The 115,343-nt window shown below is 46.3% G+C and carries 110 protein-coding genes, 3 rRNA genes, 2 pseudogenes and 2 riboswitches (2 of these 117 cut by a window edge); of the genes and pseudogenes, 91 read left to right on the plus strand and 24 right to left on the minus strand.

The annotated features are described in order from the left end of the window. From AC1S8V_RS02990 to AC1S8V_RS03025, 8 genes are all read left to right on the plus strand, one after another. Positions 1-309, plus strand: partial view of an alpha/beta fold hydrolase gene (locus tag AC1S8V_RS02990; protein ID WP_482072369.1) — the end only. The gene continues 1,611 nt to the left of window position 1, outside the view; only the last 309 of its 1,920 coding nucleotides appear in the window; its start codon lies beyond the left edge, outside the window; the stop codon is at positions 307-309. 94 nt (positions 310-403) lie between these two features. Continuing rightward, positions 404-1,351: an aminopeptidase gene (locus tag AC1S8V_RS02995; protein ID WP_482072370.1), complete on the plus strand. Its 948-nt coding sequence runs from the start codon at positions 404-406 to the stop codon at positions 1,349-1,351. Positions 1,352-1,762: 411 nt separating this feature from the next. Further along, on the plus strand, positions 1,763-1,915 hold the full coding sequence (locus AC1S8V_RS03000; protein WP_482072371.1) for a hypothetical protein: 153 nt from the start codon (positions 1,763-1,765) through the stop codon (positions 1,913-1,915). 122 nt (positions 1,916-2,037) lie between these two features. Next, positions 2,038-2,460 carry a chemotaxis protein CheW gene (locus AC1S8V_RS03005; protein ID WP_482072372.1) on the plus strand — a complete coding sequence of 141 codons (423 nt, stop codon included), beginning with the start codon at positions 2,038-2,040 and terminating at the stop codon, positions 2,458-2,460. 363 nt (positions 2,461-2,823) lie between these two features. Continuing rightward, entirely contained in the window at positions 2,824-6,030 is a 3,207-nt protein-coding gene (locus AC1S8V_RS03010) for a DEAD/DEAH box helicase (RefSeq protein WP_482072373.1), read from the plus strand. A gap of 46 nt (positions 6,031-6,076) precedes the next feature. Beyond that, positions 6,077-6,880, plus strand: a complete 804-nt coding sequence (locus AC1S8V_RS03015; protein WP_482072374.1) for a hypothetical protein — start codon at positions 6,077-6,079, stop codon at positions 6,878-6,880. A 393-nt stretch (positions 6,881-7,273) separates the two neighbouring features. Next, a complete protein-coding gene (locus AC1S8V_RS03020; protein ID WP_482072375.1) occupies positions 7,274-8,242 on the plus strand; it encodes a M15 family metallopeptidase in 969 nt (322 codons plus the stop codon). Between the two features lie 235 nt (positions 8,243-8,477). After that, complete coding sequence (locus AC1S8V_RS03025; RefSeq protein WP_482072376.1) at positions 8,478-8,879, plus strand: RidA family protein; 402 nt, start codon at positions 8,478-8,480, stop codon at positions 8,877-8,879. A gap of 230 nt (positions 8,880-9,109) precedes the next feature. On the opposite strand, the gene AC1S8V_RS03030 is transcribed toward AC1S8V_RS03025, so the two are convergent. After that, positions 9,110-10,168, minus strand: a complete 1,059-nt coding sequence (locus AC1S8V_RS03030; RefSeq protein WP_482072377.1) for a copper amine oxidase N-terminal domain-containing protein — start codon at positions 10,166-10,168, stop codon at positions 9,110-9,112. Positions 10,169-10,429: 261 nt separating this feature from the next. On the opposite strand from AC1S8V_RS03030, the gene AC1S8V_RS03035 reads away from it, so the two are divergent. Both AC1S8V_RS03035 and AC1S8V_RS03040 read left to right on the plus strand, forming a co-directional pair. Further along, positions 10,430-10,906: a GNAT family N-acetyltransferase gene (locus AC1S8V_RS03035; RefSeq protein WP_339181627.1), complete on the plus strand. Its 477-nt coding sequence runs from the start codon at positions 10,430-10,432 to the stop codon at positions 10,904-10,906. Between the two features lie 47 nt (positions 10,907-10,953). Next, the gene (locus AC1S8V_RS03040; RefSeq protein ID WP_458127142.1) at positions 10,954-12,024 is read left to right on the plus strand and encodes a Gfo/Idh/MocA family protein; all 1,071 of its coding nucleotides are present in this window, start codon (positions 10,954-10,956) and stop codon (positions 12,022-12,024) included. A gap of 88 nt (positions 12,025-12,112) precedes the next feature. On the opposite strand, the gene AC1S8V_RS03045 is transcribed toward AC1S8V_RS03040, so the two are convergent. Together AC1S8V_RS03045 and AC1S8V_RS03050 are read right to left on the minus strand one after the other, a co-directional pair. Continuing rightward, positions 12,113-12,481, minus strand: coding sequence for a hypothetical protein (locus tag AC1S8V_RS03045; protein WP_482072378.1), 369 nt, complete (start codon positions 12,479-12,481; stop codon positions 12,113-12,115). A 96-nt stretch (positions 12,482-12,577) separates the two neighbouring features. Beyond that, the gene (locus AC1S8V_RS03050) at positions 12,578-15,154 is read right to left on the minus strand and encodes a UvrD-helicase domain-containing protein (RefSeq protein WP_482072379.1); all 2,577 of its coding nucleotides are present in this window, start codon (positions 15,152-15,154) and stop codon (positions 12,578-12,580) included. A 349-nt stretch (positions 15,155-15,503) separates the two neighbouring features. On the opposite strand from AC1S8V_RS03050, the gene AC1S8V_RS03055 reads away from it, so the two are divergent. Then, the gene (locus AC1S8V_RS03055; RefSeq protein ID WP_482072380.1) at positions 15,504-16,325 is read left to right on the plus strand and encodes a zinc ribbon domain-containing protein; all 822 of its coding nucleotides are present in this window, start codon (positions 15,504-15,506) and stop codon (positions 16,323-16,325) included. A 68-nt stretch (positions 16,326-16,393) separates the two neighbouring features. Continuing rightward, positions 16,394-17,200, plus strand: coding sequence for a TrmB family transcriptional regulator (locus AC1S8V_RS03060; protein ID WP_482072381.1), 807 nt, complete (start codon positions 16,394-16,396; stop codon positions 17,198-17,200). Between the two features lie 268 nt (positions 17,201-17,468). Here AC1S8V_RS03060 and AC1S8V_RS03065 read toward each other — a convergent pair whose 3' ends face one another. Next, a complete protein-coding gene (locus AC1S8V_RS03065) occupies positions 17,469-18,164 on the minus strand; it encodes an NUDIX hydrolase (protein ID WP_482072382.1) in 696 nt (231 codons plus the stop codon). Positions 18,165-18,243: 79 nt separating this feature from the next. On the opposite strand from AC1S8V_RS03065, the gene AC1S8V_RS03070 reads away from it, so the two are divergent. Then, positions 18,244-18,546 carry a hypothetical protein gene (locus tag AC1S8V_RS03070; RefSeq protein WP_056695593.1) on the plus strand — a complete coding sequence of 101 codons (303 nt, stop codon included), beginning with the start codon at positions 18,244-18,246 and terminating at the stop codon, positions 18,544-18,546. A 247-nt stretch (positions 18,547-18,793) separates the two neighbouring features. On the opposite strand, the gene mscL is transcribed toward AC1S8V_RS03070, so the two are convergent. Next, entirely contained in the window at positions 18,794-19,288 is a 495-nt protein-coding gene (gene mscL, locus AC1S8V_RS03075) for a large conductance mechanosensitive channel protein MscL (RefSeq protein WP_482072383.1), read from the minus strand. Positions 19,289-19,557: 269 nt separating this feature from the next. Beyond that, positions 19,558-19,657, plus strand: a riboswitch (purine riboswitch). A gap of 300 nt (positions 19,658-19,957) precedes the next feature. On the opposite strand from mscL, the gene AC1S8V_RS03080 reads away from it, so the two are divergent. From AC1S8V_RS03080 to AC1S8V_RS03090, 3 genes are all read left to right on the plus strand, one after another. After that, positions 19,958-20,545, plus strand: coding sequence for a xanthine phosphoribosyltransferase (locus tag AC1S8V_RS03080; RefSeq protein ID WP_482072384.1), 588 nt, complete (start codon positions 19,958-19,960; stop codon positions 20,543-20,545). Position 20,546: 1 nt separating this feature from the next. Beyond that, positions 20,547-21,908, plus strand: coding sequence for a nucleobase:cation symporter-2 family protein (locus tag AC1S8V_RS03085; protein ID WP_482072385.1), 1,362 nt, complete (start codon positions 20,547-20,549; stop codon positions 21,906-21,908). 622 nt (positions 21,909-22,530) lie between these two features. Further along, a complete protein-coding gene (locus AC1S8V_RS03090; RefSeq protein ID WP_482072386.1) occupies positions 22,531-23,457 on the plus strand; it encodes a DUF418 domain-containing protein in 927 nt (308 codons plus the stop codon). A 96-nt stretch (positions 23,458-23,553) separates the two neighbouring features. Here AC1S8V_RS03090 and AC1S8V_RS03095 read toward each other — a convergent pair whose 3' ends face one another. Further along, on the minus strand, positions 23,554-23,892 hold the full coding sequence (locus tag AC1S8V_RS03095; RefSeq protein WP_047840268.1) for a DUF4870 domain-containing protein: 339 nt from the start codon (positions 23,890-23,892) through the stop codon (positions 23,554-23,556). A gap of 234 nt (positions 23,893-24,126) precedes the next feature. On the opposite strand from AC1S8V_RS03095, the gene AC1S8V_RS03100 reads away from it, so the two are divergent. Next, entirely contained in the window at positions 24,127-24,882 is a 756-nt protein-coding gene (locus AC1S8V_RS03100; RefSeq protein ID WP_482072387.1) for a hypothetical protein, read from the plus strand. A gap of 111 nt (positions 24,883-24,993) precedes the next feature. Here the strand turns inward: AC1S8V_RS03100 and AC1S8V_RS03105 are convergent, their stop codons facing one another. Further along, on the minus strand, positions 24,994-25,269 hold the full coding sequence (locus tag AC1S8V_RS03105) for a transposase (RefSeq protein WP_482072388.1): 276 nt from the start codon (positions 25,267-25,269) through the stop codon (positions 24,994-24,996). A 398-nt stretch (positions 25,270-25,667) separates the two neighbouring features. Between AC1S8V_RS03105 and AC1S8V_RS03110 the strand changes: the two genes are divergently transcribed. The 9 genes from AC1S8V_RS03110 (at position 25,668) to AC1S8V_RS03150 (ending at position 33,287) form a co-directional block, all read left to right on the plus strand. Beyond that, positions 25,668-25,856, plus strand: coding sequence for a hypothetical protein (locus AC1S8V_RS03110; RefSeq protein ID WP_017690840.1), 189 nt, complete (start codon positions 25,668-25,670; stop codon positions 25,854-25,856). Positions 25,857-26,011: 155 nt separating this feature from the next. Beyond that, positions 26,012-26,755, plus strand: coding sequence for a type I methionyl aminopeptidase (map, locus tag AC1S8V_RS03115; protein WP_482072389.1), 744 nt, complete (start codon positions 26,012-26,014; stop codon positions 26,753-26,755). A 565-nt stretch (positions 26,756-27,320) separates the two neighbouring features. Beyond that, positions 27,321-28,373, plus strand: a complete 1,053-nt coding sequence (gene coxB, locus AC1S8V_RS03120; protein ID WP_062837334.1) for a cytochrome c oxidase subunit II — start codon at positions 27,321-27,323, stop codon at positions 28,371-28,373. Positions 28,374-28,444: 71 nt separating this feature from the next. Next, entirely contained in the window at positions 28,445-30,295 is a 1,851-nt protein-coding gene (ctaD, locus tag AC1S8V_RS03125) for a cytochrome c oxidase subunit I (RefSeq protein WP_482074373.1), read from the plus strand. Beyond that, entirely contained in the window at positions 30,292-30,918 is a 627-nt protein-coding gene (locus AC1S8V_RS03130; protein ID WP_482072390.1) for a cytochrome c oxidase subunit 3, read from the plus strand. The genes ctaD and AC1S8V_RS03130 overlap by 4 nt, the downstream gene beginning before the upstream one ends. Before the next feature lie 3 nt (positions 30,919-30,921). Next, positions 30,922-31,242 carry a cytochrome C oxidase subunit IV family protein gene (locus AC1S8V_RS03135; RefSeq protein ID WP_076332731.1) on the plus strand — a complete coding sequence of 107 codons (321 nt, stop codon included), beginning with the start codon at positions 30,922-30,924 and terminating at the stop codon, positions 31,240-31,242. Positions 31,243-31,350: 108 nt separating this feature from the next. Continuing rightward, positions 31,351-32,274, plus strand: a complete 924-nt coding sequence (gene ctaG, locus AC1S8V_RS03140) for a cytochrome c oxidase assembly factor CtaG (protein ID WP_482072391.1) — start codon at positions 31,351-31,353, stop codon at positions 32,272-32,274. A gap of 35 nt (positions 32,275-32,309) precedes the next feature. After that, positions 32,310-32,774: a DUF420 domain-containing protein gene (locus AC1S8V_RS03145; protein ID WP_482072392.1), complete on the plus strand. Its 465-nt coding sequence runs from the start codon at positions 32,310-32,312 to the stop codon at positions 32,772-32,774. A gap of 141 nt (positions 32,775-32,915) precedes the next feature. After that, positions 32,916-33,287: a hypothetical protein gene (locus AC1S8V_RS03150; protein ID WP_482072393.1), complete on the plus strand. Its 372-nt coding sequence runs from the start codon at positions 32,916-32,918 to the stop codon at positions 33,285-33,287. A 113-nt stretch (positions 33,288-33,400) separates the two neighbouring features. Here AC1S8V_RS03150 and AC1S8V_RS03155 read toward each other — a convergent pair whose 3' ends face one another. Then, positions 33,401-33,718 carry a hypothetical protein gene (locus AC1S8V_RS03155; protein ID WP_482072394.1) on the minus strand — a complete coding sequence of 106 codons (318 nt, stop codon included), beginning with the start codon at positions 33,716-33,718 and terminating at the stop codon, positions 33,401-33,403. Positions 33,719-33,959: 241 nt separating this feature from the next. On the opposite strand from AC1S8V_RS03155, the gene AC1S8V_RS03160 reads away from it, so the two are divergent. The 11 genes and pseudogenes from AC1S8V_RS03160 (at position 33,960) to AC1S8V_RS03210 (ending at position 45,488) form a co-directional block, all read left to right on the plus strand. Then, on the plus strand, positions 33,960-34,673 hold the full coding sequence (locus AC1S8V_RS03160) for a hypothetical protein (RefSeq protein ID WP_482072395.1): 714 nt from the start codon (positions 33,960-33,962) through the stop codon (positions 34,671-34,673). A 96-nt stretch (positions 34,674-34,769) separates the two neighbouring features. Next, a complete protein-coding gene (locus AC1S8V_RS03165; protein ID WP_458461851.1) occupies positions 34,770-35,159 on the plus strand; it encodes a GntR family transcriptional regulator in 390 nt (129 codons plus the stop codon). A 15-nt stretch (positions 35,160-35,174) separates the two neighbouring features. Beyond that, positions 35,175-36,071: an ATP-binding cassette domain-containing protein gene (locus AC1S8V_RS03170; RefSeq protein ID WP_482072396.1), complete on the plus strand. Its 897-nt coding sequence runs from the start codon at positions 35,175-35,177 to the stop codon at positions 36,069-36,071. A gap of 20 nt (positions 36,072-36,091) precedes the next feature. Continuing rightward, positions 36,092-36,994, plus strand: a complete 903-nt coding sequence (locus AC1S8V_RS03175) for an ABC transporter ATP-binding protein (RefSeq protein ID WP_482074374.1) — start codon at positions 36,092-36,094, stop codon at positions 36,992-36,994. Then, a complete protein-coding gene (locus AC1S8V_RS03180; RefSeq protein WP_482072397.1) occupies positions 36,987-38,285 on the plus strand; it encodes an ABC transporter permease in 1,299 nt (432 codons plus the stop codon). Before AC1S8V_RS03175 ends, AC1S8V_RS03180 begins: the two co-directional genes overlap by 8 nt. Positions 38,286-39,766: 1,481 nt before the next feature. Continuing rightward, positions 39,767-41,758 (plus strand): AAA family ATPase, encoded by a 1,992-nt coding sequence (locus AC1S8V_RS03185; protein WP_482072398.1) that lies wholly within the window; start codon positions 39,767-39,769, stop codon positions 41,756-41,758. A gap of 101 nt (positions 41,759-41,859) precedes the next feature. After that, positions 41,860-42,816 (plus strand): IS30 family transposase, encoded by a 957-nt coding sequence (locus AC1S8V_RS03190; protein ID WP_482072399.1) that lies wholly within the window; start codon positions 41,860-41,862, stop codon positions 42,814-42,816. Between the two features lie 45 nt (positions 42,817-42,861). Next, the gene (locus AC1S8V_RS03195; protein WP_482072400.1) at positions 42,862-43,143 is read left to right on the plus strand and encodes a hypothetical protein; all 282 of its coding nucleotides are present in this window, start codon (positions 42,862-42,864) and stop codon (positions 43,141-43,143) included. A gap of 247 nt (positions 43,144-43,390) precedes the next feature. After that, positions 43,391-43,789: a MarR family winged helix-turn-helix transcriptional regulator gene (locus tag AC1S8V_RS03200; protein WP_482072401.1), complete on the plus strand. Its 399-nt coding sequence runs from the start codon at positions 43,391-43,393 to the stop codon at positions 43,787-43,789. Between the two features lie 46 nt (positions 43,790-43,835). After that, a complete protein-coding gene (locus tag AC1S8V_RS03205) occupies positions 43,836-45,179 on the plus strand; it encodes an SCP2 sterol-binding domain-containing protein (protein WP_482072402.1) in 1,344 nt (447 codons plus the stop codon). Positions 45,180-45,259: 80 nt separating this feature from the next. Next, positions 45,260-45,488 (plus strand): annotated as a pseudogene (locus AC1S8V_RS03210) (ferredoxin). Positions 45,489-45,960: 472 nt separating this feature from the next. On the opposite strand, the gene AC1S8V_RS03215 reads toward AC1S8V_RS03210, so the two are convergent. From AC1S8V_RS03215 to AC1S8V_RS03225, 3 genes are all read right to left on the minus strand, one after another. Further along, positions 45,961-46,410, minus strand: coding sequence for a helix-turn-helix transcriptional regulator (locus AC1S8V_RS03215; protein WP_482072403.1), 450 nt, complete (start codon positions 46,408-46,410; stop codon positions 45,961-45,963). Positions 46,411-46,563: 153 nt separating this feature from the next. Beyond that, entirely contained in the window at positions 46,564-47,904 is a 1,341-nt protein-coding gene (locus AC1S8V_RS03220) for an IS1182 family transposase (RefSeq protein ID WP_482072404.1), read from the minus strand. 764 nt (positions 47,905-48,668) lie between these two features. Further along, entirely contained in the window at positions 48,669-49,124 is a 456-nt protein-coding gene (locus tag AC1S8V_RS03225) for an Rrf2 family transcriptional regulator (protein WP_482072405.1), read from the minus strand. A gap of 184 nt (positions 49,125-49,308) precedes the next feature. On the opposite strand from AC1S8V_RS03225, the gene AC1S8V_RS03230 reads away from it, so the two are divergent. Then, the gene (locus AC1S8V_RS03230; RefSeq protein ID WP_482072406.1) at positions 49,309-49,944 is read left to right on the plus strand and encodes an NAD(P)H-dependent oxidoreductase; all 636 of its coding nucleotides are present in this window, start codon (positions 49,309-49,311) and stop codon (positions 49,942-49,944) included. Between the two features lie 713 nt (positions 49,945-50,657). Here AC1S8V_RS03230 and AC1S8V_RS03235 read toward each other — a convergent pair. Next, on the minus strand, positions 50,658-51,011 hold the full coding sequence (locus AC1S8V_RS03235) for a winged helix-turn-helix transcriptional regulator (RefSeq protein ID WP_482072407.1): 354 nt from the start codon (positions 51,009-51,011) through the stop codon (positions 50,658-50,660). Positions 51,012-51,251: 240 nt separating this feature from the next. Here AC1S8V_RS03235 and AC1S8V_RS03240 point away from each other — a divergent pair, with 240 nt between their 5' ends. From AC1S8V_RS03240 to nfsA, 5 genes are all read left to right on the plus strand, one after another. Further along, on the plus strand, positions 51,252-52,286 hold the full coding sequence (locus tag AC1S8V_RS03240; protein WP_482072408.1) for an LLM class flavin-dependent oxidoreductase: 1,035 nt from the start codon (positions 51,252-51,254) through the stop codon (positions 52,284-52,286). A gap of 26 nt (positions 52,287-52,312) precedes the next feature. Then, a complete protein-coding gene (locus AC1S8V_RS03245; protein WP_482072409.1) occupies positions 52,313-53,440 on the plus strand; it encodes an NtaA/DmoA family FMN-dependent monooxygenase in 1,128 nt (375 codons plus the stop codon). Positions 53,441-53,598: 158 nt separating this feature from the next. Further along, a complete protein-coding gene (locus AC1S8V_RS03250; protein ID WP_482072410.1) occupies positions 53,599-54,024 on the plus strand; it encodes a MarR family winged helix-turn-helix transcriptional regulator in 426 nt (141 codons plus the stop codon). 270 nt (positions 54,025-54,294) lie between these two features. Then, positions 54,295-55,410 (plus strand): Gfo/Idh/MocA family protein, encoded by a 1,116-nt coding sequence (locus AC1S8V_RS03255; RefSeq protein ID WP_482072411.1) that lies wholly within the window; start codon positions 54,295-54,297, stop codon positions 55,408-55,410. Positions 55,411-55,970: 560 nt separating this feature from the next. Further along, on the plus strand, positions 55,971-56,711 hold the full coding sequence (gene nfsA, locus AC1S8V_RS03260; RefSeq protein WP_482072412.1) for an oxygen-insensitive NADPH nitroreductase: 741 nt from the start codon (positions 55,971-55,973) through the stop codon (positions 56,709-56,711). Positions 56,712-56,889: 178 nt separating this feature from the next. Here the strand turns inward: nfsA and AC1S8V_RS03265 are convergent, their stop codons facing one another. Further along, the gene (locus tag AC1S8V_RS03265; protein WP_482072413.1) at positions 56,890-57,441 is read right to left on the minus strand and encodes a TetR/AcrR family transcriptional regulator; all 552 of its coding nucleotides are present in this window, start codon (positions 57,439-57,441) and stop codon (positions 56,890-56,892) included. Positions 57,442-57,679: 238 nt separating this feature from the next. Here AC1S8V_RS03265 and AC1S8V_RS03270 point away from each other — a divergent pair, with 238 nt between their 5' ends. The 10 genes and pseudogenes from AC1S8V_RS03270 to AC1S8V_RS03315 all read left to right on the plus strand — a co-directional run bounded on the left by AC1S8V_RS03270 (position 57,680) and on the right by AC1S8V_RS03315 (position 68,932). Beyond that, a complete protein-coding gene (locus AC1S8V_RS03270) occupies positions 57,680-58,441 on the plus strand; it encodes an SDR family oxidoreductase (RefSeq protein WP_482072414.1) in 762 nt (253 codons plus the stop codon). A gap of 819 nt (positions 58,442-59,260) precedes the next feature. Next, positions 59,261-59,686, plus strand: coding sequence for a MarR family winged helix-turn-helix transcriptional regulator (locus tag AC1S8V_RS03275; RefSeq protein ID WP_482072415.1), 426 nt, complete (start codon positions 59,261-59,263; stop codon positions 59,684-59,686). Between the two features lie 106 nt (positions 59,687-59,792). After that, positions 59,793-60,029, plus strand: coding sequence for a DUF896 domain-containing protein (locus AC1S8V_RS03280; RefSeq protein WP_482072416.1), 237 nt, complete (start codon positions 59,793-59,795; stop codon positions 60,027-60,029). A 137-nt stretch (positions 60,030-60,166) separates the two neighbouring features. After that, a complete protein-coding gene (locus AC1S8V_RS03285) occupies positions 60,167-60,388 on the plus strand; it encodes an RNA chaperone Hfq (RefSeq protein WP_482072417.1) in 222 nt (73 codons plus the stop codon). A gap of 128 nt (positions 60,389-60,516) precedes the next feature. Next, a pseudogene (locus tag AC1S8V_RS03290) lies at positions 60,517-60,900 on the plus strand (family 1 glycosylhydrolase); the annotation flags it as partial. A 366-nt stretch (positions 60,901-61,266) separates the two neighbouring features. Further along, positions 61,267-62,487 carry a TraB/GumN family protein gene (locus tag AC1S8V_RS03295; protein ID WP_482072418.1) on the plus strand — a complete coding sequence of 407 codons (1,221 nt, stop codon included), beginning with the start codon at positions 61,267-61,269 and terminating at the stop codon, positions 62,485-62,487. Between the two features lie 582 nt (positions 62,488-63,069). Continuing rightward, positions 63,070-64,622, plus strand: a 16S ribosomal RNA gene (locus AC1S8V_RS03300). A 364-nt stretch (positions 64,623-64,986) separates the two neighbouring features. Next, positions 64,987-68,036 (plus strand): 23S ribosomal RNA (locus AC1S8V_RS03305). A 141-nt stretch (positions 68,037-68,177) separates the two neighbouring features. Then, a 5S ribosomal RNA gene (rrf, locus tag AC1S8V_RS03310) occupies positions 68,178-68,294 on the plus strand. Together the 16S, 23S and 5S rRNA genes form the textbook arrangement of a ribosomal RNA operon. Before the next feature lie 275 nt (positions 68,295-68,569). Then, the gene (locus tag AC1S8V_RS03315; RefSeq protein WP_482072419.1) at positions 68,570-68,932 is read left to right on the plus strand and encodes a FlxA-like family protein; all 363 of its coding nucleotides are present in this window, start codon (positions 68,570-68,572) and stop codon (positions 68,930-68,932) included. 159 nt (positions 68,933-69,091) lie between these two features. On the opposite strand, the gene AC1S8V_RS03320 is transcribed toward AC1S8V_RS03315, so the two are convergent. Next, a complete protein-coding gene (locus AC1S8V_RS03320; RefSeq protein WP_482072420.1) occupies positions 69,092-70,447 on the minus strand; it encodes an MATE family efflux transporter in 1,356 nt (451 codons plus the stop codon). Positions 70,448-70,609: 162 nt separating this feature from the next. On the opposite strand from AC1S8V_RS03320, the gene AC1S8V_RS03325 reads away from it, so the two are divergent. From AC1S8V_RS03325 to AC1S8V_RS03370, 10 genes are all read left to right on the plus strand, one after another. Further along, positions 70,610-71,344, plus strand: a complete 735-nt coding sequence (locus AC1S8V_RS03325) for a class I SAM-dependent methyltransferase (protein ID WP_482072421.1) — start codon at positions 70,610-70,612, stop codon at positions 71,342-71,344. Positions 71,345-71,574: 230 nt separating this feature from the next. Next, complete coding sequence (locus AC1S8V_RS03330) at positions 71,575-72,153, plus strand: RNA polymerase sigma factor (RefSeq protein ID WP_482072422.1); 579 nt, start codon at positions 71,575-71,577, stop codon at positions 72,151-72,153. Next, entirely contained in the window at positions 72,150-73,418 is a 1,269-nt protein-coding gene (locus AC1S8V_RS03335; RefSeq protein WP_482072423.1) for a hypothetical protein, read from the plus strand. The genes AC1S8V_RS03330 and AC1S8V_RS03335 overlap by 4 nt, the downstream gene beginning before the upstream one ends. A gap of 59 nt (positions 73,419-73,477) precedes the next feature. After that, on the plus strand, positions 73,478-73,936 hold the full coding sequence (locus AC1S8V_RS03340; RefSeq protein ID WP_482072424.1) for a 2-thiouracil desulfurase family protein: 459 nt from the start codon (positions 73,478-73,480) through the stop codon (positions 73,934-73,936). 220 nt (positions 73,937-74,156) lie between these two features. Continuing rightward, positions 74,157-74,834, plus strand: a complete 678-nt coding sequence (locus tag AC1S8V_RS03345; protein ID WP_482072425.1) for an NAD(P)H-dependent oxidoreductase — start codon at positions 74,157-74,159, stop codon at positions 74,832-74,834. A 146-nt stretch (positions 74,835-74,980) separates the two neighbouring features. Next, positions 74,981-75,424 carry a MarR family winged helix-turn-helix transcriptional regulator gene (locus tag AC1S8V_RS03350; protein ID WP_482072426.1) on the plus strand — a complete coding sequence of 148 codons (444 nt, stop codon included), beginning with the start codon at positions 74,981-74,983 and terminating at the stop codon, positions 75,422-75,424. Positions 75,425-75,590: 166 nt separating this feature from the next. Beyond that, a complete protein-coding gene (locus AC1S8V_RS03355; RefSeq protein ID WP_482072427.1) occupies positions 75,591-76,172 on the plus strand; it encodes an NAD(P)H-dependent oxidoreductase in 582 nt (193 codons plus the stop codon). A 113-nt stretch (positions 76,173-76,285) separates the two neighbouring features. Next, the gene (locus AC1S8V_RS03360; RefSeq protein ID WP_017690814.1) at positions 76,286-76,597 is read left to right on the plus strand and encodes an ArsR/SmtB family transcription factor; all 312 of its coding nucleotides are present in this window, start codon (positions 76,286-76,288) and stop codon (positions 76,595-76,597) included. 159 nt (positions 76,598-76,756) lie between these two features. Beyond that, positions 76,757-77,791 carry an LLM class flavin-dependent oxidoreductase gene (locus AC1S8V_RS03365; RefSeq protein ID WP_482072428.1) on the plus strand — a complete coding sequence of 345 codons (1,035 nt, stop codon included), beginning with the start codon at positions 76,757-76,759 and terminating at the stop codon, positions 77,789-77,791. A 315-nt stretch (positions 77,792-78,106) separates the two neighbouring features. Then, positions 78,107-79,267, plus strand: a complete 1,161-nt coding sequence (locus AC1S8V_RS03370) for an AI-2E family transporter (RefSeq protein WP_482072429.1) — start codon at positions 78,107-78,109, stop codon at positions 79,265-79,267. A gap of 155 nt (positions 79,268-79,422) precedes the next feature. Here the strand turns inward: AC1S8V_RS03370 and AC1S8V_RS03375 are convergent, their stop codons facing one another. After that, a complete protein-coding gene (locus AC1S8V_RS03375; RefSeq protein WP_100526808.1) occupies positions 79,423-79,794 on the minus strand; it encodes an ArsR/SmtB family transcription factor in 372 nt (123 codons plus the stop codon). Between the two features lie 227 nt (positions 79,795-80,021). Between AC1S8V_RS03375 and AC1S8V_RS03380 the strand changes: the two genes are divergently transcribed. From AC1S8V_RS03380 to AC1S8V_RS03395, 4 genes are all read left to right on the plus strand, one after another. Then, positions 80,022-82,364: a heavy metal translocating P-type ATPase gene (locus AC1S8V_RS03380; RefSeq protein WP_482072430.1), complete on the plus strand. Its 2,343-nt coding sequence runs from the start codon at positions 80,022-80,024 to the stop codon at positions 82,362-82,364. A 101-nt stretch (positions 82,365-82,465) separates the two neighbouring features. Next, a complete protein-coding gene (locus AC1S8V_RS03385) occupies positions 82,466-82,819 on the plus strand; it encodes an SdpI family protein (protein WP_482072431.1) in 354 nt (117 codons plus the stop codon). Positions 82,820-83,204: 385 nt separating this feature from the next. Next, positions 83,205-84,629, plus strand: coding sequence for an aldehyde dehydrogenase family protein (locus AC1S8V_RS03390; RefSeq protein WP_482072432.1), 1,425 nt, complete (start codon positions 83,205-83,207; stop codon positions 84,627-84,629). 119 nt (positions 84,630-84,748) lie between these two features. Then, positions 84,749-85,552 carry a MerR family transcriptional regulator gene (locus AC1S8V_RS03395; protein WP_482072433.1) on the plus strand — a complete coding sequence of 268 codons (804 nt, stop codon included), beginning with the start codon at positions 84,749-84,751 and terminating at the stop codon, positions 85,550-85,552. A 129-nt stretch (positions 85,553-85,681) separates the two neighbouring features. Here the strand turns inward: AC1S8V_RS03395 and AC1S8V_RS03400 are convergent, their stop codons facing one another. Continuing rightward, positions 85,682-86,161 carry a GAF domain-containing protein gene (locus AC1S8V_RS03400; RefSeq protein ID WP_145326487.1) on the minus strand — a complete coding sequence of 160 codons (480 nt, stop codon included), beginning with the start codon at positions 86,159-86,161 and terminating at the stop codon, positions 85,682-85,684. 185 nt (positions 86,162-86,346) lie between these two features. On the opposite strand from AC1S8V_RS03400, the gene AC1S8V_RS03405 reads away from it, so the two are divergent. From AC1S8V_RS03405 to AC1S8V_RS03415, 3 genes are all read left to right on the plus strand, one after another. Continuing rightward, the gene (locus tag AC1S8V_RS03405; protein ID WP_482072434.1) at positions 86,347-86,643 is read left to right on the plus strand and encodes a hypothetical protein; all 297 of its coding nucleotides are present in this window, start codon (positions 86,347-86,349) and stop codon (positions 86,641-86,643) included. 231 nt (positions 86,644-86,874) lie between these two features. After that, positions 86,875-87,417, plus strand: a complete 543-nt coding sequence (locus AC1S8V_RS03410) for a GNAT family N-acetyltransferase (RefSeq protein WP_482072435.1) — start codon at positions 86,875-86,877, stop codon at positions 87,415-87,417. A gap of 165 nt (positions 87,418-87,582) precedes the next feature. Next, positions 87,583-89,088: an MDR family MFS transporter gene (locus AC1S8V_RS03415; RefSeq protein ID WP_482074375.1), complete on the plus strand. Its 1,506-nt coding sequence runs from the start codon at positions 87,583-87,585 to the stop codon at positions 89,086-89,088. A 79-nt stretch (positions 89,089-89,167) separates the two neighbouring features. Here the strand turns inward: AC1S8V_RS03415 and AC1S8V_RS03420 are convergent, their stop codons facing one another. Then, positions 89,168-89,629: a MarR family winged helix-turn-helix transcriptional regulator gene (locus AC1S8V_RS03420; protein WP_482072436.1), complete on the minus strand. Its 462-nt coding sequence runs from the start codon at positions 89,627-89,629 to the stop codon at positions 89,168-89,170. Between the two features lie 348 nt (positions 89,630-89,977). On the opposite strand from AC1S8V_RS03420, the gene AC1S8V_RS03425 reads away from it, so the two are divergent. The 3 genes from AC1S8V_RS03425 (at position 89,978) to AC1S8V_RS03435 (ending at position 91,201) form a co-directional block, all read left to right on the plus strand. Next, a complete protein-coding gene (locus AC1S8V_RS03425; RefSeq protein WP_482072437.1) occupies positions 89,978-90,319 on the plus strand; it encodes a hypothetical protein in 342 nt (113 codons plus the stop codon). Then, positions 90,307-90,447 (plus strand): hypothetical protein, encoded by a 141-nt coding sequence (locus AC1S8V_RS03430; protein WP_482072438.1) that lies wholly within the window; start codon positions 90,307-90,309, stop codon positions 90,445-90,447. Before AC1S8V_RS03425 ends, AC1S8V_RS03430 begins: the two co-directional genes overlap by 13 nt. Before the next feature lie 388 nt (positions 90,448-90,835). After that, a complete protein-coding gene (locus AC1S8V_RS03435) occupies positions 90,836-91,201 on the plus strand; it encodes a hypothetical protein (RefSeq protein WP_482072439.1) in 366 nt (121 codons plus the stop codon). An 80-nt stretch (positions 91,202-91,281) separates the two neighbouring features. On the opposite strand, the gene AC1S8V_RS03440 is transcribed toward AC1S8V_RS03435, so the two are convergent. After that, on the minus strand, positions 91,282-91,674 hold the full coding sequence (locus AC1S8V_RS03440) for a type II toxin-antitoxin system death-on-curing family toxin (protein WP_482072440.1): 393 nt from the start codon (positions 91,672-91,674) through the stop codon (positions 91,282-91,284). A 1-nt stretch (position 91,675) separates the two neighbouring features. Then, entirely contained in the window at positions 91,676-91,969 is a 294-nt protein-coding gene (locus tag AC1S8V_RS03445) for an AbrB/MazE/SpoVT family DNA-binding domain-containing protein (RefSeq protein WP_105405851.1), read from the minus strand. A gap of 193 nt (positions 91,970-92,162) precedes the next feature. On the opposite strand from AC1S8V_RS03445, the gene AC1S8V_RS03450 reads away from it, so the two are divergent. From AC1S8V_RS03450 to AC1S8V_RS03460, 3 genes are all read left to right on the plus strand, one after another. Continuing rightward, positions 92,163-92,894: an ABC transporter ATP-binding protein gene (locus tag AC1S8V_RS03450; RefSeq protein ID WP_482072441.1), complete on the plus strand. Its 732-nt coding sequence runs from the start codon at positions 92,163-92,165 to the stop codon at positions 92,892-92,894. 18 nt (positions 92,895-92,912) lie between these two features. After that, positions 92,913-94,160 carry an ABC transporter permease gene (locus AC1S8V_RS03455; RefSeq protein WP_482072442.1) on the plus strand — a complete coding sequence of 416 codons (1,248 nt, stop codon included), beginning with the start codon at positions 92,913-92,915 and terminating at the stop codon, positions 94,158-94,160. A 112-nt stretch (positions 94,161-94,272) separates the two neighbouring features. Beyond that, on the plus strand, positions 94,273-94,656 hold the full coding sequence (locus AC1S8V_RS03460; protein ID WP_482072443.1) for a hypothetical protein: 384 nt from the start codon (positions 94,273-94,275) through the stop codon (positions 94,654-94,656). Between the two features lie 188 nt (positions 94,657-94,844). Here the strand turns inward: AC1S8V_RS03460 and AC1S8V_RS03465 are convergent, their stop codons facing one another. Further along, on the minus strand, positions 94,845-96,113 hold the full coding sequence (locus AC1S8V_RS03465) for a BaiN/RdsA family NAD(P)/FAD-dependent oxidoreductase (protein ID WP_482072444.1): 1,269 nt from the start codon (positions 96,111-96,113) through the stop codon (positions 94,845-94,847). 195 nt (positions 96,114-96,308) lie between these two features. On the opposite strand from AC1S8V_RS03465, the gene AC1S8V_RS03470 reads away from it, so the two are divergent. The 3 genes from AC1S8V_RS03470 to nadE all read left to right on the plus strand — a co-directional run bounded on the left by AC1S8V_RS03470 (position 96,309) and on the right by nadE (position 99,595). Then, positions 96,309-97,997: a two-component system sensor histidine kinase NtrB gene (locus AC1S8V_RS03470; protein ID WP_482072445.1), complete on the plus strand. Its 1,689-nt coding sequence runs from the start codon at positions 96,309-96,311 to the stop codon at positions 97,995-97,997. A gap of 220 nt (positions 97,998-98,217) precedes the next feature. Beyond that, positions 98,218-98,652: a BrxA/BrxB family bacilliredoxin gene (locus tag AC1S8V_RS03475; protein ID WP_145326477.1), complete on the plus strand. Its 435-nt coding sequence runs from the start codon at positions 98,218-98,220 to the stop codon at positions 98,650-98,652. A 133-nt stretch (positions 98,653-98,785) separates the two neighbouring features. After that, positions 98,786-99,595 (plus strand): NAD(+) synthase, encoded by an 810-nt coding sequence (nadE, locus tag AC1S8V_RS03480; protein ID WP_482072446.1) that lies wholly within the window; start codon positions 98,786-98,788, stop codon positions 99,593-99,595. A 161-nt stretch (positions 99,596-99,756) separates the two neighbouring features. Here nadE and AC1S8V_RS03485 read toward each other — a convergent pair whose 3' ends face one another. Further along, positions 99,757-100,572, minus strand: coding sequence for an alpha/beta hydrolase family protein (locus AC1S8V_RS03485; RefSeq protein WP_482072447.1), 816 nt, complete (start codon positions 100,570-100,572; stop codon positions 99,757-99,759). Between the two features lie 249 nt (positions 100,573-100,821). Between AC1S8V_RS03485 and acpS the strand changes: the two genes are divergently transcribed. Together acpS and mutY are read left to right on the plus strand one after the other, a co-directional pair. Beyond that, positions 100,822-101,220 (plus strand): holo-ACP synthase, encoded by a 399-nt coding sequence (gene acpS / locus AC1S8V_RS03490; RefSeq protein WP_482072448.1) that lies wholly within the window; start codon positions 100,822-100,824, stop codon positions 101,218-101,220. Between the two features lie 29 nt (positions 101,221-101,249). Continuing rightward, positions 101,250-102,524: an A/G-specific adenine glycosylase gene (mutY, locus tag AC1S8V_RS03495; RefSeq protein WP_482072449.1), complete on the plus strand. Its 1,275-nt coding sequence runs from the start codon at positions 101,250-101,252 to the stop codon at positions 102,522-102,524. Between the two features lie 88 nt (positions 102,525-102,612). Here the strand turns inward: mutY and AC1S8V_RS03500 are convergent, their stop codons facing one another. Beyond that, the gene (locus tag AC1S8V_RS03500) at positions 102,613-103,224 is read right to left on the minus strand and encodes a superoxide dismutase (RefSeq protein ID WP_145326472.1); all 612 of its coding nucleotides are present in this window, start codon (positions 103,222-103,224) and stop codon (positions 102,613-102,615) included. Between the two features lie 417 nt (positions 103,225-103,641). Between AC1S8V_RS03500 and AC1S8V_RS03505 the strand changes: the two genes are divergently transcribed. The 8 genes from AC1S8V_RS03505 (at position 103,642) to AC1S8V_RS03540 (ending at position 110,748) form a co-directional block, all read left to right on the plus strand. Further along, a complete protein-coding gene (locus tag AC1S8V_RS03505) occupies positions 103,642-104,067 on the plus strand; it encodes a GNAT family N-acetyltransferase (RefSeq protein ID WP_145326471.1) in 426 nt (141 codons plus the stop codon). 346 nt (positions 104,068-104,413) lie between these two features. Continuing rightward, entirely contained in the window at positions 104,414-104,998 is a 585-nt protein-coding gene (gene lepB / locus AC1S8V_RS03510; RefSeq protein ID WP_482074376.1) for a signal peptidase I, read from the plus strand. Between the two features lie 173 nt (positions 104,999-105,171). Next, positions 105,172-107,055 carry a tRNA epoxyqueuosine(34) reductase QueG gene (gene queG / locus AC1S8V_RS03515; protein ID WP_482072450.1) on the plus strand — a complete coding sequence of 628 codons (1,884 nt, stop codon included), beginning with the start codon at positions 105,172-105,174 and terminating at the stop codon, positions 107,053-107,055. A gap of 15 nt (positions 107,056-107,070) precedes the next feature. Continuing rightward, complete coding sequence (locus tag AC1S8V_RS03520) at positions 107,071-108,102, plus strand: HD-GYP domain-containing protein (RefSeq protein WP_482072451.1); 1,032 nt, start codon at positions 107,071-107,073, stop codon at positions 108,100-108,102. A 165-nt stretch (positions 108,103-108,267) separates the two neighbouring features. Then, the gene (locus AC1S8V_RS03525) at positions 108,268-108,531 is read left to right on the plus strand and encodes a YneF family protein (RefSeq protein WP_145326468.1); all 264 of its coding nucleotides are present in this window, start codon (positions 108,268-108,270) and stop codon (positions 108,529-108,531) included. Positions 108,532-108,771: 240 nt separating this feature from the next. Beyond that, a complete protein-coding gene (folE, locus tag AC1S8V_RS03530) occupies positions 108,772-109,365 on the plus strand; it encodes a GTP cyclohydrolase I FolE (RefSeq protein ID WP_062837627.1) in 594 nt (197 codons plus the stop codon). A 235-nt stretch (positions 109,366-109,600) separates the two neighbouring features. Further along, positions 109,601-110,452 carry a lipoate--protein ligase family protein gene (locus AC1S8V_RS03535; RefSeq protein ID WP_482072452.1) on the plus strand — a complete coding sequence of 284 codons (852 nt, stop codon included), beginning with the start codon at positions 109,601-109,603 and terminating at the stop codon, positions 110,450-110,452. 71 nt (positions 110,453-110,523) lie between these two features. Next, positions 110,524-110,748, plus strand: a complete 225-nt coding sequence (locus AC1S8V_RS03540; protein WP_145326466.1) for a hypothetical protein — start codon at positions 110,524-110,526, stop codon at positions 110,746-110,748. A gap of 144 nt (positions 110,749-110,892) precedes the next feature. On the opposite strand, the gene AC1S8V_RS03545 is transcribed toward AC1S8V_RS03540, so the two are convergent. Continuing rightward, positions 110,893-112,173 carry a Fe-Mn family superoxide dismutase gene (locus tag AC1S8V_RS03545; protein WP_482072453.1) on the minus strand — a complete coding sequence of 427 codons (1,281 nt, stop codon included), beginning with the start codon at positions 112,171-112,173 and terminating at the stop codon, positions 110,893-110,895. 157 nt (positions 112,174-112,330) lie between these two features. Continuing rightward, positions 112,331-113,356, minus strand: coding sequence for an alpha/beta hydrolase (locus AC1S8V_RS03550; protein WP_482072454.1), 1,026 nt, complete (start codon positions 113,354-113,356; stop codon positions 112,331-112,333). A 359-nt stretch (positions 113,357-113,715) separates the two neighbouring features. Between AC1S8V_RS03550 and AC1S8V_RS03555 the strand changes: the two genes are divergently transcribed. Together AC1S8V_RS03555 and thiC are read left to right on the plus strand one after the other, a co-directional pair. Further along, positions 113,716-114,459, plus strand: coding sequence for an IclR family transcriptional regulator (locus tag AC1S8V_RS03555; RefSeq protein WP_017690772.1), 744 nt, complete (start codon positions 113,716-113,718; stop codon positions 114,457-114,459). 149 nt (positions 114,460-114,608) lie between these two features. After that, positions 114,609-114,722, plus strand: a riboswitch (TPP riboswitch). A gap of 424 nt (positions 114,723-115,146) precedes the next feature. Then, positions 115,147-115,343 carry the start of a phosphomethylpyrimidine synthase ThiC gene (gene thiC, locus AC1S8V_RS03560; protein WP_482074377.1) on the plus strand. It continues 1,588 nt past the right edge of the window, so only the first 197 of its 1,785 coding nucleotides appear in the window; the start codon lies at positions 115,147-115,149; the stop codon falls past the right edge of the window.

Raw genomic sequence — 115,343 nt, forward strand, 5'->3', positions numbered from 1 at the left:
ATGGGCAAGAGAATACGCTCCAGTCTCCAGTCCCCTCGAGTTGCGGGAGCGAATGCGGATTTGTTGCGGTGGATCCACTCGGGTCAGAGGAAAGGTGCCAGATCAACGTTGTGGGCGAAAATGGAAAGTCAGCATTATGCCAAGAATGCATTAATTGTATGGGCCAATCAAGATCGGGAATATCACTATCCCCAGGATATGAACTCACAGGTCAAACGGATAGATGTACCCTATGGACATTACTTTCCGACGTTTCAGTATAAGGAAACAGCTGCAATCCTCATCGAATGGGCCGATACTTTGAGGTGAGTTCAGATTCTTACATGCAGGAATACCGCACCAACTGTCGAAAGGGTCAAGTCGAGTTGTGAAGAGATGAACCAAAGACAGGAGAGATGAAAGTATGAGTCAGCAACGTGTGGAGATCAGTAAAAATGTGCTAATTGAGTGTCTGGGACTGCGCAGCGGAGAGAATCTGGTGGTTGTCGCAGACGATATGAAACGGGATTTGGCCGAATCCATCTATGAGGCAGGCAAAGCACTTGGAGCAGAGTCGGTCCTGTTAATCATGAAGGAACGCAACAGATCCGGAGAAGAGCCGCCTGCCCCAATTGCGGATGCCATGATTCGGGCAGATGTAGCCGTGTGTGTAACACGATATTCATTAACGCATACCCAGGCACGCAAACAAGCCGCTGCATCAGGAACCCGGGTGGCAACAATGCCTGGCATAACAGAGGATATGTTTATGAACGGGGCAATTACGGCTGAATACTCACAAGTAAAGTCATTAACCGAGAAGGTGACAGCTCTATTAACTGCAGGTCGTCATGTACGAATAGAGAAGCAGGGCCATAGTCTTTCCTTTTCCATTGAAGATCGTAACGGTGTACCGAGTACGGGCATGTACTTGAACCCTGGTGAATCAGGCAATTTGCCATCTGGAGAAGCCTATATTGCTCCGGTTGAGGGTAAAGGCGAAGGCCGTATTGTTGTAGATGGTTCCGTTGCTGGAATTGGTGCGCTTCGTGAGCCGATGTTATTAACCGTCAAAGAAGGACGTTTGGTTTCAGCTGAAGGCCCGGATGGGGCTCAATTACTGGCAACACTTGGCGAGGGGGATGGTCGCTTTCTCGGCGAATTCGGAATTGGGACTAATAACAAGGCGAGAATCACGGGTGTAGTGCTGGAAGATGAGAAGGTATATGGTACGATTCATGTGGCCTTTGGCAGCAATAATACATTCGGTGGAACGATTGCCGCCGGTGTGCATATCGATGCAGTTGTGCAAAAGCCGGATGTGTACATCGATGACAAGTTGATCATGCGTCAGGGTGAACTGGTGGAATAACTGGAGTGAAGGAAATCGAGCATGTCCACAACGTGTCCACAGTAATGGATAACTGGAATGGAAATTCAGATTTTACGTCAGATTTACAAACAAATACACAACATGTCCACATCAAAATAATGAATATCCACATGAAGTGCTAAACATATCCACAGCATGTGTGCAATATGTGCACAACTTATCCACAAATGAGGGATAACTCATGTTTTCATACAATAAAACAGCCTTTTTGGAGCTGAAATATAAGTTACCCACAGAAATCTCGTTTTTTTGTTCCAAGTATTTGAAAACATAGAAACAGATCCATAAATATGGGGAAAAAAAAGACCAAAGATCAGCTTCAAGCCAATCTTTGGTCTTTTTTTTGCAACTAAAATAATGAGATTGATGTCAGGTTACTTACTCTCCGTATTGAAACGACTGACTTCCACCACCCGTCACAACCTGAATGCAACGTCTGTTGAAGTTGGCAAAATTGATCTGAACCCTAAACATTTGCCTGAAAATAACCGATACACCAAAGTAACATCTAATGGGACGAAAGTACCTGAGGTGACTTGGTGAATGCGAACCACAAGCAGGTCACTTTGCGAAAAAAAGTACTCTTCTTGTGGTTTTGTTTTAATATTTTACAGTGATCTGATTATACGGAATGAGAGGGTATGGGGATAATTATGGACGAGGGAATGCAATATATTAATTTTTCGGTAGGAGACCAGATCTTTGCACTACGAATTGATGAAGTTCATGAGATCATCAGAATGGTGCAGGTGACAACGGTCCCATTTGGAAGTCCGGAGATCAGAGGTTTTGCTTCGCTGTATGGTAAAGTCGTTTCGGTTGTGAGTCTTCGTGTATTGTTAGGCATGCCGAATCAGGAGGATACCTCTTCTACACGTATTATTGTGGTGCCTTACAAAGGGGGATTTGTGCCGTTGATCGTAGATATGGTCGATTCTGTTGTGAGTTACGATCGTTTCGAGGAACCAGCTGAGGAACACCGCCGTTTCATGCTTGGTGTTTTTGACAAGATCGGGTTCTGTGAAGACCATCGGGCAGGCATTTTGAACCTGGATGTATTGCTGGGCAGCTTGATCAGATCATCGTAATGTAACGATCCGTAATTCTTTCAATATTCAGTATTATCCTTCGGTTGACCCAAATGTTCCTCATCCGCTTTTCGGGAGAAGGGACATTTTTTTTGCCGCTAGGGCGTGTCTGAAAACTCCGAAGGAAGCAGATTTTGCCGAATTTTCGTTCCAAGCAAGAAAGTTTTCCGCAGGCGTGCCGGGGCACGTCAAGGGAAAGTGACGCAGCAGGGGGCGAAAAGGGGGTAAAAGATGCACTTCAGCGAGTTTTGAGACACGCCCTAACCATCGAAATAACCACTTTTTATGGGCAATGGTTTTTAAATCCGGTCATTTTCGTATATGATGGAGAGTAACAATGCGAAGGGATGACGGGAGACTTTAATGATGCAATCGCTGTATGGAGTATGGCTTGGTGACGTATTTTTTTGTTTTTCCGGTGAAACATCGGAACCGCGTGTGGATGCATGGAGCCACGTGGTAAGAAGGTTGAATTTTGGTGACGGGGGTCGTCTGTTTCAGCCTGCCGCTCTGCGTCTTGCGGAGCTGCGCTGGCCGAACCCGCTGAGGAACACGGCAGAAGCCAAGAACACGAAGCGGCGTCAACTGCTGGGACGCACATTGGAAGGATTGGCAGTCTCGCCCAAGGATGCCTTCAGGCTGCTGCTGCAATGGGATGACCGTTTGTTCAATGCAGCCGGAATTCAGGTTGGAGAAGAGATGCGTTACTGGATCAAAGCGGCGCAGTTCACACAGGAGCTGCTGTTGCGAGGGGCAATTGCTCCATCGGCTGAATTCGCAGCAAAGACGGGCGCACGTCGACGGACCGGGCAAGAGACATTGACAGGCGTATGGCGGCCACGCTTGCAGCAGGAGGAAGATATCGAACGCTTCCGCGATCTTGCTGAAGCGATGCCTCCCATTGGATTGGCTGCTCCCGGAGCCTATGCTTCATTGGAACCGGAAACACGTGAGGAAGCAGGGGCGGCGGTATTATTTTCATTCATGAGTGGCATGATTCATGCTGTGGTGACGAGTGAGCTGGAGGGGATGGACAGTGAGCTATCCCGTTACCGCACACCATATCGACGTGGATCTTCGCCAGTAGCCGAGCTTTGGTGGAACAGTCTGATATCGATGTTCCGTCCTGTAACGGTGCAAGGACCTACGGACGATATGACAGCGTTTATTCATACGTTGCAGGATGCCGGTGGAACGACGATGCCGATCGTGGGAGCGGAAGAAATGGCGCCTGCCGAAGGCCAATTGAAGCTGGTGCTCCGTTTGGAGCCGCCACTGGGCGAACATGAAACGATCTGGGGAATCAGCTTCTGGGTGGATAGTGAGCAGGAAACGAGCCTGCGGTTGCCTGCGCGTACCATCTGGGCACACCCGGAGCGAGATCTGGACCGAGGGAAAATATTATATACCTCGGCGGCAGAGCAGTTATTGATGGCACTCGGGCAAGCAGCAGAACTGGCACCTGAACTGGAGACGGCGCTGCTCACTGCTCGTCCAGAGGGAATTAAGCTGGAGCAGCAGGGTTTCTTTGAATTTCTCACGCATGCGGTTCCACGTTTGCAGAAGGCCGGGATAACCGTTCTCATGCCTTCAAGGTGGAGTCGTGCCGGGAAACGTCGTGCGGGACTCCGTTTGCAGATGTTGAATCGGGGAACAGAGCGGTTGCCTGGAGCTACATCGGCACTTGGCATGGAACAATTGGTTGCTTTCAAGGCGGAGCCCATGCTGGATGGTAAACCGGTCACGGCGGAGGAACTGGCAGCGCTCGCTGAATCGACAGTTCCATATGTCATGTTCCGCGGTGAATGGATCGAAGTGGATACGAAAGAGATTCGCCAAGTCCTGCGTTATATGAAAAAAGAAGAAGAACAATATATGCCTCTCTCCGAATGGTTGCATCTGGCTGCGGATGAAGGGGAGGATTCCGCATGGAAGGGTCTTTCCGTCTTCGGTGCAGAATCCGATGGATTGCTCGCATTCCTGCTCGATGGTCAGGTGCTTCGCAGTATTGAGCCTCGTCAGGTTCCGGCAGAATTGCATGGTGAATTGCGTCCTTATCAGGAACGGGGTTTCCAATGGTTATCTGCCATGCGTGAGCTGGGCTTTGGCGTATGTCTTGCGGACGATATGGGACTTGGGAAGACGATTCAGGTAATTACCTGTCTGCTGGACCGCAAACACGAGGAACGCCAGGCGGCTGAAGAGGAAGCCCATGAGAATGAGATGCTGAATGGATCAGATGATTCATTCCCGGTGGATCAGCATTCTAATGTGCAGCAGCCTGTTCATCTGCCTGCACTTATTGTGTGTCCTACCTCGCTGCTTGGGAACTGGCAGCGTGAGCTGAAGCGTTTTGCCCCGGATCTGTCGCTGTACATTCATCATGGCGGACAACGGCTGCATGGAAACGATTTTCAGGCAGAAGCGCAGACGCATGACATTGTACTCACGACCTATCATCTGGCAGGCAGAGATGGACCGGATCTGGCTTCGTTGCATTGGTCCACCATTGTGCTGGATGAGGCTCAATATATTAAGAACTACCGTACCAAACAAGCGCAAAGCGTGATGCGCCTGTCTACACTTCATCGTATTGCGATGACGGGCACACCTGTAGAGAACCGATTGAGCGAACTTTGGTCGATTTTCCAGTTTCTCAATCCGGGGTATCTGGGTACAGCTTCATCGTTCCGTCAGCGTTATACGGGACTGGGTCCATCTGAAGAAAATGCGGCATCCTTGCGTGAGCTTCATCGACTGGTATCTCCATTCATGCTGCGCAGGCTGAAAAGTGATCCGGATATTCGCAAAGATTTGCCAGAGAAGCTTGAACTGAAATCCTATTGTTCTCTGACGCCAGAGCAGACCGTGTTGTACCAGCGTGTGGTGGACGATTTGATGGGTGGTCTGGATGGCAGAAATGGCATTGCCCGCAAGGGGATTGTTCTGTCCTCCCTGACCAAGCTCAAGCAGATCTGTGATCATCCGGTGCTGGCGGATACTAATCGGAAAGACCACGGCAAGGCTGAGGCATCCGGTAAGATGGAACGATTGCTTGAACTGCTGGACGCCATCCGTGATAACGGGGAATCTGCCCTGATCTTCACGCAGTATGTTGCTATGGGAGATCTGCTGGTGTCGAGGTTGAAACAGCGATATGAGGAAGAACCTTATTTCCTGCATGGTGGTGTGTCGAAGGCGCAAAGAGACGATATGGTGGAGACTTTCCAAAAGGGAGAGGGTCCGTCCATGTTTGTTCTATCTCTTCGTGCTGGAGGTGTGGGTCTGAATCTGACCCGCGCGAGTCATGTCGTTCACTATGACCGGTGGTGGAATCCTGCGGTTGAGAACCAGGCGACGGACCGGGTATTCCGAATCGGGCAGAATCGCAACGTGCAGGTGCACAAGCTGATCTGTCAGGGGACGCTGGAGGAACGAATTGATGAGCTGATCGAAAGCAAGAAGGCACTCTCCGAGCAGGTCGTCGGTTCAGGTGAGAATTGGTTAACCGAGATGTCCGATGATGAACTGCGTGGCCTGATCTCTCTTCAGGGTGAGACGTGGTTGTGACATTGAACATTCAGGGGAATATAGATGTTGAGAATGGGGGATTGTTGTGAGCGAAAAATGGAAGATCGAGCTGCATATGTCCCCCGGTGGATGGACAGCAGAAGTAAATACAGCAGCGGATGCGGACCATGATGCTTCCACTTCCGCTGCTGCGGGCAAGACCGGAGCCGCAGGCTTGTTCACGGTCACGGGAACGCCGGCGCGACTGAGCGAAGCCCAGCGCGAGGCTGTACTGGCCCAGCTGCGCAAGCGCCCGCTGACGCTGTACGCCCTGCTGCGCGAAGGCCCGGCGCCCGAGGAGCTCGCCGGGTTGCTGCCGGCTGCGCAAGCGCCGGAAGGCTCGCCAGGCGCAGCAACGGCCAGCGCGGCCGTGGCGTGCACCTGCGGCCGCCCGAGCTGCGCGCATGCCGCGGCCGCTGAGCGCGCCGTAGCCGCGCGTCTCGCGGCCGAGCCGCTGCTGCAGCTGGCGCACGCTGGCCTGCCGCGCGAAGCGCTGCTCGCCGGCGTGCTGGGGGCATGGGCGGAGGAACTCGCCCATGATCCCAGCGGCCCCGGCCGCGCAGCGGAAACGGCTGGCCGCCCGCAGGTGCGGGGCGGCGAAGGCGGCGCAGCCGTCGGCGAGTGGATCGCCGAGGCAGCCGCAGACGGCGCCATGCACCAGCCGGGGCCGGGCTTTGGGGCCGTTGAGGTGCGCCTCACGCAGCCGGGCAAGCCGCCGGCGTTGCCGGAGCTGACGGCGCTGCTGCCGGGCGTGCCGGCCACCGCAGGGCTGGATTTGATCCGCGAGCGTGTAGCCGCGCGGATGTGGCAGGCTGTCCAGAAGAAGACGGACAGCCCGGCAACCAAATGATGCACCCATCAGAGCGGGGGAGATCTCAGATCACCCCTGCTTGTTTTTATTGCAGCATTTTGCATTTATCTGATTCAATTCATTTCCGGGTACAAGACGCTCTATGTCTTTATCCAAAATGCTCATTAGTAAAGTGCATCTCGGTATAATCACTTTTTCGATATGTGCAGGCATATTCCCTTTGCACTTCTATTGTGTACAGCACGGGGATGTTGCTCTAAAAGTCCAAAAAACGATCATACAGGCTGTGCAGCCCATATATATTCATCCGGATCTCTTCTAAAGGAGGTCTTTACCGGTGGAGCTTCGCTCCCATTTAAGGTATACTGTCGCAGGGAACACTGCGAGCAGACAAATAGACAACATTTATATTATTGCGATAGGAGTTTTTACATGAAATCAACTACAGGAAGACAGCGCCGCATGGTGGTTATGCTGTCCTCATTGATGATATGCGGAGCATTGCTTGCCGCGTGCCAGAACGGCACAGAGGAGAGCCAGAATCCGAATGGAGCAGGTAACACACAACAAGAGTCGGACGGCACAACGGTTCATTTTACGGAGGATAAAGGAACGGGCGGCGATAATGCTGGCGGGGATGACACATCATCTTCTGGCAACAGCGGTGAAGGTACAGGCAGTGAGTCAGATAATGCTTCAGCGGGCGGAGAGCAGGGCTCTTCGGACGATGGGAACGGGGCGACAGCCGAAGATCCATTGTTGGAGAAACGCAGCATCAGCGCACTGCAAACGACGATTGATGCACAATCCGTGGTGACCAATGCCGAGTCTATGACTGTCATTGTCAACAAGCAACGCAGTCTGCCTGAAGGGTACGAGCCGGACGATCTGGTGGAGCCGAATGTACCTTTCTCCTTCGACGAACCACATGAGAAGCGGCATATGCGTAAGGAAGCTGCTGAGGCACTGGAGAAGTTGTTTGCAGGTGCAAAGGCGGATGGCATTGAGCTTCGTGCGGTGTCTGGCTATCGTTCATATCAGCGTCAGGTATCCATCTACAACAACAATGTCAAAACCAAAGGTCAAGAATATACGGATCGTGTGAGCTCTGTACCAGGCAGAAGTGAACATCAGACGGGTCTTGCCATTGATGTATCCAGTCCGAGTGTGGGCAATGTGCTGGAAGAGGTATTTGGCACATCGAAGGAAGGCCAGTGGCTGGCTGAACACGCTGCAGAATATGGATATGTCATCCGTTATCTGCAAGGTGAAGAAGATACCACAGGTTACGTCTATGAGCCTTGGCATATCCGGTACATCGGTACAGATTTGGCACCGGATGTGGCGAAGAGTGGGTTAACTCTGGAAGAATACTTCGATGAGGCTAATATCAAGTTATAATGCGGATGCTTTCTCCTTAAAGAAAAGATACTAATTCTCATAAATCCCCGAATGAACCGTCCTTGATCTAAACAATGGGCAGTCATTCAGGGATTTTTTTTTCTGTGCAAAAATGTTAATGGAATTAAGATAGAATTAAACTTCATTCCATTGTCTGAGATGATGGTGGACTGATATAATTCATGTTTAATCCAATTCAATTGAGACAAATACAACCAAAGCGAGGGAAGAGAGAATGAGCAGACAGCAGGTTTTTACGGGCTCCCCATGGGAACCGTTGGTGGGATATTGCCGTGCCATCCGTGTAGGTAACCGAATTGAAGTGGCAGGGACAACGGCGATGCAAGATGGTGTGGTTGTTGGTGCAGGTGATCCCTATGCACAGACGAGATTCATTTTGCAGACGATTGAGAATGCATTGAAAGAATTGGGGGCCGATCTGTCGCATGTGGTGAGAACCCGGATGTTTGTAACCGATATCTCCCGATGGGAGGAAGTTGGCAAGGCGCACGGTGAATTTTTTGGACAGATCCAGCCTGTAGCCACCATGGTTGAAGTTAGCGCACTCATTGATCCCCTGTTGATGGTTGAGATTGAAGTGGAAGCGATTGTTGAAGATGAAGGTAAGCCGGAATAATCGTATCGCTCTAAATAATCCCAAAAAATAACTACATAAACTTAAAAACAACCTTACCCATGCCTGTCAGAAGACAGGCGGATAAGGTTATTTTTGAATAGGCTAGCCGTAGAGCTGCTGGCTGGTCATCGTGATGCGTTACACGCATTACAACACATGTCAGAAGATACATGCGGTTTGCAATATTCAGCTTCAGCGTATGGCTTAGCACGTACTTTTCACTAACCGTATTATTTCGCTTCCAGCTCTGCTGCAGGTGCTTCAACAACCACTTTCCATGCCGTTCCTATTGGAGGCAGGCTGCGTGTCAACACAGGGCTGTAAAAGCCGATAACTTTGGCATCTTTGGTCAGTTCGTCAGCTTTTACCGTTTCACCTTCGTGGTTCACGATCCGTGTATCTTTGTCGATGTTTAGCACGACATGGTCAGGAGCCGTTTCTGTTAACCGTGTACCCGTGATCTCAATCTGTGAGATACTGCCTTCGCCTGTTTTTACATTTTCAATCGTACCAGCCGTGCCCAGAGTTTCTTTGGGTTGGGACTCTGATTCAGAAGCCGTCGCGAGTACAGTCACTTGATAGGTTGATGTTTGGGGAGGCAGGCTTTTATGGACGGCCAGGGAATGCTCAGCTTCCACGTTCATGCCGATGTCCAGATCGGTCAGTGCAATCTCTTTCCCCTCTACTGAGATGAATTTCGTATCATCGCTCAGATTGAGTACAATACCATCCATACCCGCACCGCCAATCTGGATGGACTTATATTTATCTTGGTTCGAGATTCTGGTAATTACACCACGTTCAGTAACCGTCTTCACGTCCTCTTCACTAGAGATAGTCACTTGATTCCTCGTTGTGTTCACTTGTCCATGCAGTGCTTTCTCAGCAAAAGAAGCCGGTACATACAATTTGCCGCCTGTGATTTCGGGCGCTGTGCCCAAAGTGAGCAGCATTTTATTCACGGAATATTGATCTTTGCCTGTGATTACCTGTGTCCAGAGAGCACCTCGGGTCAGCTCTGCGGTTTTAGTTTCTTTATTCCATTCCAGTTCAATACCCAGTGCTTCGGTAAGATCACGCAGCGGGATCATGGCTACTTTGCCATCCTTGTTCCAATAACCATCAGAGATGGACGCACCATTCACGGATACATTTACTGCATCAGCTGCGTTACTATTTGCTGAAACGGATGTTTGATGGACTGGTTCTGTGTTGTCCAGTGTTGCTGCATAAGCGGCTCCACCGCCCAATGCCATGGATAGGGCCATCAGGGCACTTACTTTTTTCATGTTGTTGTTCATCAATATTCATCCCTTCTAATCTGTGTACTGTCGCGGTAAAATCTTCCTTAGGGCCGCGCTTCAAGTTAATAGACGGGACAAATCGTCTCAGTGTTGCAGTTGAAAGGCAATGAATGTAAGCGGTGTGTTAGTGTAGATTTGAAATATCGCTTGTATTGCAGGTTATCCGAAGCAGGAACAGGTTAATTTCAGGTGAGTGGCCAAACCTTTGTCCTATTTCACATTTAAGTACGAGGAGGAACGGATTAGATGAGTGATATGTTGGTAGCGCTCTATCGTTTGCCGGAGCAAGAGAGTGGACTGAGAACGCTGGAGGAATCCTCCATTGTGATTCGAAGAGCCATTGCTCCAGAGAAACAGCTTGTACTGGATTGGGTAAGGTCACATTTTAGCCAGGCTTGGGTGGATGAATGTGATGTCGCTTTTGCGCGTCAGCCCGTGTCCTGTTATATTGCGGTTGAGCATGGGAAAATGATTGGTTTTGCCTGTTACGAAGCAACATGTCGCAACTTCTTCGGACCGACAGGCGTGAGCCAGGATGCACGGGGCAAAGGTGTAGGCACAGCCCTGTTACTGGCCTGTATGCATGCGATGAAGGCGGACGGTTACGGTTATGCCATTATCGGATCAGCGGGACCTGTGGATTTCTATGCTCGAACGTTAGGTGCCGTGAAGATCGAAAATTCAACGCCGGGTATTTACGAAGGCATGCTGCGGGCAGACTAGACGATAATGATGTTCTGGAAGTTGTGTAAAAGGAAGGGAGGACGATGATGAGCACGAAACAAATGTTACACATTGGAATGATCGGTACAGGATCAATCTCGGATCTTCATATGAGGTGTTACGCCAAAAACGAGGATGCTGTCATCTATGCCATCTGCGATCTGAACGAAGAGCGGGCTAAGGCTGCGGCACAGAAGTATGATGCCCAATCCGTGTATACCGATTATCGGGAGATGCTGGAGGACCCGCATGTGGACGCTGTCAGTATCTGTACCTGGAACAATACACACGCGGAATTTGCCATTGCTGCACTGGAGGCAGGCAAGCATGTACTGCTGGAGAAACCGGTGGCAACCAATGTGGAAGATGCACTGCGGATAGAAGAAGCGGTGAAGAAGAGCGGACGTACCTTTATCGTTGGATTTGTGCGTCGTTATGATAACAATATGCAGATGATGCGCAGATTCATTGATGCCGGGGAGTTTGGTGAACTGTATTATGCCAAAGCTTCCATTCTGCGGCGTCACGGCAATCCAGGCGGTTGGTTTGCTGACAAAAGCCGTTCCGGCGGTGGTCCTCTGATTGATCTGGGCGTACATATCATTGACCAGTGTTGGTATCTGATGGGCAGGCCGAAACCTGTTTCGGTCAGTGGTAATACGTATCGGAAGCTGGGCAATCGTGCCCATATCGAACATCTTTCTTTTTACAAAGCAGCCGACTACAGCGCAGCTGTGAATGACGTGGAAGATATGGCGAATGCACTCATTCGGTTTGAAAACGGGGCTTCGCTGGCAGTGGATGTGAGTTTTACCCTGCATGCACGTGAGGATGAGTCTTCCGTGAAACTGTATGGCGAGCACGGGGGATTTGAACTGGAGCCAGAGACGCTGATTGTCACGGAGAAAAATAATACCATTCTGAATATTGAACCCCAGACGGATAATACGGGTCTCCATATTCATAGTGCATTCCAGAATCAGATTGACCACTTTGTGGATTGTTGTCTGAACGGTACAGAACCGATCAGCCCAATCGCGGATGGTGTGACTTCCACGCGCATGCTGTGCGGAATCTACGAATCGGCCGAGAAAGGGCAGGAGATTCGTCTGGATTAACTGCATTTCACGTTCCTGTTGTCCTTCATATAACAAAAGCATGCGTCTTCCGCGTGATCTGCGGCTACGCATGCTTTTTGGCATCCTGTTATTTGTTCAGTAGTGAATTCTCGTACCCCGGATCATCATAATCCGTATCCTGCAGCCTTGGAAGCACGTTCATGCTCTCAATTGCCTGCCGGGTATCCGGCGTGCCATGGTCATACAGAAAGGTATACAGCAAGGTCATGCCATCCGAAAATTGCTCTGTTGCCTCATCATGGTCTGCCGATTTGTAGGGTACCGGGGCCCGTTGCAAGGTATAGGCATCGTCATCCTCCAGCACCTTCATCAGATCTTTCAATCGGCCCAGCTGTTCATCATCCACCAACACCTCAAAGGGTGTAGATTCGTTCTGTGTTTGTTCAATAAGATTATGTGTTACCGATACATACAGATGTTGTTTGCCGTCCTGCATAATCCAACCCCCATTCTGAAATGGAAAAAAGACGCTTCTACTGTTAATAAACAGCAAAAAGCGCCCTGAAACGAGCTATAACGGTATCCCGTTCGTTTATTTCCCAAATCTCCCTGTTACGGGAACCTGGCGGGTACCGCCCTCCATCGATCCTGAACACAGGGGACAGGCGGGAGGGCCTGATGATGCCTTCTTGGTTGCTTTTGCAGAAGGTACAGCCGGTTTCTGTCTTAACCACGCTTTGCAGGTGGACGAACTGCATTTCCAGATCGCAACGGTCTCTGTACGTGGGGCATTACCTGAACCTGAAGTGTGCGACTGTGAACTGGAGGAGGTCGCAGCTGTCGGACTTACACCTGTGGTGCTGAACGCCTTATGGTTACGAATTTCACCACTGCCACGCCGTTCACCGAGGCGATCCTCGTCACGTTCGTTGTGGACCTCGAAGTCACGACGGTCACTGTGACTGATGGCACGGCGCAGTGCCATATCCCGACCTTCGGAACGAGCACCTGAGCGAGCATACTGTCCATTACCTTTACCATATGAAGTCTGACCGCTCGTCCGGCTCTCCTCACGAGGTTTGCGTTTGTCCGGAACTTCCATGCCGAAGGCTTCAAGCAGGAAGCGGGATACATCCGCTGGCTTTCCGTGATGGCTTGCCGGCGAGGTGACGTACAAGTACTGCTTGGCTCGTGTAATGGCAACATAGGCGAGCCGGCGTTCTTCCTCCAGCGCCATGTCCAGCTCAGCATCGGTCTGCTGCACAGCAAGCGCAGCTTTCTGATCTTCGGGGATATCCTGGCGAAGTGCTGTACTGTGAGGCACAATGCCTTCACTGGCTCCGATCCAGTACACACAAGGGAACTCCAGTCCTTTGGCCCGGTGAATGGTCATCAGCTGTACTGCGTCACTGTCCTGTGCACGGCGCAGAGATTCCATCTCCCGGTGTCTGCGGGAGAGCTCATCCGCGAACTGGATGAACTCTTCCACCGTTTCGAATTTTTTGACGGCAGCTTCGAATTCATCCAGGGTTTCCAGCATCGTTTCCTTATAATGGGTGAAGATGCTGGGATCACCACTTTCCATATACTTGTCGTAGAACTGCCTGCGCATCTCCTGAATGGCGATGATGGGTTTCAGTTTGTGCAGTGATTTGATCAGCTTGATGCGTTCCTTGACCTGTTCCTGCTGGAACGGTTTCAGCTTGTCCCATTTCACCAGATGGATGAGCGGATATTTCTTCGCCTGTTGTTGTTCACAGCGCTGAATCCACTCCAGCCCTGCATCCCGTGATACATAGAGCGGTCCCAATGCGCTTGGGAGAGCATCCATGGCACGTGGATCAAGGGACAGACGCAGATGATCCATCAGGGGTCTGATGAGAGACTGGTCATAGAACACCGGGGAAGCACCATGCTGTACAAAAGGAACATCTTTCAACACAAGCTGCTCGAATACAGCCCGGCTGCTGCTGGCTGTCCGGTGAAGAATTGCAATGTCACGATAGGTGTGTTGTCCTTCTTCAACCTGTTGGCACAGCTGGTTTACGACCCACGCCGCTTCTTCTTCCGCATTGGAAGGTGTAGCGAAACGGGGCGCATCGCCGCGGTTTCCAGCGGCACGCAGCCGCTTGTCACGTCTGCGTTTATTGCGGGCGACCAGTTCGCTTCCGAGCCCCAGAATGCGTGCATCACTGCGATAATTAATATCCAGCGTCACGATGCGTGCACCTGGGTATACTTTATCGAATTCCAAAATCGATTCCTGGCGTGCGCCATTAAAGGTATAGATCGTCTGGTCGTCGTCTCCCACAACCATCAGGTTGCGGTGGGCGGAAGCCAGTTTTTGCACAATTTCATACTGCAGATGATTGGTATCCTGGAACTCATCCACCATAATGTACTGGAAACGCTTCTGAAGCGGCCCCAGGACAGCAGGATCACGAAGCAGAGCGGCTGCGCGCAGTAAAATATCGTCAAAGTCCATTTTGCCCCGCTCCTGCTTCCAGGCTTCGTAACCAAGCAGAACACGTTTGGCATCGCGTTCTTCCTGCGATTTTTCAGGCAAGTCGGTGGTTTCCGATCCTTGCATTTTCCATGCGGACAGCATGGCCAGCAGACTTTCAGGCTGGAAGGCTTCACTCATGCCATTTTGGCGAAGAAGCATCTTCAGCACCGTATGCTGAGCCCGCGACTCGCCAAAGATCTCTTCCTGGACACCGTAATGACGCAGCAATGTCAGGGCAAAAGAGTGAAAGGTGCGAGCCTGCACGGCTCTTGCAGCTGCTGGGCGTATACCTGGCAATGCCGCGATCCGGTCTTTCATCTCGGTGGCGGCCTTGTTGGTGAACGTCACCAGCAGGATACTGCCTGCATGTACGCCACTGACCTCTATGAGGTAGCCAGCTCTTGCAGCCAGCACAGTTGTTTTGCCACAACCGGCTCCGGCGAGCGTCAGAATAGGTCCTCTGCCATGACGGACAGCCGAAATTTGTGGTGCGTTTAGCTTGATGCCTGCCTCTTCAAGAGAACGGAAATAGAAGGCATCCTGTTGATCATTGCCCACGAGTTGCCGACTGGTCTCCAGCGGAGCAGACGGGGACTGGGGCAGGGACGCCGCCGGGGTAACCCCGAGCGGACGGGGGTAGAACGTTGAGTTCGGACTTAACATGTTTCATCCACCTCTGTATGCATTCAGGGATAGGACTATCCCAGTCAAAAGTAATCCATTTGCCCTTTTCACAATCGCATTGTAAATTGGTATGATAGAGTTAGTCGCCTAATCAGGCGGTTAAGTATGGCCAAAGCTTCATTATACCCGAACGTATGGTCTTGACGAAAGCCCCCGATTTCATCCAGTATCGGTATAAAACGGGCATCTGCACGAGATTACGCAACTTTTTGGCATGATTTCGTATAAGTTATATGCCTGAGCATTTTGCATGAAGGATGTAATATGCTAATTTACTAAAAATTTGAAATGATAATATTGGTTTTGACGGGACAGAGGAGGAATGGTCATGAAACTGCTTCAGCGCATCAAAGACGGAGCGAACAAAGCAACAGAGCGTGCCCAGCACGCCGTTGAGATTGGGAAACTGAACAACCAGATTGTGGGCTTGCAACAGGAACAGGAAGTCCATTTTACAGATATGGGTCGCATCTTCTATGAGGGTTATCGGGCACAGGATATGACGCGTGCAGAAAAAGAAATGGTGGATCTGTCGCAGCTCTGCGACGAATTGCAGGACGAGATTGATGGTCTGCGCAACAAGATTGCACAGCTCAAGAATGAACGGTTGTGCGAGTGTGGACATATCGCTTCCCTGGATGCCAACTTCTGCCCTAAATGCGGACGCAAGTTGGGTGAATTCAAGACAGCAGCACCGAAAGTAGGAACTGCAGGAGTCGCAGGAGCCAGCACAGCCGCGAGACAGGAGGCAGCCGTAGCTCAGACTCAGACCCATAGTCCGGAACCGGACTTGTTCGATGCGTCACCTGATTTGGAACTGGAGGAAGATGAGCCGTATCACACGGTCATTCCGTCCATAGCCGATCTGGAGACGGAATCGGAATATAACAGTACCGAGTTTACGCAGGAAGAGAAGGAAGCGTTCGATGCGGAGTGGGAACGTCGCAGAGATGAAGAGATGCAACGGGAACGTGAGCGTCAGCAGGAGCTGGACGAACGCATCCGCTACTGGAAAGAAAATAACCCGATTGTGAACACGGTGGACGTACAGACCGAAGTGTCACGTGAAATGGTGAATTGTCAGATTTGTGCAGCCGAGCTGCCCAAAGGTTCCAAATGGTGCCCGCGCTGTGGTGCCGAACAGATCTGATGCAGTAGAAGCTCTGCCGCATCAGTGTGAGGCAGTGCGGGTTGCTGACAGCATGGGGGGACGGGAATATGGACCAACTGCTGCATCATTTGCGTCATCTCGGTTTTACCGAGATGGAATCTAAAATTATGGTGGAACTCGCCCGCCAGGGATCAGCTTCAGGATATGAGGTTGCGAAGCGGCTGGGCGTGTCCCGTTCCAATGTATATGCGACCCTGCAACGGCTCGAACAGCGTGGATTCTTGCGGTGTAGTCCAGGGGAACCGGCGAAGTATAGTGTGCTGAAGCCTGAGGAGATGACCCGTATGCTCTCCGATCAAATGCGTACCTCTCTGGATTATGTCCAGAGCAGCATGCCCAAGAGTGAACCGGAGAAGCCTGTCTTCTATAACATCGAAGGTGACAAAAATGTGTTTGAGAATCTGAGCCGTGAATTGGCCGAGGCTCAGCATGAGATTGTCGTAGACGTTTGGCGTGAAGAAGCAGAGCTGCTGCGTAATGACTTACAGCAGGCTGAAGCTCGCGGTGTGCGGCTCTTATGGTCGTGTGATGGTGGGGAAGGCATGCTGGATCAGCCTGTTTCTTGGCCGGGTATGCCTTTGTATGGTACAGGTAACGGTCGGAAATTCTCCCTGGTGGTAGACCGCCGCTGGTGCATGCTGGGCATGCGCGGTGAATCATGTGCCACACAGGCAGTGGTGACGGAGCATCCGGTAATGACCAGGCTGCTGCTGAATCATTTTGCTCAAGAGCTGGTGTTGTATGAACTGGAACAGGATATGGGTGGGGAACTGGAGTCCCGTTATGGGCACCGGTACGAAAAACTCTCTGCGCGTTACTGGTCTTCTCCTTCAGGAGAGGACGATCAGAGCTAGGCAGACCGGGGACTAACTCACTTCTGATGGAGTGGACAAGCCAGCGCAAGGTATCTTTCTTGATGAAACGAATACGTATGTACATATAACAGGCGCTGCCCCGAGGCAGACGCCTGTTTGTGCTGGTTTGAGATATGACAGTGATGTTCGTCACAGCATCTGTTTCCAGTCAAGTCAATAGTAGGGGTATGAAGTTATGCTATTTTTGAGAAAATGAAGCTATGAACATTCGATTGAACTGGATCGGGTTGAACAGGATCGTACGTGATCAATCTTTAGGCACGTGATACAGAGCTTCGAGCACGTCCGTATAATAAGCTGTGCCATGGGGCACGAATTCCTTCGCCCGAATCTGGCGAGCAATACGCTCCGGTTCATAAGCTGCATGATCGCCGCTTGACGGGTCCTTATGACCGATGGAATTTAACAGTGATGTCAACGGCTGAGTCTGAACTCCCGTAGCTTGGATGACGTCGATCTCATTACGAAACAAGGCGAGCAGATCATCCAGGGGCACTTCATACAGGCTGTCCACCTCACTGGGCTGCAGAACATAAGCTTCGAGAGGCTGGTTGAGACATAGTCCATAGACCGCACTGAATTCCCGATCTACGAATGGAACACCACGGACCTCTCCTTGGAGCTGCTGTGTAGCCGTGAGTAGATAGGTTAGTGCCTCGAAAGGAGTATTCACACCCAGTTCTTCCTCCAGCTCACGACTGGCGTCTTGCAGCTGTTCACCTGCGGTGAGATGACCTGCTGCTGTAATGTCATAACATCCGGGAAAGGTATCCTTAATATCACGTCGCCGCTGAAAAAGAACCCGTCGTTGTTCGCCTTCGTCGCGCACAATCCAGCAGTGGAATGAACGGTGCCAATAACCTTTGGCATGGACCTCACTGCGTAGTGCCGTACCGATCCAATGTTGCTTATCGTCATAAATGTCGAAACGTTCTGGGGTCATGAAACGTATCTCCTTATATAGCAGTTTTTAAAGTTCAAAATTTCACAAAGTATGTTTTAAACGAAAGGGGAACGATCGTATGGAATGCATTGTACACTTTCAGGTGATTTATCCGCAACCTCAGGAACGTAAAAGCCTTAGAGGACTTATATTTGTAGGGCAAGGTCAAGAACCCGCTAACAGTCAGTTAACCACCATGTTTAAGGATATGGGATTCAATGTACGTTTGGAAGATGAAGCCCAATTGTTGTTCAAGCCAGTGGATGCTTCGGCAAACTTTGAATATATTCGTGTAACAGAGCTTGATACCGGGGAAGAAGTTTACAAGGAAGATAAGGATCTGAAGTCGATCCTGGAGCATTTGCTGCCACGCCGTTTCTAGTTCATGAGCATGGGTGCTAATGAAATTCATGGGGGAGCACATGTAACACATGTATGTTTGGCATAAAAAAAGGCCCCACCTTTACGGTGGAACCCTCAAAACCTTTTAAGCTACGCAAATAAATTGTTAACTAAGCCCGTAGGGCTAGCTTTTCATACATAAACCCCAGCAAGTGGGAGGTTGTCCCCCGTAGCAAAAAAATTATATCAAGAATTCAATTCGGTGCGTTTTTAAACGCTCATCGTAATTACGCAGGAGCGCCGCTTCCTTCTGCTTCGAGCTCTGAAGTACAGTGCGAGCAGCGGGTAGCCGCAGCCGGAATTTCAGATAGGCAATACTTGCAAGCCTTGGTCGTTTTTTTCGGCTCGGGCTTTTTATGTTCTTTGCTTTTGAGATAGTTGATACCCTTAACGAGCATAAAGATACAGAACGCAACGATGAGGAAATCAATCATGACGTTAATGAACTGACCGTATGCAATCACCGTAGCGCCAGCGTCATTGGCTTGAGCAAGTGTGGTGATGTCCTGTCCATTTGCTGTTTTGATATCCCCGTCCAAGTTGATGATTTTTTGACTGAAGTCGATTCCACCCATCAGTTTTCCAACCGGAGGCATGATGATATCATTCACAAGGGACGTGACGATTTTACCAAAAGCAGCCCCAATAATGACACCGACTGCCAAGTCGATGACGTTGCCGCGTACGGCAAATTCCTTAAATTCCTTCAGTACGCCTTTCATGTTTGCATATCTCCTTTGATCATTAATTGATGATGTAGGCCGCGTCTCCATGCATTATCCGTTCAGATCCGCGCTTCCGTCCTCATATTGTACATAAAAAACACATTCCAATCACCCTTTGTTTGCAAATTAAGACAAGTTTCCGCAATTTCCATGAAAATACTTCTTTATTTCACGCCGTCGATTCGGTATACTTCTAACATTGTCAGTTATGTTTAACCATTTATATTCAGGTTCGCGATCATACATTGTAACGAATCATGGAGCCAAAAATTAAATATGCCGTTACTCGTATATGTGCAGGAATAGGCCTGCATGTCTCTACCCGATCACCGGAATGATCGGACTACGGGAAAGATGCTGCAACATTTTGTATGGTTGGAATGAGATCATTCTCAGACAGTTTGACTGCAAAGCAGGTTCAGGTAGCTTCACATCTGATCCTGAATAGACTGTTTGGAGTTTGACGTGTCAGAGTGACATCATGTCTCTTTCTGTCCTTCAAGGCACTTGCAGCATCCATACGGCTTGTCCATATACGTACAAGTCCGTCTTTCCCGTCTCCGGTTTTTCCGCAGCGTGTGAAAAGGCGGTTTTTTTGTTTTTTTACCATGTGATTGGATTGGCATGTAGGTTTCTGTGTAGAGGGCATTCAGGGGGAAGAATTGCATGCAATTGTTAAAAGACAAGGTAAGACAGGAAGGCATTGTCCTGTCCGAGCAAGTACTCAAAGTGGATTCATTCCTGAACCACCAGATGGACCCGGTTCTGATGAAGGAAGTGGGCAAGGAATTCATTCGCCGCTTTGAAGGCGAGAATATTACTCGTGTGCTGACGATTGAGTCGTCAGGAATTGCACCAGGCATCATGACCGCGTTGGAACTGAATGTACCGCTGATTTTTGCACGGAAGCAGAAGTCACTCACACTGACGGAAGACATTCTGGTGGAGAAAGTATACTCTTTCACCAAGCAGGAGACGAATGAAATCACCGTAGCCAAGAAATTCATGAAGCCTGGTGATCGCGTGCTGATCATTGATGATTTTCTGGCAAATGGTGAAGCGGCATTTGGTCTGGCCCGCATTGTGGAGCAGGTCGGAGCAGAAGTGGTTGGTATCGGTATCGTTATTGAAAAAGCATTCCAGCCAGGAGGTCGCTTGCTGAAAGAAGCAGGATACCGTGTGGAATCGCTGGTTCGCATTGGGGCCCTGTCGGATGGACAGGTTACATTTGCGGAAGAGGAGGGCATGAACTAATATGGCACGCGAACGTATTTTTCAGCGGCATCGGCATCCAATCAAAACGTTCTCCCTCGGACTTCAACACGTGCTTGCGATGTATGCAGGAGCCGTCGTTGTCCCATTGATCGTCAGTAACGCATTGGGCTTTACACAGGAACAACTAACCTATCTTATTGCCATTGACCTGCTCGCATGTGGTGTGGCTACACTGCTTCAGGTATGGGGAAATAAATATTTCGGCGTAGGGCTGCCCGTCATGCTCGGTTGTGCATTCCAGGCCGTGTCTCCGATGATCCTAATCGGGATGAACAGTGGAGTATCTGCCATTTACGGAGCGATTATTGCCTCAGGGCTGTTCGTATTGATCTTCTCCGGAATCTTTGGGAAGCTTATTCGGCTCTTTCCACCGGTGGTCACGGGTTCGGTGGTTACGATTATCGGTCTAACTTTGATTCCGGTTGCTTTCCACGATCTGGGCGGCGGTCAGGGGTCAGAAGATTTCGGCAGCGGAGTGAACTTGTTACTCGGTTTCGGCGTGCTGCTCTTTATCATTCTAATGACTCGATTCACTACAGGTTTTATCCGTTCCATCTCGGTACTGATTGGTCTGCTGGTAGGTACAGTGGCAGCAGGGTTCATGGGTGAAGTGAACTTTGCCCCTATTCGCGATGCAAGTTGGTTCCATGTTGTTCAACCGTTTTACTTCGGCAGACCGACATTTGAGATTGTACCGATGCTGACGATGATTCTGGTGGCGATTGTCAGCGTTGCCGAGTCCACAGGTGTATTTATGGCTCTGGGCAAAATCCTGGACAAGGACCTGTCTTCCAAGGATCTGGCCCGCGGTTATCGTGCAGAGGGTTTGGCCATTGTGTTAGGTGGTATTTTCAACTCGTTTCCATATACAACGTATTCGCAAAATGTAGGACTTGTACAGATGACACGTGTGAAGACGCGTGATGTCATTGTTGTGGCCGGTGGACTCCTGGTGGTCATCGGATTTGTGCCGAAGATTGCAGCGCTCGCACAGCTCGTTCCAGGGGCAGTTCTTGGCGGAGCCATGGTGGCCTTGTTTGGCATGGTGGTATCATCCGGTATCCGAATCATCGGTAGTCAGGTCGATCTGAACCGTCATGAGAATCTGTTTGTCATCGCTTGTTCTGTAGGTATGGGCTTGGGGGTTACCGTTGTACCTGAGTTGTTCGCAGGTGCACCGGCTTGGGCTCAGATTATGCTCGGCAATGGTATCATTGCAGGCAGCTTCACGGCGATCTTTATGAACCTGCTGTTCAATGGTCTTGGTACCAAGGAAACGGCTGCCAAGATGGCTGAACAACAGGCAGATGCCATCCTTGGAGAAACAGGCAAGTCAGCTTAATTAGCCGAATTAGGCTAGAATTATCATCCAGCAGGATTGTTATGTTAACTGTTATAAACACACGATTCACAAGATGAATAATGAATCAGGTTAATCATGATGATATACAGCATGAATGGTTTATGACATATATCATTTTATGCTGTGAATGTTCAACCACATGAACAAGCCCTCTTTAGATGCAAAACACCGAAGATACAGGCTCAGCAGAGTCGTGTTTTCGGTGTTTTTTTTGTTTTGTTTGATATCAGCACAGATGTCTAATATACCACTGTGCTATACAGGAACAATACAGGAACAAGACCTTATGCCGGATGTAAGAAGTTATTCACCTAATTCGATGGCAAGGCACGTTGTATGAAGGATAGACTGTTATCATGCACGGGGGTATACAGCCAAGAGATAAGCGATCCAATCGCTTCTTGATTAAATAACAATAATTTCACTGGGAGGAACGATGAATCATCAACCTGTATTAAAACAAAATCGAATGAAGTTTCTGGATTTGTTTCGAGGGTTTTCCTTGATAGGCCTACCATTCGTAAATATATTGGCATTGTGGTTTATGTTGAAGCCGGATACTCGTGTAGATGTTTGGATCCAACGAGCATTGTATTTTTTGGTGGAGGCACGATTTTACGATATCTTCTGTTTTTTATTTGGCCTTGGATTTTATCTTTTTCTAAGCCGGGCAGCTGCCAAAGGTCAACCCAAGCTGTTTCTCTATATACGCAGGATGTTTATTTTATTAGCGTTGGGATATATTCATCAACAGTATCAGTCTGGAGAAGCTTTATTTCTTTATGCCATCATAGGGCTGGTTGTCATTCCGTTATATTGGGCACCTCGAACTGTGAATTTGGTGATCGGTGTGGTGGGATTTATTGCAGCCGCCGCTATAGGTGTCAAGATGCTAACGATTCCTTTTTTAATTATACTGGGATTGTCTGCAGGTCAATATCAACTGATGGAGAAGATCCAGAAAGAACTTCCGTATCTGGGCAGAATCTGGTTCATTTCATTCATCGCTTCTATCGTGGGGATCGGTATCATGTGGTGGGTTGCTCCTCCGGATGCGATGAGTCCATTTCTATACGAAGTGATTGGTGCGAGCCTGCCTGCCGCTGAGCAAGCCAATATGGATGCCGCTTTTCGATTAGAACATATCGGTGTGGCAATTGGGCCGGTGGTATCCATCTTTTATCTAAGTACATTACTGAGATTGAACCAGAACATGACCTTTGCCAAAATGTTAAGTCCCCTGCATGCATTCGGACGAATGGCCCTGACCAATTACATCGCACAGACCATCATTTTGTTGATGGTATACCAACTCATATTTGCAGATGCTGCTGTATCGTATACGGTGTCTACCCTTGTGTGCATTGGTATGGTTATTGTACAAGTCATCGCCAGTAATCTGTGGATGCGCTGGTTCCAGTATGGGCCGCTGGAATGGGTATGGAGATGTGGTACCTATCTAAGTTTCATTCCGATCCGTAAAAAGCATTCTGAGCCACGTGTTCATGACACAAGGGCGAGAGGTTGACTCGTTTCCCTCGTTATAATCAAAGAGGATCCACATCCGGTTGAACGGAAATGGATCCTCTTTTCTTTTTGGAACACTTGTACCTTCTTCCTGAAGTTACAGATGACGTAACTGTTTCTCTGCAAAATCGCCAACCCACGGCAGCTTCAGCCATTTCCCCTGCAGGCTGGTGACGACCATAATAAGCCAGACCACCACACCAAGCAGTGATAATAGCGATGCCACGAGGGGGCCAAACAACGGAAGAAAAGCCGATAATACATGCCCGACCATAATGATGCCAAAGACCGTTACAGATTGCAGCGCATGGAATAACACGAATCGACTCCGCTTCTCTACAGCGAGAAAGACAATTCCTCCTACAAAGGTAAACAGATAACAGAGCATACCGGCAATATTTTCATCCAGACCGCTAGACGATTTCATGGGGGACATCCGGTCCAGCCTCCTTTGTCCTTTTTAACTAGGCTATGAAGGAGATGGACAGAACTGAACCGGTTTGGTCAAGGAATGTTCCAGACGGACAAAAGAAAAGGGAAGACACAATATAGGTAAACAAGTGAGACTATAGATTCATTTGAAAATTTAAGTGCGTATACACATACAATTTGAGACTTTCTACATATTCAAAATATTCCATAAATTGGGGAGCATATGAATGTTCAGCCTGTGGATATGATTATCGTCAATGAGGAATATAACGGGTACGTACTACATCTCAAAAGAAAAAAGAGAGCGATCGTCTTGGGGATCCCTTTGTTTGCAGCTCTGACATTAGAGGAGAAGGTAGCCGCAATTAGTCAACAAATGAGTCAGTTGGCACACCCCAATATATCTAATAGCTCTTTCGTTGAACGTGCCAAACACGTACTACATTCCTGGCTCGACACGATCAATCCGGAGGGAAGCGGTTTATTAACTTGGGTGGTATTCCCAATTATCATATTTCGCTTATTGTTGCTTGCCATTGTTGGTGGGATATATGTCTTATTACTTTGGAGCATGAGGCCTGAGATGCAGCGAGCTTTCTACATCGCAGATCATGAAGCTTCGGAGACAGCTGGAAGTAAAGCAATAGAGTCTTTGTTTTTGAAGTCCGAGATGGCAGGCCTCTTTGCGCTTACAGCTGAGCAAGTGGCAGAATATCAGTACAACAAGGAATTGTATGAGGAATTCAGAAGTCGTATTTCTGCCGTTCCAAGCCAAGAGATTCTTCGACTTCAACGTTTGCAGGTAACGCGTGATACCCAGGATCATGCTTATCACCCTCCAACAATGTATCGAATTGAATTGATAAGAGAGCATTGGGTAATGATTCCTGGTTATCGGCCTGATGCAGCCAGAGAACGGAAAATTAACGAGGAGTTTCGTCTATTGGAGCAGAGCTCCCAGAAAATCCTGCTGAGTGATTTAAGGGGAAATTAACCAAAGAGTTTCGAGGATTTATCTTAAAATGAAACAAGGACAGCAACAGCCGATATATGGCGTGTACTGCCCTTGTATTTTTCTAGCTCAACATACTTTTAACAAACAAAATTATCCACCCTGAAACTGTCTGCGTGGGCTGTCGATCTTGCCTTTTTTGTCGGTATCGTCTTCTTTGGGTACCAAACGTTCATCGGTACGACCTTCGTGGTGATTATCAAATGCATATTCGACCAGTTTCCATTCCGACTTGCCTAGAACGGGGTCAGCCGGGAAGTGTTGCCCCCGGTGCAGATGTTCCTCACGTCCGGCTTCGTTGATGTAAACTCCGTCTACTTCCACCTTTTCATGCGAAAGGGGCAGCATATCCTGTTCTTTGCGGTCCATGAGACGACGCCTCCTTTGGATACCAGTAATTTAACTGTATGGGTTGTCCGTGATAATATCCCCCGAATAGTTGAGTGTTATGCTGGATATATTAATTCCGAATAGAATGTTCGCAAGCACTACATATGATTCGGAATTAAACTTTTTGGGCATAAGAACCGTTATATTTATTAGAGGAAATCGTCAAGTCGTAAGATACTTCCGAATATGCTACAATAAGATTATGATTCATTCCGAATCATATCGGGTATTTATAGTGTCAGGTACTTGCTATCAGCGAGGTTCCCGACCTAAAGCTTGCTTTAAGCCGCGCACACAACTTCATGGATGGCATTTAAGACTTATTCGGCATTCTCTAAACGGAGCATTCACTTTCAACGTTTTGGGAGGGAATTACAATGGCAACGAAAGGTCACAATGAGGTCAAAGAAAGTTTGAGGGAAATGACTCGGATTTTCCGTCCTAAAGATCCAAAAAAATTCGTGAAGGAGTACGTGAGGAAATACCGGATTACGGGTGGATATGAGGAAGAATTGACTTCTGTGGTTGAGCATGAGCTTGTCAAGATGGATTCTTCCGTGTCCTGAAACATGAACACACAACTCTGATTATACTGTTCCGATAATGAATAGAACCGTCTCCCGGGCGTTAAGCTCCGGCAGGCGGTTTTTTTTTGCGTTCCTGCTGCATATATATGGAAGTACACCTACAGCGGGAAGGATGAAAGCCTGTGGACCCTATTTTGAAAACCAAAGAAGAGATCGGCTACATGCGGGAAGCAGGACGAATTTTGCGAAGCTGTCACCAACATATTGAGCAGTGGATGGTCCCCGGCATCACAACAGCAGAGATCAATGAGCGAGTCGAAGATTTCCTCGCAGAACATGGGGCCACACCAGAGCAAAAAGGGTATAAAGGATATCCATACGCGACTTGTGCCTCCGTCAATGAAGTGGTGTGCCACGGATTTCCGAGCAATGAGGCGCTGGCAAGCGGGGATGTAGTGACCATCGATATGGTGGTGAACAAAGATAGCTGGCTTGCTGACTCGGCCTGGACATATGGAATTGGTGAACCAAGCAGATCCATTCGCAAGCTGATGAGGCGCACGGAGAAAGCACTTGAGCGAGCCATAGCACAGGCAGTCCCAGGCAATACGCTCGGAGATATTGGAAGCGCCATTGAACGAACAGCCCGACTATATCGGTATGGGATTGTGAAGCCCCTCATTGGTCATGGGATTGGTCAATATATTCATGAACCGCCCAATGTACTGCCCTATGGCAAACGCAGAACGGGCATAATGCTCACCGAGGGCATGGTCATTACCATTGAGCCGATCTTTACGAAAGGCAGTTCAGGAGCCGTTGTATGGGATGAGGATGGGTGGACCGTGAGAACAGTAGATGGCAGCTGGGGCGTTCAGTATGAACATACCGTTGCCATAACTGGGGATGGCCCTTTGATCCTGACCAACGGTACGTGAGATAAGGTCAGTGAAGAGGATAACTTGAGTTGAACTTCTCAGGAATGCTCCATGCTGTTTTAGGACTTAATTAAAGCAGTATGGAGCGGTATGCCTGGCTTCTGGATTGATATGGGAGATGTTTCCCATAAAAATGAACCTTTCTTTTGCATAATACCGCATGTTTTCAATGTGAGGAAAATCACCAATTTATCAAGTTTTATCACCGAAATTTGGCAAAAATTTTCAAATGTAGAGAGTAATATTTTTAACTGAAATCGTTTACAAATCAAGTTACAGAGCGGTTTTTTACATAAAGTGAACAATTTGTGAACATGTGTCCAAAGATTGACAAAATCATACCCTCAACTTATATTTAATAAGTGATTGAAGCATATAGAATGAATTGGAAGAATGCGCAGACATGCCCTGAGCAGGAAATGACGGGAGTACTGGAAGCGTTATTTTTGTAAGCGTTCTGTATGACGAAGAGGATTATGCGTATCGTGCTGAAACGTACCTTTTGTTGCCTTTCTACCGAACGACAACGGTAATCTACGAAAACGTAAAAAAGTGGGGTAGATCAATGATGAAACAGTGGCAGGTTGCAAAGCGAATTCTCCCCTTGCTGGCGGTGTTCTCTTTGCTGCTATCCGCATGCGGGCGGGAAGACTTGTCGGTAATGAAACCTCAGGGTCCTGTGGCGCAAGGCCAATACGATCTGATGAAGCTGTCCATCGCGATTATGATCGTGGTGCTCATCATTGTATTCGCCATAGCGGCCTATGTCCTGATCCGGTTTCGCAGACGGGCCGGGCAGACTGAGATGCCCGAACAGGTTGAAGGTAATTTCAAGCTGGAAGTAATATGGACAGCCATTCCGTTATTGCTGGTTATTGTTCTGGCAGTACCGACGGTACAAACGATTTTTGCCCAAGGCGAAGATCTGTCTAATGACAAAAATGCACTTAAGGTCCAAGTCACCTCGCATCAGTACTGGTGGGAATTCACTTATCCTCAATATGACGTAACCACCGCTCAAGATCTCATCATCCCGACCGGAACCAAAATCGCATTCGAATTGAAAACCGCTGACGTGCTTCACTCCTTCTGGGTGCCGTCACTTGCGGGAAAAATGGACACAAACCCGGATGGAACGCTTAACAAGTTCAGTTTCTCTGCACCAAATGAAGGCGTTTACCGCGGTAAATGTGCCGAATTATGTGGCAGATCGCATGCTTTCATGGAATTTAAGGTAAAAGCAGTGAGTCAGGAATCCTTTGACAGATGGGTGAACCAGATGAAAGCACCCGCAGTCCTTCCTGAAGATGCTCAATTGGCCGAAAAGTTCAAAACAAACTGCCTTTCTTGCCACGCTGTTGGTGATCAAGGTGGACCTGTTGCACCTGACCTGACGGGAATCGGCGGCAAAGAATCTGTCGCAGGCATTCTGCTGAATTATCGTGAGGGGCAGGAAGAAGGTAATCCGGTACTGGATAACATGAAAGAATGGCTCCATGATCCACAATCCGTGAAGCCGGGCAATACCATGCCGAATCCCAAAGATCTTGGGTTGACGGATGAAGAAATCGACGGAATTGCCGAATATCTGGCCAACTACAAATTGGACTATGAATAGAACAGCAAGGACGAAGAAGGGGGTACACAACCTTGGCTCATGCGCATAGCGTCAAGAGGTACAGGGGCTTGATGGATTGGATCACCACCGTCGATCACAAAAAAATCGCCATTCTTTATTTGGTTGCGGGTGGATTTTTCTTCGGAATCGGCGGCATTGAAGCCATTTTGATTCGGATTCAACTGATGAAACCGATGAATGATTTTGTATCAGCACAAGTCTTCAACGAATTGATTACCATGCACGGAACAACGATGATTTTCCTTGGTGTCATGCCACTTATATTTGCCATTATGAATGCTGTTGTGCCTTTACAGATCGGGGCACGGGACGTTGCCTTTCCGTTTCTTAACGCGCTCGGTTTCTGGACATTCCTGTTTGGTGGACTGTTGCTGAACCTGAGCTGGGTTATGGGCGGAGCACCGGATGCGGGCTGGACTTCATATACGCCGCTTTCGGGCAGTGAATATAGTGGAACGCATGGCGTGGATTTCTACACCATAGGTCTTCAGATCGCGGGTCTGGGGACACTTATCGGGGGCATTAACTTTCTCGCTACGATTATTACAATGCGTGCTCCGGGCATGTCTTACATGCGGATGCCGATGTTTACATGGACGACATTTATTACATCGGCCATTATCCTTTTTGCTTTTCCTGCCATCACGGTAGGACTTGTACTCTTAACATTTGATCGTATTCTGGGAGCGAATTTCTTCGATGTTGCAGGTGGCGGTAACCCGGTACTTTGGCAGCACATCTTCTGGATCTTTGGGCACCCGGAGGTATACATTCTTATTTTGCCGGCATTTGGTATTATCTCGGAGGTTATTCCAACCTTCTCGCGTAAACGGTTGTTTGGATACAGCTCTATGGTATTTGCTACCATCTTGATTGCCTTCCTTGGCTTCATGGTCTGGGCGCATCACATGTTTACAACAGGTCTGGGTAATGTAGCTAACGCGCTTTTCTCCATCTCAACGATGTTGATTGCCGTACCTACGGGGATCAAGATCTTTAACTGGCTCTTTACGATGTGGGGTGGACAGATCCGTTTTACAGCGGCAAATCTGTTCGCAGTTGGTTTCGTCCCAACCTTCGTTATGGGTGGCGTTACAGGCGTTATGCTGGCATCTGCTCCGGCGGATTTCCAGTTCCATGATACGTACTTTGTTGTGGCCCACTTTCACTACGTTATTGTAGGGGGACTGGTTCTTGGATTGTTCTCGGGATTGCATTACTGGTGGCCGAAGATGTTCGGACGTATTCTAAGCGAAACACTGGGCAAATGGACATTCTGGACATTTATGATCGGTTTCCAATTAACGTTCTTTGTACAGCATTTCCTCGGTCTGATGGGGATGCAGCGCCGGATCGTTACATACTTGCCGAATCAGGACTTTGACCTGCTCAATCTGGTCAGTTCCGTCGGTGCATTTCTAATGGGTGTTGGGGTTATCATGTTCCTCGTGAACATCGTGATTACAACGAGAAAACCAGCTGGTGCGCCGAACGATCCGTGGGAAGACGGCCGTACACTGGAATGGTCCATTCCATCTCCGCCGCCGGAATATAACTTCAAGCAGACTCCGCTGGTACGCGGAATTGATGCTTATTGGAAGGAAAAGATGGCAGGCAATACGGAGATGACACCGGCAGAACCTGTAGGTTCGATTCATATGCCTTCAGCAACGCCGTTGCCGTTTGTGATGTCAGTAGGTATCTTTATTGCAGGACTTGGCTTGATGTTCAGCAAGGATGAATTTGGAAATGCGTTTATGAATGTCATTTTCAACAATTATATTGTAGTTATTATTGGTCTCGTAATCACTTTCGGCGCAATGGCACTTCGTTCACTATATGATGATCATGGCTGGCATATTGAACCGGAGGATCAGGATGAGAAGGGGGCTAGAACATGACAACCTCACATGCCGAACCGGTGAACGACAAATTGCCGCATGAACCGGAGAAAGCAACGCTGGAAGGACGTAACAAGCTTATTGCCTTCTGGTTGTTCCTTGGCGGCGAGACGGTACTGTTCGGTACACTCTTTGCTACCTTCCTGGCTCTTCGTGGCCAAACCAATGGTGGACCTACGGCGAATGAACTGTTCCACCTGCCACTTGTGGCAGCTGCAACGTTCATTCTCCTGGTCAGTAGTTTGACAAGTGTATTTGCCATTCAGGCTATGCATAAGGGCAAACGAGATGCACTGGCATTGTGGCTGGGCATCACAGTGGTACTGGGTATGGGATTTCTCGCACTGGAAATATACGAGTTCTATGAGTATGTGAAACATAAAGAGTTCGGTATGACCACAAGTGCATTCAGTTCAGCATTTTATACACTGGTCGGGTTCCACGGAGCCCACGTTGCTTTCGGTATTGTATGGATCGGAATCATTATCGGGCAGCTGTTCAAAAAAGGATTGACGGTCGTAACTGCACCTAAAGTATACGTCTCCGCAATGTACTGGCATTTTATTGACGTGGTCTGGGTGTTCATCTTTACGGTCGTGTACCTGCTCGGAAAGGTGGGCTAATACATGTCGGCACAGGATAAGACAGATCAACAACCTGTGAAACACCGTCACCGGACGGAAGGGCCACAGAAACATGTCGTGGTGTTTATTTTCTCCATTATTCTCACGCTGATTGCATTTGCGGCCGCTTCTGCCGGAGGGGTCAACACGACCTTTACGATTATTATTTTGCTCGTCATGGCTATTCTTCAGGTATTTGTTCAATTAGGTTACTGGATGCACATGAAGGACAAAGGGCATTTGATGCCGATTCTGTTCATGGCCTTTGGTTTTTTCGTAGCCTTTACGTGCATTATTATGGCACTCTATTGGGTCTGGTGGTAAAAGAGATGGCGGCGGCGCATTGCCGCCGTCTTTTCCCCTTTTTGGCGAATGGAACTTCTCAGAGGAATATTGGCAACAATCAAATTAGGTCACGGGGAGGTTTCCCGTATGCTCGGGTTGCAATACTTTAGCTTCAACGACTTGTGGAGTCCGTTTATATTGGCTTTATTTCTGATCATTGCTGCAGCCTACTTAGTGCTTGTCGGACCGTTAAGCGAGCAAATAAAGGATGCAGAGCCAGCGAGTGCTGCACAGAAAATCATGTTTATTACAGGGCTGTTCGTCCTGTATCTGGCTCAAGCTGGGCCTTTTAATCTGCTTGGTCACGTGATGTTTAGCTTCCATATGGTGAGCATGGCGTTCTCATATCTGGTAGCTCCGCCGCTGATGATGAAAGGATTACCGATCTGGGTGTGGCGCAGAATCGTACGTTGGTTACCAACACGCCAGCTTTCGTTCCTGGCTCATCCGATCGTTGCGGCAGTGCTCTTTAACGGGTTGTTCTCGCTGTATCACCTGCCGATTGTACATGACTACGTTATGCTGAATTTTACCGTTCACCGGTTGTATTATATTGCGCTGTTCATTACCTCCATGCTCATGTGGTGGACATTGCTTAATCCGTTGCCAGAAGGCAGACAAGCATCAGGGTTATCCAAGATCGGTTTTATATTTCTGAATATGGTGCTGCTTACGCCTGCGTGTGGATTGATTATCTTTGCGTCCGAGCCGTTGTATCAGACGTACAGCAACCCGGCAGTATGGGCTGAAGCCATGCGGTATTGTGTATCTGGAGATTCTACGACGTTACTTCGCTCATTCGGTGGGCCTGCCTTCTTTAACTTTTTGTCTTCGGCGAAAGAAGATCAGCAGGTCGGTGGCATTGTGATGAAGTTTATTCAGGAGGGGATTTTTGCCTCCATGCTGGCTTATGTCTTTTTCCAATGGTATCGGAAAGAGAAACAGGAAGATGACGATGATTCATATCCCGCAGGAGGCACAGGAGGGCCGCTCAACCCGGCTGCCAAATAATTAAGGCAATGTTCTGACAAGAGGGGGAACACACGATGGATATGTATTTTTGGCTACCCACGATCAGCACTTCTTTCATTGTGATTAGTGCAGTACTGGTGGGGATCGGGTGGGTACTGATTATTCGGGGCAAACGTGAGGCACACCAGTCCGCCATGGTCGCAGGAGCGATTGCGGCTCTGATCTTCTTTGTGATCTATATGTCGCGCACGGTATTCGTGGGCAATACGGCTTGGGGCGGGGACCCGGATCTGGAGATCTTTTACCGGATATTTCTGATCTTTCATATCATTCTGGCTACTGTGGCTGCCATATTCGGGATCTCCACACTGGTGCTGGGATTCAAAAAGAAGTTCGGAACACATCGCCGCTGGGGCAAGTTCACGTCCATGATCTGGTTCGGCTCAGCACTGACAGGTGTTATCGTGTATGTCCTTTTGTATCTGTTATATCCTGGTGGTCATACACGTCCGGTATGGGAAGCCATTCTCGGCGTATAAAGAAGACATCCAACTATCGGCTTTCTTGGGTGTAAGCTACTCATTTCTTCTAAAAATATGAAAATGGACAAATCTAGCAGATGTTTCGTCCACGCTCCCTCTCTCTTCATTCATAGAATGAGTTCGAGAGGGGGAAACAAAATGAAAAAAGCAGTCAACGTCAGTCAAACGTATCCACGTCTTACCGTGTATTCAGAAGAGAACTACAGAGGGAGAAGCCGCATCTATCGTGGCAACACGGGTCTTCGTAACCTGGACAATATTTTGGACGGGGTGGAGAGCCTGCGCTTTTTCTCCACAAGTTCGAATGCAACACTGGTTGTGTTTACACGTCCTAACTTCCAAGGTGGATTCCGGGTCTTCCGAGGCAACACCAACTTGAGAGATTTGGATGATCTGATCCGAGGCAATGACGTGGAGTCTCTGATCTCTACGAATGAGCGGCTGACTCTGGCCGAGATTCGCGCCATCCGCAGTAATCGCAGTCTGCCTGGTGGCTATAACCTCGTTTAATCGCAAGGCCTCTTCTTCTAACAGGTGCTAGAGAACGGAAAAAGGGCTGTATCTGAAATTGTGTTTATGCACAATAACGGGTACAGCCCTTTTTTTGTTTTTGTGAGATCAGTTTAATCCCCGCCACCCCCACTGTCTCCGCCACCACTGTCGCTGCTGCTACCACTATCACCGTAGTGATGAGAATGTGTGCCTGATGAAGAATCTGAATCGTGATGTTTGTGATCGGGTGTGTGTCTGGAATGTCGATCATAGGAGTCTTCATTGGTAATGACCGGGTATGCCGAAGAAGAATCGGTATAGCGGTTGTTACGCTGCATACGATGTCTGCCTTTTTTGGCAGAATGTCGTTTGGGTTCAACGCGAACAATTAGCCAGATGACCACGATAAGGAAAAGGAACACAAAACCAATTTCAATCAGCGAATCCATAGATGAATCAATCCTTTCTATGTACCAGTTAAGTGAATGATTTTACAATGAACCTCTGTATGTTCAGAATCAAGTTTTATTTTAACGTAAATCGAAGATGAATCCCATCCTGCTTTCCTGATTCAGGAAAATAAGGGGTTGACGGGATAAGCGAGTGGTTTGTATACTGTGTATATTGATATATACAGTAAACACAGTGAGTAAAGGCACTCTAATGACAGATGGAAAGGCAGGCAATGATATGAACGCATGGAAGCAGGCTTGGTGGCTGACCCGTAGCGAGATGAACAAGGATAGGCTCCAATGGCTGTGGACCGTAATCTTCATGATATACACTGGCAGCATGGGCGGTGTGATGTTATTGGGACAACAACAGACGGATTTTTTGAATCCTTTTGCAGATGCCTACTTTTTGATCATGGTACCATTTCAAGGATTCTTGTTCAGTAGACGATCCTTTCGTTACATTCAAGAGGATTCCTATACACAGATGCTGACCTATTATCGCAGACTTCCTATTCCAGAACAGACAGTGATGTGGTCCAGGCTCCAGCAGTCTCTGATGGCGTTTGCGTACAATGGTATCTTTTTCTACGGATCATTATATGTGGTTGGACTTCATTTCGAAGGGTTCCGATGGGATCAATATCTGGCCTTTAGCATAACCTGGACAGGTTACGGGCTTCTCATGACTGGCTTATATATTTATGGAGAGTTTTTGCACAGTGGCAAGAAATATTTACTTCTCAGTATGCTGTTCATTCCGTTCACCGTGGTAATCTCCATTCTAATTCGAATGACAGGAAGCCATGGATTGCAGCTTGTGATAGATATGAGCCAATCATGGAGCCTGTTGTCTCCGATCATGTGGATCGCTTTGTTAGTTGGCTTGGCGGGATTGTGGTTATTCAGTCGATTGACACTGAAGAAGCTGGCCTGTCGGGATTTGAGTTAAATGTATGAGATATGAGCGTATGTACGAATACAGGATGAAACCGGCGCTGTTATGTCACAGACTGACTGAAGTGTACCGGAGGGCGAGGTGCAAGATGTGAATATACCGATTCAAATTAATGAAAATAGCGCTGAGCCTTTATACCATCAAATTGAAAATCAGTTAAGATCTTTAATTATAACAGGTCAATTGGGGGAGGGAACACATTTACCGTCCATTCGTGAATTCGCTGGATCACTGAATTGCAGTGTTATAACCGTTAGACGGGTCTATCAGGATCTGGAGAATGAAGGTTTGCTTCGTACGAAGCAGGGAACGGGTACATTTGTGGCTCAGGTCGAAGCTGGGGAACGAGAAAATTATAAATTGAAGGCGGCCAGAGAAGCTATGCAGGCAGCGGTGCAGTCCGGGAAATCGGTAGGGTGTACGGAAGAAGAGATGGAGAGCCTGTTCCGGGAGGTCCTGAAGGCTATTTACGCGAAGTAAGGGAGTGATTCATACATGGAACCCATAGCAATTCAGTTGAACGGCGTCTCCAAAATGCGAAAACGCAGAGTTATTGGCCCGATCGATCTGACCATCCCGGAAGGGTATGTAGTCGCTATTCTCGGTCATAACGGTTCAGGCAAAAGCACACTTCTTAACATGCTGCAACAAGTGGTACTGCCAGATGCCGGAGAGATTATATGGTTTGGGAAGGAACATGAAGGGCCGCTTCCCATTGAACTGAGACAACAGATCGGTTTTGTGGCAGATAACGCTGGTTCGGAAGAGAACCGGATAACAGCACAGGAAGCAGCCCATTTCCGGGCGTACTGGTACCCACGTTGGGATATGAAGTTGTTCGACCAACTGATTCACGATATGGAAGTACCTGTTGATGTGAAGCTGAACAAGATGTCCAAGGGAGAACGGCGGAAATTCGAGATTGCAGCTGCAATCGCAGCTCGCCCAAGACTATTGCTTTTAGATGAGCCTTCATCAGGACTGGACCCCTTTGCCTGGAAAGTGATGGTTGAGCAGTTCCGTACCTTCATGGCGGAGGGAGACACCACGATTCTGATTGCCACACATATAGCTGATGAAGTCAAAAGGCTTGCGGATTACATCGTATTGATGCACCGTGGTCAGTCGCTGGGGATGGCCGAGAAAGATATGGTGCTCGATCAGTGGAAAGAAGTCTGGTATGAAGGAGATTTAAGGCCAGAGAGTATCCCCGGTGTTGTGGAATCTTCTTTGGAAGAGAGGGATATGGTTCGCGTAATTACAACCCGGGTCAGCGAGGCACAGGAAAGGCTGGAGCTGTCCAATAACCGGGTATTGAAAATCCGTAACCTGGAATTGGATGAAGTGTTGGCATTCTGGATTGCCGGGTATGCACCCGTACAGTGGAAATAACCGAAGGGAGACGATAAATGATGAACCGATTGGAATTGAAGCAAGTCGTCAAGCAATATGCAGACAAAACAGCCGTTAATGGAGTCACGCTCAATGTAAAAGAAGGGGAGATTTACGGACTGCTCGGAGCCAATGGTGCAGGTAAAACAACAACAATGCGTATGGTGCTTGGACTGATCCACCCGGATGGCGGTAGCATCCAGTACAATGGCAAGTCATACAGCACAGAATTACAACAGATTATGGGTTACCTTCCGGAAGAACGCGGATTGTACCCGAAGGTGAAGGTCAGCGAACAGATCAATTATCTGGCCCGGCTTCGTGGCATGAGTGGCAAAGATGCAGACCAGAGCCTCAAGTACTGGCTGAACCGGTTTGAGGTACCTGAGTATTACGATAAGAAGATTGAGGAGTTATCCAAAGGTAATCAACAGAAAATGGGCTTTATTGCTGCCGTAGTGCATAGACCGCAGATTCTCATCCTGGATGAGGCATTCAGTGGACTTGATCCTGTCAATGTGGAGTTACTCAAATCCACCGTCAAGGAACTGCGGGACGAAGGCACGGCCATTCTGTTCTCGACGCACCGTATGGAGCACGTTGAAGAGTTATGTCGCCAGATCACCATTTTGCATCGTTCCAACACTGTGGTACAAGGAGAGATCAAGGAGATCAAGAGCCGTTATCCACGTGAGCAGGTATTCCTGGGTACAGTTGGAATTGTGGAAGGGCTGGAGCAATTGTCTGGTGTGAAGAAAGTTGAGCGTAATGAGCGCGGGTACCTGATACATATTGGTCAGGTGGAAGCCGCTCAAGAGATTTTGAGAACAGCCATGACTCAGACGACAGTGGAACACTTTGAACTTAAGGAACCAACGCTTAACCAAATCTTTATTCGTGAGGTAGGTGAGTCGAATGAATAAAATGGGAACAATTACGGGCTTCACATTCAAAAACAAAGTTAAAACGAAATCATTCATGGTGACGACCATTGTACTTGCACTTTTAATTTCGATAGGACTCAATGTTCCATATTTCATTACCTTATTCAATGGCGGTCCCATTGGCGGTGGAGCTTCAAGTAGCAATCCTGTAAACATTGGTCTTCTGAGTACAGGACAGCCTGAAGTTTCCGAGAAACTGGAGAGCTTCTCTTCAGCCCAAGGGGATCAGGCCTATCGATTTATTACGAGTGGTGACAAAGATGAGGCGGCGCTCAAAGCAGATGCAGAAGCTGGGCTTACCGATGGCTATCTGAAGTTTGAGGCTGTTGCTGGTCAGGAGTTCCCGCAGCCCATTCTATATTCAGCAGAAGACGTATCACCTCAGATCATTGCATCCATTGAAGCTGCGTTGCAGAGTGTGAAGCTGGATGTGGTTGTGAAGGATGTACTTACAGCGGAGCAAAAGGAACTGATTACAACACCTGTGAAGCTCACCGAGCAAAGCTTGAGTACAGATGAAAGTGGAGCCAGTACTGAGTCAGAAGGTGCGATGAGCCCGATTAACTATATTGTGGTGTACTTGTTGATCATCCTGCTGTTCACCTCGACTATGATGACAGGCAACATGATTGCCTCCGAGATCACAGCTGAGAAGAGCTCGCGTATTATGGAGATTCTGATTACAAGTGTATCACCGCTCAGTCAGATGTTTGGTAAAATCATCGGTATCTTCATGGTGGGTATGCTGCAAATCGGGATCTTCGGAGCGGTTGTTGCCGGAAATATCATGTTGCCGCATAACCGTGCAGTATTAGGCGATTTCGATATGAATCTGAGTGATGTGAATGTTGCGGTTATTGTATATGGACTCATATTCTACATTCTGGGTTACTTCCTGTATGCCGTGTTGTTCGCTGCCATTGGTTCAATGGTAAGCCGTACTGAAGAACTGGGTCAGGCTGTTCTGCCGATCACGATGTTGTCGCTCGTTTCCTTCTATATTGCGATCTTCAGTATTTCTACGCCGAACATTCTGTTGTTGAAAATCGCAAGCTTCATTCCATTCACGTCGCCAACCGCGATTCTGGTACGGATCGGCGCAGGAGTTGCGCCAACCTGGGAGATTTTAACGTCCTTAGCGATTCTCATTGTATCCATTATCATCTTCGGATGGCTTGCAGCCAAAATCTATCGCACAGGTGTGTTGATGTATGGTAAACGTCCAACCTTCAAGGAATTGTTTAAAGCCATGAAGGCATATAAGATCTAGGTTGAGTGCTGTTTTAATTGTGCGTTGTCATAATTGGTGAAAATATTTTCATAATAGATGAGAAAACTTTGTCATAATAGATGAGAAATGTATGTTTATGCATAGTTATTCAATTGAAACCTTATGAATTCGGGATCAGCTTTACAGTATTAATTCTGGGCTAAATTACTGTTGTAGTGGATGAGTGTAAGCAGTTCACTACAACAGATAAAAACAAAACAAACGACCGAGGAAATTGAATTTGATTAATTTTTTGAATATAAAATCGTAAGGCGCTGATGATCATGCAACAGTTAAAAAGGTTCTATATACAGTTTTGGAGGGAACCTCTTTGGTTTAAAGCATTGATCCTGACTACACTGTTACTTTCAATTGTATTTAGCAGTTCATCCTTTTCAGAGCAGGGCAACTATCAAAGCATCTCTAAATTAGCTATCGCTATTTTCTTCGTCGCATATGGAGTGAAGTTGCGGGGTAATCGTAAGGTTGCTATAGCATTCTTTTTCCTGGCTTTTATCAGTATCTATTTATCATGGAATACCTTAGATCTTACGAATAACTAGTACTCAACCTATATGACGGTTTCGTTTTTATTGTTTCTGTTAAATGATACATGTAATTAATTAAGAAGTATGAATGTGAACTTGAACCGCGATAGGTGCAAAATAAAGAGCGCTTATTGGACGATACAACTGGATAGAGGTCCATCCAACCACTTGATGGTTCAGATTAGCGACGAACACAGAGTAATGATATAAAGTCTCAATGAATTCATTGAGACTTCATATTTTAAATTGGTTATAAGCACGGCAGAATTTGAATAACAGTTTACTTCAGTTATTGAGCGCAGGAGTAGTTACTCTACTCTTAGAATCTGCTATAGGTGGAGAAAGTTCTGTGTTAAAGGACGCTGTTTACGGAACCATGGTGGATGTTGGAGCTGTTCTAACGGTTGTTGGTTTATGGATGGCTGGTAGCAAGAAACAATAAAGAAGAGGTAAATGAAGGATAGGCGCTACTCTGGTGGAGTGGCGCCTATTTATTTATTCATAAGAAATTATGCTTTAAAGTGTATTGGCGATGTAATGCTATATTGGGATTGTGACACTCCGGAAGTAAGAAATGAAAGTGGGTGGAATTACTGCACTGCGTTCAAGTGTAATACTCAACCTTGATAGTATAAATTTTGGTGTTATCTTCTATATTTTTTAAAAGGTCCATACTATCTGTACTTAAAGGAGAGTGAAAAAGGTGAAATATTCGCCGGTGGTGTTGATCATCTAATGGGATTACTTAAGAAGCTAAACTGTAAAATAGTAAATTATAAAGTATTAATGGATAGTTCTTTTTGCTCATCCTATTGAGTCTTTTGAACTGGCAAGGTAAAATTGGAAGTACATAGAATTTACTGTATAGAGTTTACTTGAAAGGGATTTTTTTTGTTGGTAGCATGCGAGTATTAATTAGATTAAACATTATAAATGAAAGAGATGATATATGTGCAAACCCCTTATATTTCAAGAGTGAAAATACTTAATTATCGTAATTTTAAGTCAATTGATGTTTGTATGAGTGATAAACAAGTTTTAATTGGTGAAAACAATGTTGGAAAAACTAACTTTTTGAGAGCTATCCAACTTATTCTGGATCCTAATTTGAATGACAATGATCGTTATTTAGAAGAGTCTGATTTCTATAATGGTTTGGAAAAACCAATGGAGAGCGGAGAAATTATTGAAATAATATTAGAAGTTCAAGGCTACGGACACAACAAAAATATTCTTTGTCAACTAAGTGATGCTACTTTGAAAATTACTCCAGAGACATTAAGAATTACATATCAGTTTTTTCCTAAACTTCGAGAAGATGGTGCAGTTGAAAGTTATAATTTTAGAATTTTCAAAGGTGAGAATGAAAATAACCCATTCACTCATACTGATAGGAAATATTTGAATATAAAGGTTATTAAAGCATTACGTGATGTTGAAGCAGATTTGAAAAACTCAAAAAAATCGCCTCTTAATGTATTGTTAAAGGCGTACGATATTGAAAAATCTAAACTTGAGGCAATTGCCCAAAGTATAAAACAACAAAATGATCAGGTTCTTTCGTTGGGAGAATTAAAAGATTTAGATAACCGAATGAATTTAAGATTTAAAGACTTTGTAGATATTTCACCGGATTCAATAGAATTAGGAACAAATGAGGTCAGCATTAATAGGGTTTTAAGCTCTTTAAAAGTATTACTTGGTGGAAGAGCCATTACAGATTCAAGTTTAGGACTAACTAATATTCTGTATATTACTTTAATGCTTCTTTCAATTGAGGATAGAACAATACCTTCTTTCATCAGTAAAGATTTATTTATGGAGTTACAGAAAATAGACAAGGGAAGCATCTTGAAAGATTCATACGAAGCAGACGAGGAAGGTAACATGACTCTGAAAAGTGATCTTGTGGAAGGGCTCGAAGCCAAGCTTTATGAGTTTATGGATTTGAATAATCCCATAGACGAAGGAATAACGATTTTAGCTATTGAAGAGCCTGAAGCACACTTACATCCAGCAATTCAAAGAACAATATATAGAGATGTATTCGAAAATTCCAATACTTCTGTATTGATGACGACTCATTCAACCCATATAGCTAGTATCACTCCTTTACAATCTATATTGCATCTGTACAAAGGAGAAAAAGAAACAAAAGCTTGTTCAAGTGCTAATTTAAGTCTAAAAGCTGAAGACTATAGCGACCTGGCTCGATATATTGATGCAAACAGAGGAGAAATATATTTTGGGAGAGGAGTCCTTTTAGTTGAAGGTATTACAGAAGAATACTTAGTGCCTAAATTTGCTGATCTTATGGAGAAGCCTCTTGATTATAAAGGTATTATAGTTTGTAACATTAACTCAACGAACTTTTCTCCTTATGTAAAATTACTTTCCTCACTAGGAATACCTTATGCTGTAATAACAGATGGAGATTATTATGAAATCGTCGATGAAGAAAGGAAGTATCACAGATTACACAATTCAGGAATTAAAGATTTCGGGTATCTAGGATTGGAAATAGTTGAGAAGATTATGCTCGAGTTAAATATAATAGAATCATCTGAGGCTACAGAAGATGAGTCGTATCCTGATAAAGACAGTCGGTTCAGAAAAAAGGGTTTTTTTGTAGGGAATTACACTTCAGAGGTTGATCTTATGTTTAAATGTTCCAAGGCTAAAGAAAGCAGAGACATTCTTATTAATCTTTTTAAAGATTTAACAAAAGGTGGAGAGAAACAAAAGAGTAACTTTCAAGAGAATATTAACAAAGGAGATTATTGGGCCTGTTTAAGACAAATTGAATCTTCACATAGTGGGATTGGAAAAGGACGTTTTTCTCAGCGGCTTGCTCAAAAATGTACATTAGAACAAATGCCTGGTCATATTAAGGGAGCAATTAATTATATCTATGACAGATTGTAATATGAAGTGCGACACCTACTGGAAATAAAAAAATGGCTCATAGCCTGATTCGTGTAGAATGAAAGTTACCACACAAGCATTCACACAAGGAGAATCAGTCCATGAGTTATTCACATCTTAGCATAATCGAACGCAGCAAGCTAGAAATCCTCCACAGCCAAGGCCAAAGTTCGAGAGCCATTGCAAAAGTACTAGGGAGGCATCCGTCGACGATTTGTCGTGAGTTAGATCGTGTTACTGCATCGCAACCCTATCAGGCAGAACAAGCTCAAAACGCTTATGAGGAGCGCCGTAAGGCTTCTGTCTCTCGAGGTAAATGGTCAGAAGCCTTGGCTGCTTCCTTGGAGAAGAAGCTTCAGGCGACGTGGTCTCCAGAACAAATCACCGAACGTTTCCGCATGGAAGGCCTGCCAACCGTCACCTTCAAAACTATCTATCGCTGGATCTACACGGGGCGCTTGGTTCAAGGCGTATTACAGGTTCTTCGGCACAAAGGGAAGCGTCAGAAACCCGCAGAAACTAGCGGTAAATTTGCCATTGGTCGATCCATTTCGGATCGTCCCAAAGAGGTACGTTCCCGTGAAACGTTTGGGCACTGGGAACTGGATACCGTCGTATCGGGCCGTGGGAAAAGTAAAGGCTGCGTGGCCACGTTGATTGAACGTAAAACACGCCTGTATACCGCTGTTCTCATGCCCGACCGTACCGCTTTGTCGATGGAGATTGCGCTCGGTGTAGCCATCTCACAGTACCCTACAGGGACCTTTCTCACAGCCACGGCTGACCGAGGAAAGGAGTTTGCATGTTATGCCAGTCTGGAAACCACGCATAACCTACACGTTTATTTTGCTGATCCGTATTCCTCTTGGCAACGCGGTTCCAACGAGAATGCGAATGGCTTACTACGAGAGTTCCACCCCAAAGGTACAGATTTCACTCAAGTGGAGGATGAAGAACTCGCACACTCACTCGATCTAATGAATCACAGACCACGGAAATGCTTGGGTTGGAAGACGGCTCACGAATCTTTTACAGAGGAACTGTCGCACTTGGTTTGACAATCCGTCATCATAGTAAAGTACCATGAGAACCTTGGGTCAATCATGAGTTCACAATGCAAAAGAAGTATTGCCTCTTTTCATTATGTTTATGAAGCAAAAATAAAACATGAGTTGGAAATGTTTTTCTTTACTCTTCTTCAAAATCAGAAGAATAATTCAGAGATAGAAGAATCAAAAATCGGGTCAGTGGTATTGAGTGCAAGCCTGTACGGAGCGGTAATGGACTGGAAGGAAAAAAGCTCTTTGTCTGTTGAACAATACCTTCAATATGCTATCCCTTATATATTCCAGAAAAATATTACTAATGCCTATGACCGACTATGACTCTATCAACTAAATTTGAGCATAACTATTTGGTTAAGTACTGATCTATAATCATATTTTTGAGAACCTACTGGTTTCTTAATTCAGAATCTAAAATTACAGACATATGATAGATCACGAATTTTTTAAATTTTCTAAAGCGAAATTGACATCGAAATAATATGTGTATATACTCCTATTTATGAGAGAACATAATTCAACTTCAGATTTTTCAGGGACGACCGATTTTACAGCAGAGTGCGCTTGCTTGAATTTAAGAAAAGCGTCCCGGTTCATTACCAGTTTATATGATGAATATTTAAGACCAGTCGGGCTTCGGGCTACACAGTTGTCGTTGCTGATGGCACTTGAACAGGCCGGCTCTGTCACCATTACATCTCTCTCCGAATTACTTCTTATGGATCGGACCACATTGCCACGAGATATGAAGCCGCTTGAGAGACAGGGCTGGGTGTCGATCACGGAAGGGGAGGATCGCAGGAAACGGTTTATTGCACTAACACCTGAAGGCCGGGACCTTCTTAAGCGTGCGCTGCCGTTATGGGAACAGGCGCAAATCCGTATTCGAGATTATATGGGAGAGGACCGTTATAAAGGTTTGCTTGGTCAATTGTCTGATATCGTTAAGCTGGACAAGCGAGATTAATTTTTTTCACCAAAAAGGTGTATATACACCTAATGAGAAAGGATAGATGAAAGTGGCCGATATGAAAAAACATCCCACAGTAGTGCGTTACTACGAATCCTCTGCGCAATCCGCCACTCTTGACAACGAAACACTTGATTATGAGTGGATACGTGACTTGTGTCTTGAGGCCGGAGCTGACGATGTCGGGGTTATATCCATTGAACGCTCCGAATTGGATGATCAGCGTGATGATATTCTATCCGTATTTCCGCATGCTAAGACGATGATCAGTTTCGTTGCCAGAATGAATCGAGAACCGATCCGCACACCAGCGCGATCCCTTGCCAATATTGAATTTCATCATACTGGCGATAAGGTAGCCGAGACATCCCATAACATTGTATCCGCATTGGAAGCGCGAGGAATACGAGCTTTAAATGCAGCTATGGGTTTCCCAATGGAGATGGATAAGTTTCCCGGTAAAGCATGGGTCGTTTCGCTCAAGCCTGTTGCCGTTGCGGCAGGGTTAGGTCATATGGGCATTCATCGCAATGTGATTCATCCGAAATTCGGAAATTTTATTCTGCTTGGTGCTATTATGCTGGATGCTCGGGTCAACAAGGAAGACCGGCCGATTGACTACAACCCGTGTCTGGAATGCAAGCTTTGTGTAGCTGCCTGCCCTGTCGGCGCGATCGGTGCAGACGGACAATTTAATTTTTCATCATGCGCTACGCACAATTATCGTGAGTTTATGGGCGGTTTCAGCGATTTTGTGGAAACGGTTGTGGACAGCAAGAACACCAAAGAGTTCCGGAATGAAGTACCCGCAACTGAATCGGCTTCATGGTGGCAAAGTTTGAGTTTCGGGGCTAACTACAAAGCGGCTTATTGCTTATCGGTTTGTCCGGCGGGCGATGATGTGATCGGGCCGTTTCTGAAAGACCGTAAAGGGTTCATGAATGATGTATTAAAGCCGTTGCAGGCGAAAGAAGAGACCATTTATGTAACTCCGGACTCAGATGCAGAGGAGTATGTCAAAAAACGCTTTCCCCATAAAACGGTAAAACGCGTCGGAAATGGACTCATGCCGAATTCGATTGGTCTTTTGGTCACCCTGATGCCTCATGTATTCCAGCCGAAGCAGGCGTTGGGTTTAAACTGTACCTATCATTTTACATTCACTGGCAATGAAACGAGACAAACGACATTCGACATTCGTGACAAAAAGCTCCAGGTTAGGGACGGTTTCCACGGCAAGCCGGATATTCGGATTACAGTGGATAGCAAAACGTGGCTTAAGATCGTGGCAAAGGAAAAAAATGTGGCGGCAGCTTTGCTGACAGGAAAACTGCGGCTCAAAGGGAATCCCAAATTGTTGATGAAATTTGAGAAATGTTTTGCATAGTGGAAAAGTTAGAGTAAATTTTCTTAATTGCAGGAAAGCTTAGAATACCAAATTACAAGTAAAGGAAGGGGGGGGATACAATTGTAGATAATGAAACTTGTATTGCGTGTGGAGCTACTGCACCAACTATTTTTGATTACGACGATGGGGGCTCGCTTCTGTTATTTTGATAATAATAAAGGAACAGCCATCGTACCTGATGAATACGAAGATGACTTACAAGATGTTATTGATGGATGTCCAACTAAATCAATTAAAATAGCTCATAAGTCGTTGAAGGTAAGATTACCAACGCTGTATAAAATATAACCATTGAAGCCGTTAATAGAGTGAAGTTTATCTATTTATAAAGTGATATTCCATAGGTTTCATTACATGGTGCAAGTTGTATCAATATTCAAAAAATTGATATAAACAAGTGTTAGTAGTTAAATTGTTGGATGTTTTAAAACCGCTTACGTGTCAAGGGTTATGAGTGATTTAAATTAATTGAATATATTAATTTAACTAAGACTGTTATCTAATATTAGATAGTGGTCTTTTTTGCGGTGTATAACTAAGTTGAAGATATCGCTAAAATCTGAATTCTTTATCATGCATAAAGATACAAAGTCAGTTTTACGTTTTTTCACACTAATTTTGAAAATCACTGAGAACATTAAAGGCTACAATAGATCTTTCTCATTAACTATGACAACACACAAAAAAAGAAGGTTCATACAGATCATCAGGTAACGCCCCAGACATTACAAAATTGATGCAAGATAAAGACAACTATATTTTAAGCAAGACGATATGTTTTACGATAAACCTGAGGCGAGAAGCCTGTCTGTTCCCTAAACACTCGGATAAAATAACTGACTTGAGAAAAACCTGTCAACTCCGCCACCTCATAAATAGGTATGTCAGAAGAAACAAGCAAATTTTTGGCTGCAGAAATTCGGCAATCCTTGAGGTATTCATTGGGTTTAACCCCGATAATTTTTTGGAAAACACGTATAAAATGGTATAAACTGTACCCAGCCATTTCTGCCATATGTTGTGAAGTCCATGGAAAAGCAGGCTTATCATAAATGTTATCAGCAATCCGATGGATCATTTCCTTTTGGTCTAATGTATTGGTCGTTTTAAGGGGTTCAGAATACTGGAGCAAACAGAGCAGTAGTTCATAAACTAATGCAGCTAAATGAGGTTCATTCGTCGTTTTAAAGCTATCCAGCAATTCAAACATACCGGAAAATATACGCTGGACTTGCCGAGGCCACTGAAGAACTCGCATTTTTCCTTGTAGGTACGTACCTATTACAAAAAGAAGACATCCGGATCCCTATTTTGGGATGGATGTCTTCTTTTTGTGAACCCTAAGCAAGTTAGATTCCCGAATTTATTCATCTGCTAACTTCAGTATTCGCTTTAGATTTACAGCAAATATGGCCATTGCACCTTGTAATTGCATGCCAAGTAAACCCGAGGATGTGGCTATGTCATACCCGTGTCCATGTTTGAGTTCACTGTTTTTGGCACCTTTTTTGTAGCAACCTTCCTTTAGTGGACAACGCTTGCATCGCTCTACATCAAAATAATATGTGTCTGTTTGGTTTGCACCGACACCTTTCTTGCCTTGCCGTGCCTTGCGGAGGGCCATATGCCCAGCTGGACACACGTACAATCCTGCGTCCTTATTAAACAGGAACTTCTCTTCCTTCTTACGGTTGCCTTGCGTAATGAGTGGATTGCGTTTCGCTACAAGTTCAATCTCATTTTTATTAGTATATACAATATTATCCTTTTCGGAATAAGCTGCGTCTCCAATGACGGTCTTCACTTGCATGCCAGCTGCTTTGCTTTTTTTGATTAATTCCTGCAGTTGTTTACCATCATTTTTCTCTCCTGTTGTAATGACGGCCGCTGTAATAATCCGTTCCTCGGTCATCGCCAGATGTGTTTTATATCCAAAGAAAGCAGAGTCTGCGCTCTTGTGTCCCACTCGTGCATCGGGGTCCGCCGCCAGGCGAAGTTGCTCGACGTCATCTGCAATCGTTTCTTTCAGCAGGTTGAGAGGCTCTAGAATTTTCGGCACTTGTGCGATCCCAGATTCAGTTTCGATGAAAGCGACAAGCTTCTGGCAATACTCGATTTCACCTTCGAGTTCGTTGGTTGTATTCTTTGTCGGCATGTTGGCTTTGGCCGATTCATCCAAGGTATACACAGCTTTGCGCAATTTCCGCGCACGGTCTTGCAGAATTTCTCGTGGTGACTTCTGGTTGTAGCGTGCTTTTGTATGCGTAGCATCAACAATAATGGAATGGCTCTTCACGATATTCTGCTCGATCGCAAGCGTCACCGTTTGACCAATGAGCATGTCCAGCAAATCCATATCTTTCAATCGCAGTTTGCGAAATTTTGTCAGGGAGCTTGGGTCGATAACGGAATCTTCTGGCGCCATACCGAGAAAGTATTTGAACGACATGTCGTACTTCGAGCGTTCGACGATATCTACGTCAGACAGTTCAAAGATAGCTTTAAGCAGTAAGTATTTAAACATGCGAATAGGATCGATGGCGTTACGTCCATTGTCCAAACAATATTTAGCTTCGAGTTCTTCATAAATGAAAGTGAAATCCACGAGCTCGTTAATTTTACGGAGCATATTGTCCTTCGGAACGACGATGTCATACAATGCTGCATAAGGACTCAGGACTAAGCTTTGTTGTTGTCGAATCATCCGCTCTCACCTACTTTTCGTGATAACCCAATTATACGACAAAAAAAAGATACAGCCTCTTCAATTTTCTTGAAGAACTGTACCTTTTTCTAAATGAGGACTTTTTAAGTGGCCTTGCTGAAAGCAGTCCCTATTTTACTTATAAAGAAAAGGAAGATTAAAAACAACTATGATAGATGTATCTTAATTTTATAGAAAAATATAGATTATATAGGAATATGGAATTATGATAGGTATATTAGTGCAGGTAATACCTTCAATGTAGAAAAACAAACTGAAAATCTTACGTTTTATATAGGATTTATGATAAGTCTAATTTCTATGATTGTTGCTCCTTAGTATGATATATTTCCGTCTGATTACAGAGTTGAATCAAGAACGAGAAAAGTATAGAGGACTTATGAAGCTAAGGCATTCCAAAAAAGAAGTCTCAACAACTGTATCTAAACAGAATGCTGTCTTGTTTTTTTATTTGTAGTTGAAATTATTACCTTTTTTATAGTTTTTTCGTTCTTATACGAAGCTTTTGAGTTTCATTGAGCGTTTTCATCGTGTGTTTAGTATGCTATGCTATCGTCCAGTTTACAGAATATTTTATCATTAATATGAGGTACCAAAGATCATTGATCAAAGAGATAATCCAGATTAATAATTAATTTAGAAGATATTAACTGTTAGTGGCGGACGAAATTATAAAGACTATATACAACTAATGTCATTTCAGCCAGCCTGCCGTGTTGTACAACGGTCAGGCTCTTAGCTCATTAACTATCAACCGATACACGTACTAGGCTCCCTTGTTTTTTGTACAAATCACCCACAATGTCGGCGATTGTAACATTCTGTAGCGTTTGTTCTAATGCTTTCTGAGCCGTCCCGAAGATGGGTTCAAGTGTCAATACCATATTTCTCCCCACAATACAGTCAGGATCTGGATTTTTATGCATATTGAACATCTCTCTGTCTTTCTCTGTATTTACAGCCATACAAATATCAAGCAAGGTAATTTCGGTAATACTGCGCGTAAGTGAAGCTCCCGCAATTCCCGGTCTGACTTGAATCAATTCAGCTTTTTTCAACATACCCATGATTTTTCTGATGACAGCAGGGTTTGTATTTACACTTTTTGCAATATTCTCTGAGGAAGTAGAGCGACCTGTATTCATTTCAAGAAACGCTAATATATGAATTCCTACCGAAAAGCGCGTACTCATAGACATAATCTCATCTCCATTTTAATAACTAGTTGCATCTGTAGTCAAAACTATGCCTAGATATTATATCACTTAAATCGCTGAAAATATATTGTTGACAAATGATACTGATGTAATTAATATGATTACATGTAATCAAGTTGATTACAAGTTAATTGCTAAATTATAAAAAGAAAAGGATGAATGATTAATGAGCACGGTACTTTATATTACTGCACACCCACTTAACGAGGAGAAATCCTACAGTATAGCTACAGGAAAAGCTTTCATTGAAACGTATCAAGATGTTAATCCTAGTGACGAAATCGTACATATTAACCTGTATCAGGATAATATTCCTTTGATTGATGCTGATGTATTTAGTGGTTGGGAAAAGCTTAGCTCAGGGACTTCTTTTGATCAATTGACCGAACAGGAACAAAGCAAGGTTGGGCGCCTAAACGAAATATCCGATCAGTTCGTCAAAGCAGATAAATATGTATTTGTTACTCCGTTCTGGAACTTCTCGTATCCACCTATGATGAAAGCTTACTTGGACGCTGTGTCAGTAGCAGGCAAGACATTCAAGTATACAGAAGGTTTTGCTGTTGGATTGCTTACAGACAAAAAAGCATTGCATATCCAAGCACGTGGTGGGGTTTACTCAGAGGCTCCTGAATCTGAATTTGAGATGGGCAATCGGCACATTCAATCCCTTATGAATTTCTTTGGTGTTCTAAGCTTTGAAGCGATCATTCTTGAAGGTCTTGCTAAAACACAACTTGATGCAAATGAGATTAAAGAAAATGCGATTGCACGTGCAAAAGATCTTGCTCATACATTCTAAGTAAGAAACTAACGACAGGTTTAGATTTTTCACTATATTATATTGAGATTTCTCTTGCCGATAGACCCTTTCAAGAAAAGATGTGACTGAATTTCATATAGTCTTAAGCACATTGTATATTTTTGATGAAATTTAACCAAAAACAAGAGGAGCAGCTTTTAATTATCCACTCCTCTTGTTTTTTTATTGTACTAGTTCACCTGAAAAGTCTTGGCAAGTGGCGTAATCCTGCACTCGGATCAAGGATTTCAATATATCGAGAAGCCTTTTAACTGTAAACTGAAACAGCATGCTAGGGAGTCAATCCAGTCGTGGAAATTATCTAGACAATGGCTGTATCAAGTCTTTTTTCTCTCATTTGAAGACTGAGAAAATGTACTTGAATAAGGCGACAGACAAAGCAGAGGTAGAACATTTCGTGAGCGAATACATATTGTTTACAACCAAAATCGATTTCAAAAAAACTATACGACCGTTCCCCTGTATTAATAACGGAAAACAGGCAGCTTATATCTTGTCTTTTTTTGGCCTGTCTACTTGATAGTAGTATGACCAATTTTGTCCCAAGTCAAGGACAGGAACTTGTACCGATTGACGGAATGGACAAGAACATGGTACGAGTATCGATTAGATGAATATCTAAAAACTAGCACAAGGAGTTCAAAGCACAATAAGCAAAAAAACATTGTCAATTATTAATCTAATTCCTCTGTTCAAGTATTCCCCCCATATTCTTTACCGAAATCCTCCATTTTTTCAAGAATCGGTAGTAACTTCATTCCCTTTTCGGTTAATGAGTATTCAACTCGCGGAGGAACTTCCGGATAAACATCACGTTGAATAACACCATCATTCTCTAATTCCTTAAGTTGCTTCGTAAGAGAGCCTTGAGACAGATCTCCAAGGAATTTTTTGATATCTGAATAACGACGTGTTTCCCCTTTTAAAAACCATAAAATGAAATACTTCCAACGTCCGGAAAGAACATTCTGGGTAAAAGCTATCGCGTACATGTCACTTTTTCCATCTATAAACTCTTGTTCAAATCCTTCATTGCAAACTCTCATTGATATCACTCCTGATCCAAAGGTACAAAAAGATGTACTATGTTCATTTAAATTGCCCTCTTTGCAAACCAAACGAATACACTTATGATTGGTTCAACAACCAAAACAAAATCATTTTAGTTTGGCTAAAGTGTACAAATATATTTTGGTTTTATAGTTAGCAGGCTAAGTAATCATTATATTTTTTAATCTTTTATTTAGTAAGCTAAATAAAAAATGAAATAGAAAGGAGTAACCGATGTGAATACAGCACACGGACTAAAGCTTTCAATTTTGGACTTTGTTCATATCTATAACGGAACTGGGGCTACGGAAAGTCTGAAGAACGTGACGGAAATGGTTCAATTAGCAGAGCAGTGGGGGTTCAACAGGTATTGGTTCACTGAACACCATAACGCCAAAAACTTGATGAGTACTTCACCAGATTTACTGAGCCTGCATGCGGCAGCCCATACCAAAAGCATTCGAGTAGGTTCTGGAGGAATCATGTTGCCGAATCACAGTGCCTTGAAAGTGATGGAAAACTTTACGCTCCTCGAAGGATTATATCCAGGGCGGGTTGACCTCGGGATTGGACGAGCTTCAGGCACGGATGGCAGAACCATGTTGGCATTGTTGAGATCTCAAGAATTAATGGAAGTGAATGATTTTCCAGAGCAATTAGATAACCTGCTTTCTTTCTTTGCCCGTGACTTTAAAGAAAACCACCCGTTTAATTCCATCCATCCTCCGGGAGATCATTCCATGGTTCCAGATCTGTTTATGCTGGGATCTAGCGAGGGTGGATTACATTTTGCCTTGGAAAAAGGATTAGGTTTTGTATTCGCTGCACATTTGGCACCGCAACTGGCTATTCCTGTGTTGAGAGCTTATCATGCGAATTTTAAGCCTTCGTCCTATTTGACGGAACCTCAAAGTATGTTAGCGATAATCGTTATTACAGCTGAAACGGAAGAAGAGGCTAAATATATCGCAGGACCAGCGGAGTTAATGTGGGCACAGATGAGTACGGGGACGAGAAACCTTACTTTCCCTACACCCGAAGAAGCCAAAAATCACAGATACACGCCTCATGAAGAGCAGGCTAGGGAACGAAATAAAGAACGCTTTGTGATTGGAAGTGTTGGACAGGTTGCGGAGCACCTTAGGCAGCTGGCGAAAGCAAGTTTAGTGGACGAAATTATGATTGCAGACTTTTATCCTAATCAAGACAGCCGCAAGAAAGGCCATGAATTATTGGCAAAAGAATTAGGTTTATCACAAGCAAATAAGTGAGCTAGTGAAAAGGAGATCATTCAACCATGGGAGAAAGAAAGCTTAAATTAGGAGGAATTATTGATGGCGTGGGTTGGAATCACACGGGTTGGAGACACCCCGCTATTCCGGCAGATGCCAGTGAAAATATTGAGTATTACGTACAGAAAGCCATACAACTTGAACAGGGAAAGTTCGATCTCATCTTTTTGGCAGACGTAAGTCATATTGGACCTGGCATGATCCCGCACTATCTAAGTATGTTTGAGGGCGTATCCATTTTGTCTGCACTAAGTATGGTAACACATTCCATTGGCTTGGCTGCAACCATAGCGACTTCATATGCTGATCCCTTTACAGTTGCCAGGCAAATTGCCTCACTCGACAAGATTAGCAAGGGCAGAGCAGGGTGGAATGCGATCACCTCGAATCCGGGAGGGTTAGCCAATTACAGTCGGTCCCATTTAAGAAAAGCAGATCTTTATCCCATGAAAAAAGAGTTTTTGGAAATTGTTGAAGGCCTTTGGGATTCGTATGAAGACGATGCCTTTATACGTGATAAGGAACGTGGGGTATTCTATGATCCGCGTAAGATGCATCCTCTACATTATAACGGGAATTACTTCTCCGTGGAAGGCCCCTTAAATATCAGTCGATCGAGGCAAGGCAGACCGGTGGTCTTTCAAGCGGGGACTTCCCCGGCATTCATGGATATTGCTGCACAGCATGCCGAAGTTATCATGGCACCTGGACATGATTTGGAATATCTCAAGGCATTCACGGCTGAACTGAAACGTAAAGTTCAAAATCAGGGGCGTTCACCACATGACCTGTTGATGATGCCTTCTCACAATCCGATCGTTGGTAAAACAGAAAAAGAGGCCATGGAAAAGCTAAGGGAAATCGAATCATGGATGCCTATAGGTTACCGAATGCCTAAACCTGGGTTGATAGGATCGGCGGAGCAAGTTGCCGAACAAATCGAACATTGGCATCGAGAAGGCGTCATGGATATCTTGCTCATTAGACAAGATCATCCAGCAGGATTTAAGGATTTTATCCGATTGGTTGTTCCCATTTTGCAAGATAAAGGCATATTCCGTAAGGAATATGAAGAAGACACACTTCGCGGGAATTTAGGTCTACCTTATCCTGAAAATAAATACACGAAGTAATCATCAAAAATTCGTTTAACAAGGGGAGAAATTAATGATGAAAAACCGAATTACAGAACTACTTGGAATTGAGTATCTTATTATTTCGCTGCGATGACAATGGGTAACTTCGGCAGAATTTGTTGCCTGCTAAATAAAATGAGAGGGAGGATGAATGAATGACAGATCAAGTGGATTGTGATATTCGACAATCGTTAGATCGAGTTTCCTCTCAGATGCGTCGACATTATAGCGAATTGCTAAGAGAACTTAACCTTTATGTTGGTCAAGATAATTTACTGTATCACTTGTGGTTAGGTGATGGAATCACACAAATGAAACTCTGTGAACATCTAAAATGTGAACCTCCTACGGTTACCAATATGGTTAAATCATTAGAGCAAAATGGGTTTATTACCAGGAAACGTGATGAACACGACGCAAGAGTAATGCGAATTTATCTCACCGACAAAGGAAAAGAATTAGAGATCCCGGTTGATATCAAATGGAAAGTACAACAAGGAAAATTACTACACGCCATTTCAATAGAAGATCGTTTGATCCTCCGACGATTAATCCAGAAATTAGAGAAGAATTTATCTTGAGTTGTCCATCATCTATATATATGTAAAAAGCTGAATTTTCACAATGAGCATAAGAATTATTTTGGCACCACCCCATGTGTAATTACCTACAGAAGAGAGGTTACTTTTTGAAAACAATTGCTATAATTGGCGCTGGACCCGGCCTGGGTTTCTCACTGGCTAAAACATTTGGAGTATCAAGCAATTGATGAATTAACATGAGTGATTAATCTGTTCAAGATCAGGATACGGCTGAAATAACACATTTAAAAATAAGGGAGATGTTTTACATTGAGTAAAAAAATTCGTACAGGAATTATAGGGGCTTCCGTTAATAATGGGTGGGCGAGTGGTACACATATTCCAGCCATTGAGCATTTGGATGAGTTTGAGCTTACAGCAGTGGGGACAAGCAATATGGCGAGTGCGAAGAAAAGTGCAGAAGCATTCTACGCAGATCACGGCTTTGATAACATGGAGGAGCTGGCTCAACATCCTGAGGTGGACATGGTCGTCGTCAGTATTAACGTCAAGGAACATTATAACGCCGTTAAAGCCATCGCGCCTGCTGGAAAACCGATCTATTGCGAATGGCCACTGGGATCCAATACAGGTGAAGCACTTGAAATGCAGGAATGGGTTGCATCCGCAAAGTTGCCAAATGCGATTGGATTACAGGCGAGACAAGCCCCAGCCGTTCAGTATGTGAAAGATTTATTGGCAGAAGGTTACGTGGGTAAAGTGTTGTCTGCCAATTTAAAGATCTCCATTGATGGCATGGGTGGCGTCGGTGACAAGTCCACTGCTTACTTGTTTGATCGAAAGATTGGAGGGAACTTGCTGACCATAGTAGGAGGGCATAATCTGGATGCGTTTACCTACATGCTTGGGGACTTCACCGAACTTTCTGCTCTCACAGCACAGCAGTTTACTGAAGTCGAGTTGGTCGATATTCAGAAAGTCATTGAGAAGACGACAGATGATCAAATACTGATTGCTGGAAAATTAACGAGTGGTGCTGCAGCCAGTATTCACATTCAAGGTGGAGTCAAACATCAGACAGGACTAACGCTTGAAATTTTCGGGGATCAGGGCACAATCGTTCTGAGTGCGCCTGCATCCATTCAATTCGGGTCACACCAATTACGCGGTGCAGGAGCTACTGACAACGAGCTTCATGAACTAACCATTCCCGATGCCTATTACTGGGCTCCACATTCTCTATATAACGACTCCGGATTTGTTCTGAACATGGCTCAGGCATATCGTAAGTTCGCCCAAGATATTCAAGAAGGCACTACCTTAGCACCTACTTTCGCGGATGCGGTGAAACTTCATCAGTTACTGGATGCCGTCGAAAAATCAGCACAGACCGGTGAACGTCAATATTTCTATACCCACAATTAAAAATCCGTAGCGATTAAGCACATTGTATTGCTCTCATTGCAAATGTATCAAATGAATTTATGATGTTGTAAATTTCCCCCTTCCGAGCAAGGCCAGCCTGTTATGTTCCAGCAGGAGGAGCAAGAGAAGAGCTAGAATTGGCGTGAAGATACGCTTCGGGTGTTTACGTTAATCCTTATGATATCTCGTCTGCTCGTGAACACAGGCAAGCCATTCGTCAAAGTGCTGTCCGTTTCGGTCGAAATCCCAATGATATCAACATGTTTGGAGGATTTATGTTTTCTCTGGAAGAAGCGCTGGATCATCGAAAACGTCTTATGAGCTTCAACTCTGAGGAAATATCCAATAAAGAAGTTATCTCGGGATTGCCGTTATAGGGGAATTCGGTAGATATTGATAAGCCATTATCGGTTGAATTGTTGAAAAATGGTTATCCCCATATTGCAGGAACGCAGTTTGTTCCATAAAGAATATGAAGGAAAAACACTACGCGAAAATATGGGTATTCCTTACGAATATGGAATGCGAGAATAAATAACCAGCTAAAGGAGAGAATTTTTATGAATACTACACTCAAATTGCTTCATAACCATACATCGTTTCGTTCTTACACATCTCAACCCCTGACGGAGGAACAAAGAGATGCAATCTTTCAGGCAGCTAGTCAAACTTCATCGTTCAGTCTTCTACAGGCTGTATCCATTATTCGAATCACAGATCCAGTTCTTCGAAAAAAAGTAAGTCATCTCTGTGTCGATCAACCCTATATTGAAGAAGCAGCAGAGTTCTGGATCTTCTGTGCAGATTTCAACCGCAATCATCAAATTGCTCCGGAAGTGGATATCGAATATATTGAATTTTTGTTAATCGGTTCATTTGACGCCGGACTGATGGCACAGAATGCGTTAACCGCTGCCGAATCCATGGGGCTCGGTGGGGTGTATATTGGTGCTGTCAGAGCAAATATTAACGAACTATCCGACGTATTGGGTTTACCGAAGTATGTCATTCCTTTAGTGGGGCTATGCATCGGTCATCCAGCTGTAGATAAACCTGAGCTTAAACCTCGGCTGCCTCAATCCATGGTATTATTTGAAAATCAGTATCAATCTCTAGATCAAGATAAATTAGCTACCTATGATGAGACGATGTTGAAGTATTATGAAAATCGATCGACCAAAGCCCCCTTCAGCGTGAAAAAAGTAAAAGGATGGAGTGACCACATTCAGGATCATCTCCAGAGAAGTATTCAGCCTCAAGTGATGGACTATTTGAAAAAGCAAGGATTTGCCAAAAAATAAATGTTACGACAAAGCCAAACGCCCTGAGCTTTAGAGTTGCCCTCCATAGGCGGTAGCTCTAAGGTAAATTAATCTCTATGTGAAGCGACATTAGTGGCTGCGATTTTATAGGCCAATTTTATAAATTACAATAGAAAAGCCGTAGCTGCTGTTACGTAACTACGGCTCACTTTTTCGATTAGTACAGGTTTATCATTTGAACAACACGCTCTGCTATACTTCGTTCTGTTAGTTTGGTTTGTTCAGCAGTATGCAGAGTAACTGCTTCATTAATCATGTTGGCATAGATTTGTACGTACAAAGTACGTTCATCTTCATCAGAGTATATTTCCTGCATACAAAGATTCAAATAATGTTTTAGTGCAATGACTAACTTTGAAGAGAGTAGAGGGATAATTTTATTATAGTTCCGTCGACATTTCTTTTTGACTTGTTGATGATACTCAAATGCTGCGAATACTAATTGCATCATATTGTCTCTTGTAAATGCACACACACCATTAGTATGTTGTTGAATAAGTTCTTCCGCTGATTTTTTTATGATCTCATCCAACAATTCATATTTATCTTGGAAATGAGCATAGAAAGTTGCCCTATTGATTTGGGCCCGTTCCGTTAAATTTTGTATTGTGATTTTATCAAAATCTTTTTCTTCCATCAGTTCAAAAAGTGACTCAAAAATGGATTCTCTTGTTCGAGTTGTACGAATATTTCTTACTTTAAGTCCCATTGACCTAGCTCCTTTTTTAAACCAACAAATGGCTCGCATTGTTGGTTGTTCCTCAATGATGTTCCGGATACAATTGAACTACTAAAGCAACTATTGTTGTAATAGTATAATACTAAGAAGGTGGTTAGTCCATTCAGAAACTTTAAAGTGCAAGGTTAATAGTAAGTAGCGATTTCATCTAACAACGTATGTAATAAAATTTCAAAGTAATTAAAACCAAATATTGGAGGGATTTTAAATGAAACTTACAGGAAACACGATCTTCATTACAGGTGGCGGTTCAGGAATTGGACGTGCATTGGCAGAAGCTTTACACAACCTTGGAAACAAAGTGATCATCTCGGGTAGAAGAAAAGAGCGTCTGGAGGAAGTGCTAAGTGTTAATCCCGGAATGTCTGCAGTTGAACTGGACATACAGGATCTTTCCAGTATTGAGGCAACCGCTAAGCAACTTATTCGGGACTTTCCTGATTTGAATGTCTTATTTAATAACGCCGGCATCATGCTTTTCGATGAGGCTGCGGGTGTGATTAATGAAGAAGTTCTGGTTTCAACGGTCTCAACAAACTTGCTTGGACCAATTCGAATGACGTCTTCATTAATTGAACATTTGAAGTCTAAAGAAGAAGCTGTGATCATTAATACGACTTCTGCGGTTGGGTTTATTCCGTACGCAGCGACTGCGGTGTATTCCGCTACCAAAGCAGCGCTCCATTCCTATACCTTATCACAACGTTATTTGTTTAAAGATACAACAGTAAAAGTATTAGAAATCATACCACCTGGGGTTCAAACGGAACTCATGACAGATCTTAGTAACGATCCGCATGCGATGCCACTTGAAGCATTCATTAAAGAGACAATAAGATTACTCGGTACGGATGCTGAAGAGGTTCTAGTGGAACAAGCGAAAATGATTCGTGATCATCAAGGTCCGAATGAAGGAGCTTTTGTAACGCAACTTAACGATATGGCGAGCCAAGCAGCAACAGACCATTAATTTCATTCTTCTATGACTGTCGGTTTCATTGTTACCAAGCTATGCTTTATTTAAAGTCTATAGCAAATAAAAAAAATATCATTGGGAGAGAGTCAATTAATCTCGAGTATTGGTGCAAGAACGACTTCTCTAGCAGTCGTTGATCGTATTGATCTTGATGGTAAGCATGCGATAGTAACTGGCGGACATTTCCGGAATTGGTCTTCAGACTGCCCTTGCATTGGCCGCTACAGGTGCAACTGTCATCGTACTTGCTCGTTTACCTGAGCAAGCAAGTTCTGCGATTGCCCATATTCTAGATGTGGAGATTGAAATCATAGATCTGAAGAACTCTTATCTAAGATATTTTTGCTTTTGTTTTGTGACGATCCACGGTTATGAAAGCCATGGATCGTTACAATGTAATAATAGTTTTTATCCGTGAAAAATGATCTGAAGCATTCAATACGCAAATCAGTACAAGTCTTGTCCTTTGTCACACACATATCGTGGATTTATGCAATATTGAATACATATCTGAAATTTTTGAACCGTTAAGTAGCCTCGGATAAAGGCCTAGTTGAGGCTATATACATAAAAGAAGGCAACTGTTGAAATGATTAAACCTCTTTGCAGATTCAACAGATGACTTTATTTGTTGCGCCTATCCGGAATGAAGGAGAAGAATTGATATTAAAAAAAAATTTTACGAAAAGCCAAACTTCCTGAACATCAGAGTTGCCCCTAATAGGCGATAGCTCTAAGGTAAATTGACAACTGTAATTTATCGTGATACATTTAGTGTGCTAAATATCATTCGGACGACAGGAGGGATAATTCATGACAGATGCAGTAGATTGTGATATTCGACAGTCGTTAGATCGAATTTCTTCCCAAATGCGTCGGAATTATAGTGAGTCTCTTAGGGAACTTAATCTCTATGTAGGACAAGATAATTTGTTGTATCGTCTATGGTTGGGCGATGGGGTAACCCAGATGCAACTGTGTGAACACTTGAAATGTGAACCGCCGACGGTAACGAACATGGTTAAATCACTGGAGCAGAACGGATTTATATATCGTAAACGTGATGTACAAGATGCGCGGATCATGCGTATTTATCTAACGGATAAAGGAAAAGAATTAGAAAAACCGGTTGATATTAAATGGAGGGAACAGCAGGAGAAATTGCTTCAATCCATTTCGACGGAAAATCGGTTGATATTAAGACAACTAATGCAACAAATGGAGAGGAATATAGTGTGACTCTCTATTTCTTCAATATATATTTAGCTTGCTAAATATATATGTTCAAATTTTTCAAATGCAGTCAAGCTTGGTTCCACAAATAAAAACAGAGGAGCGTATGAACATGCTGATCCCATATCTGGACAGAATTAATGAATTAAGTAGAAAACAAAGGAATAAGGAACTGACCGACCAAGAGAAATCAGAACAGATGGAACTTCGGCAAAATTACTTAAAAATGATCCGAGGGCAACTTCTAACAACGATGCTTGCAGTATCTGTAGTTGATCCTGAAGGTAATGATGTCACGCCATCCAAGTTGGTTGACGAAAAGAAAATCCATTCCAATACCAAGATTTAAGGATATATCTGTACAAGTTCTTGTCCCGAGCTGAATACAAGAACTTGTACCTAAAAAACAAAGTTGGACGCAATCTTTAAGCAATCCGGAACTCAGTTTCTCTAAGAGTTATACCAGTGAGAGAGAGGGATAGCAGAATGTCTAATAAACAATTTGAGTCAGAAGACAATACACAAGATAATTTATTGCAAAATCTCCAGAATCACCGCCAGATGTGCACTGTTATAACGACTAACGGTGTTCATCTTAAAGGCATAATCGAAGGTTTCGACAGGTATGATATTATTATAATTTCATCAGCAGGAAGAAAGAGTTTGTTAAGTAAAAAAGCAATATCCACCATTATTACAGAAGAATGATGAGCATTTCTGGGAATGAGTTTGTATCCATTTTTGATCTGTTACTCAGTACACTTTATCAATTCTTCACTACAGATCCTTATTGATATTCACTTCTAATCTAAAGGTGCACAAAGTTGTGCTACGTAAACGGTTGGGCTTCACGTGAAGTGATTGATTTTTATATCCGCTAGTGCACAACCCTTTTCAACCGGTATAAGGATCAGGTCAAATATTGGCTGACGTTTAATGAGATCAACTGTCTGACTTTACCGTTTTGATCATACCTAGCGGCGGGTATCCTGCTTTCGCCAAACGTTTCTTCGCTGAAGAGGGAATTCAGATTGAGGTACAGCCGAAAGACGAGCAGACCTTGCGTGAAGGATGGGTGAACTTCTACTCCTTTAGCTATTATATGTCTTTAGTCGAAAGTGCGGATACGATCGCTATCAGATTCCATTAATGATTGTGGAGAATGGTCTGGGTGCTGTCGATATGGTGGAGGAAGATGGCCCATTAAAGATGACTACCGCTACCCATGTGGGGATGTATCGAGTAATAGACTTTGATATAGAAGGCGAAACGAATTTAATTTAAATGAATAGAGTATTTTAACTGAGACTGTTATCTAATATTAGATAGTGGTCTTTTTGCTGTGTATAATAAAAGATGAAGATATCCCTGAAATCAGTATCCACTATCGTGCATAAAGATACAAAGTGAGTTTTGCTCTTTTTCTCAGTAATTATGACAACACACTATTTGAAAAAATAGTTAAGGGAAGGTGCTGCTTCGGAAAGAGTGGCACCAATTCCCACCTTGATCCGTAGTATCTAAGTATGTCCATTCTATTGAAAATTTGATTGGCAACTATATTCGATAAAAGGAGAATACATAATATGAAGAATTGGAAACGCATGCTCTTATCCCTTACAGTCTCGGTAGGTTTGCTCGCATCTGCTCTTCCGGCCATGGCTGCTCCCCAGGCAACTTCCGTCAAGGTCAATGATCAAGCTGTGAAATATGCTACAGGAGCGCCGATCCTGGAGAAAGGCACAACACTGGTTCCATTGCGGACTACGCTGGATGCTATGGACGTGAAGCTGACTACTGCGACAGATGATACGATCACTGCAGTGGTAGATGGCAAAACGATTACACTCAAAAGCAAACTTACACGCATCAACGGTGTAACATATGCACCAATCCGCATCGTTGGTGATGCAGCGGGTTACGAAGTTCGATGGGATAGCGTATCGCGCACAGTGCTGCTGGTATCCAAAGGTGGAGCAACCGAAACTGCTCAAACCGGTGGACGCGGCTTCATGTGGGAAGTTGAAAGCAATGGCAATACGGTCTATCTGGTAGGTTCAATGCATATTGCGGATGAGAGTTTCTATCCGCTTCGTCCGGAGTTTGAAGAGGCATTTGCAGAAGCTGATTATCTCGGTGTAGAGATTGATATTAGTAAAGCTGCTGATGAAGAGCAGCAAAAGTTGGTTTTGAGTCTGGGTTCGTATCAGGATGGAACCACGCTGAAAGATCACATTTCAAGTGAAACGTATACTAAGCTGGGCGATGTATTGAAGAAAAATGGTCTAGAGCCTAATGCTTTGGATGCATTTAAGCCTTGGGTAGTAGAAAGCACACTCACAAGTTTGAAGTCGGCAACGGCAGGATACGAAGTGTCAGCAGGAGTGGATTTGTATTTCATCCAGAAAGCGATCGAGCGCAAACTCCCAGTTATTGAGTTGGAGAGTTATCAATCTCAACTTGGCATGTTTAACGACTTTTCCAAAGAGACACAAGAGGAAACACTAAAAGCGACGATTGAAAACTTCGATGTGCTAGATAGCAGTGTGAATGAAATGGCCGAGATGTGGAAAATGGGTAATGACGAGCAACTGCTTGAACTGACAAATAGCTTCTCCACTAACGAGGAGTACAACAAAGCAATGCTGGTTGATCGTAATATCGGTATGGCGGATAAAATCGATGGCTACCTGAAAAGCGGCAAAGGCGAGGAGTATTTCATTGTTGTCGGCGCGGCACACTACCTGGGCGATCACGGCATCGTGAAACTGCTTGAGGATAAAGGATATAAAGTAGAACGTAAATAAATATAGATTACGTTATAAGGTAACCCTTTCGTCTCGAATATGAGAGTTGAGAGGGTTACCTTCTATATAATAGAAGAAAGACAGATTAACTAGAAAAGATTAAGCTGCAAGATAATACAATTGAACCTAAGATTTCATCCTAGATTCAAGGTCCGTGACACAGTTAAAATATGGATTTGTTATTTTAATAATTAACTCTTTACAAGTATTTGTTCTGCATGGTATATTATTAGTCCGGCCAAGAAAACACGGTTTACACGGTGCGGCAAGCGAATAAAATAAGCTTCGAAAGAAACTTGAAAAAAGAGCTTGCAAAGTTGGTTCGGAAATGATAATATATAAGAGTTGCTGAAGAGAATGAATTTCGGTAACGGAACAAGTTTGATCTTTGAAAACTGAACAACGAGTGAGTGAACATTCTGCTTGCAGAATGAACGCGAAAGTTGGAGACAAGCCTTGGCTTGAATCGACTGGAGCACAAATGAGATTTTTAATCTCGTCAGATTCAAAATGAGCTTATCGCTCTTTTCAAATACTTGAGATGAATTTCATAGCGTTTAACCGCGCTGCTGAAATTCATCTTTATTGGAGAGTTTGATCCTGGCTCAGGACGAACGCTGGCGGCATGCCTAATACATGCAAGTCGAGCGGAGTTGATAGGAAGCTTGCTTCCTGGATACTTAGCGGCGGACGGGTGAGTAACACGTAGGCAACCTGCCCTCAAGTTTGGGACAACTACCGGAAACGGTAGCTAATACCGAATAGTTGTTTTCTTCGCCTGAAGAGAACTGGAAAGACGGAGCAATCTGTCACTTGGGGATGGGCCTGCGGCGCATTAGCTAGTTGGTGGGGTAACGGCTCACCAAGGCGACGATGCGTAGCCGACCTGAGAGGGTGATCGGCCACACTGGGACTGAGACACGGCCCAGACTCCTACGGGAGGCAGCAGTAGGGAATCTTCCGCAATGGGCGAAAGCCTGACGGAGCAATGCCGCGTGAGTGATGAAGGTTTTCGGATCGTAAAGCTCTGTTGCCAGGGAAGAACGCTTGGGAGAGTAACTGCTCTCAAGGTGACGGTACCTGAGAAGAAAGCCCCGGCTAACTACGTGCCAGCAGCCGCGGTAATACGTAGGGGGCAAGCGTTGTCCGGAATTATTGGGCGTAAAGCGCGCGCAGGCGGTCATTTAAGTCTGGTGTTTAATCCCGGGGCTCAACCCCGGATCGCACTGGAAACTGGGTGACTTGAGTGCAGAAGAGGAGAGTGGAATTCCACGTGTAGCGGTGAAATGCGTAGATATGTGGAGGAACACCAGTGGCGAAGGCGACTCTCTGGGCTGTAACTGACGCTGAGGCGCGAAAGCGTGGGGAGCAAACAGGATTAGATACCCTGGTAGTCCACGCCGTAAACGATGAGTGCTAGGTGTTAGGGGTTTCGATACCCTTGGTGCCGAAGTTAACACATTAAGCACTCCGCCTGGGGAGTACGGTCGCAAGACTGAAACTCAAAGGAATTGACGGGGACCCGCACAAGCAGTGGAGTATGTGGTTTAATTCGAAGCAACGCGAAGAACCTTACCAGGTCTTGACATCCCTCTGACCGGTACAGAGATGTATCTTTCCTTCGGGACAGAGGAGACAGGTGGTGCATGGTTGTCGTCAGCTCGTGTCGTGAGATGTTGGGTTAAGTCCCGCAACGAGCGCAACCCTTATATTTAGTTGCCAGCACTTCGGGTGGGCACTCTAGATAGACTGCCGGTGACAAACCGGAGGAAGGTGGGGATGACGTCAAATCATCATGCCCCTTATGACCTGGGCTACACACGTACTACAATGGCCGGTACAACGGGCTGCGAAATCGCGAGATGGAGCCAATCCCAACAAAGCCGGTCTCAGTTCGGATTGCAGGCTGCAACTCGCCTGCATGAAGTCGGAATTGCTAGTAATCGCGGATCAGCATGCCGCGGTGAATACGTTCCCGGGTCTTGTACACACCGCCCGTCACACCACGAGAGTTTATAACACCCGAAGTCGGTGGGGTAACCGCAAGGAGCCAGCCGCCGAAGGTGGGATAGATGATTGGGGTGAAGTCGTAACAAGGTAGCCGTATCGGAAGGTGCGGCTGGATCACCTCCTTTCTATGGAGAATCGTTTCCCGCGTGGAAACATTCAAATCAGCAGGTTCTTAGAACCTGCGACAGCGATTCATTTCGGTCCGTCACTTCGGTGTGGATGAAATGAAGAGCACAAAACACTCACTCGTTGCTCAGTTTTGAGAGCTCAAACTCTCAAACAGCTTGCTTTTGCATGGAGCTTGTTCTTTGAAAACTAGATATCGAAACGAAACAAACGCGAATTAGAACATTCCTTTTTAGCTGAACTTGTGCAAACAAGTTTCAATAAAAACGGTAGATTGCTGGAGCGAGTGATCGAAATGGAGCGACTTTTGGATTTGGACGCAGTCCAAACCAAGCGGAGCGACAGCTCGAACACGAGCGCAATGGTTAAGCTACTAAGAGCACACGGAGGATGCCTAGGCGCTAGGAGCCGATGAAGGACGTGGCGAACAACGAAACTGCCTCGGGGAGCTGTAAGCAAGCTTTGATCCGGGGGTGTCCGAATGGGGAAACCCAGCTGGGGTAATTTCCAGTTACTCACAACTGAATACATAGGTTGTGCAGAGGCATACCAGGGGAACTGAAACATCTAAGTACCCTGAGGAAGAGAAAACAATAGTGATTCCGTCAGTAGCGGCGAGCGAACGCGGAGAAGCCCAAACCAGAGAGCTTGCTCTCTGGGGTTGTGGGACGTCTCACATGGAGTTACAAAGGAACCGGTTAAGCGAAGAGGTCTGGAAAGGCCCGCCAAAGAAGGTAAAAGCCCTGTAATTGAAAGTTGGTTCCCTCCGAGACGGATCCCGAGTAGTGCGGGGCACGTGAAACCCCGTATGAATCCGGCAGGACCATCTGCCAAGGCTAAATACTTCCTAGCGACCGATAGTGAAGCAGTACCGTGAGGGAAAGGTGAAAAGCACCCCGGAAGGGGAGTGAAATAGAACCTGAAACCGTGTGCTTACAAAAAGTCAGAGCCCGTTTTAGGGGTGATGGCGTGCCTTTTGTAGAATGAACCGGCGAGTTACGTTCCCGTGCAAGGTTAAGGTGAAGAGCCGGAGCCGCAGCGAAAGCGAGTCTGAATAGGGCGAGTGAGTACGTGGACGTAGACCCGAAACCGGGTGATCTACCCCTGTCCAGGGTGAAGGTGCGGTAACACGCACTGGAGGCCCGAACCCACGCATGTTGAAAAATGCGGGGATGAGGTGGGGGTAGCGGAGAAATTCCAATCGAACTCGGAGATAGCTGGTTCTCCCCGAAATAGCTTTAGGGCTAGCCTCGGAAAACAGAGTCGTGGAGGTAGAGCACTGATTGGGTGCGGGGCCCGCAAGGGTTACCAAGCTCAGTCAAACTCCGAATGCCATAGACTTACTTCCGGGAGTCAGACAGTGAGTGCTAAGATCCATTGTCAAAAGGGAAACAGCCCAGACCATCAGCTAAGGTCCCCAAGTGTGTGTTAAGTGGGAAAGGATGTGGAGTTGCACAGACAACCAGGATGTTGGCTTAGAAGCAGCCACCATTGAAAGAGTGCGTAATAGCTCACTGGTCGAGTGACTCTGCGCCGAAAATGTAACGGGGCTAAACACACCACCGAAGCTATGGCTTGGATCGACTTCACTGCTTCTTTGAGGCGGTGTTTACCACAAGGACATTTTTGTCTGACAAGAGACTCTATCTTGGATGACCAAATGCTTCCCAGGGGATAAACACAGGACTTCGAAGCTGGAGTGAAGTCGATCCAGGGGTAGGGGAGCGTTGTATAAGGGTTGAAGGTGTACCGTAAGGAGCGCTGGACATTATACAAGTGAGAATGCCGGTATGAGTAACGAAAAGATCAGTGAGAATCTGATCCGCCGAAAGCCTAAGGGTTCCTGAGGAAGGCTCGTCCGCTCAGGGTAAGTCGGGACCTAAGGCGAGGCCGAAAGGCGTAGTCGAAGGACAACAGGTCGAAATTCCTGTACCACCGTAAGCCGTTATGAGCAATGGGGGGACGCAGTAGGGTAGTGACGCGGACTGATGGATGTCCGTCTAAGCAGTAAGGCTGATGTGTAGGCAAATCCGCACATCGTAAGGCTGAGCTGTGATGGGGAGTGAAAATTACAGTAGCGAAGGTCATGATCTCACACTGCCAAGAAAAGCCTCTAGCCAGGTGATGGTGCCCGTACCGCAAACCGACACAGGTAGGCGAGAAGAGTATTCTAAGGCGCGCGGAAGAACTCTCGTTAAGGAACTCGGCAAAATGACCCCGTAACTTCGGGAGAAGGGGTGCCCCGGTAGTGTGAATAGCACGAGGGGGCCGCAGTGAAAAGGCCCAAGCGACTGTTTAGCAAAAACACAGGTCTGTGCGAAGCCGTAAGGCGAAGTATACGGGCTGACGCCTGCCCGGTGCTGGAAGGTTAAGGGGAGTGGTTAGGGAGTTATCCCGAAGCTGTGAACCGAAGCCCCAGTAAACGGCGGCCGTAACTATAACGGTCCTAAGGTAGCGAAATTCCTTGTCAGGTAAATTCTGACCCGCACGAATGGCGTAACGACTTGGGCGCTGTCTCAACGAGAGATCCGGTGAAATTTTAATACCTGTGAAGATGCAGGTTACCCGCGACAAGACGGAAAGACCCCATGGAGCTTTACTGCAGCTTGATATTGAATTTGGGTACGATCTGTACAGGATAGGTGGGAGCCTTTGAAACGTGAGCGCCAGCTTGCGTGGAGGCAACGTTGGGATACCACCCTGATCGTATCTAGGTTCTAACCTGGTACCGTAAACCGGTGCGGGGACAGTGTCAGGTGGGCAGTTTGACTGGGGCGGTCGCCTCCTAAAGAGTAACGGAGGCGCCCAAAGGTTCCCTCAGAATGGTTGGAAATCATTCGAAGAGTGCAAAGGCATAAGGGAGCTTGACTGCGAGACCTACAAGTCGAGCAGGGACGAAAGTCGGGCTTAGTGATCCGGTGGTACCGCATGGAAGGGCCATCGCTCAACGGATAAAAGCTACCCTGGGGATAACAGGCTTATCTCCCCCAAGAGTCCACATCGACGGGGAGGTTTGGCACCTCGATGTCGGCTCATCGCATCCTGGGGCTGAAGTAGGTCCCAAGGGTTGGGCTGTTCGCCCATTAAAGCGGTACGCGAGCTGGGTTCAGAACGTCGTGAGACAGTTCGGTCCCTATCTGTCGTGGGCGTAGGAAATTTGAGAGGAGCTGTCCTTAGTACGAGAGGACCGGGATGGACGTACCGCTGGTGTACCAGTTGTTCCGCCAGGAGCACCGCTGGGTAGCTATGTACGGAAGGGATAAACGCTGAAAGCATCTAAGCGTGAAGCCCCCCTCAAGATGAGATTTCCCAGTATGTAAGACCCCTTGAAGACGACGAGGTAGATAGGCTGGGGGTGGAAGTGCAGCAATGCATGGAGCTGACCAGTACTAATCGGTCGAGGGCTTATCCAAATATGCAAGTTGTAATTCGCAGGTTTCGTTTCGAATCTAGTTTTCAGAGAACAACAACTCTGAAGATGCGTTGAACCATTCATCCACACAGCCGTGCCCGGACCGAATGGAACGCGAACGCATTTGTTATACAAATGCCCGTTTGGTGGCGATGGCGGAGGGGTTCCACACGTACCCATCCCGAACACGACCGTTAAGCCCTCTAGCGCCGATGGTACTTGGACCGCAGGGTCCTGGGAGAGTAGGACGCCGCCAAGCAATAGAAGACACACTTGATGATATCGAGTGTGTCTTTTTGTGTTACTATTTTATACCGGGAAACAACTAACTTTACAGATAAGATGGCATCAAGACCTTCACTAATATGAAGAATTTCAGTATTAATATTAGATTATGGATTAATGCTGGGATATATATATTTCCATGTGTCGGCTTTCGTTTCTTAGTTCGTTCAGCAACCTTTCAGTTGAATTTAACGTACGTTTCAGTGGATTAGGGTATAGTGAAGCCAAGTAAAGAGGAGGAGAACCTTAATGAATACATCTTCAGCAGTTAGTTCCACTACATCCTACATATCGACATCTTTGAGTTCGGACAATTCAAGTAGCTTGGAAAAACAAAAGACGAAGCTTGAGGCTCAACTGGAGAAAGTGCAATCCAGCAAGGACGATGAGAAGACTAAGGAGACAAAGACCAAACAGCTTGAACAGCAGATCAAGCAGATTGAGGCACAAATTGCACAGCAAAGCTCTCAAGGAGCCGGTACAGCCGTTGCGAAGGAGGCGCCATCTGCCCAACCTCTGTCCAACGGATTGGGTGTAGCTACACCTAAGGCGATTGCAACGCAACGACAGACAGTAATGGCCGATTTGATATACGCATCTAATTACATCTAAGTTAGAATAAAACAAAGCCCTGACCGATTTATATGGATCGTGCAGGGCTTCATGTATTTGTTTATTTAATTATTATGAGGTCTACCTAAATCATTTTATATACGTTTTATTTATCTTCAATTTATCTTCTATCTGTTGCCGTTATATTATCTGTTAACGTTATTCGGGATGTAACGCGTTTATCCGCTCCGTAAAGGATTGCTTTCTATAGTACCCGGCTATCGTGACGAGAACCAGCATTTCAGATAACGGAACAGCAAGCCACACACCCGTAACACCAAAGAATGAGGGGAGGATTGCAATTAACGCAATCATGATGATCATCTCACGCGCGGCTGTGATCCAGATAGCCATTTTGGCATTACCTACAGATTGGTAATAGGTGCTCATAACAAAGTTAACACCCATGAACACATAGGCAAATGTAAATATGCGTAATCCGTAAACGGCATTATCCGTTACGCCGCTACTGAAGTTTCCAAAGATTTGCACGAAATAAGGTGCACCGATTTGGACAACAATCAGTAACAGCAGACCGCATGCCAGCGCTGTTTTGGTGGCTAAACGTATCGTTTGTTGTACCTGTTTCATCTGTTTCGCACCGTGATAATAGCTGACCAGAGGCTGAGCAGCGGATGCCAGACCCAGGAAAGCCAACAATACAACACCATGAATATAGTTCAACACGGTAAAGGACGCTACACCATCGGTACCCGCAATGCGGTCCATGGAGATATTGTGAGAGACAGAGAAGACCGACATGCCAAGTTCAGCCAGAAAGCTGGGGAAACCAATGAGTAGAAGGGAAGCCAGCAGTTTGTTGTTCCATTTGAACCGGGTGAACGTGAGATTATTTGTTTTTTTGAAAAAATGAGTGAACAGCACAAGTAGCGCAAGAGACGCCGATACAATTGTACCGAGGGCCACACCGCGTACACCCCATTCGAGTACATACAATGTTATATAATTGATGATGATATTGGCCACAGCAAACGTAATCTGAGCATACATGGATGTGTTGGGATTCCCATCGTTTCGTACAAAGACAGAGAGTGCATTCTCAATGGTGAAAACAAACCCGAACAACAGCATGATATTCATGTAGTCTGAAGCAAACGGGAAGGTCTCGGCGTTAGCACCGAGGGAGTACACCAGCTTGTCTTTGAACGTAAATGCAGTATATCCAATAGCTATCGTGACTAGCATAATAAGCATAATGGATTTAGTAAAAATTTGTTTGGCTGTGGTTTTATCTTTTCTACCCATAGCGTTAGAGTACAAGGTTGCCCCGCCCATACCAATCCACAGCGACATAGCGACAAAAAGTGTGTAGACAGGGGAGGCAATGCCGATCCCGGCCATGGCGGTAGAACCCAGTTTGTGTCCAACCATTATTCCATCAATAATAAAATTAAAAGCAACTACCAGCATCCCCAATACGGAAGGCACAAGGTAGCTAATAAAAGCTTTACCTACAGATTGCCCTTCCAATGGATGCGTCCAATTCGTATTCATAATGACCTCCGTTAGTAAACTGAATGTTCATTCTGTATTTAATAATACTGAACGTTCGTTCTGTATGATAACACGCTATGAATTCGCTTGGCAACTTTTGCGTTTAAATATCGTTTATGTGGTAGAGTAGGTGGATATTTATAAGGCGGGAGGAATCTCTTGATGAAACAAAATAAATATGATGAAGCTGAGTTCTTCGGCAATTATAGTAAGATGGCTCGTTCTATTCAATGGCTGGACGCGGCCGGGGAGTGGCATGAATTGCAGACTTTGTTGCCCAACTTGAAGGACAAGCATGTGCTGGATTTGGGATGTGGTTTTGGTTGGCACTGTCGATATGCCCGAGAACAACAAGCGAGTTCAGTGATCGGTGTAGATCTGTCTGAAAATATGCTCCAGCGTGCTCATGAGATGACGGACGATCCACAGATCCAGTATAAGCAGCTGGCGATTGAGGATATTGATTTTGCACCTGGACAATTTGATGTTGTGATCAGTTCGCTGGCTTTGCATTATATTGAACGGTTAGACGCGATGTACGCCAAAATCAATGACTGTCTTGTTGAAGGTGGCACGTTTGTCCTTTCCTCTGAACATCCCATCTTCACTGCTCGTGCCGCGCAGGGTTGGCATTACGGACCCGAAGGTGAGATTCTGCACTGGCCCGTGGATGATTACCACGATGAAGGGAAGCGTGTGGCGAACTTTCTGAATCAGGACGTGGTCAAATATCATCGCACACTGGCAACACATCTCAATGAACTGATTAAGGCGGGATTTGCTATTGGGCAGGTGGCTGAATCCAAACCATCACCGGAGATGATCGAACAGGTTCCTGGCATGCGAGATGAGAACCGGAGACCCATGTTTCTGATGATTGCTGCGGTTAAAGTATAACGATGAAAATGATTCGTTAGACTAGAGGGCAGAAAGAACCTGAGAAGTGGGGCGTTCGCCTAAAAGCTTTCTGAAAGAGATTTCTAACTAAGAAAACTTTAGGGAATCAGTGTGTTCAGCGATGTTGAACATGCTTTTTTTTTATTTTTGCTACAATAATAAGAAATAATGTCCAAAAAAGGGAACCAAACCCCAATAGACTCAGTCATATTAAGTGAGGTGAACAACAGTTGGATTATCAATTTCTGGCACAGGCTCAGACCATCGACAATTTCACACTTAGCAGCATGATGGATGAATACGGAAATGACGTGTGGAATTATGCTTATTTTCTGACCAAAAGTGCCGAGCAGGCAGATGACTTATCACAGGAAGTGTTTATTAAGGCATACTCAGGGATCGCTCATTATCGGGGAGAGTGCTCACTGAAGACATGGCTACTGACGATTACTAGGAACACGACGTTTACATATCGAAAATCCAGATTCTTTCGTAGCAGCCTGTGGGGAGACACGTTACCCATTGAGACAGAGCGGAAGCTGTCGGGACAGAGAGTGATGATTCTAGAGCAGCCTGCACATTCTTCGGCCGAGATGGAAGTGATGCGTAAGGAGCATGTCCATGAAATCTGGGATATTGTTCTCGCGTTACCGAAGAAATTTCGGGAGATTCTTTTGCTGCATCTGAAGTATGAGCTTACGACGAGTGAGATTGCTGAGATGTTGAAAATCAGCTCAGGCACAGTAAAATCCAGACTTTCCCGAGGTAAGGACAAGGTACGGAAACATTGGGAGGAGCGAAGGGAATGACACACAAGGATGAGCAATGGGAAAAGGAAATCCGGAAGGAACCGTTTGCGTCGTCTCCTTTTACAGAGGATCACAAGCGAAAGGTGCTCCAACAGGTAGAGTGGATGAAGAAGTCGGAAATGGGAAGCCAGAGAGATCAGTCAGAGGGCCGTCCCGGGCCGTCTAGACAGCGAATAGGCAACTCTTCACATAAGCGCCGTCCTAGAAGTGCCCCTCTAGTTGCAGCGGCAGGTGCGTTGGTTATTGCTTCAGGTTTGTTCCTGTGGATCTGGGATGATGGACAGCTGGTGAAGCCCGTGATCGAGCAGGTCTATCCGACAGCAGCGTTACAGTTTTCCGATGATCTGAGCGTGAATCTACTAACGGATAAGATGAAAAGAAATGTTGCGGTCACCATGCGTGATGATCTGGGTAAACAGCTGCGGATTACGAAAGTGGAAGACTTGCCTGTCTCCGGAAGGATATATGTAGAGGCCGGAAATGAAAGTGAGAAAGAGTACGCGCTGATATGGCTCGATGCAGCAACAGGCAATCTGCGGGAAGTTGAAATGAGACGTGAGATGCAGCCGAGCGAGCTGGAGCATCGTTATCTGCGCCAGGTTCCATCGCTTTTGCAAAGTATAGGCAGTACTCCAACGCTTAAGCCTGCATCAGCTAGACGTTATGTGAGTATGAAGCAAGGGGAAATGGAACCGATATCGTATACCACATTAACGTTAGAAAATGAGAATAGTTATGGTGAGATTGTATGGCAGCAGGACCAAGCCGTATCCATTTCAGGCGATCTTAGTCCTGATCAGGTATCTCATTCTGTATTGGCGGATGCCAAGGATGCCGTGAAGGCAGTATTCGGTGAAACATCTCCCAAACTTAGGGGTGTAAGTCGTACCAAAGATGATGAAATCGGGAAAGATATAATTAATCTTAGTTTCAATGACCATTACTTGGTTCAAATGATTGTAGGAGAAGAAACTAAGGTTTACTCTATTATTGGGGAGAATTCTTATCGAAATGATTTTACCAATTGGGATGAAGTAGAGGCGTACCATCAGAAGATTTATGATGTGAAGGAATCTCTCCTTAGGGACGAGGTAGGGCCGATGATTAAAGAAGTATTCAACGTCAACCTCCATGGATACAGTCTTCACAGGGAAGCTGATAATCCGGGGATGGCCACATTTGAACTAGAGTCGACGAAGGATGTTATACAGGTTCGTTACAATGAAGATGTAAAAATTACGATGATTACCAGAGGCGAGCTATAGGGCTTGATCCTATATGTTACAATTTACTTCAAAGATGGATTGAGCATAAGGAGATAGCGATGAAATATTTGGTGAGTTCATGTCTGGCGGGGGTAGCTTGCCGTTATAATGGAACAGCTAGTCTGGATGAGAAGATTCAGGAACTTGTAGAGCAGGAGCAGGCAAAGATGGTGTGTCCGGAGCTGCTTGGCGGATTCTCCACACCCCGTGAACCGGCTGAAATTATCGGTGGCACGGGCAAAGACGTACTGGCAGGCACTGCGAAAGTGATTGAGAAAAGTGGCAAGGATGTCACAGACCTGTATATCAGGGGAGCCTATCAGACATTGGAATGGGCCAAAAAATTGAATGTGTCATGTGTGGTATTAAAGGAGTTCAGTCCATCCTGTGGCACGAAAAACATTTACGATGGAAACTTTGCCAATCACAAAATACAAGGTGAAGGTGTTACTTCAGCACTGCTTCAGCAAGAAGGATATACCGTCATTTCGGAAGAAGAATTCATGGAACAATTGTAAACTTCACATGTGAAAATATGCCGTTTAGGAGAAGAATTAAGATCCTGTAGCGGCTATTTTCGTTGTCAGAACACAATACTTACTTTTAGAAACTGAGAAACAATATTGTGCGTACTTTTAATTTTTGCTCATAGGTTCTAGACTAATACTTAAGAAATGCAAGCAATATAAGCAACACGGGTTCAACATAAAAAGTCAAAAGAGAAGGACGTGGAGATCCATGGAAGTTACAACACAGGCGAAGAAAAAGGAAGAAATCCTGCAGGCATTTCAATTCCGGCACGCGACAAAGATATTTGATGCATCACGTAAAATCACAGATGAGGACTTCCAATTTATATTGGAAACAGGCAGATTATCTCCAAGTTCCATTGGATTTGAGCCATGGAAATTCTTGATTGTGCAAAATCCGGACCTGCGCAAGCGTCTGTCTGAAGTCTCTTCTGGAGCTCAAAAGCAATTGGCAACAGCGAGCCATTTTGTTATTATTTTGGCCCGGTCAGACGCCAGTTACAATTCTTCGTATGCAGAATACATGCTGAAGGATATCCAAGGCATGCCGGATGACGTATTTGAAGTGACAAGTGCGGCTTATGGAAACTTTCAGAATAACCAGGGTCTGCTGCAAAATCCGAAAACGTTATTCGACTGGGCATCCAAACAGACATACATTGCACTCGGCAACATGATGACGGCAGCGGCTCAGATCGAGATTGACTCTTGTCCGATCGAAGGGTTTAGCTACAAAGACGTACATTGTATTCTGGAAGAAGAAGGTTTGCTGGAAGATGGAGCATGGGACATTTCGATGATGGCAGCCTTTGGTTATCGTGCAGATCAGCCTAAACGGGAGAAAACCCGACAGCCAATTGAAAAAATTACCCAATGGATTAACTGAAATCAGCATGAATCCAACAACGTTGATCTAACCTTATAGAATAGAATAGAACAGAACAGGATCGAAACAGCCCGATATTTTCCACATGCTAAAAGGATGGAAAGGGCTGTTTTTCTTTTTATAAAAAAACACTTGAAAATACATAGATGTCTATGTATAATGGGGTTATGCCAAAATACAACGCAATTGCACTGATTGCAAGGATCAGGGATCATGTTAACAAACGGATTGTTCACGAATTGGAACATCATAAGGTGACAGGCATTGTTCCTTCTCATGGGGATGTATTGATGTTCTTGTACCGGGAAGAGACGCTGTCGATCAAAATGTTGGCGGAACGTGTTCAACGCACGCAGCCGACAGTAACTGTACTGGTCAACAAGCTGGAGAAGCTTGGCTATGTAGAACGTAGCAAGAATGCCGAAGATAGCCGGGTGACGATGATCCGCCTTACCGAACAGGGAAAGAGACTCGAACCGATATTCCATCAGGTATCAGAGCAGATTAATGACATCATTTATAGTGGCCTGTCAGATGAACAGTCGGAGCAATTGGAGAGCTTGCTGTCCATTATTGTCCGAAGATTATAGTGAATGAACTCTTCTGTCTGCAGCCGTTCAAGATTTGAATGGGATGGAGGCAGAAGAGCCCAAATATTTTTTTGTTCATATACATAGATATCTATGTATAGAGGGAGTATCAATGTAAACCAATCTTCACAATCTAACTCAAACCAAACCTGGAGGGATTAACACTATGAAACATCTTATCGTATATGCTCACCCGCACACAGACAGCTTTAATAACGCAATCCTCAATACTGCTGTAGAAGCTCTCGAAGCTCAAGGCCATGAAGTGGTCGTTCGTGACTTGTACAAACTTGGATTCCAACCAGTACTGACTGAAGCTGACACAGCTTCCATGCGTGCAGGACAGACACCACAGGATATCGCTACAGAGCAACAGTTTGTTACGGATGCAGAGGCCATTACATTCATCTATCCGATCTGGTGGACAGGTCTTCCTGCCATACTGAAAGGATATGTTGACCGTGTATTCGCCTATGGTTTTGCTTATGTAGCGGGTGAAGCGGGAATTCAGAAATTGCTGACAGGCAAAAAAGGTCTCATCATCAACACACACGGTACTCCGAGTGAAATATATGACCAGATCGGCATGACTGCTGGATTAAAAGTTACTTCAGACGTAGGGATTTTCGATTTTGTAGGCATTGAAGCTGTGGATCATCTGCTCTTCGGTAGTATTGGTTATCTGGATGCACCAGCATATCAAGCGATGTTGGATCAGGTTAAACAGACATTTACGACCAAATTCTAATATGGATATGGATTTCCTGCGTGGATTCCATATGATTCCAGACCGACTCGCTCATGAGTCGGTTTGTTTGTTCATGTGTTTGCAAAATGGATGAAAGGGGGTATAATCTACCCATGGAACCTATACTTATATTCAAAGCATTATCGAACGAGACACGTAGACAAATCTTGTTGTGGCTCAAAAACCCGGAGCAACACTTTCCACCGCTGGAACTATCCCAGCATCCGGATGGTGGCAAGAACGGGATCTGTGTTGGTACGATTCAACTGAAGGCTGGACTGGCTCAGTCGGTTATATCCAGTTATCTGCTGACCATGCTGAAAGCGGGTTTGCTGCTCTCAGAGCGCAGAGGACAATGGACGTATTATCGGCGCAACGAAGAGACAATCCGTCAGTTTGCCGAGTACGTGCAGAACGAGTTATAAGCCGGATGCCGGAACGGAAGCTAGGATGCACACTCACGCAGGGATTCCGTCCGGATGTAAACGGCTAGTTCATCATCACATCACCATATCCAGTTTTGATTTAATAAATCTATATATCTGGATATGCAAAAATATAATCATTGAGGAGATTAAACAATAATGACTACAGATAATACGGCTTCATCCCATAAAGAACACATCAATGACGTTAAGCTTTCCATCCTGGATCTGGCTCCCGTCGTTGTAGGTGCAACACCGGCTAATGCTTTGCGCAACAGTCTGGATCTGGCACAGCATGCTGAGCGATGGGGATATCACCGTTACTGGGTAGCTGAACATCACAACATGCCGGGTATTGCCTCTTCCGCAACCTCAGTCGTTATTGGATATCTGGCTGGTGGAACCAAGACCATTCGTCTGGGTTCAGGAGGCATTATGCTGCCTAACCATGCACCGCTTGTCATCGCTGAGCAGTTCGGCACACTGGAATCCCTGTATCCTGGCAGAATCGATCTGGGACTGGGTCGTGCACCAGGCAGTGACCGCCGTACATCGCTTGCGCTACGTAAAGATCTGAACAGCGGGGAAGATTTCCCTGAGCTGTTGGCAGAACTCAGAGCATACTTTGATGCTTCAGCGACATCATATCATGCGCCTGTTCGCGCAGTTCCTGGAGAAGGATTAAATATTCCAATTTACCTCTTGGGGTCCAGTGATTTCAGTGCACGTCTGGCAGGTCAGCTGGGATTGCCTTTTGCTTTTGCCAGCCACTTCTCGCCCGATTACACCCGGATTGCACTAGAAACGTATCGAAACAACTTCCAACCATCCGATGGCTTGAAGGAGCCGCATGTGATTGTTGGTGTCAACGCTGTTGTTGCGGATACAGACGAGGAAGCAGCATGGCTGGGTACAACGATGCAACAGCAGTTCCTGAACATTATTCGCGGCACAACGGGATTGGTACAGCCACCGGCAGAGATGGAAGGCAAATGGACGGACCGCGAGAAGGCTGGTGTTGAGCAGACGCTGAAGGCAGCTGTTAACGGTTCACCAGAAACAGTACGTGGACAGCTGGAATCCTTCATTCGGCAGACGCAGGCAGATGAGCTGATTATTACGTCGATGATCTATGATCATAAGGCACGTCTGCATTCCTATGAGTTAATCGCACAATTGGCAGGAAAAGCTTAATCTTCATTTTCAGCGTTAAAGCTGGCTTAATGGTAGGGGATAGCTATAAATTCACGGTTCGTCTCCCAGTGAGGCGAGCCGTTTTTGAATAGGGAGAATTTGCAAATGATTCGTGTGGGGCAGAAGACTCATTTTGGGGTAAAATGACTTTACCGGTTTAATTTGAAACGGTTAATCAGCACCATACGTATAAATCCAGAGTGTTATACATATGTTGGCTTGTACAAGGTATTTTATATTTTTACATGCAAGGGTTATTTATTAGATTTACAGTTTAGTTTTGATTAAGGATACATAAGAGAGGACGACACGCCTATGGAGCAACCTGAGCAACCCCGCGTTTGGCCGGAGCGGTTCAAGCGATTTTTTCTTAACAACAAGTTTGTGCTATTTCTGCTAATTCTGCTGTTGGTGGGACTGAACGTGATGGTTCTGACCAAAGTATCCTTTGTTCTTCATCCGCTCGCAGTACTTATTAAAACCATTGTGTTACCTATTATTCTGTCAGGCATACTCTATTATCTGCTGAATCCGATTGTGGATGTGATGGAGAGGTGGAAATTTAAACGCGGCTGGTCCATTCTGATCCTGTATCTTGCGATTGGAGGCATTCTGACAGTCGTAGTATTGGCGGTCATTCCGGTTGTGCGTAACCAGATTGTGGGGCTGATTGAAAATTTCCCAACGTACAGTGAGACGGTAAAACAGCAGTTTGAGGAGCTTACGGGCAGTAAATTGTTCGGTCAGTTCCAGGAAACGGTGAATCTGAATTCGCAGGACTGGTGGGGAACAATCTCCCAAAAGGCTACTGAAATTCTGAACTCGACCTGGACCAAATTGGGCGGATTCCTTGGAGCTTTCACTGAGACCGTGCTGTCCATCGTAACGGTTCCGTTCATCCTGTTCTATCTGCTGAAAGACGGGAAGAAGCTGCCGGCGAAAATTTTGTCTTTCCTGCCGATCAAGAGCCGTACGGGCGCAATGCATGTACTGGAAGACATCAATCACCAGATCAGTTCATTTATTCGTGGACAGATTATCGTCAGCTTCTGCATCGGTATTCTGCTCTACATCGGTTATATGGTCATTGGTCTGGATTATGCACTGATTCTTGCAATTATCGCATCGTTCACGAGTGTTGTTCCGTATTTGGGACCAGCAATTGCGATTACACCTGCGTTGATCGTGGCCCTGGTTACTTCGCCGGTGATGCTGCTGAAGATGGTTGCCGTATGGACAATCGTACAGCTAATCGAGGGTAAATTCATCTCACCACAGATCATGGGCAAAACGCTGAAGATTCATCCCATCACGATTATCTTTGTCATTCTGACTTCGGGTAATCTGTTTGGAGTCGTAGGCATTCTGCTCGCTGTTCCAGGATACGCGGTGCTGAAAGTATGTGTATCGCATATCTTTAACTGGTTCAAGGACAGATCCGGCCTGTACGATCCGAACAAAAACAATCTTTTATAACCAAAGTGGCAAGCTCCTATTGATCGGTAATTAGAAGATCTAGTCACTTTATATCCATCCTGTACAAAACGGTACCCTTACCAAGAAGAACCCCCGTCCATCGGCATATAGCCGAGAGGCGGGGGTTCTTCTGCATGAACAAGCTTGGCTGCTGCCTAGCTGTGTTTAATATGCTGGAGCGTTTGCAGGAAGATCTGCTCAATATGAGTATCATCCAGAGAGTAGTACACCGTCTTGCCTTCCTTGCGCCGCTTGACGATCCGCATGTTGCGGAGTGAACGCAGCTGGTGTGAAATGGCCGACTGTCCCATGTCGAGCAGAACCGTCAGGTCATGAACACATAATTCCTTCTGTAACAGCGCATCAATAATACGTAGGCGTGTTGGGTCGCTGAATGCCTTGAACCAATCTGCCATCTCGGAAGAGGTCTCCCGATCTATGAGTGAAGTGCGAATCGTCTGCACGTCGGCTTCTGTACCTGAGCAGGCTGCATCACATTCGCTTGGTGCTTTAACCGGTTGTTCCATTTCCTATCACCGCCTATGTTAACAACTATAGCTCTATTATATCCAAAACCCGCCTAAAGCGAAATGATTACTATTAGCATAATCTGTATGAAAAATCAACAACGATTGTTGACACTCATGTTTAGGCGTGCATATAATAGGGGTAACCAAACATATGAATGAGTGCTCATATATTGAACATAATTGGAATATAACATCGTTTTTGTACTGCAAAGGGGAGAATTCACATGGGAACCGGACAGGAACAGGTGAAAAGGGAACTGCTGCTTGATGGATTGGATTGTGCGAACTGCGCATTGAAGATTGAAAATGGCGTCAAAAAAATTAAAGGTATTAGCGAATGCTCTGTCAATTTCGTTACCAAAACGTTATCGATGCACACCACTTCCGACATGGATGAACAGGTAGTGGAAGAAGCGAAGCGCAAAGTGCTGCGGCTAGAGCCGCATATACGCATCTCGGAAAAAGGAAAACATGTGAACGGAAATGCGAACACCCATACAGGGAGTGCAGCTGGTTCGCACGACCACGGTCATGACCATGCCGGACATGACCATGGACATGGGCATTCACATTCACATGGGAAACACTCGCATACTCATGATCACGGAGAATCACAGAAACACACACATGAGCAGGGAAATCATGCTGGACATGATCACAGCCATACCCATGATGATGCCCATGCAGATCACTCTCATGAACATGGTGCAGGACAGACGAAAGTATTGCTTGCTCGTCTTGCTGCAGGTTCTGTGTTGCTCGCAGCCGCAATCTGGTCGCCGCTGGAGGGCTGGGCACAATTTGCTCTCTATGCGCTCGCTTATCTGATTGCCGGGGGAGACATCGTGCTCCAGGCGTCCAAAAACATTATCCGCGGCCAGGTGTTCGATGAATACTTCCTGATGTCCGTCGCTACCTTGGGTGCCTTTGCGATTGGAGAGTATCCGGAAGGGGTAGCGGTCATGCTCTTTTATCAGCTCGGGGAGTTGTTTCAGGGCATGGCGGTTAATCGGTCACGCAAGTCTATTCAGTCACTGATGGACATTCGCCCGGACTACGCGAATATCCTGACGGGTTCGGGTGACGAGACCCGGCGTGTATCTCCGGAAGACGTACGGATTGGTGATCGAATTGTAGTGAAAGCAGGAGAAAGGGTGCCGCTGGATGGTATCGTGAGAATGGGGCGTTCCATGGTGGACACTTCTGCTCTGACAGGTGAATCGGTACCTCGTGAGCTGGAGCCCGGAAGTGATGTACTGAGTGGATTTGTGAACAAAAATGGCATGTTGACGATTGAAGTGACCAAAACGTTTGGTGAATCAACGGTATCCAAAATTTTGGAACTGGTGCAGAACGCGAGTAGCCGGAAAGCGAAAACAGAGCATTTTATTAGTAAATTCGCTCGTTATTACACACCGGTTGTTGTTATCCTTGCAGCCGTGATTGCATTTGTTCCGCCGTTGATACTTAATGGTGCAACATTTGCTGACTGGATCTATCGTGCATTGGTCTTCCTGGTTATCTCATGCCCTTGTGCGCTGGTGGTCTCTATTCCACTTGGATTCTTTGGTGGCATCGGAGCGGCTTCACGTAACGGGATTCTCGTCAAAGGCAGTAACTACCTTGAAGCGTTGAACGATGTGAAAGTCGTTGTTTTTGATAAAACGGGTACACTAACCAAAGGTGTATTTAAAGTAACAGCCATTCGTCCCGAAGGCGGACGCACGGAAGAAGAACTGATGAAGCTGGCAGCCATTGCTGAAGCCAATTCCAATCATCCCATTGCCGAATCCATTCGTGCAGCTTGGGCCAAGGAGATTCCCACGCAAGGTGTGGAAGGTTATGATGAAGTTGCCGGACACGGGATCAAGGTGAGCGTGGATGGTCGGGAAGTGCTGGCAGGCAACGCCAAATTAATGAAGCAGGCTGGGGTATCCTATACCACACCAGAGACGGCCGGAACGATAGTCCACGTTGCTGAAGCTGGCACATATGTTGGTCATCTGATCATTGCCGATGAAGTGAAGGACGATGCAGCTACTGCTATTCAGGCGCTGAAGAAGCTCGGCATCCGCAAAACGGTCATGCTGACAGGCGATGCCAAAGCCGTGGGTGAAGCGGTAGGACGCGAGTTGGGTGTGGATGAGGTCTATGCTGAATTGCTGCCGCAGGACAAAGTCGAGCGCTTGGAGCAACTGGAAGCTGCCAAATCGCCGAAGGAGAAAATGGTGTTTGTCGGTGATGGTATCAACGATACACCAGTACTGGCACGCGCCGACGTGGGCGTGGCGATGGGTGGACTCGGTTCAGATGCCGCGATTGAAGCGGCAGACGTGGTCATCATGACAGATGAACCGTCAAAACTTGCGAGTGCAATCCGCATTGCGAAGCGTACACGAATGATCGTGTGGCAAAATATCGCGTTTGCGCTGGGAGTTAAGGCGGTCTTCCTGCTACTCGGTGTGTTCGGCATTGCCACCATGTGGGAAGCGGTATTCTCCGATGTGGGTGTCACGGTGCTTGCTGTCCTGAACGCCATGCGTGTTCTTCGTGTGAAGAATATCTAAGTTTACGAAACGATCCAGGCGGCTCTTCGTATATACGTAGAGCCGTTTTTATATTTTTATGGCATGTAGTTAGGAAGTTATGTAGAGAAGGGGAGAACGTTTTGACAGGAGCAGTAGTTGGGATCATCATCGGGGTGTGTTATTTCATTCTGGGGTTAATGGTGTTCAAAAAACCACCGAAAATGATTAACGGTATATATGGTTATCGTACCCCGCGTGCCATGAGTAATCCTGAGTTATGGGACGAAGCGCAAAAGTATAGCGCCAACCTGATGATGCAGTTTGGTGTGATCATTACAATATTCGGCATTATCGGTTTCTGGCTTACAGATGTAAGAGCTTTGGTTCTGAGTCTGGTGGCTACAGGATTCTATACGTTCAGACTGTTTACCAGAGTTGAAGGTCGTTTGAAGCAAATGCAGCGTGCACAGGAGCAAGATAAGCAAGGCGCATAAAGACACGAGGCACATAGATCTGAGCGAAAGATCCGCGAAAGCGGGTCTTTTTTTGTTGGTCTGCTAATTCACAGGAGGAATTGCAATGCCCGTCTACCCTGCTGGGTTGATGGAGCAGAAATAGTGTATAAATATATATAAGTTGAACTAAATTTACACGAGAACGTAGAGGACAGAAATAACCTGAAGAAGCGGAGCGTTCGCCTAAAAGCTTTCTGAAAGAAAGCTACATCGGAAGCATACGCTTATCGTCAGATTTTCACCTTTGTAAAAGTGAATCAAAAAATCTGGGGATAACAGCGATCGGAAGGTTGTTCTGTCATCGGAGTGGCGGTGTAAATATTCTTTAGTTCAACAGGTTCGAAAAGAATGGAGGATGCAGCATATGAAAAAACAACATCTGTTTATCGGTGGCAAACCGACCAAATCCGTAGATTATAAAGTACTTCAAGCACCATACTCTGGAGAAACGCTGGCAGAAGTCTCTTCTGCTTCAGCAGAGGAAGCGGAGACTGCTGTTGCGGCTGCGGTGCAAGCTGGGAAGGAAATGCGCCAGATGCCCGCACATCAGCGTGCAGATATTTTGTACAAAGTATCCTCCTTGCTCGAAGAACGGAAGGAAGAAGCGGCACGAATCATTGCACTTGAAGCAGCGAAACCGATTACCGCAGCGCGGGCTGAGGTAGACCGCACGGTGGAAACCTATCGTTTTGCTGCCGAAGAAGCCAAGCGGCTGACTGGAGAGACGGTTCCGATGGATGCAGCCAAAGGTGGAGAAGGGCGCATCGGGTATACGATGCGGCAACCTCTAGGCGTCATTGGTGCAATAACGCCATTTAATTTTCCAATGAACCTGGTAGCTCACAAGGTAGGTCCGGCACTGGCAGCGGGTAATACGATAGTTCTCAAGCCTGCAGAGCAGACACCACTGTCATCCTATTACATCGCTAATCTGCTTCAGGAAGCAGGACTGCCGGATGGCGCACTGAACGTGGTGAGCGGTGATGGCAAAACGATTGGTGATGTACTTGTGGAACACCCTCGTATTGCTCACATTACGTTCACAGGCAGTCCAGCGGTGGGGACGAGCATTCGTAGCAAAGCAGGACTGAAACGTGTGACACTGGAGCTTGGATCGAATGCAGCGGTGATCGTGGATAAGGACGCAGATCTGGACAAAGTGGTTCCTCGATGTGTTACCGGTGCTTTTACGTATCAAGGACAAGTATGTATCTCGCTACAGCGAATCTACGTACATCGTGACATCTCGGAAGAATTCATCCAGCGTTTCGCCGAAGCGGCTAAACAAGTGGTGGTCGGAGACCCGCTGAGCCCGGATACGGTGGTCTCTGCACTGATTACCTCCAGGGATGTACAGCGTACGCTCGACTGGATTGAAGAAGCCAAACAGGCCGGTGCTGAAGTAGCAGCAGGTGGTCAAGCTGAAGGAGGCGTTCTGCGTCCAACGGTGCTCGTTAACGTTGCGCGTGATGCCAAGGTATCCTGTCAGGAAGTGTTTGCTCCCATCGTGGTGATCAATACCGTGGATTCGGTTGAAGAGGGCATTGAACATGTCAACGATTCCATCTATGGGCTTCAGGCAGGTGTATTCACGAACGATATTCATACGGCTCTCCATGCCGTCGATCAGATTGAGGCAGGCGGAGTGATGATTAACGATATTCCGACGTTCCGGGTTGACCACATGCCCTATGGCGGGGTGAAGCAGAGTGGTGTCGGGCGTGAAGGTGTAAAATATGCGGTTGAGGAAATGACGGAATTGAAGTTTGTCATGTTTAACAAAGGGTGATTCACTTCATTTGCGGTACAGATTGCCAAAAGTCTTATAATCTCTCACTATTCAAATAAAATGCAGTATGAAATAAACCTGAACTTAGAAGTTACGGGGGAGGCAGGAGGTGTATTCAAATGGCATATTCCATGGTTGATGTATCTGGAATGTCAGGCGTAAGTCTGAGTGAGCTAAGCCAGTATGCGGAGACGGGTCTTCTGAATCCAGCTTTTGGAGGTTTGGATGAGGATATCTATTATGAAAAGCAGGAATTGCTGAGACTTCAGCAAATTCTTTTTTGTAAGGAAGTAGGCATGGAGGAAACTGAGATTGAATCAATGTTTCGGGATGATCCTCAGGATGTCATTCGCATCATGCAGCGGCATCGCATAGAGATTCTGGAGGAGGCCCTCCGTCTGCATGGATTGATTCAGACACTGGACAAAACGATTTCCCATTTGCAAGGCGAACAGGAACTTGATGAACATGAGCTGTATATCGGTTTTGTGAATAAGGGGCGTCACCAGCTGCTGAATGAAGCGGGTTCTAACCATGCAGTCAATAATGATTTGAATCATGTGCAGACAGAGGGCATTCAGAGGTCTGACATCCAATCTTCCAATTCATCCACATTACCTGAAAATCAGGAGTTAAAGTCAAAGGAAGATTATCTGGATTCCCAGGCGAAAATTGATCAGGTTCATCTCGACTTGCAACAGGCCATTGAGGATGGATTGGAACCCGGTAGTGCGAAAGTACAACGGATTATTGGCAGGCATCTTGAATGGATCAAAGGGTACTACACACCTACATCAGAGATTTACCGGGATTTGGCCAATCTGTATGTCGAATTCCGCAAGATGTACGATGGTTACCACCTGAGTCTGGCTGAATTCCTGCGGGATGGGATGATGATTAAAGCGGAACAGGATTTATCCTAGATGCATAAAGTAACATGGGCGAGCAAGAACATGGGTGTGAACCATAATGGATAACAAAGAGCGCAGACCTCTGAGAGGACTGCGCTCTTTGTTATAGCGGATTCATCATTCCTAAAAGCGTATGGTTGCTTACAATTGCTCTGTGAGCAGACTTACGGCTTTCTCCAGGAAGACACGGTCTTCATCGTCAAAACGGTTTTTGATCGGGCTGTCGATATCCAGCACCCCGTACAGTTCCCCGTCTTTGATGATCGGTACAACGATCTCACTATTGGATGCTGCATCACAGGCAATGTGGCCTGGGAAGGCATGCACATCTTCTACGACCATGGTACGTTTTTCGGCAGCAGATGTACCGCATACGCCACGTCCGAGTGGAATTCGGATGCAGGCAGGCAGTCCTTGGAATGGACCGAGGACCAGTTCTTTTCCATCATACAGATAGAAGCCGACCCAATTGGTGTCGGTCATAAATACATTGAGCAGCGCAGCAGCGTTCGCCAGATTGGCAATGGCACTAGGTTCATCGCGGATCAGAGCACTTAACTGTCCCAGGACGGCGGTGTGCTGCTCACTTCGTGTTCCTTCATAGGAAACAGCTTGAAACATGGTAAATCACCCTCCCGAGCAAAATGGTACTTATTTTCAAGATAGTGCAGAGGATGCGGTTAGTCAAGCGGAGGATTTCGGAAAGGGAAGGGATTACCTGAAGAATTCTCCTGTTTCTCAGCTTCTTGCATGGGGTAATTACATAGCAACCACGGAGGGCTATAACCCGGGAAGGAGCTTGGCTTATGCATGCAGAGGTACAGAATCTTTTTGTACGAATTCATCTTCTATATTTAGCGCAAAATCAGGATTTGAACGTTAGCGAGGCGCTCCCCCTATTGGAAGAACGGGGATATCGCGTTGGAGAGCGGGAGATCAAGCAGGAGCTTGAACACCTGACACAGGAGAACTTCCTGACCGCCCACGGGGACCAATGGAGCCTGACCGGGACTGGCATTGAAGAATTCAAGGAAATCACGACTGTGCTTGGTCGGGTTAGCGATGAATTGCTGGCGAAAGGCAAGAAAACGTCCAAAGTCTAAAATTCATTGGACAAGCCGTGATGCGAAGAATCACTCAACCTTGAATTGATCCATACGTACGTACAACAAGACCGGGAGCGAAATGGGCCCGGTTTTTTGACGTGTGTCCATGGCTGAATAGTTGCCATTCGGCGCAGGTTATGATTAGATGACTAGTGAATCTTATGGTCTGCAGAGATGGATCGGATCGGAGTGTCTTATATGTATAAATGCAAAGGGAGAATTCCCGAAATGGAGACTGCGCGGCTTCGTCTGCGTAAAATGCGTCGCCGGGATGCGGCCCAGATGTTCGCATGCTGGTCAGATCGCGAGGTGACCCGCTATATGAATCTTGCACCCATGATTGGGACAAGCGAGGCGGCGGACATGATTGGGCTGCTTAACCAAATGGCAGGGGAAGAGGATGCGATCCGATGGGGGATCGAACTCAAAGAGACAGGCAGGCTCATTGGCAGCTGTGGATTTAACACTTGGCAGCTTGAAGGTGCATTCCGGGGTGAGATTGGTTATGAGCTGGGACGTGACTACTGGCGCCACGGTTATATGACGGAGGCTTTCTCGGCATTGTTGCCCTTCGGGTATGAGACCATGGGTCTTAATCGAATCGAAGCGCTGGTTGATCCGCGCAATCTGGCTTCCGGTGAGTTTCTGACGAACCGAGGCTTCACGCGGGAAGGGCTGCTGCGTCAGGTTCAGCATACGTCCACCGGATACAAGGATATGGTGATGTATTCGATGCTGTATGATGAGTTTCTTCGCAAGCGAGGTAAATAAACAGAGACAATATATAATTGTTTTTAAGCGAAGCGTTCGTATTTAAAGCTTTCTGAAAGAAAGCTACATCGGAAGCTTGTTCTGTTTCGTAGTAGAGGTGTAAATTAACGTACCAATTATATAGAGAACAAAGAGAGAAGGGTTTGTGTGAATGCAACTGGAGGTTTGAAGCGCAGTTTCATCTTGACGGGCCTGTTGCTGGCGACATTTCTGTCAGCGATTGAAGGCACCGTGATTGGTCCAGCTGGACCGACCATTGTCAGTGAACTGGGGAGTGTACAGCTGCTTAGCTGGATTTTCACCGCATACCTGCTGACGATGGCTGTGAGTACGCCCATTTTCGGCAAAATCAGTGACTTGTATGGACGAAAGCCTGTATTTCTGATTGGCTGTGCCTTATTTTTACTAGGTTCACTCTTGTGCTGTCTGTCGCAGAATATGGAGCAGTTGATTATTTTCCGTGCTATTCAGGGGATTGGTGCGGGTGCGGTAGTTCCTGTTACATTTACGATTATTGGGGACATCTATGCCATTGAAGAACGTGGCAAAATCCAAGGCTGGATCAGCTCCGTGTGGGGCATTTCCTCTCTGGCGGGACCGCTGCTTGGCGGTTATTTTGTAGACAATCTTGGCTGGCAGTGGATCTTTGGTTTTAATGTGCCGTTTGGTCTGCTCGCGATGTGGTTTGTATTTCGTTATTTGAAGGAAGATATCTCTCCGCGTACAGCCAAAATTGACTATGTCGGTGCACTGACCTTCACGGTAGGTATTACCGCATTGTTGTTCGTCCTGTCGGCGGGTGGGCAGTATTATGCATGGAGTTCTCCGTTGATTGTAGGACTGAGTGTGGTCGCCGCTCTGTTTATTATTTTATTTTTTGTGGTGGAAAAAAGAGCTCAAGCTCCAATGGTTCCACTACATCTGTTCCGAATTCGGGACATCCGTGTGGCGAATATTGCCGGACTACTGACCAGTACTCTGATGATCGGCCTGACCAGTTATTTGCCGCTCTGGGTGCAAGGGGTTCGGGGAGGAAATGCGACGGAATCCGGGTTGCTACTCGCTCCGATGTCGGTAGGTTGGCTCATTGGTAGTGTGTTGGCAGGCCGCCTGCTGATGAAAATTGGATCACGTATGACTGCATTGATTGGATTAACCGGAATTGCGATCGGATCGGGTGGACTCTTTCTGGTGGGCGGGACATCCCCGCAGGCTGTGCTCTTCATATTGACCTTTATTTATGGTCTCGGCTTCGGATTTGCGTTTACGATCTTCACCATTATTGCACAGTCCTCTGTAGGATATAAGGAGCGTGGTTCCTCTACAGCACTGCATACGTTCATGCGTACGTTGGGACAGACGATTGGTGCAGCGGCTTTTGGCACCTGGTTGAACTATCGGATCTCCACGTTATCGAATGAACAGAATCTGGCAGAGGCCGGAATTTCGGAGAATGATCTGAATGAACTGCTCGCACCACATACGGATGCTGCTCTATCGGATGACAAATGGGCACTGCTGCGTAACGTGCTGGAAGGAAGTTTGCATTCCCTGTTTGTCATTATGTTTGTCATCGCATTGGTCTCATGGGTAACGACGCTGGCTTTACGCAAACGTTTAATCGTGCCTGAAGATGCAGATGCTCCACCGCAACCACAAGGATCAAAGTAAAAAGTGTGAATGTATACGAAAAACCGGATTCGCCGATTTCAGGCAAATCCGGTTTTTTGGGTGGCACATGTGCAGTGATTTAGCTGCCCGCGGATAAACGGTCTGCAGAATGTGCAAGCCTTCCCAAAAGTTCGGACAACAGCTCTTTGTCTTCCTCACTCAGTCCGCTGACCGCACGATCGATCTTCACCGCATAACCTGGATAGATGTCATCCATGGTGCGCTGACCTTCTTCGGTTAGTTCCACAAAAATGATACGTCTGTCTTGCGGACAATGCTTCCGGTGTAACAGTCCTTTTTGCTCCAGCTTATCAATTACATAGGTCACATTTCCGCTTTGCAGCAGAAGCTGTGCACCAACCTGTTGAATCGGCTGAGCTCCTTTCATATATAACACTTCGAGCACCCCGTATGCGGTGGGGTTGAAGCCATGCACTTTGCTTCCGGATACAGCGTGTTCATTCACGCTCTTGAATGTCTGGGCCAAGGTGCGGTACAGATGAAGTGAACGTTCGGTTCCGATTTCTTGTAATTCCAGCATGCTGATCCCGCCTTTTCAGATTAGTTTTATAAGTTGAAATGATGAAGGGTGGTCCTCTTCGTTATGCTGTTCATGTAAAGGCTTATTTCAACTTATATGAGTTGGTTAGTTATGTTGACGATTCAGATTGTCGCCATGGTTTAATTGTAAACTTCTATTTCTACGAAAAACATGCGATATGTCACAAGATCTGCATTTTTAGCATTTAAAATTTGATCATTAATCATCTCGTAAAATCATCCTTCAGATGTCGCTTCTTCTCCGCCTCTGGCAGGAGGTTGAGTCAAGCCCTGCCCTCTTATAATGAGTTCATATTATGAATTCGGAAGACAATGGAGGAGAAGCAGGATGATAAGTGAACTAACGTTTGAAGGACAACGACCGCTGAAAAATAACCGATCTTTTGTAACATTGATGGTGGCACAGGCTATCTCCAATCTGGGTGACTGGCTGCATTTGCTAGCGATTCTGACACTTGTAGGTATCCGCTGGAATGCCACGCCATGGGAGATCACATTTGTCATGTTGTCCGCAGCATTACCCATGCTGGCAACTCTCCCTCACGTGGGAACGTCTCTGATCTTGCTTGCTTCAGCCATACTTTATCTGCAATTTGCCGATTCACAGACTGTGGTCTTATTCAGGCAGCTTCCCGGAATTTCAAGTGATCTGTTGGGATGGTGCGTGTAGTACCGGCTTTTGTCTGTTCAGGCATTTTGCTGACCCTGCTTGGGTTGATTTATTTGATGAAACGCAATGGAAAAAAAGCCGATCTGTATGGCTCAATTGTTGCCAAAACAATGATTGCTGGCGACTGAAACATGCCGGACCGGGTCAGGTTAGAACAGTAAAATGTAGGTTTGAAAACACTTCAAATTTTAATGGTTTTCGATTAAAAAGCGTTTGAGTAAACGCCTTCACGTTTAATGAGGAACAGGCAGAAAATGCCTGTAATCTAATTATTCCTAGGGGAAGACTCATCGTCCGGTGTAACTGGAAGTGGAGCAAAACTACTCCAGCCGCTGCACATCCGGGAGCAACAACGGGTCTGGTTACGCCAGATTACGATGGTGCTTTCCGAATGGAACGGCTCGATGGTTTCAGTCAATGGTCACAGGCACCGCCGGGGCAACCGCCGCAATATACCTCTTTCTCTCACAACAATGGCGTTAATTCAACCCAAATTGAGAAGGAGTGTATATAATCATGAAAAAAGTGAATCGTTGGGTAAAGTTGTCGGTATTGTCGGGAGCTTCGCAGGCAACATATGCAGATAGCTATAGCAATAATACCAGTGGCAATCTGGATCTGAATGCAGGTTTGCGTTTGGAGTTAGGATCTCTACTGTCCGACCACACTGCTGAGCGTAGCAGTTCTGGCAAGCTGGGTCTTGGCCTTAATGCCAGTGTGTCAGGAGAAGGTATAACGATGAGCGACTATTCACGAGGCGGCAATCATCGGAACGACAGCGGCAGCTACGCGAGCGAAAGCCGCGGAGCACTGGATCTCAGTCTGAACGTGGATGCAGATGCAGAGAGTGATACTACATCTGTGGTGGAGACAAATCGGTAATATGAGATTTTCAATGTAATATGAAGAAGCAGGGGCTCCGGAACCTCTGCTTCTTTTTTTGCATTTATAAGACATATGAGCTAGCGTTCTTCTGAATGTTCTTCTAATAAGCGTACTATCTTTTCAAATGTATACTCGCCTTCGGCAATGTTGACCATAAATTCTACGGCATATTTACGTTCCATCTGCAAATGATAGCCATTCACTCGCAGAAAGGACTTGGTTACAAGATAAGCTGTACTTTTATTTCCGTTATAGAAACAGTGGTTTTTAACCAATGACTCTAATAAGGCAGTAGCTTTATCAAATATGGAAGGGTAGGCATCCTCTCCAAACAAACTTTGGAGAGGTCTATTTATCGCAGAATCCAACAAAGCAGAATCCTTAACCCCAGCTTGTGCTGTATCATTCATCTTCTTCATCATAAAATGGTGAGCGGCTACTACTTCTTCAATGGAAAGGAATATAGTCATCTTAACGATCCCTTAAATCATTTAGGATATCCTCATCTTCTTCGAAAACGTCGAAGAAAGCTTCCAGTACTTCGGGTCTTACATTTTCGGGTATTTTCATTTGTTTAACCTTTTTTAGTACAATTTCTCCCTGACTGTTTTCAATAAATTCAATCTCATCGCCCTGAGAAACATGGAGCTTATCAATCAAAACCTTAGGCAAGCTAATGCCCAAGCTGTTTCCCATTTTGCCTATTTTGCGAGAAAGAATTTTTCTTTTGGAATGCTCCTCTTTCATCTGAGCCCCACCATTCATGATATATTCCTCCTATAGTATGATCCAACTTATGAAATTAATACATTTGTATGTATTGATGTTAGTATGTAATAACATTATAACATGATTTGTACTTAAAAATGCTTAAAATGATCAAACACACAGCCCGCAACTCGATTACAATAATATATAAAGAATGAAAAAAGCCCGAATCAGAACAGGAGTGTTCGATATGAAGATAGAGCATGAAGGTACAGCCATACAGGAGTCTATATTAGACGTACATATTACAGAGGCAGGATACGAGCCAGGACAATCGACCATACGCAACATTCGAATGAGTGTGGCGCGAGGAGAGCTGGTAGGTATTATCGGACCAAATGGTGCGGGCAAAAGTACCACGATCAAAACGCTGCTGGGTCTGCTGGAACATGCGAACTATGAAGTGACGATTGGAGGAGATGGTCGTTATGCCTATATCCCGGAGCAACCTGTATTTTATGAATATATGACATTATGGGAACATCTTGATCTGGCCGCAGCGGCGTATGAAATGGAGGAAGAGGATTTTGTCTCCAGAGCGGAGGAACTGTTGGTTCGTTTCGGTATGGATCAGGTGAGGAACGATCTTCCAGCCAGTTTTTCGAAAGGCATGCGGCAGAAAATGATGCTGATGATCGGATTTCTGTCTTCGCCGGATATCTATATCGTGGACGAGCCGTTCATCGGACTTGATCCGCGTGCAACCAAGGATTTTCTGAAATTACTTGATGATGAACGTCGCCGCGGTGCGGGTGTGCTCATGTCTACGCATGTACTGGATACCGCTGAACGAATCTGCGACCGATTTATTCTGATTGCTTCGGGCAGATCTGCTGCCGAGGGGACATTGGATGAGATCCGTGAAGCGGCAGGATTGCCGGAAGCCTCTTTGTTTGACTGTTTCGATATACTGACGTCTTGATTGAGAGGGTGAGAGAGGATGGAAACTTCCCAGCGTTATACACCACTTCGTTTATACAGGCGAAGACGCAAAGAGCACTTCAGGGAACAGATGAAAAATCTCAGACTCGTAGTGGATTGGACGGTGTGGGTATATCTGCTTGTTCCGGGTCTGCTCTATCTGATTGGATGGTACACGAGTCTGTGGACCAAACCACTGCCTGCATGGGCGACAGGATTACCGCTCCCCGTACTGACTGGGCTGATTGACGTGGTTATGCTTACCGGTGGTGTGTTGATATTTGTGGAGGAAGCGGATGTATTGTTTCTGAAATCAAGACCGTTGTGGATGCGCACGTTAATGAGGCAAGGGGTCTACCGGTCCTGTCTGCAACATCTGGGCAAAATGATCGTGATTACAGCACTGACTGCCCCCCTGTGGTCCCGTGTCTATGAGATGTCGAATCTCCAGATTGCACTTATGGCTGTCTGGTTCGGTGCAGTAGCTTCATTCCAAGCCATAACACTACATATGACGAAGGTTCGATATACGGGATGGCGACGCTGGGTTCGGCTGATCCCCCTCGTCATTGCTATCGGCTACATGACCATTAATGCGACAGCGTGGATGCATGGACAGACATGGAGGATAGCAGGGAGTATTCTGGGTATCCTGCTACTACTGATTACCGTCGGACAGATGAGGCTGTTGATGAAGGGAACGTTTGAAGGGGATGTGCGAGAGGATCTGCGGAGCAGGCTTCAGCTTACAGCACTAATGTTAAGCCGGGCGGTGAGCAAGCCGAAAGCCCCACGGACACGGACTATCATCTTCCGCAAACCGCGTAAACTGTTACGCAATCGGTCCATTGCGAACCGGACAGCAGAGATCGGGTTCAAGGCCTTTTTCCGGAACTCGGACACGATGAAATTGTATCTTCAGCTTGGAGGACTGTCCATTGCAGCGGTTGCCTTACCGCCTTTTCCTGTTAACGTCATCGTGTGTGCGTTATTAATTATCATGCTGACGGTGATGTTTTATCGTTCATGGGATATATTTGCAACGTCGGACTATGTTCAGCTTATAACGTATGACTCGGAGGCGCTGCATCGTGCAGGTTCAATGATGGTTCGGATGTTGTTCATCCCGATGGGTATTCTTATGGGATTCACGCTGGGATTGGCCTGGCTTGGCTGGACTGTTGGTATACTGACAGCCACAGGTGCGGTGGTCTTCGGACTCTGTGTGTTATCTATTGCCGGATGGGTCCGGCTGACCCGAGCCTAAAAGAATTCCTTTGTAGTCCAGAGCATATGACGCGCTATAACTGACCATGCTATAGAAGAAGAATCTCATCTATGGATGATGAGAGATTAGCTGTAGCAAGGAGGAAGAGACGATGATGGATAATAGCGAACTACAGGTGCATTTCTCAGACGGTTCAGCGTTGAATGCCGCAAAGGAAACCTTGGAGGAATTGGGATATAAGCCATATCAGTCTGGCCCGCTGGAATTGTACATCCCTACAGATCGCCAAGATCCTCAGTCTGCCGTAGAGATTGTACAATCTCATGGAGGAAGTGCCGTATTTGCCTCGCAAACGGAAGAGCTGGATCAGTTTCAGAATATCTCAATTCCGGCTCATCTCGTGAATGAGGACTGGAATGAGGGTTATGCGAGCGGAAACCAGGGGATTCAGGCTGAGCAAGGTACACATAATCATAGCGAGGACCCGACATACGATGATTCGGCTGATGGATTCTCAGGCAGCGTCAAAGCATAGAAGCATCACAAGCCAAGAGCGGTTCGATCCGCCTTTTCTAAAATGGAACAATGCCCAAAAACCCCGATACTCCACAGAGAGTGGATATCGGGGTTTTTGACATCTTTTCGGCTGAATTTCAACTTCGATGCTGAGGATGCCATTAGGCATGATTCGTAATCAAAAGCGGACTTTTTGAACAACCTCTATTATGATGTAGCGTGTTTGTATTCTGCCGCATGCATGCCAGCCGTATATCCGGTGGAAAAAGCAGCGGTGATATTATACCCTCCGGTGTAGCCATGAATGTCCAGAACTTCACCGCAAAAGAATAGACCAGGCAGCAGCTTGGATTCCATTGTTTTTGGGTATATCTCCTTTAAGTGGATTCCTCCCCCAGTAACAAAGGCTTCTTTGAGCGATCTCGTTCCGTCTGCACGGAAGGTAAAAGCTTTCATTAGCCCACACAGGTTGCTTAACATGCCTTTGGGAAAATGGTGGAACGTGAGGTCATCGCTGATCTCCGCACGTTTCATCATTAATGGAATCATGCGCTCCGGAACCCATGTTTTCAGTATGTTTTTGACAGCCTTGCGGGATTCTTGTTCCAGCACCTGTTGAACCTGCGTTTCCAGTGCACCTGGGGACAGCTCCGGGAACAGATCAATGCTCATGATGACCTGTGGGTTTCCGGACTTCATCTGAACCTTGCGGATAAACTGACTACAACGCAGTGCGACGGGTCCGGACACCCCAAAATGTGTGAAGATCATATCTCCGCGATGGGAGATGACCGTTTTCCCTTTGGCGTCCAATACAGATAAACCGATATCCCTCAAAGACAAACCTTGCAGTTCTTTGGATTGAACCCAACTCTCCCCAGACACAATAGGCACTTCGGTTGGATATAACTCCGTAATCGTGTGACCCGCAGCCTCAGCCCAGGGGTAACCATCTCCGGTTGATCCGGTTTGGGGTACGGATTTGCCACCAGTAGCGATAATGACAGAGCGTCCAAGGATCGTTTTACCTGAGAGCAATTTAACACCCTGTACTTGCTGACCGTTCTGAATGAGTTCCTTAACCGGTTCTTTGGTGCGAATCTCGACGCCGAGGGAGACAATTTTGCCTACCAAAGCATCCACGACTGTTTTCGCTTTATCGGTTACTGGGAACATTCTGCCGTTGTCTTCTTCTTTCAGGGCAATTCCGAGATTCTCGAAGAAACGCATGATCCCCTGGTTGTCCAGATTCTGAAACGAACTATATAAAAAACGTCCATTGCCCGGAATATGACGGATGAGTTCGTCCGTTTCCTTGGCATTGGTTACATTGCATCGACCTCCGCCAGAGATGCCGAGTTTACGACCCAGTTGATCTCCTTTATCCAGCAGAAGCACGGAGGCTCCATGCTCGGCAGCAGCAACGCAAGCCATCAGGCCTGCTGATCCACCACCAATTACAATGACATCATACATACATTATTACCCTCTTTTTTCATTGATTTTGTCTGTTTTACGTAAACCGTGTCTACTCCTGGCCTTTTCTGAAATATAATGGAGTTATGAGCAGTTCTATTATGGAGTCTTAAGGGATATATTGTAATATACTGTCGCCTATGTTTTAATCAGAAATACATGAGGGAATGTGCAGGCAGAGGAGGAGATGGCATTGTGGTTGCGTTAAAGGACATTCTTTTACAAGTACTGCTTGCGGGGTCCGCGGTATTCCTGATCCCTTTATTCCATCTGGGGCTTTCCAAGCGGATGGTTGCCAGATTGGAACATGCCGGAATGATGCAGATCGTTTTTGCTGCGACGAGTGTGGTTAGCATGCTGTTGTGTTTGCTGTTTGCACATTATGCGAGTCCGGTAGCCATATCCCTAAGCATCGTTCCTGTAACGCTTGTTATTTTGTATTGTAAGTCCGTTCTCGGCTTAACACTGTCCATTCTACATATTCTCTTCTATTTTCTCTTAGCCCATCCCTATGATCTGTACGGATTTCTCCTTCATACGGGCATTCTTCTCTATCCTATTGTATGGTTGTCTGCCAAACGATTCAAGCATAATACACGTTCTCGCAAAATGGTGATACTGATCACCCTGGTTGCAACGGAACTCATTGTAGCGAGTCTGTTGTGGGTCGCATCCCTCCATAATGTCTCTACATACTCTGCGGGCTATATGATACTTATAACACTCGGGTGCACTGCTGGTGCCATTGTTGCGGGCAGTCTAAGTCTGTTATCCTTGGAACGGATGAAGCACTATCATGGGCTGGAGCAGCATCTCTCTGAAGTTCACCACCAATACATATCCGAAACGGAGAAACTTCATCAGATCCTGAACGCTGTTCCACTTTCCATAGCCACCGTTAATAAGGAAGGCACAGTCATGTTTGTCAATGAGACGATGGAGCAAACAGCAAGAGAGCAGTTACCCTGTAACACCACACTTGATCTGATTGGCCGGCCAGCGAGCCAATTTGTTGAACAAGGTCAGGCGGACAAGATGGATAATAGCATTCGCAGAGCCGTCGTTCATGGGGAGATTAATGGATTGACCGTTCGTTACGGTGCTCACGTATTTCAGTCCCGAACTGTACCGATCTATGCCTTTTCAACAGAGCCTGCAAGAGAGGTCACAGGAGCCATGCTGATTATTCAGGATGTCACGGAGCTTGAGATGTTGCGAAGTGAACTGGATAATGTGGATCGTCTCAGTCTGGTGGGGCAGATGGCTGCAAGCATTACGCATGAGGTGCGTAATCCTATGGCGGTTGTACGTGGTTTTCTTCAACTCATGCAGGAGAAGAGTCCAGATTCCCTTGATCATTATTACCGGATCGTCCTGGAAGAATTGGATCGGGCGAATAGTATCATTAATGATTTTCTATCGCTGGCCCAGGATCGGATTGCGGAAAAAGAGGAATCCCAGCTGCATGATATCATTCATGAACTCAGTCCATTGTTATGGGCTGATGCGAACCTGCGTGGTCAGAGCATTGAACTCATGCTGGCCCATAATGTTCCGAAGCTGCACCTCAATCCAAAAGAAATCAAACAGGTGGTGCTCAATCTGGCCCGTAACGGGATGGAAGCCATGAATGAGAAAGGCGTGCTTACGCTGGAGACGCGCATAGTTGATGACAAGGTGGAACTGTGTGTACGTGACACAGGGCCTGGTATACCCAGGGGGAAGAAGGAAAAGCTGTTCGAACCCTTTTTCACGACAAAAGCCAAGGGGACCGGACTTGGATTATCCATGTGTTTAAGTATTGTGGAACGACATAATGGAACCATTACCGTGGAATCAGAGGAAGGTCGGGGGACTACCTTCAAAGTGGCATTTGAACGTTAGGTAATCAGCATATTTTCCCAGACAATGAGACATAATATTATAGAAAAAGCCTTTCCGCAGGCGGTGTCTGAATCTTGCTTTCATTGCTTATGGATGTATAATAGGAATAGCACATCATTACATCCATAATATTCGATATGAATGTAACGTTGTTTGGATAGCTAATCGCCTTTAATTCTATCGAGATCATAGAACAACCATTTATAAGGAGTGAAACCGAATGTCGATGTCATTTGATCAATACATGAAAGATATGGTTCAACCCATGCGGGATGAGCTAACTCGTCTGGGCATTCAGGAGTTGCGTACTCCTGAAGAAGTGGAAGCAAGTCTGCCGGATGCAAAAGGAACAGCGCTGGTCGTCATTAACTCTGTCTGCGGATGTGCCGCAGGTCAATGTCGCCCAGGTGTGTCTCAAGCACTCCAGAACGATATTACACCGGATCACCTGTACACTGTATTTGCTGGTCAGGACAAAGAAGCAACTGCAAAAGCACGTGAATTCTTTGCACCGTATCCGCCATCTTCACCGTCCATCGCCCTGATGAAAGACGGAGAACTCGTTCACTTTATCGAGCGTCATCAAGTGGAAGACCGTTCTGCAGAGGAAATTGCGGCTGATCTCAAAAGTGCATTTGAACGTTATTGCCGTTAATTCGCTCCATAGAACGCCCCGCTCTTCGGATAACCGATGCCGGGGCGTTTCATTTTGGATAGATAAGGTTATTGAACCATTTGGACCTTTCAAGCATCAAATTTCATTCATTTAGAAACGGGGTGTATTAACGATGAGTTTGCAACAACAGATCATCGCTGAATTGAAGGTTAAACCAAGCATTAATGAAGCAGAGGAAGTACGCAAGCGTGTTGATTTTTTGAAGACATATGTGAAAAATGCGGGTGCCAAAGGCCTGCTGATCGCGATCAGTGGCGGTATTGACAGTGCTGTGGCTACGGCGCTTTGCAAAAAAGCGACGGACGAGCTTACGGAAGAGAACAATCAAGAGTACAAAACACTGGGTGTGTTCCAACCTTATGGTGAGCAATCCGATATTGACCACAGCTATGCTGTAGCGAAAGCATACGACCTGAAGTATGTCGTGGAAACGAATATCGAAGATGCGGTTAACGAGATTGCACTGGAAGTCGAGCAAGGCTTCAAGTCACTGGGCAGCCCACGTCATATGACTCACCAAGGTAAAGGTAACGTTAAAGCGAGAACCCGTATGGTGATGCAATATGCACTTTCGTTTGAAGAAAACCTGCTCGTAGTTGGTACGGATCACGCATCCGAAGCCATCACGGGTTTCTATACCAAATGGGGTGATGGCGCTGTAGATATCACGCCACTGAGCACCCTGAACAAACGTCAGGTACGCCAGCTGGCAGCTTATCTGAATGTGCCACAGGCCATTTTGGACAAAGCACCATCGGCAGGATTGTGGGAAGGTCAGACGGATGAGGATGAGCTGGGGATTTCGTATGAAGCCAACAGCGACTACCTTGAAGGCAAACAGATCGATCCAGCCGCACAAGAGCGCCTCGAAGCATTCTATACGCGTACCCATCACAAACGTAATGCCATTCCAGGTATCTAATACGAATGGATGAGCATGATCGTTATAAGCTGTTAACACCAACATTGAAATACCGTCCCTCTTAGGGAATGCAAAAAGAGTCACTGCTCACGCAGTGACTCTTTTTGCTATGTGGAACGAGAAACCGCAAAAATCCAGGTGACTACTATATTAAAGATGAGTTAGCTACTCCAGTCTTTGATCTGTTGCAGGGTTTGGGTGACGGCTTGCTCCAGTTGCGGAGTGGTTTCTTTAAATGGATGTACCGTATTAAAGGTGTGGTTCCCTTCAGGAATCTGGTGCCATGGGATATCAGGACGTGCTTGCACAAGTGTGGCAGAACCGTCACGCAGACGTTGACCATCCGCTGTTCCCTGAATGAGTGCGACTCGCAAAGTTGAAGAAGCCAAGCGATCAATGATAGCGTAACGTTCGCTATGCTTGTCCAGGTCTTCCAGAATAGACACGTCCAGTGGCATCTGCTGGCCTGTACGTCCGTTAACGACATGGCTGCGGCCATATGTGCGCATTTCTTCTTTTTGCTCCGCTGTAAAGAGATCCAGGTTGGTTATACCATTCCAGGAGATTACCCCTTGCACCTGCTCGGGATGATCCAGTGCATAGACGAGACTTACACCTGCACCTCTGCTATGTCCAACCAAGTATACAGGAAGTCCAGCGAGTTCAGGTTGTGTAGCCACATAATCAAGCACCAGGGCGAGATCAGCAAGCTCCCGGCTGTAGGTATTCACTGCGAACTTTTCAAGTTCAGAGAATTGCTCCAGATATTCGCCGATACCGTTGTGAGAGAAATTGAAGGTTAGCACATGATGCGTGTTGCTTAGCTGTGAAGCTGCGTAGGGGAACATGCCCCAGTCTTTGAAGCCTTTGTATCCGTGAGCCAGAATGATGACCCCTTGAGCGGGTTGTTGTGCAGGGAAAAAGTCCCCGCGAATGATCGCATCTACGTCAGTGGGCAATTCAAAAGTTATGGGCATATCCAGACCTCCTAAGAGTTTTAGACGATTCCTGATTCATATTTTAGCATATATGGTAATGCGGATAGGTACTCGCTTCTGAGCGCCCCTCCTGCTACAATAGAATACGTGTTCGGAGAGTTACGGATCATATGATCGAATGGAGATCTTTTACAATGCATGTTCAAAAAGAGCGGTTTTCAGTACCAAGAAGATGAAACTTTTTGAACAACCTCTTACAGTATAAAAGATTAAGCGGGTGAAGCGTTGATGATATATGGCATTGGCAATGATGTGCTGGAAATTGGACGTATGCGCAAGCTGCTGTCCGGTCGCCATGCGGAAGCTTTTATGAAACGAATTTTAACGCCAGCAGAGCGGGAGATTGCGGTTCATCGGGGGAAGCGGATGACGGAGTTTGTATCTGGTCGATTTGCAGCGAAAGAAGCGGTGTCTAAGGCGTTTGGCTGCGGTATTGGTGGCATTATGGGCTTCACTGACATTGAAGTGCTGCCCGATGATACAGGACGTCCAGTGGCCTCGCTGTCCAGTCAAGCCTGGGAACGTCTGCAGCTGCCATACGATAAGCAATATGACATTCATTTGAGTATTACGCATCAGACGGAATTGGCAGCGGCCTTCGCGATCGTGGAACAGATGGAGAAGTAGTTAGCTTGGCAATAGGAGAGGACGGAAAAATGGGTTTAATGGAACAGAAACGACATTTCAGCGTGAATTTGCTGGACTGGTATATGGTCAACCGACGGGATTTGCCGTGGCGTCGCCACAACAATCCGTATTTTACATGGGTATCGGAGATTATGCTTCAGCAGACGCGGGTCGATACGGTGATTCCGTATTTCAATCGTTTTATCGGGAACTTCCCGACGGTGCAGGCGTTGGCGGAGGCACCCGAAGAGGATGTGTTGAAAAATTGGGAGGGACTCGGTTATTACTCCCGTGCACGTAATCTTCAGGCAGCTGCGAGACAAGTCATGGAGCTGCACGGAGGAGAGATGCCGCAGGACAAGCAAGCCGTCTTCGCATTAAAAGGGGTTGGCCCATACACTGCCGGGGCCATTCTCAGCATTGCCTTCAACCAGCCGCAGCCTGCGGTAGATGGCAATGTCATGCGGGTACTGTCCCGATACTTCCTCATCGATGAGGACATTATGAAGGGCAGCACCCGGGTGTTGATGGAAGAGCTCGCAGGAGAGCTCATTCCGGAAGGGCGGGCGCGTGATTTCAATCAGGCGCTGATGGAGCTTGGCGCGCTGGTGTGTACACCCAAAGCGCCGCACTGCCTGACTTGCCCGGTCATGGAGCAATGTTCCGGACGTATAGCCGGAAGAGAGCTTACACTGCCGGTCAAGACCAAGGCGAAGCCGCCACGCCCTGAGCAGCGGCTGGTCGCGATTGTGGAGGGCCGCGGTGATCATCGCGGCCAAGTGCTTGTGCGCCAGCGCCCAGAGACGGGCCTATTGGCCCGCATGTGGGAGCTGCCGCATGTGCTCGCGGCGCCCGCTGCAGCCGGCAAGAAGGCGGCGCCGCTGGCGGATGAGCCGGCCATGGCTTTGCTGGCCGGCAGTCTGTGGGCGGAAGGCTTCGCTGCCCGCCCGGAAGGGCTGGCTACCCATGCGGAGCATGTGTTCAGCCACATTGTCTGGAGCCTGCAGGTGTACAAGTGTACCGAGCAGGACCAGAGCAGTGAGCTTCCGCTGATCGCAGCGGAAGCGAGAGCCGCCTACGATGCACAGGCGGCCGCAGGAGAGAGCACAGCCTTATCGTCAGCTGCAACGCATTCATCGGAGCCGAGCGCTCCTGAAGGACAAAATGTACTGACAGGTAAAGGCGATGGCATGACCTACCGCTGGATCGGTCCAGAAGATATGGAGAAGATGGCATTCCCTAACATATTCTTGAAGCTAATCAGCAGTTATTTTGCTGGAGCTTATGAAGATGTTACTGAATAATTGAAGATATGAAAGCAAAAGAGCCTGGATCGGTCATGATGACCAATCCAGGCTCTTTTTAATATGTTAACCGTTTAAGGTCAACGTCTTATTTTGCAGAAGCGTAACGTTTGTTCACTTCATCCCAGTTGATTACATTCCAGAAAGCGGCGATGTAGTCAGGACGTTTGTTTTGGTAGTTCAGGTAGTAAGCGTGCTCCCATACATCCAGACCCAGAACCGGAGTCAGACCTTCGAAGAGAGGGCTGTCTTGGTTAGGTGTGCTAGTGATGGACAGTTTGCCATCTTTGCCAACTACGAGCCAAGCCCAGCCGGAACCGAAGCGAGTTGTAGCTGCTTTAGCAAAATCTTCTTTGAATTTATCAAAGCCACCCAGTTCGCTATCGATAGCTGCTGCGATATCGCCTGTAGGAGCGCCGCCGCCGTTAGGTCCGATGATTTCCCAGAACAAGCTGTGGTTAGCATGGCCGCCACCGTTGTTGCGAACCGCTGTGCGGATGCCTTCAGGTACGCTATCAAGGTTAGCAATCAGATCTTCCAAGCTTTTTTCTTGCAGTTCAGGAGCGCTTTCCAGAGCTGCGTTCAAGTTGGTTACATAAGTATTGTGATGGCGATCGTGGTGGATTTCCATCGTTTTTGCATCGATATGTGGTTCCAGTGCGTCGTTAGCGTAAGGAAGTGCCGGTAATTGAAAAGCCATAATGAAATACCTCCTGAGATTTTAGGTTTTTTGATCAGGTACATATGTATTAATACCCTTGCCACTAATATTAAACCGCATTCGGGCTAATTAAGCAACATTTTTGTTTATTAAGTACCCCGAGGCGTTGATCTAATGAAGGGCCAGAGATAACAAACATATTTTGCCCTTTATGAATATATTTATGTTATTTTAGTAGAAATAAAAGAGAAAATATGAATGATTTCATTGTAAACGTTTACAATTAAGCGCTTTCAAAAGAAAATGCGTGTTTTATGGAGAAAAGTATGGTTTAATTGACGAAGAAGCGGTATTTTCTCGTTTTTTGTCATTATATGAACATTGGGTTTTTGGTAAAAGGGGAATCCCTTTTTGTAAAAAACCTCATCTAAGCTAACGAAAAGGGAGATTTAAGACATGCACGTTCGTTCCTTTCAGTTGAGTGATGCAAGCCAGATGACGGAGCTTCTCCAGGTTGCACTATCGGAAGAGTGTTATGAGAACACGATGGGCCCGTTTGCCCGTCAATTGTCATGGGATTCTGACCTGATCATGGTTGCGGAAGAAGAGGGAGACCTCGTCGGCGCTTTGATCGGTACGATTGATCACAACCAGGGCTGCATCTACCGTATTGCGGTACATCCAGACTATCGTCGCCGTGGAGTCGGCAAAACACTTGTCGAGGCTATGGAACAAAGGTTCCAGCAGCGTAAAGTCAGCCAAGTATGGGTTGCGGGTGATGAGCACAACAAAGTAGCTATGCCTCTATATGAAGCAATGGGTTACGGTGCCAATCAGATTATGAGCGCTTTCCAGAATCTTAGTATTTTGTCAAAAGCTTAGTTTGCATGTTTAAAAAAGAAATAAAAAAAGATTTTCATTTCATATTAGGCATATCTTTAGCGTGTAATAACGTGAGGGATGTGCCTTTCTATTTATACGAGTGTTCTTCACGTATTATTCCTCCTGTTTTCGCATCCTTCTTATACTACTCCGGTGTCTTCGAGTTCTGTTAAATCCATGCGTTTGTTCCGGGTATGCTCGTGATACCCAAGGTATTGGTGCTCATAACCAATTGTTTCACTCTCTCAAATGAAGTAGACTGAAAGGGAGTATGATCATTCATTTTACACGTTTGATTCAACTAATTGATAAACGAGGTGTCCCTTTGAATTCCAATAACCTTTCAATGGAACATGTGACTTCCGACCAACGTAATGAACCGCCAAAGCCTGAACAACCGGGGAAATCCTGGGTTGCTGAGCTGTGGGATTGGGTCAAAACGATTGTTGTAGCTTTTGTAATTATGATGCTGCTGAACCTGTTTGTGTTCAACCTGTCAATGGTCAAGGGACAGTCCATGCAGCCGACACTGGTTGAGCGAGATCGTCTGTTCGTCAACAAAATCGTATATCATCTGGGTACACCTTCCCGATCTGATGTGATTGTACTTCGTGATCCAAGCGAAGGCGTGGAGAAGAAGGATTTTCTGGTTAAACGGATCGTTGGACTGCCGGGAGATACGATTGAGGTCAGGGATCACCATCTATATGTGAACGGCGAGCAGCAGGCGGAAACGTATACGGATATTGAGGTACAAGACCCGGATTTTGGCCCAATTACACTGGAGCCGGATCATTTCTTCGTGATGGGGGATAATCGTCATGAAGGTAAAAGTAAGGATAGCCGAGTATTTGGCAGTATTACATCCGATGAGATTGTAGGCAAGGCTGAATTTATTTTTTGGCCGTTTTCTGAATTGAAAAAATTGTAAAATGCTGGCGAGACAACAACTTCAGAGCGCATTTTGCGTTAAATTATATAGACTCGTTCCGTTTGAATCCAAGTATGCAAGGCATATACAGAAATTAACGCCTGTCCTCTCTTACCGTGAGGCGGGCGTTCACTATTTACGGAATAAGTGTCGGAAGAAAAGAGGAAAGAGAAATGACGAGCGTACAGACCGGGGCGGCACAGGCAGCCTCCGTATGGGAGAAGTTAAAACAGGAGATCAAGGAAGCTGGCCCCGGACTGGGCATTGATGATATCGGATTTGCTTCGGCAGAACCCTTCGTAACACTAAAATCCATACTCGAACAACATCGGGCTAAAGGGTATGAGTCCGGATTTGAAGAGCCTGATCTTGAGAAAAGGGTACGTCCGGAGTTGAAGGAAGGCGAGCCCGCTTCACTTATTGCGATAGCCGTGGCATACCCATCGAAGATGGTGAATCCGCCGAAGTCGGAGCCGGGAGCCTATCGGGGGATCTTTGCCCGTTCCGCATGGGGGCAGGATTACCACCAGGTCCTGCGTACAGCCATGGACAAGCTGGTTAATTTCATACGGGAGCGCGTACCTGAAGCCATGATCGAAAGTATGGTTGACACCGGAGCGCTGGTGGATCGTGCGGTGTCCCAGCGTGCGGGGATTGGTTTTAGCGCCAAGAACTGTGCCATTATATCACCCAAATTCGGTTCATGGATTTTTCTTGGGGAACTGGTGACGAATATTCCATTCCAGCCGGATACACCTGTAACTGAGGACTGTGGTGAATGTACAAAATGTATCGATGCCTGTCCGACAGGAGCGTTAGTAGGGCCCGGACAGTTAAATTCATCACGGTGTATTTCTTTTGTAACCCAAACCAAAGGGTTCGTGGATGAAGAATTTATGCTGAAAATTGGTAACCGTCTGTACGGTTGTGATACTTGTCAGATTGTCTGTCCGAAGAACCGGGGCAAGAACTGGGACCACCATCCCGAGTTTCATCCCGATCCAGAGATTGTGAAGCCGCTGCTGCTACCGCTACTGGATATTGGCAACCGGGAGTTCAAGGAACGTTTCGGTCAGAGTTCCGCCGCATGGCGTGGCAAGAAGCCAATTCAACGCAACGCCGTTATTGCCCTGGGCAATTTCAAAGACAAAAGTGCTGTACCCAAACTTACAGAAGTACTACAACGTGATCCGCGCCCTGAGCTACGGGGAACTGCAGCCTGGGCGCTAAGCAGAATTGGAGGAGAAGACGCCATGAGAGCAATTGGGGAAGCTGCCGCTAACGAACAAGATGGGAACGTACTAAGCATGCTGCAGAAGGCCGAGGAGCGACTGAGTTCGTCCGAGACCTTACCCAAACAGCCACAGGCTGAGCAAGTTAGCGAGAAACAGCCAGAGGAACAGAAGAATAACGAGCAAAATTCTTTACAGGCATTACAACAGGAGTTGAAAATGGAAGTAGCGATTGAACCGGGGAGTGAGCAATCTGCACAGCCTGCCAAACCGGAAGCCGCAGCGTGGAAGCCTTCAGCAGTTACGGGGCTTCATGGCAAGCCTGTATACTACGATGAGGTACTGACACCGATTGGTACATTAACGTTATGTGCTACGGATGAAGGACTGTGTCACATCGACTTTGGCGCCTTTCACGTACGCGAAGCTCACCTGCAACAATGGGCCCGTACCTGGATTGGCGAGTATCGATATGAGAAAAATGAAGAGAAGCTCAGCGAAGCTGCAAAGCAGTTGCAACAGTATTTTGCAGGAGAAAGAAAGACGTTCGAATTGCAGCTTGATCGGCTTGGAACACCATTCCAGCTACAAGTATGGCAAGTTCTGTCCGATATATCTTATGGAGAGGCCTTATCACACCAACAGGTTGCGGAAATCATCGGCAGGCCCAAGGCTGTTCGTGCAGTTCTGGACGCCATTAGCAAGAATCCGATTCCGATTATTATTCCCTGTCACCGCATCAGCGGTAAAGACGGCACACTGGTGGGTTATGTAGGCGGTCTGCAAACCAAGGAGCAATTGCTCGCTTTGGAGCAGCGATCGTAAGAGCGGGGGACGTTCATGAAGTATGTAAACGTGGAGAGCGTGGAAGCGGGGGAGCTTCTGGGTAAGACGGTATATTCCAGTAATGGTACGGTACTGCTGTCTGCCGGAGTCCAGCTCACCGTATATATGGTCAATACGCTGAAACGTATTGGCGTGACCATGCTGTACATCCAGGATGAAGCTTACAAAGATGTGGATTCAGAAGACATTCTGGATGAAACCACAAAACGGGCAATAATTAACGAAATGAGTGTCACACTTGAAGCGGTGCGTTCCGGGAAGGATTGGAGTCCAAAAAGGGTAGCTCTCAGTATAGACAAGTTGCTGAATGATGTTCTGAACGGGCGTGAGTTGCTGGTGCAGCTCACCGATATTCGCACCAAAGACAATGCGCAGTATGTTCACGCGATGAATGTATGTTTGTTATCTTCGGTCATCGGAATGAATATGGGACTCAACTATAATCAACTGAAGGATCTTGCTGTGGGGGCATTATTGCATGATATTGGCAAAGTGGGGGAACCCCCTGGCAGTGGTTCTGCTGCCAATTCTTCGCTGCATCATACGTGGCGCGGATTCGAAGTGATTAAGAACAAGCGGGAGTTCAGTCTGCTGGTCGCCCATACAGCCTTACAACATCATGAGCATGTAGATGGCACAGGTATGCCGAGAGGCATCAAGGGAAATGATATCCATCTGTTTGCAAGAATCGTTAGTGCGGCTAACATCTATGATAATCTGATTAATGGATTATCGCAGGACAGCCTGTTGCCACATGAAGCCTGTGAAGAGATGATGGCAATGTCTAACACCAGGCTGGATCGAGACATTCTGATTGAGTTCAACAAGAGTGTATCGGTATATCCCAATGGTACAGCCGTGAGGCTGTCTACCAAAGAGACGGGAGTCATTGTGCGTCAGCATCGGGGATTGCCAGGCAGACCTGTAATCCGAGTGGCACGCGGTAGTACACGTTATTCTCTGGATGTGGTCGAAATCGATCTGGCCCAGCATACAACCGTTTTCATTGAAGCTGTCATGAGTTAGCTTGCGGTCGGTTCAACTGGAAAATCCGTTTGCTCAAGGCGTGCGGAAATGCTATGATACTTTCAGGAAATCCGGTCTGTGTCAGGTTTGCAACATGTGCGTTTAACATCATGAAGTGACACGGATTATCAGGCTTTTTAGAATGCATACAGAGGTGTCTAAGAGATGGATATTGTTATACCGATTATTACATTGATTGTTGGTCTGGTCGGGGGATTTTTCATCGGGGTGTTCTACTTGCGTAAACAACTTGAGAAAATGCAAAGCAATCCGGACATGCTTCAGAAAATGGCGAAGCAAATGGGCTACAACCTGAACGGCAAGCAAATGCAGCGTGCCCAGCAGATGATGAAGAACCAGCAGCCAGGAGCAAAAATGCCCCAGCCGCAACAACATCCTGCGCGTAAAAATTCGGGCCGCCGAAAATAATAGCAGTGAAGTGAATAACTGCTTAAAGTGCGTGTTCAAAAAGTTGGGTTTTCAGTACCGAGAAGATGGGATGAAGCTAGAAATGGAGTAGCGGAGCGTAGGATAAACTACGTGAGCAACGGACATTTCGGCTGAATTCCATATTCGACGTTGATGATGCCGCCAGGCATCCTTCGTAATCAAAAGCGGACTTTTTGAACAACCTCTTAAAGTATGTGGTTCGAAAGGAGGCGTTCGGCAGTGGCTGGCGTTAAAGATTATATGAATTCAAAAGTGTCCGACAATCGGGAGAAGATCGAGTATCATGTAGAGCAGATCCTGAAATTGATCGGAGAAGATAGTACACGTGAAGGGCTGCTTGAAACGCCTGCACGTGTGACCCGAATGTATGAAGAAATTTTTGGCGGATATGAAGTAGACCCGCGCGATGTACTCGGTGTTACTTTTGACGAGAATCATGAAGAGCTGGTTATCGTTAAAGATATTGTCTACTACAGTCAATGTGAGCACCATATGGCGCCGTTCTTTGGCAAGGTGCACATTGGGTATGTACCAAGCGGCAAAATCGTCGGTTTGAGCAAAATGGCTCGTCTGGTCGAAGCGGTAACACGTCGCCTGCAGGTTCAGGAACGTATTACTTCACAGATCGCTGACATTTTGACAGAGGCCGTAGAGCCACACGGTGTTATGGTCGTTGTGGAGGGCGAGCACTTGTGTATGTGTTCCCGCGGTGTGAAGAAACCGGGAAGCAAGACGGTAACGTCTGCTGTACGGGGTTCCTTCCGTGAGAATCCGGCACAACGTGCCGAGTTCTTGTCTTTGGTGAAAGATTAAGTTCAGCTATGTCCACTCGTTGGACAAGCCGGATGGAATTATCCATGGGTTTCATTCATGCTGCTGTGTGCAGAACCAACCATTAGGTTTGATTTTGGAGGCGGCAGTTTCTGAAGCCACAGGATGTGATATAAATAAGCCGTGTTCCCTGGGGAACCGGCTTATTTATATATGGCGTTTTTTTTCATTCATATAATGCATACAACCGAATTCGTTAGCCGGAGGTAATGGAACGATGAGTGTACCTTCCCATTCAGATCAACCGGTTCAGCCGGAAAAGGGACTACAAGCGGATAAACATACAATGCGTTTGCAAATCTGGGAGACACCACTCAAGCGACACGGCAGCAGCGTGCTCGAAGTTTTTGCATGGGAAGAAGTCATGTGCAGGCGGGTCGGGGCAGGGCATCAGCCTGTTGCGCATATATGGCGACATCCAGATGCCTTTGTAGCGGGTTTGCGTGACCGCAGGCTGCCACAGGCTGTAGAATCGATGGAACGGATAAGAAGCCAGGGTACAGCGGTGTGTGTTCGGCCTTCCGGTGGAGCGGCGGTTCCTCTAAATCCAGGGATCGTCAATGTGTCACTGATTCTGTCTAACCCTGGACATGCCATCAATATCCATGATGATTTTCGGGAGATGGCTTCGATTATTGCGGAGTCGCTAACACCATGGTCGAATCAGGCGCAGACAGGTGAAGTGCAGGGTGCTTTTTGCCCGGGGGATTATGATGTCAGTGTAGGTGGACTGAAATTCTGTGGTATTGCCCAGCGGAGGCAAGCCAAAGCGTATATCATTACTGCTTTTATTATCGTAGAAGGTCAAGGAGATCAACTGGCAGCAGATGTGCGTCAATTTTATCAACATGCAGCAGGTGGGGCGAGTGAAGGATATCCCGATGTTCAGCCTGGCACGATGGCCAGTCTGAAGGAATTGGCAGGTGTACCTTCTGCAGCGGCATATACCGCCTCATTGGTTCGAACACTGCGCGATCGCTACCCACTGGCGGAGACTAACCGAGTGCTTAGCGTTGGCTCTGAAGAAGTACGCCTGACAGCTGAGCAGATGAAGCTGCGCTATGATTAAGTTCTTTTTAGTTGGACTTGGAATTGGGTAATAGAGATGATATGATGTGATTTCGGAAGGAGAGTGTTAGGATGGAAACGTTGAGATATACGTACTTATATGAGGTTGTATCTACAGGCGAAAAGTCTGAGTTCAGCCAAATGGCAACAAGCAAGGAAGAGGCGGCTACACTGATCGTTGCACGTATTGCCGATCTGGAGTTTACAGATGAAGCTGATATCAAGTTGGGCGATCTGATCGCCATTAGCAAACAGGTTGGCGACAACTATGTGGCGTGCGAGGGCTGTGCTTCTTAAGTGAGCATTTTGAAACAGGAAGTCTCTCAAAATACAAGTAAGTCTCTTTTACAGGAGACTTGCTTTTTTTTGTAATCTAGAAGAGATATCTTTCAGTCATTCGGCTGGAGATATCTCTTTTTTACATACATTCTTATCCTGATCTCAGTAAGGCGACCACAACAACTTGCGTGCCGTTTCGTAACGTTCGGCCACAGCCGGCCAGTAGACGACATTCCACCAGTCCTCGATATACTTTTTACGTTCGTTCTGATGCTTCAAGTAGTAGGCGTGTTCCCATACATCAAGGGGTAGGAGTGGAACGATGTCAGACTGGGACAGGTTCTGGTGTTTCTCTGCCTGCAAAATCTCCAAGCGGTGTGCTCTGGGGCTCCAGACAAGCATCGCCCAGCCACTTCCTTCTACTTTGTTCGCGGCTTCCGTGAATTGGTTCTTGAATGCTTCGTAGCTACCGAAATCCCGCTTGATCTGCTCTGCGAGCATGCCGGAAGGTTTGCCACCGCCAGCAGGATTCATAATCGTCCAGAAGATCGTATGCAGGTAGTGACCTGCCCCATTGAAGGCAAGTTCACGTTCCCAGTGCTTGATAAGTTCAAAGTTATTCTTTTTCCGCGACTCAGCCAGCTTCTTCTCCGCTACATTCAGTCCGTCCACGTAGGATTGATGGTGTTTATCGTGATGGATACGCATCGTGAGCTCATCAATGTGCGGCTCCAGCGCATTGTATGCATAGGGGAGGGGAGGTAGTGTGTGTCCACCAATCGGAACCGGCTTTTCTTTTACTGGAGGTGCTGTAGAGTTAGGCGTGGTTTGAGTTGTTCCAGTAGAAGGTGGTTGGACGGGTGCTGATTGTATATGTGCAGAAGGAGAAGGAGCATTCGCGTTTCCTTCGACGGAAGATGGAACTTCTGTGGCCTCTCGATTGACGTTCCCTGAAATCGTTGTTTGCAACGCATTTTCTAATGAGAAAGATTGCTCTGTGGTCGAATCCCGCATGATCCCAGGTTGACTGAGTGTATCCAGTACGCCCAGGAAATACTCCGATTCGCGGATAAAATGCAAAATGAGTGCTTCGGCAAGCGGAACAGCTTGAACAGCAGCACTTTGCTCCAGAAGAACATATAGCTGTTTGATGAACTCCCTTGATTGCTGGCGGGCAGCCGATACGAGTTTATCAACACAACCAATCATGTAGGGGGCGGGTGGATGGGTTCCTGGTAATAGTTGCTTTAATAGCTGATGCGCTACTCTCTCACTGTTCTCAAAAGTAGCCTCCCATTCCTCCAGGAGCTTAACGTATGGGGGCTCCAGTTCAGGGACCAGTGCACGAATGACGAGCGTATGTTCTTTCTCCTGCTCTTTCCAGAAACGGATTTCCTCCAATGTCCGCAGAGGCAGCAGGTGACCATATCCATACCAGTTCATATCTGGTGGACCTCCTTCAGATGAATTTTTTTGCATGCTCAGACCGTCGCTTAATGCGTCCCAAGAGTATATTCCGCTGGCCTGTTGTCCTATGTACGCAAAAAAAGAGCCCCGGAGGGCTCAAGAATCAACGAATAACTCGATTGTTAAAATACGGTCATTCTCCATTATTCGTGTTCTGCACATCGTCACTGCTTGTCTTCGTTACATGACTCAGGAACGTAGAGACACGGCGAAGATATTCCTTCGGGTGTTCTCGGAAAATAAGTTCATGATGCGCGTCCTGGACAATCCATACATCCGAGTACGGATTGGTCTGGTTCGCCGCGAGTTGCTCTGCGATCGGGTAAGGCGCCTTCTCGTCCTCCGTACCATGGATGAAGAAGATCGGGAACGGGTAGTCCTCTTTTTTTACTTCCTGATACGGAATCTGTTGCAATCCGGTACCATTCAGAACAGGGAACAACAGGTTCATGATCTCCAGTGTAGGTTGACGCGGCAGATCAATCTGGTTATGAATGTTGTGGTACAGCGTATCCGGCTCAAGCAGGAACGTACTGTCCAGAATCATCGCATCCACTTCCTGTGTAATCAGTCCGGTTTGAAGCGCCGTACCGGCACCCATGGAGAAGCCCCAGACAACCAGTTCCTGCGCACCGCGCTGTTTGGCAAACTGGATGGCACCGAGCAACTGTTGTGACTCGGCTTTGCCACCTGTGGCTACGGCTTTGTTTACTTGGGAGGCAAAACCGTAATCGAACATCACCACGTTGAACCCGAGTTGATGGGCATAGTGGGCCAGATCGTACATAGGTACCCATGTTTCTTCGCGGTTGGCACCATAGCCATGACTGAAGATAATCGTTTTGCTTGCAGTATTGTCAGCAGGAATATACCATCCCTGCATCGTCCGACTGCCATCTGCTGCCGGGAACGTGATATCTTCGTACTTCATGTTCTTGGCCTGCATCGGATTGGAGAAGACAGGCGCTACGGTTGGATTGGATAATACCCATGCGATATAACCATGCAGTGCAATAAAACAAAACAGTAGGAAAAATACAACGGAGAGCAGCAACGCTACGATAATATGTTTGAACCGAATCAGCCTGGGTGATAGCGAAGAGGGCAGATCGGACACTTTTGTTTGCAGCGGGGCTTCGCTCTGGGATGTTGGATACATGAATGCCCCTCCTTTGAAGTTCGGTTGAAGATAACAACGACATGAAAAGAGAATTGCGTCTATTTCAGAGCCTGCTTCAGAGCGATATCTTAAAGTAATATATCTTTATCGTATGTTCCAATATAGCCAAAGTCAATTGATTGAGGGCATTTGTTACGCAATTGTTATATAGTTCTTAAGATATATGGGTAACATTACCTTAGTGTGTAAATTACAGGGGATTAAGTCTTATAAAAAGGAAAAATTTACACTTTTGCCTATTCTGATTTTGGCTCTTTTTGGTTTACAGATGAGACCGTTTCTCATATAATTTATGTAACCAAGTTTCATGTGATGAAACATGAGGAGGGCATTATGCCATGGAAGATCGCAAGTTAACCGTCCGGGCTGTAGAACGGGCGCTGGATATATTATTATGTTTTACCACACGCAGTGATCTGGGACTCACCGAGATTGCCAGCCAGATTGGCCTGCACAAAAGCACAGTGCATCGCTTGATGGCTACGCTGGAGGATCGAGGGTTTGTCATCCGGGATGCGGCAACAGAGAAATACCGACTTGGCATCCGAATCTGGGAGCTGTCGGCTCATATGTCCCGCAGTGATGATCCGGCGATTCTGCTGCTGCCGGCGATGGAGCGACTGAGAGACCGGTTGGGAGAGACCGTGAGTCTGTATTTGCGTGATGGCAGTGAACGGATTCGGATTCAGGCTGTGCAAAGTGATCAGGCGATTCGCCGTGTTGCTCCCGTCGGCGTTAGGCTCCCGCTCTCTGTGGGTGCGTCCAGCAAAGTCTTGATGGCGTTTGCCACCGACGAGGATCGTGAAGAACTGATGAACGGGCCGGAATGGCCGGTGTTTATTGATCCAGCGGTGTATTTGGCGCAGATGGGAGACATCCGGGATAACGGATATGCCACGAGTTATGAGGAACGTGAGCCGGGGGCTGCCGCCGTATCAGTACCGATTATGGATCGCAGAGGCAATATTGCAGCTGCCCTCTCGGTTTCAGGGCCTGTCAGTCGACTCTCGCAGGAGACATTGCATGAATACGCACCTGTGTTGAAGGATGCTGCTACGCAAATGGGGCTCATGTTATCCTGATGTTGCTGTAAGGTTTTTCTCCAATTGAGTTGGTGTTCTGGAATAATAAAGGTTGTTTTTATGTTCCGGTTGCGCTACTCTGTAATGGACGGCCCAGCGGGGCCAGCTTCATTGAATATGAACGGCGGCTTATGTATGCCGCAACTTGTTAACGTTACTGGGGGAGTCCGAATTGTCCGGACTGAGACGGAATCGCATGAGATTCCGGACCCTTTGCACCTGATCTGGATCATACCAGCGTAGGGAAGTAATCGGCGATATGACCACAACCACCACATGTGTGACTCTTGCAGGACTCCGTTATGGAGCTGCATAAGGAGCATTATTGGTGATGGACATTAAAGTCGGTTCCTTCGGGGACCGGCTTTTTTTTATATACAGTGAACGGGCGATATAACACACACTCCATGGACTGCTTTTTCAATAACCTGCGAAAGTGGGCTTGGATGATGAGAGAGAAGTCACCATAGATCCATGATCTGTGGCAGCCTTCAGTCTGTTGTTACCTGTACATGAATGATGTCTCCTCTGGTCTGGTATAGGATCGCTCTTTCTTCTCTGCACTCTGCATGATTTGGGACAGGTACGTAAGCGAGCTAATGATGATGTGAACCCAAAACCAAGCGAACAAACACTGAGGAGGAGACAAGCGACATGAGTACAGGAAATCAAACGGGACAACAAGCGATGGAACAGGAACATAACGGTCAGCAGGTGGAAAAGGAAACAGGAGCGGCCGGAAGGGTTCAGCCCTTTCCGGGCAGCCGCAAAGTCTACATTCAGGGCTCACGGCCGGACATTGCTGTACCGGAGCGTGAGATAGCCCTTCATGACACGAATACTCCCCAAGGGGTGGAGCATAACGAACCGCTGCGTGTCTACGA

The organism is Paenibacillus sp. B46(2026) (genome assembly GCF_056786355.1).

Coding starts and splice junctions, on each gene's coding strand:
- AC1S8V_RS03525 (WP_145326468.1), top strand. CDS start 108,268: ATGGATATTGTTATACCGATTATTACATTGATTGTTGGTCTGGTCGGG.
- AC1S8V_RS03150 (WP_482072393.1), top strand. CDS start 32,916: ATGAAAAAAGCAGTCAACGTCAGTCAAACGTATCCACGTCTTACCGTG.
- AC1S8V_RS03280 (WP_482072416.1), top strand. CDS start 59,793: ATGCTGATCCCATATCTGGACAGAATTAATGAATTAAGTAGAAAACAA.
- AC1S8V_RS03425 (WP_482072437.1), top strand. CDS start 89,978: ATGATAAGTGAACTAACGTTTGAAGGACAACGACCGCTGAAAAATAAC.
- AC1S8V_RS03045 (WP_482072378.1), bottom strand. CDS start 12,481: ATGCAGGACGGCAAACAACATCTGTATGTATCGGTAACACATAATCTT.
- AC1S8V_RS03430 (WP_482072438.1), top strand. CDS start 90,307: ATGGTGCGTGTAGTACCGGCTTTTGTCTGTTCAGGCATTTTGCTGACC.
- AC1S8V_RS03360 (WP_017690814.1), top strand. CDS start 76,286: ATGGAACCTATACTTATATTCAAAGCATTATCGAACGAGACACGTAGA.
- AC1S8V_RS03080 (WP_482072384.1), top strand. CDS start 19,958: ATGCAATTGTTAAAAGACAAGGTAAGACAGGAAGGCATTGTCCTGTCC.
- AC1S8V_RS03445 (WP_105405851.1), bottom strand. CDS start 91,969: ATGAATGGTGGGGCTCAGATGAAAGAGGAGCATTCCAAAAGAAAAATT.
- AC1S8V_RS03410 (WP_482072435.1), top strand. CDS start 86,875: ATGGAGACTGCGCGGCTTCGTCTGCGTAAAATGCGTCGCCGGGATGCG.
- AC1S8V_RS03550 (WP_482072454.1), bottom strand. CDS start 113,356: ATGTATCCAACATCCCAGAGCGAAGCCCCGCTGCAAACAAAAGTGTCC.
- queG (WP_482072450.1), top strand. CDS start 105,172: ATGACGAGCGTACAGACCGGGGCGGCACAGGCAGCCTCCGTATGGGAG.
- AC1S8V_RS03275 (WP_482072415.1), top strand. CDS start 59,261: ATGACAGATGCAGTAGATTGTGATATTCGACAGTCGTTAGATCGAATT.
- nadE (WP_482072446.1), top strand. CDS start 98,786: ATGAGTTTGCAACAACAGATCATCGCTGAATTGAAGGTTAAACCAAGC.
- AC1S8V_RS03245 (WP_482072409.1), top strand. CDS start 52,313: ATGGGAGAAAGAAAGCTTAAATTAGGAGGAATTATTGATGGCGTGGGT.
- AC1S8V_RS03460 (WP_482072443.1), top strand. CDS start 94,273: ATGATGGATAATAGCGAACTACAGGTGCATTTCTCAGACGGTTCAGCG.
- AC1S8V_RS02995 (WP_482072370.1), top strand. CDS start 404: ATGAGTCAGCAACGTGTGGAGATCAGTAAAAATGTGCTAATTGAGTGT.
- AC1S8V_RS03230 (WP_482072406.1), top strand. CDS start 49,309: ATGAGCACGGTACTTTATATTACTGCACACCCACTTAACGAGGAGAAA.
- AC1S8V_RS03225 (WP_482072405.1), bottom strand. CDS start 49,124: ATGTCTATGAGTACGCGCTTTTCGGTAGGAATTCATATATTAGCGTTT.
- AC1S8V_RS03170 (WP_482072396.1), top strand. CDS start 35,175: ATGGAACCCATAGCAATTCAGTTGAACGGCGTCTCCAAAATGCGAAAA.
- mutY (WP_482072449.1), top strand. CDS start 101,250: ATGGGTTTAATGGAACAGAAACGACATTTCAGCGTGAATTTGCTGGAC.
- AC1S8V_RS03190 (WP_482072399.1), top strand. CDS start 41,860: ATGAGTTATTCACATCTTAGCATAATCGAACGCAGCAAGCTAGAAATC.
- AC1S8V_RS03025 (WP_482072376.1), top strand. CDS start 8,478: ATGAGCAGACAGCAGGTTTTTACGGGCTCCCCATGGGAACCGTTGGTG.
- AC1S8V_RS03160 (WP_482072395.1), top strand. CDS start 33,960: ATGAACGCATGGAAGCAGGCTTGGTGGCTGACCCGTAGCGAGATGAAC.
- AC1S8V_RS03320 (WP_482072420.1), bottom strand. CDS start 70,447: ATGAATACGAATTGGACGCATCCATTGGAAGGGCAATCTGTAGGTAAA.
- AC1S8V_RS03335 (WP_482072423.1), top strand. CDS start 72,150: ATGACACACAAGGATGAGCAATGGGAAAAGGAAATCCGGAAGGAACCG.
- AC1S8V_RS03010 (WP_482072373.1), top strand. CDS start 2,824: ATGATGCAATCGCTGTATGGAGTATGGCTTGGTGACGTATTTTTTTGT.
- AC1S8V_RS03505 (WP_145326471.1), top strand. CDS start 103,642: ATGCACGTTCGTTCCTTTCAGTTGAGTGATGCAAGCCAGATGACGGAG.
- AC1S8V_RS03175 (WP_482074374.1), top strand. CDS start 36,092: ATGAACCGATTGGAATTGAAGCAAGTCGTCAAGCAATATGCAGACAAA.
- ctaD (WP_482074373.1), top strand. CDS start 28,445: ATGGATTGGATCACCACCGTCGATCACAAAAAAATCGCCATTCTTTAT.
- nfsA (WP_482072412.1), top strand. CDS start 55,971: ATGAATACTACACTCAAATTGCTTCATAACCATACATCGTTTCGTTCT.
- AC1S8V_RS03400 (WP_145326487.1), bottom strand. CDS start 86,161: ATGTTTCAAGCTGTTTCCTATGAAGGAACACGAAGTGAGCAGCACACC.
- AC1S8V_RS03040 (WP_458127142.1), top strand. CDS start 10,954: ATGAGCACGAAACAAATGTTACACATTGGAATGATCGGTACAGGATCA.
- AC1S8V_RS03105 (WP_482072388.1), bottom strand. CDS start 25,269: ATGGACCGCAAAGAACAGGATATGCTGCCCCTTTCGCATGAAAAGGTG.
- AC1S8V_RS03365 (WP_482072428.1), top strand. CDS start 76,757: ATGACTACAGATAATACGGCTTCATCCCATAAAGAACACATCAATGAC.
- AC1S8V_RS03520 (WP_482072451.1), top strand. CDS start 107,071: ATGAAGTATGTAAACGTGGAGAGCGTGGAAGCGGGGGAGCTTCTGGGT.
- AC1S8V_RS03285 (WP_482072417.1), top strand. CDS start 60,167: ATGTCTAATAAACAATTTGAGTCAGAAGACAATACACAAGATAATTTA.
- AC1S8V_RS03250 (WP_482072410.1), top strand. CDS start 53,599: ATGACAGATCAAGTGGATTGTGATATTCGACAATCGTTAGATCGAGTT.
- AC1S8V_RS03205 (WP_482072402.1), top strand. CDS start 43,836: ATGAAAGTGGCCGATATGAAAAAACATCCCACAGTAGTGCGTTACTAC.
- AC1S8V_RS03005 (WP_482072372.1), top strand. CDS start 2,038: ATGCAATATATTAATTTTTCGGTAGGAGACCAGATCTTTGCACTACGA.
- AC1S8V_RS03035 (WP_339181627.1), top strand. CDS start 10,430: ATGAGTGATATGTTGGTAGCGCTCTATCGTTTGCCGGAGCAAGAGAGT.
- AC1S8V_RS03555 (WP_017690772.1), top strand. CDS start 113,716: ATGGAAGATCGCAAGTTAACCGTCCGGGCTGTAGAACGGGCGCTGGAT.
- AC1S8V_RS03435 (WP_482072439.1), top strand. CDS start 90,836: ATGAAAAAAGTGAATCGTTGGGTAAAGTTGTCGGTATTGTCGGGAGCT.
- AC1S8V_RS03295 (WP_482072418.1), top strand. CDS start 61,267: ATGAAGAATTGGAAACGCATGCTCTTATCCCTTACAGTCTCGGTAGGT.
- acpS (WP_482072448.1), top strand. CDS start 100,822: ATGATATATGGCATTGGCAATGATGTGCTGGAAATTGGACGTATGCGC.
- AC1S8V_RS03455 (WP_482072442.1), top strand. CDS start 92,913: ATGGAAACTTCCCAGCGTTATACACCACTTCGTTTATACAGGCGAAGA.
- AC1S8V_RS03110 (WP_017690840.1), top strand. CDS start 25,668: ATGGCAACGAAAGGTCACAATGAGGTCAAAGAAAGTTTGAGGGAAATG.
- AC1S8V_RS03340 (WP_482072424.1), top strand. CDS start 73,478: ATGAAATATTTGGTGAGTTCATGTCTGGCGGGGGTAGCTTGCCGTTAT.
- AC1S8V_RS03135 (WP_076332731.1), top strand. CDS start 30,922: ATGTCGGCACAGGATAAGACAGATCAACAACCTGTGAAACACCGTCAC.
- AC1S8V_RS03220 (WP_482072404.1), bottom strand. CDS start 47,904: ATGATTCGACAACAACAAAGCTTAGTCCTGAGTCCTTATGCAGCATTG.
- AC1S8V_RS03350 (WP_482072426.1), top strand. CDS start 74,981: ATGTCTATGTATAATGGGGTTATGCCAAAATACAACGCAATTGCACTG.
- AC1S8V_RS03325 (WP_482072421.1), top strand. CDS start 70,610: ATGAAACAAAATAAATATGATGAAGCTGAGTTCTTCGGCAATTATAGT.
- AC1S8V_RS03095 (WP_047840268.1), bottom strand. CDS start 23,892: ATGTCCCCCATGAAATCGTCTAGCGGTCTGGATGAAAATATTGCCGGT.
- AC1S8V_RS03355 (WP_482072427.1), top strand. CDS start 75,591: ATGAAACATCTTATCGTATATGCTCACCCGCACACAGACAGCTTTAAT.
- AC1S8V_RS03440 (WP_482072440.1), bottom strand. CDS start 91,674: ATGACTATATTCCTTTCCATTGAAGAAGTAGTAGCCGCTCACCATTTT.
- AC1S8V_RS03535 (WP_482072452.1), top strand. CDS start 109,601: ATGAGTGTACCTTCCCATTCAGATCAACCGGTTCAGCCGGAAAAGGGA.
- AC1S8V_RS03270 (WP_482072414.1), top strand. CDS start 57,680: ATGAAACTTACAGGAAACACGATCTTCATTACAGGTGGCGGTTCAGGA.
- AC1S8V_RS03055 (WP_482072380.1), top strand. CDS start 15,504: ATGAAACTGCTTCAGCGCATCAAAGACGGAGCGAACAAAGCAACAGAG.
- AC1S8V_RS03405 (WP_482072434.1), top strand. CDS start 86,347: ATGCATGCAGAGGTACAGAATCTTTTTGTACGAATTCATCTTCTATAT.
- AC1S8V_RS03315 (WP_482072419.1), top strand. CDS start 68,570: ATGAATACATCTTCAGCAGTTAGTTCCACTACATCCTACATATCGACA.
- AC1S8V_RS03395 (WP_482072433.1), top strand. CDS start 84,749: ATGGCATATTCCATGGTTGATGTATCTGGAATGTCAGGCGTAAGTCTG.
- AC1S8V_RS03030 (WP_482072377.1), bottom strand. CDS start 10,168: ATGAAAAAAGTAAGTGCCCTGATGGCCCTATCCATGGCATTGGGCGGT.
- AC1S8V_RS03345 (WP_482072425.1), top strand. CDS start 74,157: ATGGAAGTTACAACACAGGCGAAGAAAAAGGAAGAAATCCTGCAGGCA.
- AC1S8V_RS03085 (WP_482072385.1), top strand. CDS start 20,547: ATGGCACGCGAACGTATTTTTCAGCGGCATCGGCATCCAATCAAAACG.
- AC1S8V_RS03185 (WP_482072398.1), top strand. CDS start 39,767: ATGAAAGAGATGATATATGTGCAAACCCCTTATATTTCAAGAGTGAAA.
- AC1S8V_RS03215 (WP_482072403.1), bottom strand. CDS start 46,410: ATGTTTGAATTGCTGGATAGCTTTAAAACGACGAATGAACCTCATTTA.
- AC1S8V_RS03375 (WP_100526808.1), bottom strand. CDS start 79,794: ATGGAACAACCGGTTAAAGCACCAAGCGAATGTGATGCAGCCTGCTCA.
- AC1S8V_RS03020 (WP_482072375.1), top strand. CDS start 7,274: ATGAAATCAACTACAGGAAGACAGCGCCGCATGGTGGTTATGCTGTCC.
- ctaG (WP_482072391.1), top strand. CDS start 31,351: ATGCTCGGGTTGCAATACTTTAGCTTCAACGACTTGTGGAGTCCGTTT.
- AC1S8V_RS03485 (WP_482072447.1), bottom strand. CDS start 100,572: ATGCCCATAACTTTTGAATTGCCCACTGACGTAGATGCGATCATTCGC.
- AC1S8V_RS03450 (WP_482072441.1), top strand. CDS start 92,163: ATGAAGATAGAGCATGAAGGTACAGCCATACAGGAGTCTATATTAGAC.
- AC1S8V_RS03235 (WP_482072407.1), bottom strand. CDS start 51,011: ATGAGAGTTTGCAATGAAGGATTTGAACAAGAGTTTATAGATGGAAAA.
- AC1S8V_RS03195 (WP_482072400.1), top strand. CDS start 42,862: ATGAGTTCACAATGCAAAAGAAGTATTGCCTCTTTTCATTATGTTTAT.
- AC1S8V_RS03155 (WP_482072394.1), bottom strand. CDS start 33,718: ATGGATTCGCTGATTGAAATTGGTTTTGTGTTCCTTTTCCTTATCGTG.
- AC1S8V_RS03180 (WP_482072397.1), top strand. CDS start 36,987: ATGAATAAAATGGGAACAATTACGGGCTTCACATTCAAAAACAAAGTT.
- coxB (WP_062837334.1), top strand. CDS start 27,321: ATGATGAAACAGTGGCAGGTTGCAAAGCGAATTCTCCCCTTGCTGGCG.
- AC1S8V_RS03420 (WP_482072436.1), bottom strand. CDS start 89,629: ATGCTGGAATTACAAGAAATCGGAACCGAACGTTCACTTCATCTGTAC.
- lepB (WP_482074376.1), top strand. CDS start 104,414: ATGGAACATGTGACTTCCGACCAACGTAATGAACCGCCAAAGCCTGAA.
- AC1S8V_RS03465 (WP_482072444.1), bottom strand. CDS start 96,113: ATGTATGATGTCATTGTAATTGGTGGTGGATCAGCAGGCCTGATGGCT.
- AC1S8V_RS03500 (WP_145326472.1), bottom strand. CDS start 103,224: ATGGCTTTTCAATTACCGGCACTTCCTTACGCTAACGACGCACTGGAA.
- AC1S8V_RS03540 (WP_145326466.1), top strand. CDS start 110,524: ATGGAAACGTTGAGATATACGTACTTATATGAGGTTGTATCTACAGGC.
- AC1S8V_RS03545 (WP_482072453.1), bottom strand. CDS start 112,173: ATGAACTGGTATGGATATGGTCACCTGCTGCCTCTGCGGACATTGGAG.
- AC1S8V_RS03370 (WP_482072429.1), top strand. CDS start 78,107: ATGGAGCAACCTGAGCAACCCCGCGTTTGGCCGGAGCGGTTCAAGCGA.
- AC1S8V_RS03070 (WP_056695593.1), top strand. CDS start 18,244: ATGGAATGCATTGTACACTTTCAGGTGATTTATCCGCAACCTCAGGAA.
- AC1S8V_RS03265 (WP_482072413.1), bottom strand. CDS start 57,441: ATGGGACTTAAAGTAAGAAATATTCGTACAACTCGAACAAGAGAATCC.
- AC1S8V_RS03475 (WP_145326477.1), top strand. CDS start 98,218: ATGTCGATGTCATTTGATCAATACATGAAAGATATGGTTCAACCCATG.
- AC1S8V_RS03380 (WP_482072430.1), top strand. CDS start 80,022: ATGGGAACCGGACAGGAACAGGTGAAAAGGGAACTGCTGCTTGATGGA.
- AC1S8V_RS03130 (WP_482072390.1), top strand. CDS start 30,292: ATGACAACCTCACATGCCGAACCGGTGAACGACAAATTGCCGCATGAA.
- AC1S8V_RS03390 (WP_482072432.1), top strand. CDS start 83,205: ATGAAAAAACAACATCTGTTTATCGGTGGCAAACCGACCAAATCCGTA.
- AC1S8V_RS03060 (WP_482072381.1), top strand. CDS start 16,394: ATGGACCAACTGCTGCATCATTTGCGTCATCTCGGTTTTACCGAGATG.
- AC1S8V_RS03145 (WP_482072392.1), top strand. CDS start 32,310: ATGGATATGTATTTTTGGCTACCCACGATCAGCACTTCTTTCATTGTG.
- mscL (WP_482072383.1), bottom strand. CDS start 19,288: ATGAAAGGCGTACTGAAGGAATTTAAGGAATTTGCCGTACGCGGCAAC.
- AC1S8V_RS03065 (WP_482072382.1), bottom strand. CDS start 18,164: ATGACCCCAGAACGTTTCGACATTTATGACGATAAGCAACATTGGATC.
- AC1S8V_RS03050 (WP_482072379.1), bottom strand. CDS start 15,154: ATGTTAAGTCCGAACTCAACGTTCTACCCCCGTCCGCTCGGGGTTACC.